The 110228-nt window shown below is 62.2% G+C and carries 112 protein-coding genes and 3 pseudogenes (2 of these 115 only partly in view); 55 read left to right on the top strand and 60 right to left on the bottom strand.

The window, feature by feature from the left end; all coding sequences use genetic code 11:
• The 3 genes in view from ACMGF8_RS17525 to ACMGF8_RS17515 are tightly spaced (at most 58 nt apart) and all read left to right on the top strand, a layout consistent with a single transcriptional unit that may run on beyond the window.
• On the top strand, nt 1–351 hold the 3' end of the coding sequence (locus ACMGF8_RS17525; RefSeq protein ID WP_305948413.1) for an ankyrin repeat domain-containing protein. It extends 585 nt beyond the left edge of the window; 351 of the gene's 936 nt are visible here — the last part of the coding sequence; the start codon falls outside the window, past its left edge; the stop codon is at nt 349–351.
• A 47-nt stretch (nt 352–398) separates the two neighbouring features.
• Nucleotides 399–845, top strand: a complete 447-nt coding sequence (locus ACMGF8_RS17520; protein WP_306408919.1) for a hypothetical protein — start codon at nt 399–401, stop codon at nt 843–845.
• Nucleotides 846–903: 58 nt separating this feature from the next.
• Nucleotides 904–1845: a class I SAM-dependent methyltransferase gene (locus ACMGF8_RS17515; RefSeq protein ID WP_102864287.1), complete on the top strand. Its 942-nt coding sequence runs from the start codon at nt 904–906 to the stop codon at nt 1843–1845.
• Between the two features lie 565 nt (nt 1846–2410).
• On the opposite strand, the gene ACMGF8_RS17510 is transcribed toward ACMGF8_RS17515, so the two are convergent.
• The 5 genes from ACMGF8_RS17510 to ACMGF8_RS17490 form a co-directional block, all read right to left on the bottom strand.
• The gene (locus tag ACMGF8_RS17510; protein ID WP_102864286.1) at nt 2411–2869 is read right to left on the bottom strand and encodes a GNAT family N-acetyltransferase; all 459 of its coding nucleotides are present in this window, start codon (nt 2867–2869) and stop codon (nt 2411–2413) included.
• Nucleotides 2870–3007: 138 nt separating this feature from the next.
• On the bottom strand, nt 3008–4126 hold the full coding sequence (locus ACMGF8_RS17505; protein WP_416756884.1) for an agmatine deiminase family protein: 1119 nt from the start codon (nt 4124–4126) through the stop codon (nt 3008–3010).
• A gap of 147 nt (nt 4127–4273) precedes the next feature.
• Nucleotides 4274–5395: an extracellular solute-binding protein gene (locus ACMGF8_RS17500; protein WP_416756882.1), complete on the bottom strand. Its 1122-nt coding sequence runs from the start codon at nt 5393–5395 to the stop codon at nt 4274–4276.
• A gap of 1 nt (nt 5396) precedes the next feature.
• Nucleotides 5397–6305 carry an N-carbamoylputrescine amidase gene (gene aguB / locus ACMGF8_RS17495; RefSeq protein ID WP_115582178.1) on the bottom strand — a complete coding sequence of 303 codons (909 nt, stop codon included), beginning with the start codon at nt 6303–6305 and terminating at the stop codon, nt 5397–5399.
• Nucleotides 6302–7360 carry an agmatine deiminase family protein gene (locus ACMGF8_RS17490; RefSeq protein ID WP_416756881.1) on the bottom strand — a complete coding sequence of 353 codons (1059 nt, stop codon included), beginning with the start codon at nt 7358–7360 and terminating at the stop codon, nt 6302–6304. The genes aguB and ACMGF8_RS17490 overlap by 4 nt, the downstream gene beginning before the upstream one ends.
• A gap of 137 nt (nt 7361–7497) precedes the next feature.
• Here ACMGF8_RS17490 and ACMGF8_RS17485 point away from each other — a divergent pair, with 137 nt between their 5' ends.
• The 4 genes from ACMGF8_RS17485 (at nt 7498) to ACMGF8_RS17470 (ending at nt 12054) form a co-directional block, all read left to right on the top strand.
• Nucleotides 7498–8373, top strand: a complete 876-nt coding sequence (locus ACMGF8_RS17485) for a LysR family transcriptional regulator (RefSeq protein ID WP_207815283.1) — start codon at nt 7498–7500, stop codon at nt 8371–8373.
• Nucleotides 8374–8552: 179 nt separating this feature from the next.
• The gene (locus ACMGF8_RS17480) at nt 8553–9263 is read left to right on the top strand and encodes a FadR/GntR family transcriptional regulator (RefSeq protein ID WP_102864280.1); all 711 of its coding nucleotides are present in this window, start codon (nt 8553–8555) and stop codon (nt 9261–9263) included.
• 114 nt (nt 9264–9377) lie between these two features.
• Complete coding sequence (gene lhgO / locus ACMGF8_RS17475) at nt 9378–10571, top strand: L-2-hydroxyglutarate oxidase (protein ID WP_115582175.1); 1194 nt, start codon at nt 9378–9380, stop codon at nt 10569–10571.
• Between the two features lie 154 nt (nt 10572–10725).
• Nucleotides 10726–12054: an MFS transporter gene (locus ACMGF8_RS17470; protein WP_102864278.1), complete on the top strand. Its 1329-nt coding sequence runs from the start codon at nt 10726–10728 to the stop codon at nt 12052–12054.
• Nucleotides 12055–12081: 27 nt separating this feature from the next.
• On the opposite strand, the gene ACMGF8_RS17465 is transcribed toward ACMGF8_RS17470, so the two are convergent.
• From ACMGF8_RS17465 to mqo, 3 genes are all read right to left on the bottom strand, one after another.
• The gene (locus ACMGF8_RS17465; protein ID WP_416756878.1) at nt 12082–12864 is read right to left on the bottom strand and encodes a DeoR/GlpR family DNA-binding transcription regulator; all 783 of its coding nucleotides are present in this window, start codon (nt 12862–12864) and stop codon (nt 12082–12084) included.
• 68 nt (nt 12865–12932) lie between these two features.
• Nucleotides 12933–13655, bottom strand: coding sequence for a GNAT family N-acetyltransferase (locus ACMGF8_RS17460; protein ID WP_102864276.1), 723 nt, complete (start codon nt 13653–13655; stop codon nt 12933–12935).
• A 265-nt stretch (nt 13656–13920) separates the two neighbouring features.
• Nucleotides 13921–15558 (bottom strand): malate dehydrogenase (quinone), encoded by a 1638-nt coding sequence (mqo, locus tag ACMGF8_RS17455; protein ID WP_102864275.1) that lies wholly within the window; start codon nt 15556–15558, stop codon nt 13921–13923.
• A gap of 726 nt (nt 15559–16284) precedes the next feature.
• Here mqo and ACMGF8_RS17450 point away from each other — a divergent pair.
• From ACMGF8_RS17450 to ACMGF8_RS17425, 6 genes are all read left to right on the top strand, one after another.
• On the top strand, nt 16285–16779 hold the full coding sequence (locus ACMGF8_RS17450; protein WP_102864274.1) for a PaaI family thioesterase: 495 nt from the start codon (nt 16285–16287) through the stop codon (nt 16777–16779).
• A gap of 167 nt (nt 16780–16946) precedes the next feature.
• On the top strand, nt 16947–17453 hold the full coding sequence (locus ACMGF8_RS17445) for a sigma-70 family RNA polymerase sigma factor (protein ID WP_207167506.1): 507 nt from the start codon (nt 16947–16949) through the stop codon (nt 17451–17453).
• Nucleotides 17450–18427 (top strand): FecR family protein, encoded by a 978-nt coding sequence (locus ACMGF8_RS17440; RefSeq protein WP_115582170.1) that lies wholly within the window; start codon nt 17450–17452, stop codon nt 18425–18427. The genes ACMGF8_RS17445 and ACMGF8_RS17440 overlap by 4 nt, the downstream gene beginning before the upstream one ends.
• Nucleotides 18428–18517: 90 nt before the next feature.
• A complete protein-coding gene (locus ACMGF8_RS17435; protein WP_416756876.1) occupies nt 18518–20956 on the top strand; it encodes a TonB-dependent siderophore receptor in 2439 nt (812 codons plus the stop codon).
• Nucleotides 20957–21061: 105 nt separating this feature from the next.
• Nucleotides 21062–21757 carry a DUF1963 domain-containing protein gene (locus ACMGF8_RS17430; RefSeq protein ID WP_102864270.1) on the top strand — a complete coding sequence of 232 codons (696 nt, stop codon included), beginning with the start codon at nt 21062–21064 and terminating at the stop codon, nt 21755–21757.
• A 93-nt stretch (nt 21758–21850) separates the two neighbouring features.
• On the top strand, nt 21851–22702 hold the full coding sequence (locus ACMGF8_RS17425) for a CAP domain-containing protein (protein ID WP_102880092.1): 852 nt from the start codon (nt 21851–21853) through the stop codon (nt 22700–22702).
• A gap of 123 nt (nt 22703–22825) precedes the next feature.
• On the opposite strand, the gene ACMGF8_RS17420 is transcribed toward ACMGF8_RS17425, so the two are convergent.
• Complete coding sequence (locus ACMGF8_RS17420) at nt 22826–23500, bottom strand: ATPase (RefSeq protein ID WP_416756873.1); 675 nt, start codon at nt 23498–23500, stop codon at nt 22826–22828.
• 246 nt (nt 23501–23746) lie between these two features.
• Here ACMGF8_RS17420 and ACMGF8_RS17415 point away from each other — a divergent pair, with 246 nt between their 5' ends.
• Nucleotides 23747–24388 (top strand): LysE family translocator, encoded by a 642-nt coding sequence (locus ACMGF8_RS17415; protein ID WP_416756871.1) that lies wholly within the window; start codon nt 23747–23749, stop codon nt 24386–24388.
• A gap of 39 nt (nt 24389–24427) precedes the next feature.
• Here the strand turns inward: ACMGF8_RS17415 and ACMGF8_RS17410 are convergent, their stop codons facing one another.
• The 3 genes from ACMGF8_RS17410 to ACMGF8_RS17400 all read right to left on the bottom strand — a co-directional run bounded on the left by ACMGF8_RS17410 (nt 24428) and on the right by ACMGF8_RS17400 (nt 26645).
• Nucleotides 24428–24610, bottom strand: a complete 183-nt coding sequence (locus tag ACMGF8_RS17410; RefSeq protein WP_102864264.1) for a DUF1289 domain-containing protein — start codon at nt 24608–24610, stop codon at nt 24428–24430.
• Between the two features lie 3 nt (nt 24611–24613).
• Nucleotides 24614–24985 carry a hypothetical protein gene (locus tag ACMGF8_RS17405; RefSeq protein WP_162884135.1) on the bottom strand — a complete coding sequence of 124 codons (372 nt, stop codon included), beginning with the start codon at nt 24983–24985 and terminating at the stop codon, nt 24614–24616.
• 85 nt (nt 24986–25070) lie between these two features.
• Nucleotides 25071–26645 carry a L,D-transpeptidase family protein gene (locus ACMGF8_RS17400; RefSeq protein WP_416756870.1) on the bottom strand — a complete coding sequence of 525 codons (1575 nt, stop codon included), beginning with the start codon at nt 26643–26645 and terminating at the stop codon, nt 25071–25073.
• A 151-nt stretch (nt 26646–26796) separates the two neighbouring features.
• Here ACMGF8_RS17400 and ACMGF8_RS17395 point away from each other — a divergent pair, with 151 nt between their 5' ends.
• The 5 genes and pseudogenes from ACMGF8_RS17395 to ACMGF8_RS17375 all read left to right on the top strand — a co-directional run bounded on the left by ACMGF8_RS17395 (nt 26797) and on the right by ACMGF8_RS17375 (nt 30962).
• A complete protein-coding gene (locus tag ACMGF8_RS17395) occupies nt 26797–27510 on the top strand; it encodes a murein L,D-transpeptidase catalytic domain family protein (RefSeq protein ID WP_102864261.1) in 714 nt (237 codons plus the stop codon).
• Nucleotides 27511–27597: 87 nt separating this feature from the next.
• Nucleotides 27598–28119, top strand: a complete 522-nt coding sequence (locus tag ACMGF8_RS17390; protein ID WP_416756868.1) for an alpha-ketoglutarate-dependent dioxygenase AlkB family protein — start codon at nt 27598–27600, stop codon at nt 28117–28119.
• Between the two features lie 87 nt (nt 28120–28206).
• Nucleotides 28207–29088, top strand: coding sequence for an alpha/beta fold hydrolase (locus ACMGF8_RS17385; RefSeq protein WP_102864259.1), 882 nt, complete (start codon nt 28207–28209; stop codon nt 29086–29088).
• A gap of 245 nt (nt 29089–29333) precedes the next feature.
• Nucleotides 29334–30104, top strand: a pseudogene (locus tag ACMGF8_RS17380) (MCP four helix bundle domain-containing protein); the annotation flags it as partial.
• The gene (locus ACMGF8_RS17375; RefSeq protein WP_416760326.1) at nt 30099–30962 is read left to right on the top strand and encodes a methyl-accepting chemotaxis protein; all 864 of its coding nucleotides are present in this window, start codon (nt 30099–30101) and stop codon (nt 30960–30962) included. The pseudogene ACMGF8_RS17380 and the gene ACMGF8_RS17375, both read left to right, overlap by 6 nt.
• A 45-nt stretch (nt 30963–31007) precedes the next feature.
• Here the strand turns inward: ACMGF8_RS17375 and ACMGF8_RS17370 are convergent, their stop codons facing one another.
• Nucleotides 31008–32342, bottom strand: coding sequence for a PLP-dependent aminotransferase family protein (locus tag ACMGF8_RS17370; protein ID WP_416756865.1), 1335 nt, complete (start codon nt 32340–32342; stop codon nt 31008–31010).
• Between the two features lie 113 nt (nt 32343–32455).
• Between ACMGF8_RS17370 and ACMGF8_RS17365 the strand changes: the two genes are divergently transcribed.
• Entirely contained in the window at nt 32456–33352 is an 897-nt protein-coding gene (locus tag ACMGF8_RS17365) for a DMT family transporter (RefSeq protein WP_250330400.1), read from the top strand.
• Nucleotides 33353–33697: 345 nt separating this feature from the next.
• On the opposite strand, the gene ACMGF8_RS17360 is transcribed toward ACMGF8_RS17365, so the two are convergent.
• Together ACMGF8_RS17360 and gcvA are read right to left on the bottom strand one after the other, a co-directional pair.
• Complete coding sequence (locus tag ACMGF8_RS17360) at nt 33698–34027, bottom strand: hypothetical protein (protein WP_115582159.1); 330 nt, start codon at nt 34025–34027, stop codon at nt 33698–33700.
• 136 nt (nt 34028–34163) lie between these two features.
• Nucleotides 34164–35060, bottom strand: a complete 897-nt coding sequence (gcvA, locus tag ACMGF8_RS17355; protein ID WP_102864252.1) for a transcriptional regulator GcvA — start codon at nt 35058–35060, stop codon at nt 34164–34166.
• 153 nt (nt 35061–35213) lie between these two features.
• Here gcvA and ACMGF8_RS17350 point away from each other — a divergent pair, with 153 nt between their 5' ends.
• Nucleotides 35214–36173: a DMT family transporter gene (locus ACMGF8_RS17350; protein ID WP_162884134.1), complete on the top strand. Its 960-nt coding sequence runs from the start codon at nt 35214–35216 to the stop codon at nt 36171–36173.
• 103 nt (nt 36174–36276) lie between these two features.
• Nucleotides 36277–36909 carry a glutathione transferase gene (gene yfcF, locus ACMGF8_RS17345; RefSeq protein WP_207167483.1) on the top strand — a complete coding sequence of 211 codons (633 nt, stop codon included), beginning with the start codon at nt 36277–36279 and terminating at the stop codon, nt 36907–36909.
• Between the two features lie 89 nt (nt 36910–36998).
• On the opposite strand, the gene ACMGF8_RS17340 is transcribed toward yfcF, so the two are convergent.
• The gene (locus tag ACMGF8_RS17340) at nt 36999–37346 is read right to left on the bottom strand and encodes a darcynin family protein (protein ID WP_240321974.1); all 348 of its coding nucleotides are present in this window, start codon (nt 37344–37346) and stop codon (nt 36999–37001) included.
• Between the two features lie 93 nt (nt 37347–37439).
• On the opposite strand from ACMGF8_RS17340, the gene ACMGF8_RS17335 reads away from it, so the two are divergent.
• Together ACMGF8_RS17335 and ACMGF8_RS17330 are read left to right on the top strand one after the other, a co-directional pair.
• Nucleotides 37440–38060, top strand: a complete 621-nt coding sequence (locus ACMGF8_RS17335; protein ID WP_207167481.1) for a TetR/AcrR family transcriptional regulator — start codon at nt 37440–37442, stop codon at nt 38058–38060.
• Nucleotides 38061–38243: 183 nt separating this feature from the next.
• Complete coding sequence (locus ACMGF8_RS17330) at nt 38244–38681, top strand: hypothetical protein (RefSeq protein ID WP_102864582.1); 438 nt, start codon at nt 38244–38246, stop codon at nt 38679–38681.
• Nucleotides 38682–38723: 42 nt separating this feature from the next.
• Here the strand turns inward: ACMGF8_RS17330 and ACMGF8_RS17325 are convergent, their stop codons facing one another.
• Nucleotides 38724–39185 carry a methyltransferase family protein gene (locus ACMGF8_RS17325; protein WP_416760324.1) on the bottom strand — a complete coding sequence of 154 codons (462 nt, stop codon included), beginning with the start codon at nt 39183–39185 and terminating at the stop codon, nt 38724–38726.
• Nucleotides 39186–39441: 256 nt separating this feature from the next.
• Between ACMGF8_RS17325 and ACMGF8_RS17320 the strand changes: the two genes are divergently transcribed.
• The gene (locus ACMGF8_RS17320) at nt 39442–39843 is read left to right on the top strand and encodes a GFA family protein (protein WP_416756862.1); all 402 of its coding nucleotides are present in this window, start codon (nt 39442–39444) and stop codon (nt 39841–39843) included.
• A 15-nt stretch (nt 39844–39858) separates the two neighbouring features.
• On the opposite strand, the pseudogene ACMGF8_RS17315 reads toward ACMGF8_RS17320, so the two are convergent.
• The 9 genes and pseudogenes from ACMGF8_RS17315 to ACMGF8_RS17275 all read right to left on the bottom strand — a co-directional run bounded on the left by ACMGF8_RS17315 (nt 39859) and on the right by ACMGF8_RS17275 (nt 45367).
• A pseudogene (locus tag ACMGF8_RS17315) lies at nt 39859–40482 on the bottom strand (cell wall hydrolase).
• A gap of 209 nt (nt 40483–40691) precedes the next feature.
• Nucleotides 40692–41387, bottom strand: coding sequence for an OmpW/AlkL family protein (locus ACMGF8_RS17310; protein ID WP_102864246.1), 696 nt, complete (start codon nt 41385–41387; stop codon nt 40692–40694).
• 210 nt (nt 41388–41597) lie between these two features.
• On the bottom strand, nt 41598–42044 hold the full coding sequence (locus ACMGF8_RS17305; protein WP_102864245.1) for an NUDIX hydrolase: 447 nt from the start codon (nt 42042–42044) through the stop codon (nt 41598–41600).
• Between the two features lie 58 nt (nt 42045–42102).
• On the bottom strand, nt 42103–42732 hold the full coding sequence (locus ACMGF8_RS17300) for a DMP19 family protein (protein ID WP_207167478.1): 630 nt from the start codon (nt 42730–42732) through the stop codon (nt 42103–42105).
• An 8-nt stretch (nt 42733–42740) separates the two neighbouring features.
• On the bottom strand, nt 42741–42884 hold the full coding sequence (locus ACMGF8_RS17295; protein WP_180988597.1) for a hypothetical protein: 144 nt from the start codon (nt 42882–42884) through the stop codon (nt 42741–42743).
• Nucleotides 42884–43072 carry a hypothetical protein gene (locus tag ACMGF8_RS17290; RefSeq protein ID WP_102864243.1) on the bottom strand — a complete coding sequence of 63 codons (189 nt, stop codon included), beginning with the start codon at nt 43070–43072 and terminating at the stop codon, nt 42884–42886. Before ACMGF8_RS17290 ends, ACMGF8_RS17295 begins: the two co-directional genes overlap by 1 nt.
• Nucleotides 43062–43403, bottom strand: coding sequence for a hypothetical protein (locus ACMGF8_RS17285; RefSeq protein WP_129406684.1), 342 nt, complete (start codon nt 43401–43403; stop codon nt 43062–43064). The genes ACMGF8_RS17290 and ACMGF8_RS17285 overlap by 11 nt, the downstream gene beginning before the upstream one ends.
• Complete coding sequence (locus ACMGF8_RS17280; RefSeq protein WP_207167477.1) at nt 43394–44404, bottom strand: hypothetical protein; 1011 nt, start codon at nt 44402–44404, stop codon at nt 43394–43396. Before ACMGF8_RS17280 ends, ACMGF8_RS17285 begins: the two co-directional genes overlap by 10 nt.
• Nucleotides 44405–44581: 177 nt before the next feature.
• Nucleotides 44582–45367 (bottom strand): hypothetical protein, encoded by a 786-nt coding sequence (locus tag ACMGF8_RS17275; RefSeq protein ID WP_207167476.1) that lies wholly within the window; start codon nt 45365–45367, stop codon nt 44582–44584.
• 93 nt (nt 45368–45460) lie between these two features.
• Between ACMGF8_RS17275 and ACMGF8_RS17270 the strand changes: the two genes are divergently transcribed.
• Genes ACMGF8_RS17270 through ACMGF8_RS17255 form a run of 4 tightly spaced genes read left to right on the top strand, consistent with a single transcriptional unit; the run spans nt 45461 to nt 47672 of the window.
• Nucleotides 45461–46150 carry a hypothetical protein gene (locus ACMGF8_RS17270; RefSeq protein WP_242553922.1) on the top strand — a complete coding sequence of 230 codons (690 nt, stop codon included), beginning with the start codon at nt 45461–45463 and terminating at the stop codon, nt 46148–46150.
• 40 nt (nt 46151–46190) lie between these two features.
• Nucleotides 46191–46520 carry a cyclic-phosphate processing receiver domain-containing protein gene (locus ACMGF8_RS17265; protein WP_207167475.1) on the top strand — a complete coding sequence of 110 codons (330 nt, stop codon included), beginning with the start codon at nt 46191–46193 and terminating at the stop codon, nt 46518–46520.
• Between the two features lie 4 nt (nt 46521–46524).
• A complete protein-coding gene (locus ACMGF8_RS17260) occupies nt 46525–46959 on the top strand; it encodes a hypothetical protein (protein ID WP_416756857.1) in 435 nt (144 codons plus the stop codon).
• Nucleotides 46960–47006: 47 nt separating this feature from the next.
• Nucleotides 47007–47672, top strand: a complete 666-nt coding sequence (locus ACMGF8_RS17255; RefSeq protein ID WP_416756856.1) for a hypothetical protein — start codon at nt 47007–47009, stop codon at nt 47670–47672.
• 66 nt (nt 47673–47738) lie between these two features.
• Here the strand turns inward: ACMGF8_RS17255 and ACMGF8_RS17250 are convergent, their stop codons facing one another.
• From ACMGF8_RS17250 to ACMGF8_RS17235, 4 genes are all read right to left on the bottom strand, one after another.
• Nucleotides 47739–48290, bottom strand: coding sequence for a GNAT family N-acetyltransferase (locus ACMGF8_RS17250; RefSeq protein WP_416756854.1), 552 nt, complete (start codon nt 48288–48290; stop codon nt 47739–47741).
• A gap of 13 nt (nt 48291–48303) precedes the next feature.
• Nucleotides 48304–49155: an EcsC family protein gene (locus tag ACMGF8_RS17245; protein ID WP_416756853.1), complete on the bottom strand. Its 852-nt coding sequence runs from the start codon at nt 49153–49155 to the stop codon at nt 48304–48306.
• A 122-nt stretch (nt 49156–49277) separates the two neighbouring features.
• Entirely contained in the window at nt 49278–51842 is a 2565-nt protein-coding gene (gene valS / locus ACMGF8_RS17240; protein ID WP_416756852.1) for a valine--tRNA ligase, read from the bottom strand.
• A gap of 95 nt (nt 51843–51937) precedes the next feature.
• On the bottom strand, nt 51938–52225 hold the full coding sequence (locus ACMGF8_RS17235; protein ID WP_060838708.1) for a barstar family protein: 288 nt from the start codon (nt 52223–52225) through the stop codon (nt 51938–51940).
• Nucleotides 52226–52364: 139 nt separating this feature from the next.
• Here ACMGF8_RS17235 and ACMGF8_RS17230 point away from each other — a divergent pair, with 139 nt between their 5' ends.
• Entirely contained in the window at nt 52365–52877 is a 513-nt protein-coding gene (locus tag ACMGF8_RS17230; protein WP_102864235.1) for a ClbS/DfsB family four-helix bundle protein, read from the top strand.
• Between the two features lie 159 nt (nt 52878–53036).
• Here the strand turns inward: ACMGF8_RS17230 and ACMGF8_RS17225 are convergent, their stop codons facing one another.
• Complete coding sequence (locus tag ACMGF8_RS17225) at nt 53037–53906, bottom strand: hypothetical protein (RefSeq protein WP_060838706.1); 870 nt, start codon at nt 53904–53906, stop codon at nt 53037–53039.
• A 223-nt stretch (nt 53907–54129) separates the two neighbouring features.
• On the opposite strand from ACMGF8_RS17225, the gene ACMGF8_RS17220 reads away from it, so the two are divergent.
• From ACMGF8_RS17220 to arsH, 3 genes are read left to right on the top strand one after another with little or no spacing between them, the layout of a single operon-like run.
• Entirely contained in the window at nt 54130–54474 is a 345-nt protein-coding gene (locus tag ACMGF8_RS17220) for a metalloregulator ArsR/SmtB family transcription factor (RefSeq protein WP_060838705.1), read from the top strand.
• Nucleotides 54475–54533: 59 nt separating this feature from the next.
• Nucleotides 54534–55004 (top strand): arsenate reductase ArsC, encoded by a 471-nt coding sequence (locus ACMGF8_RS17215; protein ID WP_207167466.1) that lies wholly within the window; start codon nt 54534–54536, stop codon nt 55002–55004.
• Between the two features lie 24 nt (nt 55005–55028).
• Entirely contained in the window at nt 55029–55721 is a 693-nt protein-coding gene (arsH, locus tag ACMGF8_RS17210) for an arsenical resistance protein ArsH (protein ID WP_102864577.1), read from the top strand.
• Nucleotides 55722–55783: 62 nt separating this feature from the next.
• Here the strand turns inward: arsH and ACMGF8_RS17205 are convergent, their stop codons facing one another.
• On the bottom strand, nt 55784–56476 hold the full coding sequence (locus tag ACMGF8_RS17205; protein WP_277989245.1) for a tRNA (adenine(22)-N(1))-methyltransferase: 693 nt from the start codon (nt 56474–56476) through the stop codon (nt 55784–55786).
• Between the two features lie 279 nt (nt 56477–56755).
• On the opposite strand from ACMGF8_RS17205, the gene ACMGF8_RS17200 reads away from it, so the two are divergent.
• A complete protein-coding gene (locus tag ACMGF8_RS17200) occupies nt 56756–56986 on the top strand; it encodes a hypothetical protein (protein ID WP_207815394.1) in 231 nt (76 codons plus the stop codon).
• A gap of 145 nt (nt 56987–57131) precedes the next feature.
• Here ACMGF8_RS17200 and ACMGF8_RS17195 read toward each other — a convergent pair whose 3' ends face one another.
• From ACMGF8_RS17195 to ACMGF8_RS17170, 6 genes are all read right to left on the bottom strand, one after another.
• On the bottom strand, nt 57132–57293 hold the full coding sequence (locus ACMGF8_RS17195; protein WP_115582149.1) for a DUF2986 domain-containing protein: 162 nt from the start codon (nt 57291–57293) through the stop codon (nt 57132–57134).
• Between the two features lie 165 nt (nt 57294–57458).
• Nucleotides 57459–57923: a DUF3429 domain-containing protein gene (locus ACMGF8_RS17190; RefSeq protein ID WP_102864229.1), complete on the bottom strand. Its 465-nt coding sequence runs from the start codon at nt 57921–57923 to the stop codon at nt 57459–57461.
• A 103-nt stretch (nt 57924–58026) separates the two neighbouring features.
• Nucleotides 58027–60861: a TonB-dependent receptor domain-containing protein gene (locus ACMGF8_RS17185; RefSeq protein WP_416756849.1), complete on the bottom strand. Its 2835-nt coding sequence runs from the start codon at nt 60859–60861 to the stop codon at nt 58027–58029.
• A 96-nt stretch (nt 60862–60957) separates the two neighbouring features.
• Nucleotides 60958–61923, bottom strand: coding sequence for a FecR domain-containing protein (locus ACMGF8_RS17180; RefSeq protein WP_416756848.1), 966 nt, complete (start codon nt 61921–61923; stop codon nt 60958–60960).
• The gene (locus ACMGF8_RS17175; RefSeq protein WP_110595868.1) at nt 61920–62426 is read right to left on the bottom strand and encodes a sigma-70 family RNA polymerase sigma factor; all 507 of its coding nucleotides are present in this window, start codon (nt 62424–62426) and stop codon (nt 61920–61922) included. Before ACMGF8_RS17175 ends, ACMGF8_RS17180 begins: the two co-directional genes overlap by 4 nt.
• Nucleotides 62427–62637: 211 nt before the next feature.
• On the bottom strand, nt 62638–63078 hold the full coding sequence (locus tag ACMGF8_RS17170) for an Lrp/AsnC family transcriptional regulator (RefSeq protein ID WP_102864225.1): 441 nt from the start codon (nt 63076–63078) through the stop codon (nt 62638–62640).
• A 139-nt stretch (nt 63079–63217) separates the two neighbouring features.
• Here ACMGF8_RS17170 and ACMGF8_RS17165 point away from each other — a divergent pair, with 139 nt between their 5' ends.
• The 5 genes from ACMGF8_RS17165 to ACMGF8_RS17145 all read left to right on the top strand — a co-directional run bounded on the left by ACMGF8_RS17165 (nt 63218) and on the right by ACMGF8_RS17145 (nt 69386).
• A complete protein-coding gene (locus ACMGF8_RS17165) occupies nt 63218–66265 on the top strand; it encodes an aminotransferase class III-fold pyridoxal phosphate-dependent enzyme (protein ID WP_416756846.1) in 3048 nt (1015 codons plus the stop codon).
• 191 nt (nt 66266–66456) lie between these two features.
• Nucleotides 66457–67245 carry an ABC transporter substrate-binding protein gene (locus ACMGF8_RS17160; protein WP_102864223.1) on the top strand — a complete coding sequence of 263 codons (789 nt, stop codon included), beginning with the start codon at nt 66457–66459 and terminating at the stop codon, nt 67243–67245.
• A gap of 63 nt (nt 67246–67308) precedes the next feature.
• Entirely contained in the window at nt 67309–67956 is a 648-nt protein-coding gene (locus ACMGF8_RS17155; protein ID WP_102864222.1) for an amino acid ABC transporter permease, read from the top strand.
• 9 nt (nt 67957–67965) lie between these two features.
• Nucleotides 67966–68625 carry an amino acid ABC transporter permease gene (locus tag ACMGF8_RS17150; protein WP_416756845.1) on the top strand — a complete coding sequence of 220 codons (660 nt, stop codon included), beginning with the start codon at nt 67966–67968 and terminating at the stop codon, nt 68623–68625.
• On the top strand, nt 68622–69386 hold the full coding sequence (locus ACMGF8_RS17145; protein ID WP_416756844.1) for an amino acid ABC transporter ATP-binding protein: 765 nt from the start codon (nt 68622–68624) through the stop codon (nt 69384–69386). The genes ACMGF8_RS17150 and ACMGF8_RS17145 overlap by 4 nt, the downstream gene beginning before the upstream one ends.
• A 91-nt stretch (nt 69387–69477) precedes the next feature.
• Here ACMGF8_RS17145 and ACMGF8_RS17140 read toward each other — a convergent pair whose 3' ends face one another.
• From ACMGF8_RS17140 to ACMGF8_RS17095, 10 genes and pseudogenes are all read right to left on the bottom strand, one after another.
• On the bottom strand, nt 69478–70020 hold the full coding sequence (locus ACMGF8_RS17140) for a fimbrial protein (RefSeq protein WP_416756843.1): 543 nt from the start codon (nt 70018–70020) through the stop codon (nt 69478–69480).
• Nucleotides 70021–70028: 8 nt separating this feature from the next.
• Complete coding sequence (locus tag ACMGF8_RS17135; protein ID WP_416756842.1) at nt 70029–70553, bottom strand: fimbrial protein; 525 nt, start codon at nt 70551–70553, stop codon at nt 70029–70031.
• A gap of 133 nt (nt 70554–70686) precedes the next feature.
• The gene (locus ACMGF8_RS17130; RefSeq protein WP_416756840.1) at nt 70687–71442 is read right to left on the bottom strand and encodes a fimbria/pilus periplasmic chaperone; all 756 of its coding nucleotides are present in this window, start codon (nt 71440–71442) and stop codon (nt 70687–70689) included.
• Between the two features lie 12 nt (nt 71443–71454).
• Nucleotides 71455–73332, bottom strand: a complete 1878-nt coding sequence (locus ACMGF8_RS17125; protein ID WP_416756839.1) for a fimbria/pilus outer membrane usher protein — start codon at nt 73330–73332, stop codon at nt 71455–71457.
• Nucleotides 73333–73510: 178 nt separating this feature from the next.
• Nucleotides 73511–73921, bottom strand: a pseudogene (locus ACMGF8_RS17120) (FimD/PapC N-terminal domain-containing protein); the annotation flags it as partial.
• Nucleotides 73922–74263: 342 nt separating this feature from the next.
• Nucleotides 74264–74827, bottom strand: a complete 564-nt coding sequence (locus ACMGF8_RS17115; RefSeq protein WP_416756838.1) for a fimbrial protein — start codon at nt 74825–74827, stop codon at nt 74264–74266.
• 311 nt (nt 74828–75138) lie between these two features.
• Complete coding sequence (locus ACMGF8_RS17110) at nt 75139–76224, bottom strand: hypothetical protein (RefSeq protein ID WP_416756837.1); 1086 nt, start codon at nt 76222–76224, stop codon at nt 75139–75141.
• Between the two features lie 7 nt (nt 76225–76231).
• Nucleotides 76232–76759, bottom strand: a complete 528-nt coding sequence (locus ACMGF8_RS17105) for a hypothetical protein (RefSeq protein ID WP_416756835.1) — start codon at nt 76757–76759, stop codon at nt 76232–76234.
• Nucleotides 76726–77478 (bottom strand): fimbria/pilus periplasmic chaperone, encoded by a 753-nt coding sequence (locus tag ACMGF8_RS17100; protein WP_416756833.1) that lies wholly within the window; start codon nt 77476–77478, stop codon nt 76726–76728. The genes ACMGF8_RS17105 and ACMGF8_RS17100 overlap by 34 nt, the downstream gene beginning before the upstream one ends.
• A 192-nt stretch (nt 77479–77670) precedes the next feature.
• On the bottom strand, nt 77671–78300 hold the full coding sequence (locus tag ACMGF8_RS17095; protein ID WP_108542886.1) for a response regulator transcription factor: 630 nt from the start codon (nt 78298–78300) through the stop codon (nt 77671–77673).
• A 223-nt stretch (nt 78301–78523) separates the two neighbouring features.
• Between ACMGF8_RS17095 and ACMGF8_RS17090 the strand changes: the two genes are divergently transcribed.
• Complete coding sequence (locus ACMGF8_RS17090; protein WP_416756831.1) at nt 78524–79723, top strand: EAL domain-containing protein; 1200 nt, start codon at nt 78524–78526, stop codon at nt 79721–79723.
• A 96-nt stretch (nt 79724–79819) separates the two neighbouring features.
• Complete coding sequence (locus tag ACMGF8_RS17085; protein WP_416756829.1) at nt 79820–83467, top strand: transporter substrate-binding domain-containing protein; 3648 nt, start codon at nt 79820–79822, stop codon at nt 83465–83467.
• A 364-nt stretch (nt 83468–83831) separates the two neighbouring features.
• Here the strand turns inward: ACMGF8_RS17085 and ACMGF8_RS17080 are convergent, their stop codons facing one another.
• Nucleotides 83832–84293, bottom strand: a complete 462-nt coding sequence (locus tag ACMGF8_RS17080; RefSeq protein WP_416756828.1) for a hypothetical protein — start codon at nt 84291–84293, stop codon at nt 83832–83834.
• 270 nt (nt 84294–84563) lie between these two features.
• Here ACMGF8_RS17080 and ACMGF8_RS17075 point away from each other — a divergent pair, with 270 nt between their 5' ends.
• Nucleotides 84564–84992, top strand: coding sequence for a hypothetical protein (locus tag ACMGF8_RS17075; protein WP_082729224.1), 429 nt, complete (start codon nt 84564–84566; stop codon nt 84990–84992).
• 152 nt (nt 84993–85144) lie between these two features.
• Here the strand turns inward: ACMGF8_RS17075 and ACMGF8_RS17070 are convergent, their stop codons facing one another.
• Complete coding sequence (locus ACMGF8_RS17070; RefSeq protein WP_102864217.1) at nt 85145–85534, bottom strand: MerR family transcriptional regulator; 390 nt, start codon at nt 85532–85534, stop codon at nt 85145–85147.
• Nucleotides 85535–85608: 74 nt separating this feature from the next.
• Here ACMGF8_RS17070 and ACMGF8_RS17065 point away from each other — a divergent pair, with 74 nt between their 5' ends.
• From ACMGF8_RS17065 to ACMGF8_RS17055, 3 genes are all read left to right on the top strand, one after another.
• Nucleotides 85609–86688, top strand: a complete 1080-nt coding sequence (locus ACMGF8_RS17065) for an SDR family oxidoreductase (protein WP_207815352.1) — start codon at nt 85609–85611, stop codon at nt 86686–86688.
• Nucleotides 86689–87109: 421 nt separating this feature from the next.
• Complete coding sequence (locus ACMGF8_RS17060; protein ID WP_060843187.1) at nt 87110–88009, top strand: DMT family transporter; 900 nt, start codon at nt 87110–87112, stop codon at nt 88007–88009.
• 242 nt (nt 88010–88251) lie between these two features.
• Nucleotides 88252–88911: a hypothetical protein gene (locus tag ACMGF8_RS17055; protein WP_102864214.1), complete on the top strand. Its 660-nt coding sequence runs from the start codon at nt 88252–88254 to the stop codon at nt 88909–88911.
• A 268-nt stretch (nt 88912–89179) separates the two neighbouring features.
• Here the strand turns inward: ACMGF8_RS17055 and ACMGF8_RS17050 are convergent, their stop codons facing one another.
• Nucleotides 89180–89857 carry a hypothetical protein gene (locus ACMGF8_RS17050; protein ID WP_207167455.1) on the bottom strand — a complete coding sequence of 226 codons (678 nt, stop codon included), beginning with the start codon at nt 89855–89857 and terminating at the stop codon, nt 89180–89182.
• The gene (locus tag ACMGF8_RS17045) at nt 89854–90462 is read right to left on the bottom strand and encodes a TetR family transcriptional regulator (protein WP_207167454.1); all 609 of its coding nucleotides are present in this window, start codon (nt 90460–90462) and stop codon (nt 89854–89856) included. The genes ACMGF8_RS17050 and ACMGF8_RS17045 overlap by 4 nt, the downstream gene beginning before the upstream one ends.
• Nucleotides 90463–90567: 105 nt before the next feature.
• Between ACMGF8_RS17045 and ACMGF8_RS17040 the strand changes: the two genes are divergently transcribed.
• The gene (locus ACMGF8_RS17040; RefSeq protein WP_416756826.1) at nt 90568–92082 is read left to right on the top strand and encodes a 2OG-Fe(II) oxygenase; all 1515 of its coding nucleotides are present in this window, start codon (nt 90568–90570) and stop codon (nt 92080–92082) included.
• A gap of 125 nt (nt 92083–92207) precedes the next feature.
• The gene (locus tag ACMGF8_RS17035) at nt 92208–92735 is read left to right on the top strand and encodes a hypothetical protein (protein ID WP_416756825.1); all 528 of its coding nucleotides are present in this window, start codon (nt 92208–92210) and stop codon (nt 92733–92735) included.
• 338 nt (nt 92736–93073) lie between these two features.
• Here the strand turns inward: ACMGF8_RS17035 and ACMGF8_RS17030 are convergent, their stop codons facing one another.
• The 7 genes from ACMGF8_RS17030 to ACMGF8_RS17000 all read right to left on the bottom strand — a co-directional run bounded on the left by ACMGF8_RS17030 (nt 93074) and on the right by ACMGF8_RS17000 (nt 101329).
• A complete protein-coding gene (locus tag ACMGF8_RS17030; protein WP_180988595.1) occupies nt 93074–94237 on the bottom strand; it encodes a ubiquitin-like protein in 1164 nt (387 codons plus the stop codon).
• A gap of 304 nt (nt 94238–94541) precedes the next feature.
• Nucleotides 94542–94976: a hypothetical protein gene (locus ACMGF8_RS17025; protein WP_416756823.1), complete on the bottom strand. Its 435-nt coding sequence runs from the start codon at nt 94974–94976 to the stop codon at nt 94542–94544.
• A gap of 239 nt (nt 94977–95215) precedes the next feature.
• A complete protein-coding gene (locus ACMGF8_RS17020) occupies nt 95216–96145 on the bottom strand; it encodes a PoNe immunity protein domain-containing protein (RefSeq protein ID WP_416756821.1) in 930 nt (309 codons plus the stop codon).
• 148 nt (nt 96146–96293) lie between these two features.
• Complete coding sequence (locus tag ACMGF8_RS17015) at nt 96294–96842, bottom strand: cupin domain-containing protein (RefSeq protein WP_015635120.1); 549 nt, start codon at nt 96840–96842, stop codon at nt 96294–96296.
• A gap of 250 nt (nt 96843–97092) precedes the next feature.
• On the bottom strand, nt 97093–98373 hold the full coding sequence (locus tag ACMGF8_RS17010) for an NAD(P)/FAD-dependent oxidoreductase (RefSeq protein ID WP_102864205.1): 1281 nt from the start codon (nt 98371–98373) through the stop codon (nt 97093–97095).
• 55 nt (nt 98374–98428) lie between these two features.
• Nucleotides 98429–99919 (bottom strand): aldehyde dehydrogenase, encoded by a 1491-nt coding sequence (locus tag ACMGF8_RS17005; RefSeq protein ID WP_207167449.1) that lies wholly within the window; start codon nt 99917–99919, stop codon nt 98429–98431.
• A gap of 33 nt (nt 99920–99952) precedes the next feature.
• Entirely contained in the window at nt 99953–101329 is a 1377-nt protein-coding gene (locus ACMGF8_RS17000) for a glutamine synthetase family protein (protein ID WP_207167448.1), read from the bottom strand.
• Nucleotides 101330–101595: 266 nt separating this feature from the next.
• Here ACMGF8_RS17000 and ACMGF8_RS16995 point away from each other — a divergent pair, with 266 nt between their 5' ends.
• The 8 genes from ACMGF8_RS16995 (at nt 101596) to ACMGF8_RS16960 (ending at nt 109629) form a co-directional block, all read left to right on the top strand.
• Nucleotides 101596–102351: a gamma-glutamyl-gamma-aminobutyrate hydrolase family protein gene (locus tag ACMGF8_RS16995; protein ID WP_102864202.1), complete on the top strand. Its 756-nt coding sequence runs from the start codon at nt 101596–101598 to the stop codon at nt 102349–102351.
• 250 nt (nt 102352–102601) lie between these two features.
• Nucleotides 102602–103744, top strand: a complete 1143-nt coding sequence (gene potA, locus ACMGF8_RS16990; RefSeq protein ID WP_060838662.1) for a polyamine ABC transporter ATP-binding protein — start codon at nt 102602–102604, stop codon at nt 103742–103744.
• A 44-nt stretch (nt 103745–103788) separates the two neighbouring features.
• On the top strand, nt 103789–104670 hold the full coding sequence (locus ACMGF8_RS16985; RefSeq protein ID WP_180988607.1) for an ABC transporter permease subunit: 882 nt from the start codon (nt 103789–103791) through the stop codon (nt 104668–104670).
• Nucleotides 104667–105563 (top strand): ABC transporter permease subunit, encoded by an 897-nt coding sequence (locus tag ACMGF8_RS16980; RefSeq protein WP_305948367.1) that lies wholly within the window; start codon nt 104667–104669, stop codon nt 105561–105563. The genes ACMGF8_RS16985 and ACMGF8_RS16980 overlap by 4 nt, the downstream gene beginning before the upstream one ends.
• 149 nt (nt 105564–105712) lie before the next feature.
• Nucleotides 105713–106819 carry a polyamine ABC transporter substrate-binding protein gene (locus tag ACMGF8_RS16975; RefSeq protein WP_219727676.1) on the top strand — a complete coding sequence of 369 codons (1107 nt, stop codon included), beginning with the start codon at nt 105713–105715 and terminating at the stop codon, nt 106817–106819.
• Nucleotides 106820–107300: 481 nt separating this feature from the next.
• Complete coding sequence (locus tag ACMGF8_RS16970) at nt 107301–107825, top strand: DUF2867 domain-containing protein (RefSeq protein ID WP_102864198.1); 525 nt, start codon at nt 107301–107303, stop codon at nt 107823–107825.
• Between the two features lie 24 nt (nt 107826–107849).
• The gene (solA, locus tag ACMGF8_RS16965) at nt 107850–109019 is read left to right on the top strand and encodes an N-methyl-L-tryptophan oxidase (RefSeq protein WP_102864197.1); all 1170 of its coding nucleotides are present in this window, start codon (nt 107850–107852) and stop codon (nt 109017–109019) included.
• 169 nt (nt 109020–109188) lie between these two features.
• The gene (locus tag ACMGF8_RS16960) at nt 109189–109629 is read left to right on the top strand and encodes a CBS domain-containing protein (RefSeq protein WP_102864196.1); all 441 of its coding nucleotides are present in this window, start codon (nt 109189–109191) and stop codon (nt 109627–109629) included.
• A gap of 162 nt (nt 109630–109791) precedes the next feature.
• On the opposite strand, the gene ACMGF8_RS16955 is transcribed toward ACMGF8_RS16960, so the two are convergent.
• Nucleotides 109792–110228 carry the final stretch of a sensor histidine kinase gene (locus ACMGF8_RS16955; RefSeq protein WP_102864195.1) on the bottom strand. The gene runs 907 nt beyond the window's last position, so only the last 437 of its 1344 coding nucleotides appear in the window; the start codon falls outside the window, past its right edge — the gene reads right to left on this strand; its stop codon occupies nt 109792–109794.

The raw sequence follows: 110228 nt of genomic DNA, 5'->3' as shown, positions 1-110228 counted from the left end.
CTGGCGCTGGAGGCCTGGGAACAACGGGGCAATGCCCTGGGCCACAAGGCTGCCGACGCGGCCTTCTGGGCCGAACCGCAACAGCTCCTCGAACGTTTCTGCACCCTGCGGCCGCGGACCTATCCCCGAGCCGCCTACGGTTACCCCACAACCTACTCCGAGGCCGACCAACTACTGGGCTGCCAGCTGCTCAAGCCCGCCCAGGCCGAAGTGCTGATGCGTGATCCAGCCTCCCGGACGCTGTGCTACGAGCATCGCTTCCTGGTCAAACGGGTCGCGGGGCAATGGCGCATCGACAGCGTCAAGCGGCGCCTGGCCGGCACCCCGAAATGGACCAACGCGATTCTGTGACGCCCCTGCAACTTGCACGCCCCTCTCACCTTTCAGGACCTGCCCCCATGAAATACGACGACGCCTCCTGGCACTACGGCGGCGACTTTCCCGACGACCTGCCCACCACGGCCGGAGCCACCCACATCGGCCTGTTCCTGGCCTGGATGCTGATCAACGACTTTGCCAGCGAGGAGCTGCTGGACGATGTCGAAGAGGAGATCCGCCAAGTCCAGGCCCGCACCCTCGATGGCCGCGAGTTCCTGTTGCGGATACTGGATGAAAAGCTCAGCGACGGCGATTTCAACGACGAAGGCAATGCCTTTGCCCTGGCCTACTACAAGGGGCGGGACAGCGGTCGGTTTTCCAGCGACTACGAACAGATCCTGGCCCCCGAGCCGGGCACCATCTACCGGGTGGAAAACAGCTGGAGCAACTACGACCGGCTGGCATCGGTGATGGACGAGCGACTTGCACACTGGCGCGCCACGGGGCGAGCGCAGTACATCGACTGAGCGCCGGACGCCGGCAATTGTGGTTAAATGCCGCCCCCGAAAAACGCCGGTTACCGTGATGACCCCTCAAGCCCTCGCCACCCTCAACCAGCACTTGCTAACCGCCCTGGCCACCGCGCCCACCGAAACCCGGCGCCTGTTCCATGGCCGCGGCCGCTGCTGGCCGGGGCTGGAGCAACTGACCGTGGACTGGTTGCAAGGGGTCCTGCTGGTGTCCCTGTTCAAGGCGCCGGAGCCTGAACAACTCGCGGCCCTGAAGCTGCTGCTGGTGGAGCTGGGCGACTCCGCGCAATGGGCCGCCAGCGGCGCCCGCAGCCTGATGCTGCAGCACCGCTACCTGCCCGACAGCCATGGCGAATGGCTGCTGGGCCCGCCGGTGGATTCCTGCACCATCACCGAGGAAGGCCTGCGCTACCAGGTGGACCTGGGCAGCAAGCAGAACAACGGGCTGTTCCTCGACATGCGCTACGGGCGCAACTGGGTCCGGGCCCATGCCCGGGGCCAGAACGTGCTCAACCTGTTCGCCTACACCTGCGGCTTCTCGGTAGCAGCGATCGCTGGCGGTGCCGAGCGAGTGGTCAACCTCGACATGTCCCGAGCGGCCCTGAGCCGTGGCCGCGACAACCACCGGCTCAATGGCCACGACACCAGCCGGGTGAGTTTTCTCGGCCATGACCTGTTCAAGTCCTGGAGCAAGGTCAAGCAAGGTGGCCCTTACGATCTGGTGATCATTGATCCGCCATCGTTCCAGAAAGGCAGCTTTGTCCTGGGCAAGGACTATGCCCGCGTCCTGCGGCGCTTGCCGGAGTTGCTGACAGCCAACGGCTGCGTGCTGGCCTGCATGAACGACCCGGCATTTACCGTGGAGTTTCTGCTGGAGGGCATGGCCGAGGCAGCGCCGGGGTTGCGTTTTGAACAGCGGCTGGAGAACCCGCCGGAGTTTCCCGATGCCGATCCGCAATGTGGGCTCAAGGCGCTGGTGTTTCGTCAGGGGGAATAGAGGGGCCATCGCTGCTGGGAAGGGGCCGGAAGATCAAAAGCCAAAGCCAAGGTGCGCAGGCCGGCTCCTTGTAGCCGCTGCCGAAGGCTGCGAACGAGCGCTCGCGCTCGCAAAACCAGGCGGCGCGATAGGTCAGGAAAATTGGAGAGGCAGGTTTAGCGTCTCCTCCGGAGCCGGTCGCAGCCTGCGGCAGCGGCTACATGAACGCGAACGGCAATGAAACAGGCCGGCAGGCCGCCGTCAGATGTTGATCTTGCTCTGGCTTTTGATCTTGATCTGAACGCCCCGTTAACCACGATGGCCGAACGCAGGCATTGAGCCGTGGGTAACCCGGCAGGGATGCCGGGTTAGCCGCCACCCGGCCATGGATGGCCGGTGGCGGCGGCCCACGGATCAATGCCGGAGTTCGGGCATGCCTCGCTATGCGAGGCACCGAGTGGAGGGGCAAAGCCCTTTGGTTACTTTGGGGCCCCAAAGTGACTCGCCGTAAGGGCGAAACCGCCAGCCGCCACACCCGCAGCAACGGATATGCCCCCCAAAAAACCCCCAAAGCCCCCGCTGCGCCTCACAACCCCATCCGATACTCAATAACCCCAGGCTTGTGCGCCACCCAGTCATACAACCTCTGCGCACGCTTGTTGCTCTCCTGGGTATGCCAATACAAGCGCCCACACCGCTGTTCCCGGGCAAAGGCCTGCACCCACTCGATCAACAGTTTCCCCGCACCACTGCCCCGCACTGCCGGTGCGACATACAGGTCCTCCAGATAACAGAAGTCGGTTACCGCCCAGGTCGAACGGTGCAACACCGAGTTGACGAAACCGATCAGCTCATCACCCTGCACCGCCACCGCTGAAAACACCGGCTCTTGCGGATCGCAGAAACGCTCGAAGGCAACCACACTGACCTGCTCATCCAGCGTCACCTGATAGAAATCCTGATACGCCAGCCACAACTGCAACCACTGCTGATAATCGCCAGGCTGAATCGGTCGTATCGTCACTGCGTGTTGTTGATCACTCATTGCACTCTCCTGTTGAAAACCCACTCCAGACGTCAACCCCTGGATGGTGAGGAGCGCCAGCTTATGGTTTGAGTGGAGGGCTTGATCAGTCCAGTTCAATCGAAAGGAGCAGACCACTTTTGCCAGCGCCCTCGAACCTCACACCTCGGGCTGCTGATGGGTCACGCAGTGGATTCCCCCGCCTCCCGCCGCGATGGCGTCAATGTCCAACTGCACCACTTGCCGCCCGGGGTACAGGCTCTCCAGCAGGGCCAGGGCCTTGGTATCCGCCGCCGGATCGCCGAACTGCGGGGAAATCACCGCGCCATTGATCACGAAGTAGTTGATGTAGCCCGCGGCAAAATCGTCGTTGCCCCGGCTGAAGCGCGTCTTGCGCGGGTTCAGCGGCGGCGACAGGGTGTGAACCTGCAGCTTGCGGCCATCGGCATCGGTGGCATTGCGCAGGATCTCCAGGTGCTTGAGGGTCACCTGGTGGTCGTAGGAGTCCGGGTCATTGTCGAGGTTGGCCACCACCACCCCGGGCCTGACGAAACGTGCATAGAAGTCGACATGGGCATCAGTGATGTCCCGGCCCTTGATCCCCGGTAACCAGATGATCTTGCGCAAGCCGAGACAAGCCTTGAGTTCAGCCTCCACCTCGGCCTTGCTCCAAGCCGGGTTGCGGTTGCTGTTGATCCAGCTGCTTTCGGTCATGATCCCGGTGCCGTGGCCATCCACCTCGATACCGCCCCCCTCGCCTACCAGCTCGCTGCGCAGATACCGGGCATCGGCGGCGTCGGCCATTTGCCTCGCCAGCCGGGCATCCCGAGCGTGGCGCTGCTTGTTGCCCCAGCCATTGAAGTTGAAGTCCACCGCGCCCAGTCGGCCCTGGGCGTTGGTGACGAAGTTGGCGCCGATATCGCGCATCCAGATATCGTCCAGCTCGGTGATCACGTAGCTGATGTTGTGCGTCCCGCACAGTGTTTCGACCAGGTCGCGCTCCTCTTCGCGACAGAACAGGGTCAGGGGTTGATGGACGGCGATGGCGCGGGCGATGCGCCCCTGGGCTTGCTGGACATCAGAGGTGAAGTCTTCCCAGATCGCGTCCTGGGCGCCAAAGGCCATGAAGGCCCGCTGCTGGCGGTCGCCTTCGTCAGGCAGGTACCAGTCGTCCTGCTCCTGGGCTCGAGCTTGGCGGGAGCCCAGGCCCAGGCTGGTCATGGCGGTGATTGCGACCAGCAGCGAGGCCTGTTTGATAAGTTCACGTCGGGTGGGCATGGGGCAATTCTCTGGGTGGGGTTTGCTGAAGGGGGTACAAAAGCAGGCGAGGTGCTCACGGGCGCCTTCGCGGGCAAGCCTGTTCCTACCCGGACATTGTAGGAGCCGACTTGCCGGCGAACCGCACCGCGGCCTGCCGGCCCGGGTTCAGGGGCTTGGTGCTGTCGCGGTCTTGAACTTGGTCCAGGCGCGCATTCGGGCGCGCATGTCGGCCTGTGGGATGTCCCGGCCGGGGATCAGGCGTTCGAAGCTGGCTTGATCCGGGTAGATGTCCGGGTTGTCGCGCATCTGCGGATCGACAGCGGGCCGGGCCTTGGCATTGGCCGTGGGATAGCCGGTGGAGTTGCTGATGGCCGCCATGTTCTCCGGGCGCATGACGAAGTTGATAAAGGCATAGGCGTACTCCGGGTGCCGGGCGTCCTTGGGGATCGCCATGGTGTCCATCCACACCGTGGTGCCTTCACGGGGGATGCGGTACTGGAAGTCGACCTTTTTCCCCGCGGCATCGGCAGCGCGCTGGGCCTGGGTCATGTCGCCGCTGTAACCCAGAGACAGGCACAGATTGCCGTTGACCAGGTCGGTCACTGGCTGCGACTGGAACTTGCGGATGTAGGGCCGCAGCTTCCCCAGCAGTTCGCCGGCGGCCTGCAGATCCGCCGGCTTGGCGCTGCGCGGTTCACGCCCGAGGTAGTTGAGCGCCACCGCCAGCACTTCATCCGGCGAGTCGATGACCGAGATTCCGCAATCGGCAAACTTGCTCGCCAGCTCGGGCTTGAACAACAGGTCCAGGCTGTTCACCGGGGCATTGGGCAGGCGCTCGGCGACCTGCTGTGCGTTGTAGGTCAAGCCGATGGTGCCCCAGGTGTAGGGCACCGTCGCCTGGCTGGCGCGGGGGTACTGGGTCCGCAGTTTTTGCAGACCGGGCTCGATGTCGTCCAGGCCGCTCAGCTTTCTGGGGTCCAGGGTCTGCAGGCTGCCGGCGCGCATCAGCCGTTCGGCCACGGTGTCGCCGGGGAAGATCAGGTCGTAGCCGCTGCCGCCCGTCATCAGCTTGGCTTCCAGCACTTCGCTGCCTTCCATGACGTCGTAGATCACCTTGATCCCGGTTTCGGCGGTAAAGCGACTCAGGGTATCGGCGGCGAAATAGTCGGCCCAGTTGTACAGGCGCAGGGTCTTGTCCTCGGCTTCGGCCCGGGCCTGGGTCGATACCAGGGTCGCGGCGAGCAACCAGCCGAGTGCCTGCAAGCGGGGTTTGCCAGTCGGTTGCATATCATGCCTCCCGGGTAGTCCAGTGGGGGTGGATGCGTTGTCCATCGAGGCTCAGCAGGGGGCCGTACATCTCCGGGCGCCGGTCACGGAAGATGCCCCAGGTGCGGCGCTCTTCGGCCATGGCCGCAAGGTCCAGGCTGTGCAACAGCACGCCGTCGGTCGTGCGATCAGCCGCGGCCAGCAGGCTGCCCTTGTGATCGCAGATAAAGGACGAGCCATAGAAATCCATATGCAGCGTCGGATCGCTGGTGGCCACTTCGCGGCCGATGCGGTTGGCCGCTACCACGGGCAGCAGATTGGCCGCAGCATGGCCGCGCATGGTCATCTGCCAGTGGTCCCGGGAATCAAGATCGGCCGCTCCTGGCTCAGAACCGATGGCGGTGGGAAACAGTAATACCTCGGCCCCTTGCAACGCCAGGCAGCGGGCGGTCTCGGGAAACCACTGGTCCCAGCAGATGCCGATCCCCAGGCGTCCGTAAGCCGTATCCCAGACCCGGAAACCGGTGTCGCCTGGGCTGAAGTATTCCTTCTCCTGATAACCCACCGCGTTGGGGATATGGGTCTTGCGGTACACCCCCAACAGGCGTCCGTCAGCGTCGGCGACGCTGAGGGAATTGAAGTAGGCCGTGCCGGCCCGCTCGAACCAGCTCAGGGGCAGCACCACCCCCAGCTCCCGGGCCAGGGCGGCGAAGCGCTTGAGTACCTGGCTGCCGGCATAGTCCTCGGCCAGGGCCAGGTGCTGGTGCTGTTGCTCGATGCAGAAGTACGGCGTGGCGAACAGTTCCTGCAGGAGGATGACCTGGGCACCTTGGGCCGCCGCTTCCCGCACCCGTTGTTCGGCGCGATCGAGGTTGCCTGGCAAGTCCCAGGTACAGGGCATCTGGACGGTAGCGACGATCAACGGGCTCATGCCAGCACCTCCAGCGGCCACAGCGGCTGCTGCTGGGTGATGCAGTGCACGCCACCGCCGCCGTGGGCCAGGTGGTTGATCCGTACCGGCACCACTTCCCGCCCGGGAAAAGCCCGGGACAACACCTGGGCCGCCGCTTGATCGGCAGCGATGCCGTAGGCCGGCATGATCACCGCGCCATTGGCCAGGTAGAAGTTGGTGTAGGACGCGCAGAACACCTCGGCCCGAGCGTCCACCGCAGCACTGGCTTCGAACAGCTCGATCAGTTCGAAGCTGCGCCCCTGGGCATCCCGGGCCAGCTCCAAGGCCCGGCGGTTCTCGCGCACCACTTCGGCGTACACCGACTCCTGATCGTGGGTAGCATCCACCAACAACACCGCTGGGCGCGCGAAGGCGCACACCCCGTCGACATGGCCATCAGTCATGTCACCGGTGACATGGTCCGGGTCACCCGGCAGCCAGATGGTCTTCTGCACCCCCAGCAAACGGCTGAAGACGTCCTCGATCTCGGCCTTGCTCAGGCCCGGGTTGCGATTGGGGTTGAGCAGCACCGACTCGGTGGTGATCAGGGTGCCCTCGCCGTCCACATGGATGGCACCGCCTTCGTTGGCCAGCGGGCTACCGAAACTGGGCAGCCCCAGCTCGTCGAGCAGGCGCCGAGCCAGGCTTCGATCCAGGTCGTGAGCCGATTTTTCACCCCAGGCATTGAAGCGCCAACTGACCCCGGCCAGGCCTTGCTGCGGATGACAGATAAAACTCGGTCCGGAGTCGCGGCACCAGCTGTCATTCACCGCCTGGGCAATCAGCTCGACATTGTCGCCACACAGCGCGCGGGCACTGTCCAGAGCCACCGGGTCCACCACCAGTTTCACCGGCTCGAAACGGGCAATGGCATTGGCCACCCGCGCAAAATCCGCCTGCACATCGGCCTGGGTCACGCCCCAGACCGACTCCCACAGGGCCTGATTGTGGGGCCAGACCATCCAGGTCGCGGCGTGGGGCGCCCACTCGGCGGGCATCCTCCAACCCTGGGTTTGATGGTGATTGCTGAACATGGGCGCTGCACCTCTGAAGTAAGGTTTTTTTATCAATCGACCAACAGGGTCGAACCATTGCGCCCATGCTATGACTTTGAAAAACCCTCAACAAACGATAGATTTAGCGCAATTCTGATCAGCAAGGCTTATCAATCATGTTGAAACACTGGCCTCCCCTGAATGCCCTGCGCGGTTTCGAAGCCGCCGCGCGCCTGGGCAGTTTCCACAAGGCCGCGCAAGAGCTGCACCTCACCCAGTCGGCCATCAGCCAGCAGATCCGCAGCCTGGAAACCTTCCTCGAACAGCCGCTGTTCCACCGCAGCGGCCGCAGCGTCACCCTCACCGATGCCGGGCATGACCTGCGCAGCACCACCCAGTCGCTGCTGCAACAACTGGCGGTGGGCATCCGTCGCCTCGAGCAGTACCGCAAGCCCAATCAGTTGGTGGTCAATACCAGCCCAGCCTTTGCCCGTCACTGGTTGCTGCCACGCCTGGGGGAGTTCCATCGCCTGCACCCCGAGGTGGACCTGTGGCTGTTCACCAGCTTCGAACCGCCGGACATGAGCACCCAGACCATCGACCTGACCCTGCGCGACGACCTCAGCGCCCAGGCCGAGTGCAGCTACCTGGAGCTGTACCACGACCGTCTGTACCCGGCCTGTCACCCGTCCCTGCTGGAGCAGCCCCAGGAGCTACGCACCACCTTGCATGGCGAACGGGAAATGGACTGGAGCCACTGGGTGGTGGAAGGCGGTACAGACATCGGCCAGCGCAGCAACGGCCTGAATTTTTCCGATCCCGGGTTGCTCCTGGACGCCGCCTGCTCCGGCCATGGGATTGCCCTGGTCAGCCAGTTGCTGGCGCAACAGGCCCGCCGTCAGGCCCTGCTGGTGCCCCTGTGCGAACAGAGCGTGCGCGGCCCGACCTGGGCCTGGCTGGTTCATCGGGACAGCGAGAGCAGTGCACTGACCCGAAGCTTCTGTGAGTGGTTGCAAGCAGCACTGCTGCGCGGCAACGAGGACGCGGTGTGACCCCGCCCGCCCGGCGCCCGGAGGCATTGCCCAGCGCCAGCGAGTGGCAGCCCAGGCAACGCCTGAGCACGCGGCGCCTGGGCTCTAGCGGTTACCGGCGCCGCTGCACCGTGGTTTTTTCTTGACAGTGAAAAATCCCACCCGCTATTGTCTGACAACCTGACTACCAAGGTTTCTCCATGCTCGAACTCCAGCGTCCCGACTCTCTCGTTGTGCGTGTGGTCAATGCGATCCGTACCGAGATCGACTCCGGCCGCCTGGCTCCCGAGTCGCGCCTGCCCACTGAACAGCAACTGGCCGAGCAGCTGAATGTCAGCCGCTCGGTGGTGCGCGAAGCCATTGCCCAGCTCAAGGCCGATGGCGTGCTGATCGCCCGGCGCGGCCTGGGGTCGTACATTTCCAAGACCCCGGCCGGCACGGTGTTCCGCTTCCCCCAGGCCGATGGCCGCCTGCCGGATCTGGCGCAGATGTTCGAGATGCGCCTGTGGATCGAAACCCAGGCTGCGTCGATTGCCGCCCAGCGCCGCGATGCCGCCGATCTGCAGCGCATGCAGCAAGCCCTGCAGGAAATGCACGACAAGCGCAGCGATTTCGAAGCCGCGGGGTTGGCGGACGTGGAGTTTCACCGGGCCATCGCCGAGGCCAGCAAGAACGACTACTTCGTGGCCTTCCATGATTTTCTCCGCAGCCAGCTAACCAGCGCCCGCAAGGCCGCCTGGGAAAACTCGGCGCGGCGCCAGGTCGGCGGTTCCGCCGATGCCACCCAGGAACACCAGGCGCTGTACCAGGCCATTGCCGCCGGTGATCGCCAGGCCGCCGCCGCTTGTGCCGATGCTCACTTGCGTGCCGCGGCCAAGCGCCTGGACCTGGAGCTGCCAACCCTCGACTGACACCTGCAACACGCTTCAAGCCGCAAGCGCTAGCCTGCGGTTTTTTATCGGAACACTTAGTCTGACAACCTGATAACCAGACTTGAAACCGTTTGATCCAAGGTACCCAGAACCATGATTTATGACTTTTGCATCATCGGCGGCGGCATCGTCGGACTGGCCACGGCCATGGAAATCCTCAAGCGCCAGCCGGGCGCCTCGCTGGTGATCCTGGAAAAGGAAAATGTCCTGGCCCGGCACCAGACCGGTCACAACAGCGGGGTGATCCACGCCGGTATCTACTACGCGCCGGGCAGCCTCAAGGCCGACCTGTGCAAGCGCGGCGCCGAGGCCACCAAGCAGTTCTGCAGCGAGCACGGAATCAAGTTCGAGGTCTGCGGCAAAGTGCTGGTAGCGTCCAACGCCCTAGAAATGCAGCGCATGGAAGCCCTGTACCAGCGCTCACAACAGAACGGCCTGAAGGTGGAGCGCCTGGACGCCGAGCAACTGCGTCAGCGTGAGCCGAACATCGTCGGCCTCGGCGGGCTGTTCCTCGACGCCACCGGCATCGTCGACTACCGCGAAGTCTGCGAAACCATGGCCCGGGTGATCCGCCGCGACGGTGGAGAAATCTGCCTCAGCCAGACCGTGACCGCGATCCAGGAAAACGCCGACAGCGTCACGGTCAACAGCCATGGCGGCAGCTGGCAGGCGAAGAAACTGGTGGTCTGTGCCGGCCTGCAATCGGATCGCCTGGCGACCCTGGCCGGGGTGAAGATCGACCACCAGATCATCCCCTTCCGCGGCGAGTACTTCCGCCTGCCGGCCTCGAAGAACAACATCGTCAATCACCTGATCTACCCGATCCCCGACCCGGAGCTGCCATTCCTCGGCGTGCACCTGACCCGCATGATCGATGGCAGCGTCACCGTCGGCCCCAATGCGGTGCTGGGCCTGGGCCGGGAGAACTACAAGAAGTTCTCCATCAACTGGCGCGACGTGGCGCAGTACGCCAGCTTCCCCGGGTTCTGGAAAACCATCTGGCAGAACCTGGGTTCCGGCACCACGGAGATGAAGAACTCGCTGTTCAAGTCCGGCTATCTGGAGCAGTGCCGCAAGTACTGCCCGTCCCTGGAAGTCTCCGACCTGCTGCCCTACGAGGCGGGGATTCGCGCCCAGGCGGTAATGCGTGACGGCAGCCTGGTGCACGACTTCCTGTTCGCCCAGACCCCACGCATGTTGCACGTATGCAACGCGCCCTCGCCCGCCGCCACCTCGGCGATTCCCATTGGTTCGATGATTGCCGACAAGATTTTCCAGGCCGACTGAAACACAGGCGCGGCACGCCTTGTTGCACAGCGCAGCTGCGCTGTCTGCGGGGCCCCGTGCCGCCGGAATACCCCTCGGCAGTCCCTTTGGGGCACACCGAGCAAGACCCGCGTCAACTCGACAATAAATACAATGATCCAAGAGGATGTACACAATGACCGCAGTTGAAACCGGCATTACTGCAGCGGAAACCCCACAACAAACCCAGAAACGCCTGCGCAAGGTCGCGGCGGCCACCATCTTCGGCTCGATGCTGGAGTGGTACGACTTCTACCTCTACGCCACCATGGCGGCCATCGTCTTCTCGAAGATCTTCTTCGATAACAGCAACCCGAAAAGCGCCACGCTGATGGCCTTCTCCACCTTTGCCATCGGCTTTATCGCCCGTCCCTTCGGCGGCATCCTGTTCGGCTACCTGGGGGACAAGTTCGGCCGCAAGCAGGTGCTGGTGCTGACCTTCTGCCTGATGGGCGTGTGCACCGCACTGATCGGCCTGATCCCCAGCTACGCCTCCATCGGCATCTGGGCACCGATCCTGCTGGTGGCGATCCGCATCATCCAAGGCCTGGGGGCCGGCGCCGAACTGTCGGGCGCGGCGGTCACCTCCTATGAACACGCCAGCGAAGGCAAACGCGGCAGCCAAGGTGCCTGGCCGGCGCTGGGGCTGAACCTGGGACTGCTGCTGTCGTCGCTGACCATTTACCTGTTGACCATCAACGGCAACGAGTTCCTGCTGGCCGGCGGCTGGCGCATTCCGTTCGTCTGCAGCATCGTCCTGGTGGCGGTGGGCCTGTGGGTGCGCAACAGCATTCCGGAAACCCCGGAGTTCAAGGAGCTGAGCAAGGAAAGCCAGAAGGCCAAGGCCTCGCCCCTCAAGGCACTGTTCAAGAACGACCTCAAGGGCCTGGCGGTGGTGTTCTTCGTCGCCATTGGCTACAACGCCCTGAGCTACATCTTCAAGACCTTCTCCCTGGCCTACCTGACCCAGTACAAGAACGTCGATGTTCACGTCACTTCGCTGTCGGTGACCATCGCCAGCCTGATTGCCATCGTCGCCGTGCCCTTCTTCGGCTGGCTCTGCGACAAGTGGAGCAGCAAGACCGTGCTGATTCTGGGCGGGGTGTTCTCGCTGCTGTTCGCCTACCCGTTCCTGGCCCTGCTCAATACCGGCGAGAGCCTGATGATCTACATCGCCATCGGTGTCGGCACCGGCATCCTGGCACCGATGATGTTCGCGCCCCAGGGCTCGTTCCTCAGCCGCCAGTTCCCCACCGCGACCCGCTCCTCGGGCTTTGGCACAGGGCGCGAGATCGGCACCGCGATTGCCGGCGGCCTGGCGCCACTGGGCGCCCTATCCCTGGTGACCGCCTCGGCCACGCACTCCACCGACGGCGTGGTGATCATCCTCGCGGTCGCCGCCGTGCTGGTGATGGTGTTTGCCCTCTTCGACCAGGGGCGCAAACACTCGGCGTTCAAGAACTGACAACCCGTTGAGTCGCCCAGGGGCGGCTCAGGCCAGCAGCACCTCGATTCCCAACTGCCGGTAACTGTCAATATCCGCCGACGGCGCGTCCTGCTCGGTCACCAGCCGCTGCAGACGGTTGCACGGTGCGACCACAAAGGGCTCCATGGCGCCGAGTTTGTCGGCGGTGGTCACGGCGATGACTTCGGCGGCGCTGTCGAACATCGCCTGCTTGATCGGCACTTCATCGAAATGCAGGGAGCTGATGCCGATCTCCGGATGAATCGCACAGACCCCGGTGAACATCAGGTCGGCCTTGATCCCCTGGATCATCCGCAGTGCTTCATGGCCGCTGGCGGACAGGGTGGCCGGGTTGAGCTGGCCGCCCACGAGAATCACCTTGACCCCGGGGTATTCGGCCAGGGCCACGGCAATCATTGGTGACGCGGTGACTGCGGTCAGGCGGATATCGGCCGGCAGGGACTGGGCGATATGCAAGGTGGTAGAGCCGGAATCGAACAGCACCGTCTGGCCGCCCCGCACCCATTGCACGGCAAACTGCGCCAGACGCAGTTTCGCCTCGTTGGTTTCGCCGACCCGCGTGAAGTAGTCCTTGCCGCTGTCCTTGGGTCGCGGCAGCGCACCGCCATGCACCCGCTGCACCAGGCCATTGGCATCCAGCTCGGCGAGGTCGCGGCGGATGGTGTCTTCTGAAACCGCGAAGTGCCGGCTCAGCTCAGCGGCCATGACCTTGCCGTCGCGCTCCAGCAGTAGAAGGATCTTTTGTCGACGCAGGGAGGGCAGTTCGGCTGCCGGGTGCAGGTTTTGCATGTTCTTGCCCGTTTTTGCGTGTTTTCGCGAGATTAGCCAAGCCCTCTCGCGAAAACAAGCAGCCGCGCTCAGGAGATCAATTGTGGGGGCCGTGCGTTGTACAGCGCCGCCTCACCCAGGCGCTCGCGCACCAGGGCCTGGGCCTGCCGGGTCATCTGGTCCAGGTGCCGGTCGCGCTTCTTCTCCGCTTCCAGCATGGCCTTGCGCCCGTGCTGGGCCAGCAGGTAGCTGTGAATCTGCCGCACTTCCACCGACTGGTAGATCGGCGCCACATCCAGTACCGCCAGCAGGCCATCGCTGCCATGGTCTCGGGTATTCATCAGCACTTGCGGACCGCGGGCGCCCAGCAGCTGAAAGCCCAGGGCCTCGAAACACTCCACTTTGGCCACGTGACAGGCCAGCTCGGCATGGGGATAGCGGGCACGCAGCGCCTCCAGCATCTGCCGGGCAATGCCCTGGCGTCGATGGTTTTGCCGCACCGCCATATAGGCCACGGCACAGGCCTGGGGATCGTCCTTGAGCGGCAGGTACAGGGTGAAGCCCAGCACCTGCTCAGGGTCCTGAGTGTCGGTGGCCACCACCAGTTCTACCGCGATCCCCCGGGAACCGTCCATGGCCTGCAGGTACAGGTGCACTTCGTAGCCGACGCCGTACTGGTACAGGTTGTACAGCGGGTTGCTCGGGGCAATGGCCACCGCGCTGATGTCGGTGATGTAGTCCACGACCATTTGCTGGATCTGGCTCTGGATGGCTTCGGGCGGCGGGGCTTGGAACAGGGTGATGCTGGACATCGAGGCAGTGACTCCGAGGGTTGAGGCGTGCCCGCAACGGCGGGCGCGGCAATCATACCGCGTCACGGCAAGGCACAGGCAGCCAACAAGATGCTTGAGTCGGGCTCAAGCCTCGTTGAGAAAGATACGGAGATGCTGTTTCAGAGGTACCGGCAAGACCGGCCAGTTGCGACGACATCAGGGATATCGCCGCAACCCATGCAAGATACGGCTGCACGGTGGCAGCCGCTGCGCCCCATCCGACGAACGCGGACGGGGCCGAGGCTTACAGCGCCATGTCGGCCGCTGGGTTGCTCTCTGGCTTGGCCATGCTGGCCGGAGCCTGAGGTGCAGCGCCCTTGACCGCTGGTGGCGGGGTCAGTTGCAGCACTTCGGCGGTGTAGGCCCACTCTTTGGCCACACGCTCGGGGCTGTCGTTCAGGGCGGTGCCGTAGCTCGGTACGATCTGCTTCAGCTTCTCTTGCCAGGCTGGCGTCGCGACCTGGTCCTTGAAGACTTTCTGCAGCACGCTGAGCATGATCGGCGCGGCGGTCGAGGCACCTGGGGAGGCGCCCAGCAGACCGGCGATGCTGCCGTCCTGGGAAGCGACGATCTCGGTGCCCAGTTTCAGCACGCCGCCCTTCTCTTCGTCACGCTTGATGATCTGCACGCGCTGACCGGCCTGCCACAGGCGCCAGTCTTCTTGCTTGGCGTTGGGGAAGTATTCCTTCAGGGCGTTGAAGCGGTCGTCATCCGAGAGCATCAGTTGGCCGGCCAGGTATTCCACCAACGGGTACTGTTCGATACCGACTTTGGTCATCGGCCAGAAGTTGTGGGTGGTGGTGCTGGTCAGCAGGTCGAAGTACGAACCTTCCTTGAGGAACTTGGTGGAGAAGGTAGCGAATGGGCCAAACAGGATGACCCGCTTGCCGTCCAGCACGCGAGTGTCCAGGTGCGGAACCGACATCGGCGGAGCGCCCACCGAAGCCTTGCCGTAGGCCTTGGCCAGATGCTGCTCGGCAACGCTGGCGTTCTCGGTCACCAGGAACGAGCCACCCACCGGGAAGCCGGCGTATTCGTTGGCCTCGGGAATGCCCGACTTCTGCAGCAGGTGCAGGGCACCGCCGCCGGCGCCGATGAACACGAACTTGGCGTCGGTTTCGGTTTTCGAACCGTCCTTGAGGTTCTTGTAGGTCACGCGCCACGAACCGTCTTCATTGCGCTCGATGTCCTGCACTTCGCTGGACAGCTTGAGGGCAAAGTTCGGCTGGGCTTGCAGGTGAGCGACGAACTGGCGAGTGATCTCGCCGAAGTTGACGTCGGTGCCGATCGGGCTCCAGGTCGCAGCGATCTTCTGCGCCGGATCACGACCTTCCATCATCAGTGGCACCCACTTCTTGATCTGCTCGGCGTCTTCGGAGTACTGCATGCCGCTGAACAGCGGGCTGGCCTGCAGGGCCTCGTAGCGTGCCTTGAGGAACTTGATGTTGTCATCGCCCCAGACAAAGCTCATGTGCGGCGTGGAGTTGATGAACGAACGCGGGTTCTTCAGCACACCGTTCTTGACCTGCCACGACCAGAACTGGCGGGAAATCTGGAACGCTTCGTTGATCTCGATGGCCTTGGCGATCTCGATCTTGCCGTCCTTGCCTTCCGGGGTGTAGTTCAGCTCAGCCAGGGCGGAGTGACCGGTACCGGCGTTGTTCCAGCCGTTGGAGCTTTCTTCAGCCACGCCATCCAGGCGCTCGACCATCTCCATGGACCAATCGGGCTGCAGCTCATTGAGCCAGACCCCGAGGGTCGAACTCATGATGCCGCCACCGATCAGCAGCACATCCACTTTCTTCGGCTCAGCCGCGTGCGCGGACGTGAGGCCTATCGACATCGCCAGCCCGATCAGGGCCGTGTTCACTTTCTTCAACATTCTGTAGTACCTACGATAGAACGCCATCCGCCGCCCCATCCTCGATCCTGCGAACTCAGTGCATTGCGAAACAGGCATTTCGCAGGCCCTGGATGAGCGCATTCAAAAGAACTGGAGGGTGGGCACACAAGGCCGACGAGACTGGCTCGACCTCAGTTTTATATCGCTCCGGCGCTGACTTCTTGTCGTTTTTGGCTTCAGCTACTTGAGTGACACTTGTTTCTCAGGACACGTCACGGGACGTAGACCAACGGGCAATGACGCCCCACTCCTTTCACCGACACCGGACTCGATTCGACGCACAACACTGACACCCGTCTACACGGGGCCAGCAGGACAAAGAAGGGTCGGGGTCAACCAAAGGAGGTAGACGAACACTGCCTGACATTGCATTCGGCGAGTTTGCCCAGACACCCCCACGCGCTTGCAAGGACCCGAACAGGCCACTTGAAGCAAAGCATAGGGGAGGTATTTCTGCACAAACGATGAACCGATTCAGCGCAAGAATATCATTACGGCATCAGCCTGTCTTGGCCGGAGCGGCTGCCCTGGCCCTCGAAAAAACCGCGACGCACTACGACACTCGCCACAATCAATGCGTCACAAAGACGCTGGCCGGTCGCTACGCCTCGGCACTGCACTGAGCCTTGGCGGTCAGCAATGGCACAGGCATCATGACCGGCCGCAAGACCTGCCAGACCATCGTCAAGGACAAGAAGAACAACCATGCACGAGACTTCCCTGCAAGACACCACCGCCCCCGAGGGCGTCTGTTTCGGCTGCGGCAGCAGCAACCACCACGGCCTGCAGATCAAGAGCCACTGGCATGAAGACGGCGTGCATGTGATCGCCGAGCACCTGCCGCAATCCCAGTACTGCGGCTGGCCGGACCTGGTCTACGGCGGCCTGATCGCCATGCTGGTGGACTGCCACTCCAACTGGACCGCCATGGCCTACCACTACCGTAACGAACAACGGGAACCGGGCAGCCTGCCGCGCATCGACTGCGTCACCGGCAACCTGGGCATCAAGTTCATCAAGCCCACGCCCATGGGCGTGCCGCTGACCCTGCGGGCCCGGGTCGACGGCGACGTGGGGCGCAAGAGCCGGGTGATCTGTGAGGTGTATGCCGGCGATGTACTGACCGCCATTGGCGACTCGGTGTTTGTTCGGGTCGATACCGGACAGCTGGCCGCCGCCGCTCATGGTCGTGAAAGCTGATCGGAAGCAGCCTCGCCCCTGAAATTGGCAGGCGTGCCCCGCCACTCCTGCCCCTCCAAAGCGCCATGACCGGCGAGGACTTCAGCACTCACATACAACGATTGCGATCCTCCGGCGCGCCCCTGTACTATTGAGAACGATTCACACTCACATCTCGGCAGGCAACGGTGCATTCATCTTCGAGCAACAAGCTGGGCTTCTTTTTCAGCGACCATCACCGTTGGCTGCTGCAGCATATTCACAGGCGCCTGGGCAATCGCGCCGACGCCGAAGACACCGCCGCCGACACCTTCTGCCAGTTGCTCGCGGCAGAGGTCGACCCGGACAGCATCGAGCAGCCACGGGCCTACTTGTCCACCATCGCCAGGCGTTTGATGTTCGATCGCCATCGTCGACGCCAGTTGGAGCAGGCCTACCTGCAGCGCTTGTCTGCCCTGCCGGAACTGCTGGTACCCTCCCCCGAAGAACAGTTGCTGCTGGTCGAGGCCCTGGTGGCCATCGACCGGGCGCTGGACGGCCTGCCACTGATCGTCAAGACCGCGTTTCTCTACAGCCAGCTCGATGGCCTGAGCTACGTGGCCATCGCCCGCAAGCTGGAGTTGTCCGAACGCACCGTCGGCCGCTACATGAAGCAGGCCTTGCGCCAGTGCTACCTGAGTGAGCTGGCCCTGTGAGCCGGCAACCCCTGGACCCGTTGACCGAGCAGGCCATCGACTGGATGGTGCGGCTGCGCGCCGGTGATCCGGACCCGCGCCTGGAACAAGCCCTGGCCACCTGGCTGGCCAGCGATCCGGCCCACGCCCAGGCCTGGAATCACCTGCAAGAACGGCTTGGCACATCATTCAATACCTTGCGTGCTCTTGATCGACGCGTGCCCGGGCAGGCTGGCGAAGCCCGACAACTGCTGCTCAGCCCCCGCCGCTCTCGGCGCCAACTGTTGCGCGGCCTGGCCGGACTCGGCCTGCTGGGCGGCGGCCTGTGGCTGGGCGCCCAGACTCGGTATGGCGAAACCCTGCTGGCGGATGTCAGCACCGGCCGCGGCCAGCGTCGGGACGTCACCCTGGCCGACGGCAGCCACCTGAGCCTGAACGCCGACAGCGCCGTGGACCTGCGCTTCGACGACCAGCAACGGCTGGTGATCCTGCGCCATGGCCAGTTGCTGATTCAGGTTGCCGCCGACCCGCGGCGACCACTGCGAGTGCGCAGCGCCCAGGGCCAGGTCCAGGCCCTGGGCACCCGTTTCCTGGTGAGCCAGGAAGCCAGCGCCACCCGGGTCGTCGTGCTGGAGCACTCGGTGCGGCTGCGCCTGCTGACGGGCGATGAACGCGATCTGCAACAGGGGCAGGCCGCCCTGCTGCACCCCGAACGTATCGAACTGCTGGAGCAGGATCAGCGGTATCGCGGCGATTGGCTCAACGGTCGCCTCAACGTGCTGAATGACTCCCTGGAGCAGGTGGTCGCAGCCCTACGCCCTTACTGTCGGGGCTACGTGCGGGTAGCCCCTTCGGTCAGCCATCTACGGGTGCAGGGCGTGTTCCCTCTGGATCAGCCGGAACGGGCCCTCAGCGCCCTGGCGGAGACCCTGCCGATCAGGATCGATCGCTACAGCCCCTGGCTCACACTGATCCGCCCCCGCAACCAAGAATGAATATTTTATGAAAATCACTCTTATTTGTGTCCGGTTTTCATTTCTTGTCCCACCTATCTCCTGACACGCCAACACAATCAGGAGAATTCCGTGCGCAACCCTTGGTTCCATGTCCTTCCCGCTGCCTTCGCCGTGGCTGCCCTGAACAGCCAGGCTCAGGCCCAGGAGCAGCTCCAGTCGTTCAACTTGCCGGCGGCCCCCCTGGCCGTGACGCTCAACGCCATCGCTGGCCAGAGCGGCGCCGTGCTGGCCCTGGAACCGGCGCTGGTCCAGGGCAAGCAAGCCCCGGCGGTGATTGGCCGGATGACTGCGCTGCAGGCCATGCACAGCGCGCTGGTCGGCAGCGGCCTGCAATTGAAGCTCACCGTCAGCGGCCACTACAGCGTCGAGCCGCTCCCGGCCGACGGTGCCCCCGTGCAACTGGGCATGACCAGCATCATCGAGAGCGGGCTCGACACCACCACTGAAGGCTCCGGCTCCTACGCCGCACGTGCAGTGACCATCGGCAAGGGCACCCACAGCCTGCGGGAGATTCCCCAATCGATCACGGTCATGACCCGCAAGCAGATGGATGACCAAGGCCTGACCGACCTCAAGGCCGCCGCCAACCAGACCACCGGCCTGGTGGGGGTGCAAGGGGTGGGCAAAGGCATGATCCTCTCCTCCCGCGGCTTCCAGATCGACGATTGGCAATACGATGGCGTTCCGATCCCGCGCAACACCTACTCTCTGGGCAACTGGGCGACCCAGGACCTGATCTTCTTCGACCGCCTGGAAGTGCTGCGCGGTGCCTCGGGGCTGCTGCAGGGCACCGGCAGCCCGGGGGGCGCGATCAACCTGGTGCGCAAGCGCGGCCAGAACACCCCGACCGTGACCCTGACCGGCAAGGCCGGCTCGTGGGACCACTATGGCCTGCAACTGGACGCCGGCGGCTCACTGAATGCCGCCGGTACGGTACGCGGGCGCATGGTGGCCGACGAGGACCAGAGCGATTCGTTCATCGACAAGCAATGGAGCAAGACCCACTCGCTGTACGGGTCCCTGGACTTCGATCTGAGCGACGACACCACCCTGGGCCTGGCCGCCAGCCGCTCCGAGGCCGAATCGCGGCCGATGCTCCGCGGCCTGCCGCGCTATACCGACGGCAGCACGGTGAATCTGCCGCGCTCGACCTACAGCGGCGCGCGCTGGAACCATTCGCAGATCAACGTCACCACGCTCTACGCCGACCTGGAGCACCGCTTCAACCAGGATTGGACCTTCAAGCTCGGTGCCGTGCGCATGAGCGAAAGCAACGACTCGATCCAGCAACGCATCCAGACCACCCTCCAGGGCGTCAACGCCGACGGCAGCGGCCTGCAGTACGCCGACTGGGTCACCGACTTCGACAACACCAAGATCGGCCTCGACATGAACCTCACCGGGCGCTTCGAGGGCCTGTCCATGGATCAGGAAATCACCCTGGGCGGCAACTATTCGAAACTGACCACTGACGATGTCTTCGCCCGCACCTTCAACAATGGCGGCAACATCTTCGCCATCGATCACGACCGGCCGAAGGTCAGCTACGACAGCCTGCTCAACACTCCCGGCGGACGCGGCACCCACAGTCAGTACGATGTCCGCCAGAAAGGCCTGTATGGCAGTTGGCGGATCAAGCCCATGGACGACCTGACCCTGGTGCTGGGTTCCCGGGTCAGCTGGTATGACTACCGCTACGACGCTACCAACTACCAGGCCATCAGCCACAAGGGTACCGCGGACGATCCGTCCACCATGACCGACAGCGGCGAAGTCACGCCTTACGCCGGCATCGTCTACGACCTGAGTCGCGAATGGTCGGTGTATGCCAGCTACACCGATGTGTTCGAGCCGCAGACCGCGCGCACCGCCAGCGGCTCGATACTGCAACCGGTGATTGGCAGCAACTATGAAGTCGGCCTCAAGGGCGAGCTGCTCGAAGGCCGGGTCAACACCTCCCTGGCACTGTTCCGCTACGACCAGAAAAACCGTGCCGTACAGGACACCGCCTCGGGCTACGCCTGTGACGGCTGGTACTGCTCCACCGCCTCGGGCAAGGTGCGCAGCCAGGGGCTGGAAGCCGAAGTCAGCGGCGAAGTGGTGGATCGTCTGCAGTTGTTCGCCGGCTACACCTACAACACCACCACCTTCCTTGAAGATCCGCAGGATCAGGGTCGGACATTCAGCCAATGGACCCCCAAGCACATGCTGCGGGTGTGGAGCGACTACCAGCTGGACGGTGCCTTGAGCCGGGTCAGCACCGGCCTGGGCTTCACCAGCCAGAGCCACACCCTGGGCTATGAACGCAGCTACAAGGTGCCGGGCTACACCGTCTGGAACGCCCGCATCGCCTATCAGTTGAACGACGAGGTGAGCCTGGCACTGAACGCCTACAACCTGTTCGACAAGCACTACTACATCTCTGGCTACAACCAATTGAATGGCAACAACAACTTCGGTGATCCACGCAACTTCATGCTCAGCGTGAAGTACACACCGCAGTTCTGAATCGGCCTTGTCGCAGCGCCCCCCCCTGCGGGCGCTGCAGACAGCGCCGGGCTTTTGTATGATCCGCCCTCGCCCCGCCCCTTCCTGAGGACGTTTCATTTGAGCATGGACATTCAAGACATCCAGCGCAGCCTGGCAAGACCCGCGCTAAAACTCGTCGCCGGCGGCTTTCGCCCCACCCAGGCCATGGATGAAAGCTGGCTGGGCCGAGTCTTTCTGTTTCGCGAAGACGAAGAGTGGCCGCGCAACGGCGCCGGTGAAACCCTGTTGCCCTTCGCACAGCTCTATCTCCCGGCCCTGCCCTTTCACAGCCCGCTGCTGGAAGGCGTGCGGGTGCTGAGCGTGTTTGTCGCCAACCCCTTTCCCGACCCCCTGGAGCCCATGGGCGAACGTTGGCTGATCCGCGAATACCGCGACGACGAGGTGCTGGTGCGCAAGGAGCTGGTGGCTCCCGGAGCCTTCCTTAAACCCATGCCGATCAAAGCCGAAGCCGTGGCCGAGGACTTTCCGCTGTGGGACGGTGGCGGCATCCCCGATGAGGTGGAGCAGGCCATTCTCGACCTGGAACGCAGCGGCCGCATCGAGTGTTACTACGACCTGATCAGCCACTGCTATGAACACAAGCTGGGGGGCTATCCGTCCTACTGCCAATCAGGGATCGATGTCGGAGACGGTTTCGAATTCGTGATGCAGATTGCCTCCGACGCCAAGATCGGACTCAACGTGGTGGACGGCGGCAAGTTGATGTTCTGGAAGCATCGCGACACGGGCGAATGGGCGCTGTACTTCGACTTCTATTGAGACCGGCCTGTGAATAGCGATTTCATGCTCCAACGGATGAAAAGCCCGGACGCCGGGTGCATCATGAGCGCTGTCATTTCTCGGGAGACCTTCATGCCCCTGCGTCCATTGCTCTTGCCCGCCGCCGCTCTGGCGCTGGGCCTGCTGGGTTCGGCCAGCGCCATGGCCGATGATCGGTCGCAGTTGATCGAATCGATCAACGCCTACCGCAGCCAGCCGCAACGTTGCGCCAACCAGGCCTCCTCGGAGCTGCCACCGCTGGCCAGCGATCCGCGGCTGATCCTGCCCGTGGACAACGTCGGTGACCTGCAACAGGCCCTGGCACGGGCGGCCTATCCCATGGTCAATGTGCAGGCCATCAGCCTCTCCGGCCCCCGGGACGCCCAGGCGGCGATGCAAGCGGTGCGCGAGAGCTTCTGCCAGGTGGTGCTGGACCCGCAGTTCGTCGATATCGGCGTCAATCGCCAGGCCAACCAGTGGCGCATCGTCCTCGCCCGGCCGTTGCTGGCCGCCCGCCTCGGGGATTGGCAAGCCGAGGGCCAGCAATTGCTGGCACAGATCAACAGCGCCCGCAGCCAGCCCCGGCAATGTGGTGGCCAGAGCTTCGCCGCCAGCGCGCCGCTGGCCTGGAACGCCACCCTGGGCAGCACCGCCGAAGCACACAGCCGGGCCATGGCCAACCAGAACTATTTCGATCACAAGGACCATGACGGCCGCACCCCGGGCGATCGCGCCGAACTGGCCGGTTATGCCGGGCAACAGGTGGGCGAGAACATCGCCGCCGGCCAGGACAGCGCGCGCAAGGTGCTGGACGGCTGGCTGGCCAGCCCCGGGCACTGCGCCAACCTGATGAATCCGGCCTACCGCGAGCTGGGTGCAGCTTATGCAGTGGACCCGAAAAGCGATGCGGGCATCTACTGGACTGCAATGTTCGGCGCGCCTTGAGGCGCCGGCTCCAGATGTGACCTGCCGACCACAACTGTCGGCAACCCCTGGGCAGGGTTCGAGCCCGGCCATGAACGCAAACGCCCCGATCAACCGGGGCGTTTTTTTCAGCCAATGGTGACCTTACTGGTTGGTCGCCACCTGCCCAGCATCACCCTGGCTCACCAGCGCCTTGAGGGATGCGTCGAACTGCTTCAGCGCATTGACCTGCAGCTCGGTCTGCTGGTTGATCTGCGCGGCAATTTCCGGTGCCGCCTTGCCCCGGACCCAGACCGAAGGCAGCTCCTTGGCCTGAATGCCTTCGGCCTTGCCGATGTATTGCAGGTTGGCGTCATAGAACTTGGCGATGAACCGCGCCTCCACCTTGCGGTTGGCCTTGGTCACCAGTTGGTTGTAGGTATCGAGCATGACCACCACGTCAGGCCGGGCCTGGACCACGGCATCGAGGTTGTCATACAGGGTCACGCTACCAAAGTGTTTCTGCAACGACGCCGTCAACCAGTTGATCGCCCGTTGCGGGTCGGAGCTGTCGACAAAGGCGGCACTGATGCGCGGGTCGAGCCCGGCATTTTTCGCCCCGTTCAGCGCCACCGAGTGGTAGTGCTTCAGGTATTCCAGGGTATTGAGGGTGTTTTCGCTGTACAGCAACCCTACCGACTGGGCGTGCCGCAGATCGGCGCTGCTGTCGGCCATGGGCAAGAAGTGGCAGGACATGTCATCGGCGGCGAAGGCTGTCGCAGAAGCACCGGTTCCCGCGATCAAGACAACCACAAGGGTCAATAGAGTCGAGATTCTCATCGGGTGTTTCCTTCTGCAGCCAGCACGGTGTAAGCGCCATCTTCCTCCTTTGCTGGAAAAACGGAACCTGCACTTTTTGATGATAACTATCGATTGCAGCAATGGTTGACAATAGGCACCGATTCGCCTGCGAAGGTGCAACCTCGATCACCCGCCACGACCTGCAAGACCCTCATTTTCTGGCATACAGCTGGCCACCGCCGCTATAGAATCAAGCCCCCTTTTTCTGCAACACGAGTCCGAACCATGGATGCTCACTCGATATTGACCTACACCCTGGTGGCGGCGATCGCCATCGCCAGCCCCGGCCCTGCCACCCTGGTGGCGCTGCACAACAGTGTGGCCTACGGTGCCAAGTCGACCCTGTGGTCGTCACTGGGCAATATCAGCGGGCTGTTCTGCATGTCTGCCGCGGCCATGCTCGGCCTCGGCGCGCTGATCGCCAGTTCCGAGTGGGTTTTCAATGCGGTGAAGATCGTCGGCGCCGGCTATCTGTTCTACCTCGGTGCCAAGCAGCTGTTCAGTAAACGCCAGCTACTGAGCGCCAGCAGCGCCGACAACGGCAAGCTCGCGCCCCCGCCGCGTCTGAAGTTGTTCAAGTCGGCCTTCCTGACCGCCGCCACCAACCCCAAGGCGACGATCTTCTTTACCGCGCTGTTCCCGCAGTTCATCGACCAGCACGCCGCGCTGCTGCCGCAGTTCTTCATCCTGACCCTGATCTTCATGGCGCTGTCGCTGGTCTCCCTCAGCGTCTATGCCGTGCTCGCTTCCCGAGCCAAGGGCGTGCTGACCCGGCCGGCGCTGTCAAAGTGGGTCAATCGCGTGGTGGGTTCGACCTTCATCTTCTTCGGCACCACCATCCTGGCGATGCGTCGGCAAACGGTCTGACCGGGCACCTGATCTGCCTTGCGGGGAGTGAAGCGGCCTTCAACCCTTCTTTTTCTGCAAGGCCTTGAGCCGCGCACTGGCCCGCTGCACGGCGGCCATCTTTTCCGGGCGCTTCATGCGCTTCCATTTGCGGATGTCGTCCTTGGTCCGTCCGCAACTCACGCACAGGTCGCCGCTGAGCTGGCACAGGGCGATGCAGGGGTTGTCGATTTCCTTGGCCATGGCTCAACCCCGCCCCGGACGCAGGCGCTTGAGGCGTTGCGCCCAATCGCCGCCATTGATCCGCCGGCATTGTTCCTCGCTGTCGAAGAACACATGGGCCGCCAATGACTCAAGACGCACATCGGCCTCGCCCAAGGCGCGGGCTGTCAGTTCAATCATCCGTGAGCCCTGGCCCGCCGCCAGGGCCTGCTCCTTGTGGGCCTGGGTGTCGAAGATCCAGGCCACCACCAGGCTTGCCGGAAAGGCGGCGTAATTCACTTCGTGGGTCAACCAGGAAAAGCCGACGATCTCTGCCTTGGCGGCCTCGCAGGCTTCGGTCAGGGTGGCGGCCAGCTGGCGTTCCATGGCGGCTTGCCGGCGTTTGTCGAGTGGCATGAAGGACCTTGAGCAAGGGAAAAAAGGCCGCACAAGATACCTCAAACCCGCCACTCGCGGCGGCGCGTTGCACCTGGGCTAGCGCCTACAGAAGCTTGCTACCCAAGGCGCTGGACAGGACGTCGTCGTGCCCATAGATGTCCGGCGCATACAGCAGTTGCCCATGGCTGTCGGCCTGCACCGTCCAGTAGCTGAGCAGAATCGGCACCGGCCTGGCCAGGCGGAATTCATGGGTCAGGCCGGTGGCCAGCAGTTCGTTGGTGCGCAGTCGCTCCGCCGGGCTCAGCAACCAGTCGCGCAGTTGCAGCGCCTGTTCGACCCGCACGCAGCCGGAACTGAAGGCACGGGGCCCCTTGCTGAACAGCGCCTGGCTCGGGGTGTCGTGCAGGTACACGGAGAACGGATTGGGAAAACGGATGGCGATGCGCCCCAAGGGGTTGCGCGGGCCCGCCCCCTGGCGCAGAAGAATATTGCCGGGACGCTCCCAATCGACATCCTCGGGCGCCAGGGGCTGGCCATTGGCGTCCAGCACCTGCAGGTTCTGACGATTGAGGAAGCCCTGGTCACGGCGGATTTCCGGCAGTTTGTCTTCCTTGAGAATGGTCGGCGGCACCGTCCAGGTGGGGTTCAGGGTCAAGCGCGTGACCTGGGACTTCAACAGCGGTGTCTGACGCTCGGCACGGCCGACCTGGGTGCGGGTCTGCCACACCACCGCATCGTCCTGATAGAAGGTCAGTTGCGCGGCCGCGACGTTGACCAACACGATATTGGGTTCGAAATCCTGGGCCAGCCAGCGCAGGCGTTCAAGGTTGATGCGCAGTTGCTCACGGCGCTGGGCCGGGCTGATATTCAGCTCCTTGAGGGTGCCCGCCCCCATCACGCCATCAGCCTGCAGCGAATGACTGAGCTGGAAATTTTTCACCGCGTTTACCAGGTCACTGCTGTAGGTATTATCGTCACTGACCTCGGGGCTTGGCAGAAAGCCGCCCAGGTACAGGCGCTGGGCCAGTTCCGGGACTCGCTTGTCCTGCATGTCCGGACGCAACAGCGGGCCACCGGCTACCGCCTGCCAACGGGGTAATGGTTGCTGGCGTTCACGGGCATAGACCTGGCGCAGGTTGCGATATTGCTCAAGATTCGGACGGGCCTGATCGAAGGCGCCGGCGAGGTTTTCCAGCCCGGGCACGGCCATCGCCAGCAACGCCGCCTGGCGATCGTCCGCCAGCGGCTGGGCCCGCCACAAGGGCTCGAAGCGGCTCTGTGACAGGCGACCGTAGTGCAGGTCCTGCAAGGCTTGCAGGTACTGATGACTGATCGCGATATCGGTGCACAGCTCATCCCCTGCTGCGCTGCTCAGCGGCAGCCGATAGCGCTCTGGATCCAGGCCGTCATCGATCACCTGGGCCAATTGCGCCTGCAAGCTGGCCAGCCGATGCTCGGCGGACCACACCGGCTGCTCGCCGTTCTGGCGGTAGAACGCCTGCAACAGCAGTTGCGCGGAAGCATCCAGGCGTGGACTCAGTGCCGGGCAAGCCACCCCCACCTGGGTCAACGTCAGTTGCAGCGCACTGGGCGGCGCCAGCGCAGGGTCCTCGGCCAGCGCGACCAATGGCGCAGCGAGCAGGCACAGGCTCAAGTAACATGCGGTTTTTTTGAACAACTGCTTTACTCCAATCCGTGGCCTTCAGTGCGTTGGCCAACCGTTACGGCAGATGGGGAACAATCAGGCCTGGGATCTAAACATATAGACCAGACTGCCGGGGGAACGACAGGACGTCAGGAGCCAAAGTGATCATGGGGATGCTCTAAACATGTTGAACTTCTTGTGCCGAATCTGCCTGGCGACTATCGCCCTGGGCGCCTTTTGCAGTCCTTCCTTCGCCGCCAGCAAACCCGCTCCCGCGCTGTACAGCAGCCTCGCTCACGCCGCACCGGAACTCAATCCCCAGGCCCTGAAAAGTGCCCTGAACGCCATGCAATGCGCGGTCAACAGTGGTGCCCGACAGGCCCGGCACCTGGCGGTGATCGACTACTCGCAACCGTCCACCGCGCGGCGCCTGTGGATCTTCGACCTGCGCAGCAAAAAACTGGTGCTGCGCGACCTGGTGGCCCACGGACAGAAGTCCGGGGAAAACTTCGCCACCCAGTTCTCCAACCGCCTGGGCAGCTATCAATCCAGCCTGGGCCTGTTCCGCACCCAGGAGAGCTACGAAGGCAGCCACGGCTACTCCTTGCGCATGGACGGCCTGGAGCCCGGCTTCAATGATCGGGCCCGGGACCGGGCCATCGTGATCCATGCCGCCGACTACGTGAACCCCTTGTGGAGCCAGCGCCAGGGCCGCATCGGCCGCAGCCAGGGCTGCCCGGCGGTACGCCCGCAAGTGGCGCGCCAGGTGATAGACAAGCTCAAGGATGGCCAGTTCATGTTTTCCTGGTATCCGGACCAGCGCTGGCTGAAATCCTCGGCCTACCTCAATTGCCAGCCGCGTCAGGTGGCGAGCATCCTGAGCAGCAACGGCGGCTGATTGCTCGGTGGCGCAATGCCGATCAGCGAGGGCGCCCGTAACCGGGTTAGACTCGCTGCTCGTCCCTCTAGCACTTGAAGCCGCCCCATGACGCCACCTGCAATCGATCTGTTCCCTGACTTCATCCCGGCCCCCGACGCCCTGTTCAACCACCTCAAGGACAGCGTGCTCTGGGATGAACGCATGCGCGCACGCAAGACCGCCAGCTTCGGCGCGCCCTACGACTACTCGCAGATCACCTACCCGGCGGTGCCGATGCCCCAGGCGCTGGAGCAGCTGTGCGGTCCGATCGAGCAGTTGCTGGGCTTTCGCCCCAACAACTGCCTGCTCAACTTCTATCCGGACGGCCAGTCCTCCATGGGCTTGCACTCCGATGCCAACGAGCAACTGGTGGAAGGCACCGGGGTGGTGATCGTCTCCCTGGGTCACGCCCGGGCCATGGTCTTTCGCCACAAGGAAAGCGGCGCCACCTTCGACTACAGCCTGGCCAGCGGCTCGCTGCTGCACATGTCGGACGAACTGCAGAAACACTGGCTGCACGCGATCCCCAAGGCCCCGAATGCCGGTGAACGCATCAGCCTGTCGTTTCGCCAGCTCAAGACCGCGTAGTGCTGGACTCGGTCAGGATCGGCCCTTGACTCAAGGGCCGCGCCATCGACAATGCCCGGCTGTGATCACCGCTCGAATAGAGGCCCCATGCAGTTGCTCCCCTGGTCCTACCCCTGCCCCGAAGGCTTCACCCTGCGCGGCCTGCGCTCCGAACCTTCGGGCAAACCGTTGCTGCACTTCCTCCACGGCAACGGCTTCTGCTCCATGGCCTATCGTCCGCTGCTGGCCTTGCTGGCCGAATCCTTCGACCTGTGGCTCAGCGACGTCCAGGGCCATGGCGATAGCGATCATGGCGGCCCGTTTGTGGGTTGGAATCGCACCGCAGAACTGGCGGCCGAAGCCTTCGAGGCCGGGCTCAAGGCCTACGGTGACGTGCCCCGCTACGCCGTCGGCCACAGCTTTGGCGGCGTGCTCACCAGTCTGATCGTGGCCGAACGCCCCCAGCTGTTTGCCAAGGCAGTGATGCTCGACCCGGTGATTTTCAGCCCGTCGATGATCAGCTCCCTGAGGCTGCTCTCGGCCCTGGGCCTCAACCGTCGCCATACCCTGGCTCGCAAGGCCGCTGCCCGCCGCCAGCATTGGCCGGACCGCGCCTCGGCCAAGGCCGCCCTGGCCAACCGGGGGATCTTCAAGGGCTGGAGCGACGAGGCCCTGAACGCCTATGTCGAGCACGGTCTGAAAGACGACGGTCAAGGCGTAGCGCTCAAATGCTCCCCTGAACGCGAGGTGGACATTTTCAGCAGCTTCCCGCGGCGCCTGTGGCGATCCCTGCGCCGGGTGCAGACCCCGACCCTGGTGATCCACGGGCGCGACAGCTACCCCTACGTCGCCCGCTCGATCAAACGCTGGGCCGCCCTCAACCGGCACCTGAGCACCCAGGTGATCGACGGCCAGCACTGTTTCATGCAAGTCGACCCAGTGACCAGTGCCCGCTCCATCGCAGGCTTCCTGCACACCGAAGCCCATTGAAAGCTGCGGGCCAGGCGCCCGCAAATAGATGTCATCGTGATATCATCGGCGGGTTTTCCAGGCCGGCCGTGCCTCCTGTCCCCCCTGGAAAACCCTGGTAAAGGCGCCGATCAGATGCGCCTACCGCCGACCTTGTGTGCAAAAACCGACGGTGCCGTGAAGCCTCGCTCCACAGCGCACCGCACAGATGCAAACCGCGACTCGCTTCGCCGGTTGTACTTTTTGCCGCCACAAGGAACACAGTCATGCTCTTGAGAACGATGAATATTTCCCGCCGCGCAGGGTTCAGCTTCGCCCTGATCGCCCTGCTGGCACTGGGCCTGGGGGGCTTCTCGTTGCTGGAAATGCGGCGCATGAACCAGCAATCCCTTGAGGTCGACCAGAACTGGCAGCCATCGATTGTCGCCGCCAACGCCCTGGCCCTGACCAGCACCCAGATCCGTACCATCACCCTGCGCATGCTGGTGGTCCGTGACCACGACGATGTACGGGCCCTGCTCAAGCGCGTCGGCGAACTCGACGAGCAACTCAATCGCCAGCAAGGCGTTTACGAGAAACTGATCACCGAGGCCGAGGAGCGCTCGGCCTATGAACGCTTTCTCAGCGCCAAGGCGGCCTACATCAAGGATCAGCACCGGGTGGTGGAACTGGTGCGCCAGGGGCACAAGGAAGCGGCCATCGATGTCGTCGACGGCGGTTCGTTCCTGACCCATGCCGACGCCATGCTCAAGGAGCTGCTGGACATCATCGACACCAACACTCGGGGTGGCGTCGCCGCCGCGCAGCTGAGCAGTGAGGTGTTCCAGGGCGCCATTGCCATGGTCGTGCTGATCATGCTGATCGTGGTGGCCCTGACCATCGCCCTCGCCCTGCTGCTGACCCGCAGCATCGTGCGCCCACTGGGCCAGGCCGTGGCCGTGGCGGAAACCATCGCCAGCGGCGACCTCGGCCAGAGCATCACGGTCAGCGGCAAGGACGAACCGGCACGCCTGCTGCAAGCCCTGCAAACCATGCAGGCCAGCCTGCGGGGCACCCTGCAGCGGATCGCCGATTCCTCCAACCAACTGGCCTCCGCCGCCGAGGAACTGCATGCGGTCACCGAACACTCCAGTCAAACCCTGCACCAGCAAAGCAATGAAGTGGAGCAGGCTGCCACGGCAGTCAACGAGATGACCGCCGCCGTGGAGGAAGTAGCGCGCAATGCGGTGAGCACCTCCGAGGCCTCCCAGGAAACCGACCGCACCGCCCACCACGGACGCGAGCAGGTGCAACACACCGTGGACTCCATCGGCCAACTGGCGGCAGACGTGACCCAGACCTGCGAACAGGTCGAGCACCTGGCAGTGGACGTGCGCAATATCGGCCAGGTGCTGGAAGTGATCCGCTCGATTGCCGAACAGACCAACCTGCTGGCCCTGAATGCGGCCATCGAAGCGGCCCGGGCCGGGGATGCCGGACGGGGGTTTGCCGTGGTCGCCGACGAAGTGCGGGCCCTGGCCCATCGCACCCAGCAGTCGACCCAGGAAATCGAAAGCATGATCAACACCATCGAAGAAGGCACCGAGGGTGCGGTCAGCGCCATGCGCAACAGCAACGAGCGGGCACACCTGACCCTGGAGGCGGCCCGCGCCTCGGGGCTGGCCCTGGACCAGATCACCCAGGCCATCACCATGATCAACGAGCGCAACCTGGTGATCGCCAGCGCCAGCGAAGAACAGGCCCAGGTCGCCCGGGAAGTGGATCGCAACCTGATCAACATCCGCGACCTGTCGACCCAGACCTCGGCCGGGGCCAACCAGAGCAACGCCGCCAGCCAGGAACTGTCGCGGCTGGCGGTGGACCTGAACGGGCTGGTGACCCAGTTCAAGCTCTAAAAAAGCAGTTGTCAGCGGCACGTTCGAAGCGTCGAACGTGCCGCTTCAGAACGCGTAACGGGCGATCACTTGCCGGACCTTGGCCAGCGCCTCGGGCAAATCGGCCAGGTCCACCGAGCCCAGGGCCAGGCGAATGGCGTGGGGCACCGGCCCGGCGCAGACAAAGGGCTCGGCGGTAGACACCGAGACGTTCTCACGCAGCAACGCCATGGCCACCTGATCGGCGCGTACTTCCTCGGGCAAAGGCAGCCAGAGGAAGTACGAGTTGGGGTGGCCGATATGCTCCAGCCCTGCCAACAGCTCCCGAGCCAGATGCTGACGGGCCTGGGCGTCCTGACGTTTTTCCTGCTCCAGGCGCGCCACGGTGCCGTCCTCGATCCAGGCACAGGCCATGGCGGTCATCACCCCGGGGGTGTTCCAGGTGGTGGCGCGGATCGCGCGTTCGAGCAAGGGCGCTCGGTCTGCGGAGGCCACCACGTAGCCGACCCGCAGCCCGGCGGCCACACTCTTGGAAAAACCCGAGATGTACACCGTGCTTTCCGGGGCCAGGGCCGCCAGGGGTGCAGGTGGATCGTCCGCCAGATAGGCGTAGGCCGCGTCCTCAACGATCAGCAACCCATGCTGACGGGCCAGGGCCACCAGACGCTGGCGCCAGGCCAGGTCAAGCACCCAGCCCATGGGGTTGTGCAAAGTCGGCATGGCGTACACCGCCCTTACCCGCCGACGCTGGCACAAGCGCTCGAAGGCATCGAGGTCCGGACCTTCTGCCGTCAATGGGATGGCCAGCAACTCCAATCCGTGCGCATCCGCCACCACCTTGAACCCCGGGTAGGTCAGGGCATCGGTGGCCACCACATCGCCGGGCTTGAGCAGGGCCATGACCGTGGTCGCCAGGCCGTGCTGGGCCCCACTGACAATCAGCACCTGCTCGCCCTTCACTGCCAGACCGCGACCCGCCAAATGCTGCGCCACCGTGGCCCGCTCATGGCTGCGGCCGGCGTGGGGTTGATAACGCAGCAGGGCCTCCAGATCGCCGCAGGACGCCAACTGACGCAAGGCTGCGCGCAGTAACTCTGCCTGTCCGGGCAAGGACGGGTAGTTGAAGTTCAAGTCCAGGGTTCCGGCCGCCGTGGCCTGCTGATCTACACCCTGTCCGGGCGGTAGCGCGGTTTCACGGACAAAGGTGCCACGCCCGGTTTCGCCGCTGATCAAGCCCATGGCTTCCAGCTCGGCATACACCCGCGAGGCGGTTACCAACGCCAGCCCTTCCCTGGCCGCCAGCTCTCGATGGGTGGGCAGGCGGGTGCCAGGGGCCAGCACGCCGCGACGGATATCGGCGGCGAACACATCGACTAACTGCTTGTAGCGGGCGCGGGCCATTGGCGCTGTATCCATGACAATTTTTTGATTGTGCTGATTTTCAATCCTAGGATGAGCTGGACGCAAGCCCTACCCCGGGCCTGCCCCTGCCAACCGTAGTGAGCACTTGTTGAATGCAACGGACATCGCACCTGCAATCCCCCCCGCTGGAAAATACCGCCGGCGGCTGGCTGAACGGCTTTATCGGGGTACTGATCTTCAGCGGCTCACTACCGGCGACCCGGGTCGCGGTGCTGGAGTTCGATCCGCTGTTCCTTACCGTTGCCCGCGCCACCCTCGCTGCGGTCCTGGCCCTGTGCATCCTGTTGCTGTTCAAGGAACGACGCCCCAGCAGGCAGCAATTGCTGCCCCTGACCATCGTCGCCCTGGGCGTAGTGCTGGGCTTTCCCTTGCTGACCGCCCTGGCCCTGCAGTACGTGACCTCGGCTCACTCCATCGTGTTTCTCGGCCTGCTACCCCTGGCCACCGCGGTATTCGGCGTATTGCGCGGCGGTGAACGGCCACGTCCGGTGTTCTGGCTGTTCTCGGTGCTGGGCAGCCTGCTGGTAATGGGTTATGCCCTGTCCCAGGGGCTGTCGGCGTCGCCCCAGGGCGATTTGCTCATGCTCCTGGCGGTGCTGGTGTGCGGCTTGGGTTACGCCGAGGGCGCGCAACTGTCCCGGACCCTGGGAGGCTGGCAGGTGATTTCCTGGGCCCTGGTTTTATCCTTGCCGGTCATGGCGGTCCTGACCCTGTTCAGCGCTCCGACCTCCTTTAGCGGCATCAGCCTGCCGGCCTGGTTCAGCCTGGGCTACGTCTCGCTGTTCAGCATGCTGATCGGGTTTGTCTTCTGGTACCGCGGCCTGGCTCAAGGCGGGATCGCTGCCGTCGGCCAGCTGCAGTTGTTACAGCCATTCTTCGGCCTGGCCCTGGCCGCCGGCCTGCTGCATGAACAGGTCAGCCTGGGCATGCTCGGGGTCACAGTGGCAGTGATCCTGTGCGTGGCCGGAGCGAAGCGTTGGGCCAAGTGACAGAAACGACAGTGGCAGGCTCAAGAGGCCTGCCACTGCTTGCGCCTTACCTGGCGACGGGTGCTGCAAACGGCTTGGGGTCTAGGTCGGAGAGATAGTGGCAAGCGCACCGATCGCGATGGTCAAGGCTAAAAATCCAAACAAGAAAAACGCCATCTTAGTCATCAGGCCTCCTGAACAGTAGGTGTGCGGTGCAGCGGGCCGGATCTCCAGCCAGGAGACCCAGTGGGCGCGCCATTTTCAAACCTTGGCTGTTCTGATAACAGATGCAGATGATCTAGAAAAATACGGATCAGAAACGTCAGTCCCGTTACGCAACACTCAGGCTAGAGCCTGTAGCAGCGACTATCGACGGGCCAGTTTGTAGCGCACACAGTCGTCGTAAAAGCTTTTGCGCAAGGCTTCGGGCCTGATCCGCGAGGCACTGTCGTAGGTCTGCTCGGTGATCCCCAGGGCCATCATGCGCATCCAGCCCTTGCTGAACTTGTAGGTCTGGATCTTCTGCCGCGCCGCGTACAGCGACACCCCGGACAACTTCAGCTCCTGAGCCCGGGCAGCAGTGCCTGCGCCCCAACTGCAAACATAACGGTCATTGGCCTGCAGCTCTCTGGCCTGGGCCATCCCGGCCCCGCCCAGCAGGGCGCAGGAAGTCAGCGTTATCAACACATGGCGCATTTATCGGTCACCTAACCACCTGAAAATAAAGTGATTTTGCCGACACCTTGGCCAGTGCGGGGCCAGCAGATTGCCTTATCGATCAAGGCAAAGTGCCTGCCACTGCTGGCCAGTCATGCGGTACAGGCGCAACGCACTATGCCAGCGGCTCGCCGCGCCCGGCTTCGGCCAGCAACCACTGGCGCAACAGCGCGACATTGGGTCGCTCCAGGGCCGCTGCCGGATAGACCAGATAGTAAGCCAGATCACTGGCCACACCCTGGGCAAGCGGCGCCAGCAGGGAGCCCTCGGCCAGTTCCCGGCGGACCAGCGAGCGGCGCACCAGGGCAACCCCCAGACCCGCCTTGGCAGCTTCTATGGCGCCATTGCTGTCGACGAACACCCGGCCCCGGCCGCCGTCGATCTGCCCGGCCCCGGCCGCCGCCAGCCACAGCGCCCAGTCGTGACGATGCTCATCATGCAACAACGGCAGCCCTGCCAGCTCGGCGACCGTCAGGCCGGCGTCCTGCCCCAGCAACTGCGGGCTGCACACCGGGGTCAACTGGTCATCGAGCAAGCGTTCGCTGAGCAGCCCCTCATAGCGGCCAAAGCCGTGGCGCACCGCCAGATCGACTCCATCGCGGGCCAGGTCTACCTGGCGGTTGCAGGCGCTGATCCGCACATCCACCCCAGGTGCCTGCGCTTCGAATCCCGAGAGCCGTGGCACCAGCCACTGTGTGGCGAAACTCGGCGTGCAACTGAGCACCAATACCTCCAGACGCCCACGCCCGACCATCTGCGCCGTGGCCTCGCGCATCATCCGAAAGGCCGTGCGCAAGGTCGCGAAGTACTCCTCACCAGCCGCGGTCAGGATCAAGCGCCGGGGGCGGCGCAAAAACAGCGCGAGACCCAGCACCGACTCCAGCTCCTTGACCTGCAAGCTGACGGCGCCCGGGGTGACATTCAGCTCCCTGGCCGCCAGGGTCACGCTCAGATGACGCGCTGTGGCTTCAAATGCGCGCAGTGCCGCAAGGGGCGGCAAGGCCATGCTCATGATTTAGCTCTCCTCAACTATGGAGCGAAAAACGCTCGTTTGTCTGCGGTCGCAACTCGCAGAATAATTCGACACGGCAGCCATTCAAATAGCCAAGGCGTCCGTGCATCGACGAGCAGGACTCAATCATTGAAACACGTGGGAGTAAGCGGCATGACCAGGCAAAAAGTCATGGGAGTGATGGAATGGGGGCAATTGCTGGTGCTGTCGATCCTCTGGGGTGGCTCGTTCTTTTTTGTCGCGATTGCCGTCAAGGAGCTGCCGCCACTGACCATCGTCATGCTGCGAGTGAGCCTGGCCGCCCTCGCCCTGCTGACGCTGATCCGTATCCTCGGCCTGTCACTGCCCCGGGACCGACGAGTGTGGCTGGCGTTCTTCGGCATGGGGCTGCTCAACAACCTGCTGCCCTTTGGCCTGATTGTCTGGGGCCAGACCCATATCGCCAGCAGCCTGGCCGCCATTCTCAATGCCACCACGCCCCTGTTCGCGGTACTGGTGGCCCACGTCCTGACCACTGATGAAAAAATCAGCGGCAACAAACTGGCAGGGGTGCTGGTCGGCTTTGTCGGGGTGGCGATGATGATCGGCCCCGATGCCCTGGCGGGCCTCGGGGATCATCTCGGGGCACAGTTGGCGGTACTGGGTGCGGCACTGTCCTATGCCTTCGCCGGAGTCTTCGGCCGGCGCTTCAAGGCCATGGGCGTCGCCCCACTGCTCAGCGCCAGCGGTCAGATCTGCGCCTCCAGCCTGCTGCTGATCCCCCTGGCGCTGCTGCTGGAGCGGCCCTGGAACCTGCCACTGCCGAGCCTGGCCACCTGGGGCGCGCTACTGGGAATCGCCCTGCTGTCCACCGCCCTGGCCTATGTGCTGTTCTTTCGGATTCTCTCCAGCGCCGGCGCCACCAACCTGATGCTGGTGACCTTCCTGATTCCCATCAGCGCCATTGTCCTGGGCTGCCTGGTGCTGGGCGAGCAGTTGCACGCCAGGCACCTGCTGGGCATGGGCATGATCGCCCTGGGCCTGGCGGCCATCGACGGCCGGCTGCTCAGGCGCTTCAGGGCACGCAAGCAGGCACCGTTGGACAGCGACAGTTTTCTCGGCAAGGACATTTGATAGCGGCCGGTATTCCCGCGAGGAATGCACGGATAAAAATCGCGCATTTTATTTATTGCCCGGGATCTCCTAGCGTGTCCGTTCCCCCATTGGAGATCCCGCCGTGACCGACGCCCGTCCACGCCTGTACGTCGATGCCCAGTTCACCAGCCCCTATGCCCTGTCAGTGTTCGTGGCGTTGCGGGAAAAGGGCATCGACTTCGAACTCATGCCCCTTGACCTCGATGCCGGTGAGAATCGCGCCCCGGACTATGCCCGCCTGTCCCAGACCCAGCGGGTGCCGACCCTGGTGCATAACGGCTTTGCCCTGTCCGAATCCTCGGCCATCACTGAATACCTGGAGGAGCTGTTCCCTGAACCCGCGGTCTATCCCCTCGACCGACAACAGCGAGCCAGGGCCCGCCAGGTCCAGGCCTGGCTGCGCAGCGACTTGCTGCCGATCCGCCAGGAGCGCTCGACCCTGGTGGTGTTCTATGGCTGCAAGGGCGAACCTCTGTCGCCACCCGCCGAAGCGGCGGTGGCCAAGCTGATCGATACGGCGCAAGCGCTGTTGGCCGATGGCCGTGACTGCCTGTTCGGCCAGTGGTCGATTGCCGATGTCGACCTGGCATTGATGCTCAACCGGCTGATCCTCAACGGTGACCCGATGCCCGCGAACCTGGTGGACTATGCCCGGCGCCAATGGCAGCGGCCGGCGGTGCAGGAATGGCTGCGGTTGCCGCGGCCGGCGCTGTAGCGGCCTGGGGCGGATGCGTTTGATGAGCCGCCAATGCAAAAACCCTCCCGCAAATCCGGGAGGGTACCTGATTCAGTGACGCAAACGACTCAGGACGCCAGTAAGGGCTGCTGCTCATAGTTCTTGGCGTAGGCATTCTCCACGCCGGGAAGGATTTCCACTATCGAGAAGTAGCGGTCCCAGAACGGCGTCTCCCGCAACTCCTCCACCAACAGCTCATAGGCATGGTGACTGCTGGCTTCCCACAGCCACAGATCGGTGACTCGCGCCGAGTAGAACTCGATATCGAAGAAGCGCAGCGATACCTCGGCCGAATGCCGTTGCAGAATCGGCTCCATCTGGGTACGCAACAGGCGAAAGCGCTCCTCGACCGGAAACCCCAACCACTCCGGGGTGGTTTTTACCAGCATGAATACGCTGAGCACGGTGACAGACATGGTGTTGACTCCTGACAGACAAAGGGTTGATGAGTGCTGCTTGCCCAAGCAGAATACGAGTCATCACTCACCTTTGAAACTCGCATTGCCGCCATGTCAAAACACCCTGCCAGCCCTCCTCTGACCCCGCGTAAAACCCCGAGCCAGCGCCGTTCGGCGCACACCGTCGAGGCTATTCTGGAAGCGGCTGCTCGCATTCTGGAAACCCAGGGACTCACCGCCTGCTCCACCAACGCCGTGGCGCAACGGGCCGGTGTCAGCATCGGCTCGCTGTATCAGTACTTTCCCAACCGCGATGCCCTGACGGTGGCGCTGATCGAGCGCGAGACCGCGCAGTTGCTCAGCGATGTCCACGGCGCGAGCAGTCACGGCGCCGCCCTGGAGCGCATCCGCGCCATGGTCCAGGCCGCAGTGGCCCACCAGTTGCGCCGGCCGGAACTGGCCCGAGTGATCGATTTCGAAGAGCGCCGGCTGCCGCTGCAGGAGCGCCATCAGCGAGTGGCCCTGGTCATTCATCAAACCCTGGTGCAGGCCCTGCAACTGGCCGACGCACCTTGGGTGCTCGATGACGTGGTCACGGTGGCCCACGACCTGTTCGCCCTGACCCACGGCATGATCGATGCCGCAGGTGAGCGAGGTGAAACCGAGGCCCCGGACCTGGAGCGCCGGGTCATGCGCGCCATCCGCGGCTACCTGACGCTTGCCGGAGAATGATCGAGCGGCGCGGCGACACACATGACGGCTGACGCATGCAGGCAAACATATGCTGGGCGTCATCGGCCTTGCCCAAGGGCACGCCGCGATGTGGCAGGCCGCTCAACGCCAGAAAAGTACCCGTGCGCCGATCCGGCTGGTATGGTGCGCCCCTTGGAAATACACCGCCCGACCCTGAGGAACCTGACCTTGAGCAGTGAAGCAAAAATGACCGGTGACCTGTTCGAAGTCGACAAGCGCCTGGCCCTCAAGCCCATCGTCGACTTCAACAGCTACCTGCGCGCCGCCTTCGCCGACGGCCCCTGCACCTGTGGCCGCTGCGTCGCCAGCCAGGGTGACGAAACCGGCTATGAATACCAGCACAGCTTCAACTTCGCCGGCCGCGTGGCCCACCGCCGCTTCGCCAGCACCGCTGGCAGCGACGTGCTGCTGGCCCTGAAGAAAGCCTGGCTGTCCTTCACCAAGATCGAGCTTGCAGTGAGCGGCGAGCTGGACCTGGCGACGGTCAAGGACTTCGTCGAGCCCGAACTGCACAAGCTGCTGGTGCCGCTGTTCGTCGCCAGCGGCCTGACTCGCGAAGTGGATGGCCAGTTGCAGATTCAGGCGCAAGTGGCGGCTTGAAGACCAGGGCATGCCTCTGCCCGGAGCACAGAGGCGTGCGACCTAGAGCCAGCGCCGCACGCGCTGTCGATAGTCGGTAAAATCCGCACCAAACAACCGCCCGAGCGCCCGCTCTTCGGGAGCGATCTGCAAGCGGTTGATGTACAGGACAAAGCCCAGGACGCCCAGCAGCACCAGGGGCGAGGCCAGGTACAGCCCCCAGGCCAGCAACCACAGGGCAAAGCCGACATACATCGGGTTGCGGGTGTAGCGGTAGATGCCCGACGTGACCAACGCTGAGGCCGCTTCGGGTTTCAAGGGGTTGACCGTGGTCCGGGCACGCCGGAACGAGATTCCGCCCGCCAGGACGAACAGCAGCCCCGCCCCGACCACAGGCAGCGCCAACAACAGGCGTGTGCTCCAGGCCAGGTCAAGTCCCGGCAGCCCTAGCGATGCGCCGCCCATCAGCCCGCCGAACGCCAGCGCGACCAGCGGTGGCGGAACCCTGTTTTCCAGTGCCTGCATCATGCTTCTTCCCTCGAAATGCTGCGCAATCGCCAAGCGGCGGATCCCTGGCCTCAGGGGTAGTCCATCGCCCGGCACCTCCTACCGTCGCTCAATGATGCAACAGCAAATGCCTTGCAAACCGGCACTGCCCACTTGAGCATCAGCGCGCAGTTGTACATCCTCCGGGCTTCGACTTGATAGCCCGGCGCAAGCTTGAGCCCCCGACCGAACAGGTTGTAGCAGCGCCGGCCCCGACACTCTGGAAACCCTCAGCATGCAAATCCCCCATCAAGGCAGCTGCCTGTGCGGCGCGGTGACTTATCAAGTATCCGGCGCGTTGAAAGCCGTCACCCACTGCCACTGCCGCAAGTGCCAGAAAGGCCATGGCGCGGCCTTTGCCTCTTACGCCAGCACCCCGCGCGCGAATCTGCACGTCAGCGACGCCGGCACAGCCCTCAAGGGCTATGAATCCTCCCCAGGCGTGCTGCGCCAGTTCTGCTGCCACTGTGGCTCATCGTTGTTCTGGCAAAATGTGCGAGGTGAATACGCCGAGTGGATTTCAATCGCCATCGCCACCCTGGATACGCCCTTCACGGCCCCCAAGCAGAAGCACCACTGCGTGGCAATGAAGGCCAGCTGGCACCAGATCTGCGATCAATACCCGCAAGTACCCTGACTGCTCGACCCGCCATTAGCGCGCCGCCAGGTCCTTGGGTTTGTAGAACAGGAAATTGCCGATTTCAGTGGTCTTGATGTAGCTCTTGGCCCACTGGGGTGAAACGCTGCGATCGTGAAAGTACAGGGCGCCGCCGGTGCGGTCCTGGAGCTGCTGATTCAGCGCCTTGCGCGCAATCTCCTTGGCCAGGCTATAGCGCCCCTCCTCTTGCACCTGATCCGGGCGACCATCGCACCACCAGGAGAACTGGCACGGACTTTTTTCCGAGCCCTGCTTGACCACTTCGCACAGGGTAGACGGAAAACCCTAATGGCCCAGACGGTTCAGGACCACATCGGCCACCGCTTCCATATCGGCAGACTCCCCCCCTTTGGCTTCCCAATACAGGGTCCGCGACAGACAGGTGATGGCATCGTCCACCGGTGCCTGTCCGGCGGGATCCACGGCCTGGACTTCCGTCTTGGTGATGGGGGCCGCCTGGGGCTCGGCCTTGGGGCTCTCTTTGTCCGCGACCTTCTGCTCCAGGACCTGGGCCTTGTCCTCGGCGACTTCCTGGACCGCAGGTTGCGGCTCGGCGGCCAGGAGCTGGGCGATGTAGAGCATCAAACCGTAGCAGGTAAGCCTTGCAATGATGTGCATGATCGACTCTTCCAACAAGTCATGGACCCTGGGTCAACGCCAACCCTGAGCCTTCAAGCGACAGAGCCGCGCACCGAGGCCGGCGCATGGGCACGTCGGCGACAAGCGACGGGTCATGAGCGGGCCATATCGAGTCGACCATGGCGCCACTAAAACATTCCCTCGGAAAACGCTGACCGGACCAGGGACGCTGGACCTCGGCGCAGCACCTAGAACTTGTAGCCCAAGCCCACCATGTACACGAACGGGTCGACATCCACATTGACCTTGGAGCGCACCCCAAGCTGGCTGTTGTTCACATAGGCATCGGTATTGATGTCGATGTAGCGCATCTGTGCGTTGAGCATCAGCCGATCGGTGAGCATGTAGTCCATGCCCACTTGTGCCGCCCAGCCCCAGGAGTTGCCGGCGCGGAAGTTGTCGAAGCCTGCGGCTGAAGCCCGGCTGCCGACCTTTTCATCGTAGATCCAGGTGTAGTTGAGCCCCGCCCCGACATAGGGCTGGAACGCCGATTTGCTGTGCATCGGGTAGTACAGCAGGCTCAGGGTCGGCGGCAGGTGCTTGAGGGAACCGAGCTTGCCATCGGCAATGCCGCCAGCGGTGCCACTGAGGCTCACGTTGTGTTCAAAAGGGGTCGCCGCCAGCAGTTCCACCGCCAGGTTATCGGTCAGCATGTAGGCAAAGTTCAAGCCCAATTGGGTATCGCTGCCCAGGCTGGCCTTGCCCCCCAGGCTGGTGCCGGCCAGGGCGCCGCGATCGACCTTGACGCTGGAGCTGCTCTCACGCGGGTCCACCGTCACCGCGCCGGCGCGGACAATAATGTCGCCAGCTTCGAAGGCCTGGGCCGTGGAAACGGCCAGGGCAGACAACAGCAGGCTGGTACTCAGAAGGGTCAATTTACGCATGCATCACTCCACTACTCGAACAACGGCCAACCCGCCAGCCGTGATCACGGCGGGCTGTGCCAGGGAGGCTTGAGTATCGAGAAGCAGGTAAACGTGCACATCTGCCGAATGACATAGGCCGAGGCCGATCGGGCGCCAGATGCGTTGCGGGGTGTTTCGTGAATCAAGGCCGCGGTCGGGCGCCTGCGGCCAATCGCGGCCGGAGCCCGGTCAGTCCAGCAAGCCGGCGTTCTTCAGCAGTTCGCCCAACCCCTGGGGAACCAGCGGCGTATGCTCGGTGAAACTGGCGCTGCCCTGCCAGCGGGCCACAAAGGGCGCGCCGTCGCTTTCCTGGGCGTCAAGTTGAGCGCGCTGATAGACCGTCGCATCCTCGAAGCAGGCATCGTACACCTGGACGATTTCATGGCCGGGTTTACCGTCGTACACAAACAGGCTTTCCAGAGTGCCGATCAGCCGCAGGTTGTTGATCGACTGTCCCAGTTCCTCCTGCACTTCACGAACAATGGCCTGGGCGCTGTGCTCACCAAAATCGATCCCACCGCCCAGAGGTCGGAACAGCGTCTGTTGCGTGTCGGCATCAACGAACTGATTGACCAGGATCTTGCCCTGGTGGTGGAAGACACACAGCGCGAGCGCGCGAATACGGGGTTCAGCCAAGGGATGAAGTCCATTCAAAGGGGGCAAGGCGCGGCATTAGAACATGGCGCAATGAGCATCAGCCAGCGTAGAAATACTTTACCGCCAGCGTCGGCACCTCCTCCATCGCCGACCACAATTGCTCGTCCAGCTCGCCACCGATCAGCTCATATTGCTCGTCACCGAGCAGCTCGGGAATGTCCCACAGCCGCTGCAGTTGCGGGTGATCTTCAAGAGGCCCGATCAACTGCCGCTGGCGGCTGACCACGGCGTGGGTGCTACGCGCGCCAATGGCAACCAGCGCCTTGAGCGCCAGCTCGCAGCAATGCTCGCCCCAGTTGCAGAAGAACTGCAGAAATCCCCCGTTGTAACCGTCCGCTTCCAGGCGCCAGAGCGCCACGATCAACTGATCGTCCTCTGGCAATTGCTCCAGTTGCCACTCCAGAGCTTGCAGCCGCCCCATGGATTCTCGGCACAGGTGCTCCCAGATCCAGTCGAAGGCGTCGATGCTGACATCCGCGTCTCCCAGGTGCGGCCAGGACACCGAGATCCCATGTGGGTGAATCCGAAAATCCGCGCGCTGCTCGGGTGTGGCGCTTTGCAGCTGGCTGTAACGGCTCAAGGGTTGGCGCAGGATCAGGCCGTCGGCCCAGCTCAGGCAGAGCGCGTCATCTTCGAAGTCGACATGGCGGATGGGAGGGAATCTCAAAACGCTACCTATTTTTTCCTGAAGGTCTTGGCCTTGGCCTTTTTCATCTGCTCGTGTTTGGCGATGCGTGATTTTTCAAGCAATGAAAAGACCGTGCTGAACACCACAATGGCCAGGATCAGGAAAAACAGTCCTATTACCACAATCGCCATCAAGGAGTTCCCCGGTTCTGTTTGTCCGCTGCCATCTTGGCTTCCATCTTGTTCAAGGTTTCATCAAGCCGGCTTCTGCGCTTGCGCTCTCGATGGTCGGAGGCGAGCTTGCCCATCAGCCCCGACGTACAACTGACGACGATGGCGCCCGCAGCTATGAACAGGCCCCGGACGACTTTATCCGACATAGCCGTAAGCCTTGTTCAACGCCTTGTAGAAGGCTTTTTCCAACTTGCCATTGTCGAATGGCTCGCGGCGGTGATGCTGAATCAACTCGTTGCGCAGCCGCTGAATCTCCTTGCCATGCTCGGCAAGACTTTGCCCGCTGTGGGCAAAGTCGTGGCGAAGACGCTCCAGGTGCACGATGGTCGCCAACTGAGCCAGGTCGGCCGCCGTCAGGCTCATGTTCTGCTTCAGCGCCTGGGCAACCTGCTCCACGAGATCGGGAGAACAGTACTCGTCCGACGACTCGAAGTGGTATTCGGTATCGGCATTTTCGGCATGGTCGATCATTGGCATTGAACTCTGATCCAGTCATCGAAGGTGGTGGTTTTATCGTCAAGCAGACGGATGGAGCGTTCGTAGTCCATCACCACCCGCTGGTGCTGACGATGGGTAATCAAGGTCGACTTGCCGGCATTCCAGAGAAAAGGTCCGGCAATCAGGTAGTTCATCTTACCGGTGCGCCCCCCTGCCCCGGCGACCAACAGCAACATCTGGATCATCAACCCCGTGCCGTAGGCGATGGTGCTCATCAGCGCCAGGTGCAGGTCCTTGTCCTCCTGGGTCACCTCGGACTTGTAGAAAGCGATGGCGTGCCGTCCGCTCAACAGCAGCTTGATGGTGGCGTAGGAGCTGATATCCGCCGCATTGATCGTACCGAACTCCCTGCCCAGGGCATCCATCAGCGGGTTCGAAGCGCTGTAGCCGGACGCCTTGCTTTCATCCTTCACCCACTGGGTGAACAGGGAGCTGAACGGCAGGGGAAGACCATCCTTGGTGGGAAGGTCGCTGAGGCAATGGGTAAGAATATGGGCAATCGCCTTGAGGTGCTTGAGCACCGGTCCCGCGCCCGGGTACCCCGCCTCGATGTAATCGACGACCAGAGAATAGAGAGTCTTGCCGCCTACGGACTCGCCACCGAAGGTGTAGTCGTCCGGCAGTTTCTGGAACACATTGAGGTCATGCCCGAAGATGTAGCGATGCTTGGCGCCGGTCCGATAATCGAGGGGGCTGGTGGTGCCTTCCGGCTTGAAATACTCATGCAACTTGAGAAACAGCTCCTCCAGCTTGTCGGCGTGCAGATTGGTCAGGTAAGCGGAGACCACCCCCGCAATACCGATGCCGACCGCGCCGCTGATCTGCGCCGCCGTCAAGGTGCTGTAGCCGGTATCGACCTCCAGCTCAGCCAGCAGCTCGGTAAAATTCACCGGCCCCACGGCGGCGATGGCGCGCTCTTGAAGGCTCTGGCCCGGGCGGCTCTGCTCAAGCTCCAGCTCACCACGATGAAGCTTGCCCAAATAGGTCAACTCCGTGGCTTTCTGGTCCCAGTACTCATCCGAGGGTCCGGCAAACACAGTTGATAAGCGGCTGAGCAATCGACGCACGAAAAATCCCTTGATCGGCAGGGTAAAAGTGGCGCAACGCTATCATATTTGCCCCATCGAAGTATCTAGAAGGCGGCAAGGTCACCGAATTCAACCGGGGCCCGTCTTCCTGCGCTGGAGCATCCGGTTGCAGGCCGTCATCAGCATCCCGCTCAACAGCCCGATCAGCAGGAACGGAAAGAAACCATGGGTCAGCAGCGGCACCCAGAAGCCCAGCCCCGCGGACCAGCCCTGAGGATTGACCATCAACCCCTGTGCCCCGGACAGCAGCCAGACCACCAGACCACTGAGGCCGCCACCGATTACGTAGCGCCAAGGGGTGACCAGTACCCGCTCCACCAGCCACAGCATCGGCCAACAGACCAGCACGCTCAGCCACGCGCCGATCAACCCGCCGAAGAAAAACATCGGCAGGCTTTCCACGCCCTTGGGATAGAGCGCCGTAGCGATGCTGCCCAGGGTCAATGCACCTGACAGTGGCACCATCAGCACCCGTGACCATCCCTGGCGCTCTGGCCCCTCTCCGGCAACCGGCAGTGCCTCGATCCCGCGCACCAGCAGAGTAAAAAGCCCCCCCAAAGCCAGCCCGCCCAGCACCGCCAACAGCAAGTGCCTCGTTGAAGCCCCCAGCAGAACCGCGGCCGCCAAGGCCTGCACCAGGCTGCTGAAAAAATGCCGACCGGGCAGTGCCGGGCAACGTCGGTCGCCCCATAGCAACAGAGGAATGCCCAGGACAATGGCGATGACACTGCCATACACAAACCCGGAGAACAGCTCTGAAGCGTGCCAGCCATTGACCAGCCCCTTGGTGACGGCATAGATCAGCCCGCCGCACAGGGGGACGGCAAACAACCGGAGCTCAGCATTGGGTTTCATTGGCTTGCACCTGGAAAATTGGCAGGGTCACGGAGCTGAACAAGCGAGGGCTTTTACACAACTGTGGCGCAGTCATCCACCGCAGGATCGGGGTTGACCGGCATTCGCAGCACTGTGGCTTATAGAACCGCAACGAGGTATACAGCAGGGCGAAAAAACAGCACCACACTCACTGTCGAAGATCACGGACCGATGCTATCCGCACAACAAGCCGGCAATGCCGTACTTGCCCTCCATGACGGCACCCTCAGGGATGGCAAGCCCGAACGCTTTGCCATTCAATCCTGCGAGCTGTCCGCCAAGGGTGATTACTGGGCGGTGCGCTGCAACAGCGAGGACTATGTGGTGCACGGCATGACGCAATACTGCTATGTCGGCGTCAATGCCCATCTGGTCAATGTACTCAGCGGAGAAATCGAGACGGTCGCCAACTGCTTCAGTGTTGAAGAGTACCTGCAAGACAAGTACGACCTGCGTGCCGCAGCAGGCCAGTGCTATGTACTGACCCCGGCATTCGGTCGTGACGACAAGCCGGCAATGATCAACCTGCGACAGAAGCTCGGCTGCTCCTATCCCGAGGTCATCCGGTTGCTGACCGATGAACAGCGTCACTGGTTCACCGGCATACGCCGGCACCTTGAGGTGGCGCAGCAACTGCTCGCCCAACAGAACATCGCGACCTGCGTCGAGAGGGTTCCTCAAGCGGCCGGGGCGGTTGCCATTGGGGTCGAAACCTGGCACCAGGATGCCGCCCTCAAGGCTTTACGCGACAGGCTGCATTGAACGACCACTTCCAACTCCTGAAAAGCCGCTTCTAACGCCCATGAAAATCTACCTCGACGACGAACGCCAAACCCCGCCCGGCTGGATTCGCACCTACTGGCCGGACGAAGTCATCGCGTTGCTCAAAGCCGGCGGCGTCGAAGAGATCAGCCTCGACCACGACCTCGGAGATGACCCGCGCGGCACCGGTTATGACGTGATCCTGTGGATCGAAGAGGCGGTAGCGCTGCACGGGTTCTGTCCACCGCGCATTCACATCCACTCGGCCAATGCCTCCGCCGTGGAAAAGATGCGCGCCGGCGTGCAAGCGATCGATCGACTGGCCCGCAACAACGGATGCCGCCCATCAACCGACAACGCAGGCATCTGACCTAATGAGCGGCAACCTGTATGGCTACATCCACTGCTTTGACCCTTCTCCGGCTGCCGAAGCGCACAATCGCGCGGTGCTGCAAAGCCTGCCAGTGACGGGGGCGCAGATCACCAGGGCGCTTTTCAGCGTGCTGCCAAACAGCCGGGGGCATTGCTACTACGGGCATATGATGCACTTCGCCACCTCCCCCAAAGACAGTTACATCTTCGATGATGCGTGGCTAGACGAGTACGACGCCCTGCTGGAGCGCTTGTTCTGGGACAACTCTGAGGTGGTGCATACCTATTGCGGCGAACGTCGGACCTGGGACTCGAGTAAAACCCAAGGGCTCGCGCAACCCACAGGCTTGAAGATCAGCAACAGGAAGGTCTTTCCCTCCTACCACGACCTGCAAGCCGTCGAAGACCGCGATGTACCGGTGCCCGGCAACCGCTGAAAGGCCGCCCCGCCATTCACCCCCCATGACTACACAAGGAGCACGTGATGCCACTCAGTCCTCTGCAAGCGAAAACATTGGCCGATGCGGTAGCAGGCTATGCCTTCCCCACTGCACATTTTGACTTCGCCAGCCAGACGCCGGTTGTTCGGCTGTCGATGTCCGAACTGGAAACCCGGATTCGCCAACAACTGCTTAGCGACTCACTGGACACCGTCAAGGACGGGCTATCGAATGTTCTCTACTGGGGATTTACCCAAATGGGTGGTTTGGCCAATGTCCGTGTTGGCCGCTTCCGCTCCGGGGTCGAAGACTCGCAGATCGAACAGGCATCGGCGCTGTTCAAGGAGCAACCGCGTCCGGCACTTTACGAGATCGCCAGCCTGAAGATGCCGGAGTTTTCCAGTGTTTCGTTTGTCAGCAAGATCCGCATGTTTCTCGACCCGATCCAGTCGGCCACCCTGGACCTGCAGATCATGAAAATCCAGCAGGTCCACAGCGATACGGTCCTGGCGGCAATCAAACAGGACCCGACCCGAATTCGTATCAGTAAAGCCAATTCGAACGCTTACGAAGGCTGGTGCGAACGCCTGGCTGACATCGCTCGGACCTACTTGCCCGATGCCCGGGTCGCCGATGTGGAGCGTGGTTTCTTTCAGATGATTCAAGACAACAAAGTCGCGGCTGCCGCCGCCATCCTGAGAGATGCCTGAAGCCCGAGCCAGCTGTCGACGACTTGAGCACCGCCCTGCACTTGGCCAAGTGCAGGGGGGGGCAGTTCACCGAACGCTACGTTCTGCCCTCAATAACGAGTACTGCTGCAGATCATGATGGGCACCCAGCCAATACCCCGCCTGCCGTGAAAGCCCTTCGCGAACAAACCCCATCCGCTCCAGCAACCTGAGGCTCGCCAGGTTCTGCGGGTGCACCTGGGCCTCGATACGGTTCAGCGCCATCTGCTCGAAGCCCCAGCTAACCACGGCGTGCAGCGCCTCGGTCATCAGCCCCTGCCCTTGCGCTGCACGCGCCAGCTCGAAGCCGATGGCGCAGCTGCGCCACGGGCGGTTCCATTTGAACAGGCCACAGGTGCCCAGCAGACCGGGTTCGGACTGGCGCTCGATGCCCCAGCGAACGCCCGGGTTGGGCAAGGCCCGCCATCCGGCGAACAGTGCCAGCAATTGCTCGGCCTGCCGGTCATCCGTGATGGGGTCGGTGCCGAACCACTGCATGGCCTCGGCATCGCTGTGAATCGCGAACAACGCCGGCACATCGGCCGGGCACAGTTCCCTGAGGATCAGGCGTGGGGTACGGATAACCGGAAAGTCGCTCATATCGACACCCGCCCTAGCCTGCCAAGCGCTTGCCCAGGATGAGCGCATACTCGCCCTTGATCTGCTCAAAGCCGTACTTGTGCTCCAGGCGCTTGACGATGAAGTGCCCGCGGGCCATGTCCTGATAGAAGTCGGTGAACAGCGCATTGATGGTGGCGCCGGTAAAAGCGCCGATCACCGGCACCGCCTGGGCCGCGAACTTGCTGGAGATGGTCACGCCGTAACGGCTGGCGACCTTCTCGATCAACAGCGCCAGCCACTTGCCCACCTGCCCCGGAGACAGCCTGCCGGCCGCCCCGGCGCCTTGCCTGACGGCAATCGCCGCCAGTTCCTTGGACAGTTGCTGCATGGCCTGGGTGGTGAAGCTGCGGGTGATGTAATAGCCGGTCTCGGTGGCGTCGTCGGCCTGGCTGTTGCCACCCATGGCGAACACTTCGATGCACGCCTGCTTGGTGGCGAAGTCCTCCAGGTCGAAGCCTTCGCTGCGGGCCACATCGGCCACCGAGCGCATCATGATGGTGGTGGAAATGGGCAGCTCGACGAACAGCGCGGCAAACCCGAAAGCGCCGCCCACCGCGCCGGAAGTGGCGGCATAGACTTTGTGCAAGAGCGTCGAGGCCTGTTTTTTCGGGGTGTTCTCCAGGCTCCACAGCGCCGCATCGGCCGAGGTATGCAGCGCAGCCACCACCGCGCCGTTGATCTTTGCGGACACCCAATTGGGCAAGGCCTTGACCGCGCTTTCAATCGGCGAGCCGAGCAGGCCGGACAGGCGCGCGGTCAATGAAGGGGATTCCAGCAGGCTGACCGCCCGCTTCAGGTCCTGATAATCCTCGGGACTGTCTTTGATGCTCACCGGCTTCTCCATGGGCTGCGACCTACTGCGCCCGGGAAGCATAAACCGCTTGCCGCTCAGATCACGACAAGATTCATCCTGCCGGGGCGCCCCCACGCAGCTGACGCTTCATGGGGGCGCCGAGGTGGAGCAGGTCAATCCTGCAACCAGACCCGCACCTGAGGCTGCGCGCCTTCGATGAACACCAGGCTGGCCACCTGCCCCGCCTCGATCAGGTCCTGTCGGGCCCATTGCAGGGACTCCAGCAGCGGCCCGCGCTGCACCAGCTCAACGCGCGCCACTGCGGCCTTCATCGACTGCTGGGCATCGGACTTGGCCTTGCGAATGGCCGCCAGCGTGGCACTGACCGCCTCCAGCAACGGTTCGACATAGTCCTCGGCCACCTGCGCCTCGGGCCACGGAGCCCGGTGCACCGAGCCCGGCTGCCAGCAACGCCAGACCTCCTCACAGACAAAGGGCAGAAACGGTGCGAACAAGCGTTGCAGCACACTCAAGGCCGCCGCCAGGGCGTTGCGCGCCGAATGCCCCTCGGGCCGATAGGCGCGGCGCTTGACCAGCTCGACATAGTCATCGCAGAACCACCAGAAGAAGTCCTCGATGCCGATCAGCGCGCTGCTGTAGTCGTAGCCCTCCAGCGCTGCCTCGGCGGCGGCGGTGACCGCTCCCAGGCGTTGCAGCATGGCCTGGTCCAGCCTCTGCTCGACCGGCCCCTGCGGGTCGCCTGGCACGCCGAATACCAGCTTCGACAGGTTGAACAGCTTGAGCGCCAGGCGCCGGCCGATCTTCATCTGCTGCTCTTCGAAGGCGGTGTCGCTGCCCGGGCGCCCGAGGGCCGCCCAATAGCGCACAGCATCGCTGCCGTATTGCTCCAGCAAGCCCTGGGGCGTGACCACATTGCCCCGCGACTTGGACATCTTCTTGCGGTCCGGATCGAGGATCCAGCCCGACAGCGCCACATGCTTCCAGGGCACCGCGGCCGCCTCGAAGTGGCTGCGCACCAGGGTCGAAAACAGCCAGGTACGGATGATGTCGTGGCCCTGGGGGCGCAGGTCCATGGGGTAGACGCGCTGAAACAGATCCTCGTCCTCCTCCCAGCCGGCGGCGATCTGCGGGGTCAGGGAACTGGTGGCCCAGGTGTCCATGATGTCGCGCTCGCCGATAAAGCCATGGGGCTGGCCGCGTTGCTCGGGGCGGTAGCCCGCTGGCGTGTCCAGGGTCGGGTCCACCGGCAGTGAGGTTTCGTCCGCCAGGATCGGCCTGGCGTAGTCCGCTACGCCCTGGGCATCCAGGGGATACCAGAACGGAATCGGCACGCCGAACACCCGCTGCCGGCTGATCAGCCAGTCGCCATTGAGGCCGCCGACCCAGTGCTCGTAACGACTGCGCATGAACGGCGGATGCCACTCCAGGGATTGGCCGCGGCCGAGCAACTGCTGGCGCAGCTCAGCGCTGCGCCCACCGTTGCGCAAGTACCATTGGCGCGTGGCGACAATCTCCAGAGGCTGGTCGCCCTTCTCGAAGAACTTCACCGCGTGACGGATCGGCCGCGGTTCGCCAAGCAAAGCGCCACATTCACGCAACATCGGCAGTATCAACTTGCGGGCCTGGGGCAAACTGCACCCCGCCAGGGCCTCATAGGCCTGACGCGCGCCCGGCGTGCTCAGCCAATCGGGTGGCTGGGCCAGCAGCCGACCGTCCGGCTCGATGATCGAGCGGGTGGGCAACTGCAGCTCGCGCCACCAGAGCACATCGGTCAGATCGCCAAAGGTACAGACCATCGCCAGCCCGCTGCCCTTCTGCGGATCGGCCAGGGCGTGGGCCAGCAACGGCACCTCGACCTCGAACAACGGCGAACGCAGGTATTGGCCGAAGCGTCCCTGGTAACGCGGGTCATCCGGATGCGCCACCAGCGCCACGCAGGCCGCGAGCAATTCGGGGCGGGTGGTGGCAATGCATAAATCCTCACCTTCGATGCCCTGGAACCGCAGGTCGTGATACGCCCCCGCCACCTCCCGTTCCTCAAGTTCAGCCTGGGCCACGGCGGTCTGGAAGGTCAGGTCCCACAGGCAGGGAGCCTGCTGGCTGTAGAGCTCGCCGCGCTGGTAGTTGCGCAGCAAGGCGCGCTGGCTGACCCGTTGCGCACGCTCATCGATGGTGGCGTAGGTCAGGCCCCAGTCCACCGACAGGCCCAGTTGCATGAACAAGCGGCGAAAGGCCTGCTCGTCGAGGGCGGTCAAGCGGTGGCACAGCTCGACAAAGTTGCGTCGGCTGATCGCCGCATAGTCGGCACGCCGCTCAGCGACCCGGGCCGGTGGCTGCAACTGCGGCTGGTAAGGCGCCTGGGGATCACAGCGCACGCCGTAGTAGTTCTCGACCCGGCGCTCGGTGGGCAAGCCGTTGTCGTCCCAGCCCATGGGATAGAACACGGCCTTGCCGCGCATGCGTTGAAAGCGCGCGATGATGTCGGTGTGGGTGTAGCTGAACACATGGCCGACGTGCAACGAGCCCGAGGCCGTGGGTGGCGGTGTGTCGATGGAGTAGACCGCGTCCCGGGTGGCACTGCGATCGAAGGCGTAGGTGCCCTCTTCCAGCCAGCGCTGGGACCAGCGTGTTTCGAGGTGTTCAAGCGAGGGTGTGGCGATGGGGCAAAGCGTTGCGGTTACACGTTTAACGGTGACATAGCATCCTCCTGTTATCACCCGGTGGCGCCGCAAAGGTCGGCGCCGAGGGGAAAATTTATAGAGGATTGCGCGGCATTAGTAAATCGCCCGGGCGCGGCTTTTTGCATTGCGCCTTAATCGAACTGCAGTTGCGCAGCCCATGCCGGGTACTGGGTCTGCAGGCGCCGCAGGCATTGTTCCATCAGCCGCGCATCGTCCGGCAAGCGTCGGGAGAGGCTGTGCCAGCCGCTGATGCGCAACTGCAGCGGCATCTCCACCAGCCCGGAAATGGCATCCCAGAAGGCATCCCAGTTGCAGCCATACCACTGGGGCAAGCCCAAGGCATCGCGCAAGGCCAGGTGCAGCTCACGGGCCGTGACCAGGTCGCGTACATCGATTTCCAGCAACTGCGGGCGAGTCATGTTGCGTGCCTCTGCACAGGTTCATCGGCCGCCAGCATACCCGATGCCGGGGCCCATCCTGGCAGGCGTTGATGCAGCGCAGGCAGCAGCGGCCAATCGCTGGCACACTCCGGGCTTTCGCCGCACAGGAACAACGATCATGGCGATTCCCCAGGACAAGGAACAACTGCTCAAGGCCATCGACAGCCACTTCAATGCCTTGAGCCAGGTGCTGGATCAAGTGCCCCCGGCGCGGGTCGACGAACGCAGCCTGGAAGGCCACGTCAAGGGCACGCAGATCAGCGTCTCCGAACTGGTGGCCTACCTGCTGGGCTGGAACGAGCGGGTACTGGACTGGCTGGAAAAGGACCTGGCCGGCCTGCCCATGGCCTTTCCGGCTGTCGGCTTCAAGTGGAACCAGCTGGGCCCGCTCGCGCAGAAGTTCTACCGCGACTATGCCGCCATGGCCTACCCGCAAAAGCGCCAACGCCTCGACGCGGCCAAGCAACGAATCGTCAGCCTGATTCGGCAGCGTGACAATGCCGCGCTCTATCAATGCCCCTGGTACGCAAAGTGGACCCTGGGCCGGATGATCCAGCTCAACACCGCCGCGCCCTACGCCAACGCCCGCGGACGCTTGCGCCGCTGGCTCAAGCAGCACAGTGCCCCATGACCGCAGCGACGCCACCGGGCGCGCTGACTGCGCGCGCCCCTGTGCAACACGGGTTCGACCGTCAGCATCGGCGTCTGTCGCCGGTGCAGTCCCCGGCGGAGCAAAGGCCTGGGCACGCCCGGCGCCGAGGCCCGGCGGCGGCTCATGCCGCCGGCGGATTCATGGCTGCCGCGCCGCCAGTTCCTGGCTGGTGTACTGCTGGGTCTTGCTGTCGTAGACGTAGGTCAGGTTATCGGCCGCGGCCAGCGAGCGGATTTTACCCGGGCCCTGGAAGGTGGTGCCGCTGACCTTGACCTGCACCTGCGGCAATGGCCCCTGGCCGGCAACAAAATTCAACTCGCCGTCGCTGCCGATACAGGGCATTACCGCGCCCTCGTCACAAGCGGCGGAGTTGTCCTCGCCGGTGCGCACCTGCCCCAGATAGGACCAGACCCAGCCATCGTCTTCCGGCTTCTTGTTCGGGTTGAACAGCAACATCGTGTAGCCCTTGGTCACCACGCCGTCGTCGAACGTGGCGGTGGGCACTGCCAGCAACAGCCGGCCATCGGCGGTGCGGTGCTGCACGGCCTGGCGCTTGCTGTCCACTTCCTCGGGTTTTTCCCGGCCACCGAAGAAACCGATCTTGCGTTCGATGCTGCGGATGGAATAGGCCGGCGTCTGGCCCGGGTGGGTGAGTTCGAAGGTCGCATCCGCCAGCCGGACCTGGACCTCGGGCGCGGCAAAGTCCTCGCCCTGGCGGGCCGCGCTGTCACGGGTGTGCCAGACAAAGGTGGCGTAGTAGTGCTTGCCGTCCAAGTCCAGCTCCTGGCCGTACCAGAAGGTCGCGGTGACGCCGTCCTGGAGTTCCACTTCCTCATCCTGGTCGGGCACCTCGACGTTCTGCATCACCGCCAGTACCGCGCCGGGGGGAATCGGCGCCGGCCCGGCCTGGGCCAGCAACGGCAACGCAAGGGCCAAGCCGGCCACGCCCCAACCCGCCAACGTCTTGCCCAGGCTATCGCCCAGACCTTTCCCGAATCTGCATTTCATCAATCGCACGTCCCTGTAGAGTCCGAAAATACCGCCGGCCAGACCGGCCGCGGATGGCACAACGTGGCGATCATATAGACCCGGTTTCGCCAGCCACAAGTGTCGACCGCCTGAACGGTCAGCCCCTGATCCCGGCCGCAACCCAACGGCCGTCCCCGCGACGCTTGCACAACACATATGATTTTCCATATATTTGCGCCTCCATATATACGAGCTTCGTTCCATGATCACGCCCCCGGAGGTCTTCAAGAGCCTTGCCGACGAAACCCGCGCCCGCGCCACCCTGCTGATCGCCAACCAGGGTGAGCTGTGTGTCTGCGAGTTGATGTGCGCCCTCGACGACAGCCAGCCAAAGATCAGCCGTCATCTCGCCCAATTGCGCAGCAGCGGCCTGCTGCTCGACCGGCGCCAGGGGCAATGGGTCTATTACCGCCTCAACCCGCAGCTGCCGGCCTGGGTCGGGGAAATCCTGCAAGTGACCTTCCGGGCCAACAGCGACTGGCTGCGCGACAACGCCTTGCGCCTGCAGCACATGGAGGGACGCCCGGTCCGCGCCGCCTGCTGCTGATAACGCAACCCCGTGAGTCTTGAGCCTTTGACATCCGCCCACAGCGCAAGGAATACCCCATGCGAGTCCTGTTCATGTGCACAGCCAATAGCTGCCGCAGCATCCTCTGTGAAGCCCTGTTCAACCACCTGGCACCCCAGGGTTTCCAGGCCCTGAGTTCCGGCAGTTTTCCCAGGGGCCAGGTGCTGCCCCGCAGCCTGGCCACCTTGGAGCAGGCCGGTATCGCCACCGCCGGCCTGTACAGCAAGGGCAACGACGCCTTCGCCGACAACCCGCCCGACATCGTGATTACCGTCTGCGACAAGGCGGCGGGCGAGGCCTGCCCGGTGTACTTCGGCCCCGCACTCAAGGCCCACTGGAACCTGGAAGATCCCTCCGACGTCCGGGGTGACGAAGCCTGCGTCGACGCCGCCTTCCGCGCCACCCTGGCGCACATCGAGCTACGTTGCCGGGCCTTCCTGGGCCTGCCTTTCAACCACCTCAGCCGTGAGCAACTGCAGCACGAGTTGAACCGTATCGGCACACTCTGAGCTGGAGGCTACATGTCAGAACACCTGTCAGAACACCTGCCCAACCTCGACCTCTCCCTGCTCGATGGCAAGCACGCCAGGCCCGAGCACAAACCGCGCATCCTGCTGCTGTACGGCTCGACCCGGGAGCGCTCGTTCAGCCGCCTGCTGGTCGAAGAAGCCGCGCGCCTGCTGCAGCACTTAGGTGCCGAAACCCGGATCTTCGATCCGTCCGGATTGCCCCTGCCCGACGACGCTCCCGTGGACCATCCCAAGGTTCAACAACTGCGGGACCTGGTGCAATGGTCCGAAGGTCAGGTCTGGTGCTCGCCGGAACGCCACGGCGCGATGTCGGCGGTGTTCAAGGCACAGATCGACTGGATTCCCCTGGAGCTCGGTGCCGTGCGCCCGACCCAGGGCAAGACCCTGGCGGTGATGCAAGTGTGCGGCGGCTCGCAGTCGTTCAACGTGGTCAATCAGCTGCGGGTGCTGGGCCGCTGGATGCGCATGTTCACCATCCCCAATCAATCCTCGGTGCCGAAGGCCTACCTGGAATTTGACGAGTCGGGGCGGATGAAACCCTCGGCCTACTACGACCGAGTCGTCGACGTGATGGAGGAGCTGGTGAAGTTCACCCTTGTGCTACGGGACCAGCAAGCGTTCCTGGTGGATCGCTACTCGGAGCGCAAGGAAAGCGCCGAGCAACTCATGGCCCGGGTCAACCAGCGTTCGATCTGAGAGCACGATCCCCGTGCCCTCTCGCTGGGGCCCGGACATTGCGGCCCACTTGAAGCGCCGGCTCAAGCCAGCAATTCGCTGATCCATTGCGTCTGGCGGACGACCTCTTGCACCTTGTCCTCGGGCACGGCCTGGGCTTGAGTGAAATTGGCCAGGGTGCGCTGCTTCAGCCGCAGCAGGCGCTGCCACTTGGCCAGGAACGCCGGGCTGCGGGCCTGCATCTGCAGCGGGCCAAAGTACAGCTCCCGGGCACTGTACTGCACCGGCCCGACGCGCTCGGCGACGATGATTTCGTAGTCGAAGCGGTTCTCTCGCAGCACTTCCTCGGCGAGGATCTGGTAGTCATGCTCCATCAGCCATTGGCGCAACGGCTGCTCGCCGCCGTTGGGCTGCAGGATCAGACGCTCCTCACCGCTCAAGCGCGCCTGGCCGCCGTCGAGGATGTCACGGATGGTCTCGCCGCCCATGCCACAGAGGCTGATCGCGGTGATCCCGTCTGTCGGTTCGATCGCGGCCAGACCGTTGGCCAGGCGCACGTCGATCTGCTGCTCCATGCCGCTCTCGCGCACCGCGCGCTGGGCCGAGCGAAACGGCGTCAACGCCACCTCCCCGGCCACCGCCGCAACGATGGCGCCGCGGCTGATCAAGGCCAACGGCAAGTAGCCGTGATCCGAGCCAATATCGGCCAGCCGCGCACCGGCCGGCACATGCGCCGCCACACGCGCCAGGCGCATGGACAATGTCTGTTGCTTCAACTGCTGCCCCTTTTCACCACAAACGTCCGCCAGCCAGGGCCGGATCGGGGGGCGATTCTGGCGGGCAATGCCGGGCTTTTCAAATTTATGCGACCAAAACCTGGGATGTGGTGCACAGAGGGCCCACTCCGGACGGGGTCGAAAGCACCGTCCTGCATGGCGGGTTTCTGAGCAGAAGCAGACCTTCGTTGCTGGCAGCGTGCACCCTGGTCAGTGATAGACTCCGCGCCCATTTGCGGGCTAAAAAAAATGCTCTGTCCAGAATGCGAACAAGGCGAAGTGACCAAGGTTCAAGTGCGGGCAACACAGGGGATTCTGTACGTTTGCCAAGAGTGCGAGTCGCTGTGGCTCACTGCCGAAGTCATGGCTACCGAGCCGTTCAACAGCTTCACTTCCTACATGGAGGAGCTGGGTTTACCGCCGCTTTGGAGCTCGCTGTATGTCCTTGAGCCAGAAAAGATCACCGGCCGTCAGGCACGAAAATACCTGCGCTCGGTCGGCTCGATCTAGATCGATCGAAGGTGCAGACCATGCTCTGCCCTCTGTAGAACTGACCCGGACGCGCCTCTGCTGGCCAGAGGCGTGCTCCGCCCGAGAAAAGAGAGCGTCGCGCAAGTCGGCCAGATAACGGTCCATCGGGCTTCAAGCAAATGGATCAGCTCTGAGTGACAACCACAGCGTCGTCATTGGCCTCGGTGGCCAGCTTCGCCCGGTCAGCCTTGCTGATGTACTTGGACTTTTTTTGCGGAGCCAGTTTGGCGCTGGCCTTCTTGGCGTGAGCCTTCAATAGCTGCTGGATTTTCTTGCGACGATTCATGTGGGGCTACCCGGCTTTTTAAGTGCCGGAATGATATCAGCCGCCGCTCGCCGGGGCTGGTAACTCTTTGCCGATCCAGCGAATGATCCTTTGCGCCCTTGCTCAGCGATGCCTGTTGCTTCAACCACCGCCCCTTCGGTGGGAGGCGGCAGTTGAACGTCGCGCTTAACCCCCGATGGCCATCACGAGCACACCCAGCAGTAGGCAGGCGCTGGCCACGATGGTCAGTCGCAAACGCATCGGCAGGTACCAGGCCGGTAGGTGCATGACCTGCGAGAGCTGCCGGTCATGCCACCCGTGCGCAAAGAATCCGCCAATCAATAACAGCCCGCCCCATGACAGCGGCAGCAAAGTGGCAACCCAGCCCATCAGCGCAGGGACGATGCTCCAAATAAAGCGTGTGTGACGCTGCTGCGCGTTCATGCCGGGAGCGATCATGGCAAAGCCCCAATGCAGGGCTCCGACAAAACTCAGGATCACCGCCCCGTAACTGACCAGGGCCTGGCACCACAACAGCCGCTGTCCGTGCGCAACCACGGCCAGCAACGCCAGCCCGAGAAACGGCAGCAAACCGCCATAACCCAGCAGGGCAACAGGCTTGGGTGGCGATACAGAAGACAAAAGGTTCATCTGGATTCCTCTCAATCAGGGCACTGAAAACTGTAGCCGCAAAAGCGCCCTCTGAATGGCCATCGCGTTGACTCACCGCAACCGGCAGGCCACTGCCGGCCCCTCAGAACTTCGCCTGCATCCCCACCCGCAGCGTGCGCCCCGGCGCCGGCATGAAGCTCTGCGCCAGCGGGTCCAGGTAGTAGCGATCCGTGAGGTTTTGCAGCGATACGTTGAGGCTGGCGTGTTCCTGCAGCTTGTAGTTGAGGAACAGATCGACCAGCGCCACTTCGCGGTAGTTCAGCTGTGGCGTGGTGGCGCCGGTCTGCCAGGGCTTGTCGGCGGTGACGGTGGGCCCCGAGGTGTAGGTAATCCGCGTGCCGAGGGTCAGGCTCTGGTCGAAGAAGCGCAGGCCGGTGGTCAGGTTGCCGGCAAAGCGCGGCGGGTTCTGGGTGTTGGTGTAGGACCCCATGAAGCTGCCCGGGGTGCAGTCCGGGGTGTCGGCGGTTTTCCGGTAGGGGTTGCTGGTGGCGCGCAGGGTGGCGGCGAAGGCCGCGTCGCAGGTTTCGGTCTTCAGGTAGTAGGTGGACGACAGGTCGGCAAACACCCGCCCGGCATCGTAGTGGGTCTGCAGTTCCAGGCCGCGGGTGGTGTAGCTGTCGGTGTTGCTGAAGCGCATCAGGCCCCACAGGCCCGGGCTCGGGTCGTAGTAGCGGGTGATGTAGTTTTTGATGCTGTTGTTGAAGTAGGCGAGCTTGATCGCCGCCGCATCGTCATCCACCAACAGTCCCTTGTGCAAGGTGCTGGCGCCGATCTCCCAGTTGCTTGAACGCTCGGGCTTGAGGCCCTTGCCGGGGGTGGTCTGCTGCACGCCGTAGCCGGTTTCGAACAGCGAAGGCATGCGAAAGCCCTGGGTGTAGGAGGCATAGACGAAGGTGTCCGGCAGCACCTCGAGATTGATGCCGAACGCCGGGGCAAAGGCGCCGCCACTGTTGCTGTCCTTGCCGGAATAGTTGTAGCCGGTGACCACCCGATCCACTTGCGAATCCCCCACCTCGGTATCGGTGGCGCCGTACTGGTTATAGGGCGTGCCCTCGAACGGGTAGTTGGTGTTGTTGAAGACAATGCCGTTGTTCAAGCGTGGATCGGTGGCATCGGTGTAGCGCCCGTTCTGGTCCGGGAACCACATCAGGTAGCCATAGTCGCCGGGCCTGGAGACGGTCACGTACCTGTGTTCGCGTTCCTCTCTGCGCGCCGTGGCATTGGCCACATGGTCCTTGCTGCGATAATGGGTGTAACGACCGCCGCCCCACAGCGTCAGGCGCTCCACCGGCTGGTATTCCAGCTTGCCGTTGAAGCTGAACTCCTGTCGCGAGCCTTCGCGCAAGCTGCGGTTGGCGTTGATGTCGTCCTGGGTGGTGACCACGCCCTTCTGCGGACGCAGTTCTTCCAGCTGGAACGAGCCGCCCAGGTCCAGCTTCAAGTCGCCGTAGTCGGTGCTAAAACGCGAGGTATTGGCCAGACCGCCGCCCGTGCGGCGGTTGGCCTGGCGGGCCCAGGAACGGTCCGTGCGATAGGCCTGGGACGCCGGTGCCGACCAGGCGCTCAACTGGCTGGTCTGCGCATCGGTCAGCCACAGGTCGGCAGTCAGGTCCAGCAGCGGATTGTCCGCGGGCAGGTAGTTGTAGCGCGCGGTGTAGGTGTCGATCTGGGTGTGGCCCAGAGGGTACTGATAGATGCCACCGGTGCCGAAACGGAAGATGTCCGAGGGCATGATCTCGCCGATGCGCCCGTCATAGCGCCGGTAGCCGAGGTCGAAGCTGTGGCCGTCCGCTGGGCGCAGGGTGGTCTTGAGCAGCCACGATTGGGTCTTCGACGAGGAGTTGAGCACCTCTTCCCCGGCATTGTAGGTGGTGGCCACGCTGGTCTCTTCATCGCCGTAGCGGTCAAAGGTGCGGTAGCGATCCTGGCCCTTCTTGCCGGCGAAATAGTTGCCCTGGTTGCGCTGGGCGTAGGCCGCCACCACATCGAACAAGTCATGGCTGTAGGCAAACGCGGCACTGCCGGACTCCGCGTCCGAGCCGAACAGCCCGCCGCGGCTCTGGTGCGGCTCCGCGTACAGATCCTCGGTCTTCGAATGAGGGTCGCGACGGGCCGGCGCCACGCCATTGTTCCAGACATCGCCCTTGAGCCGCAGGCCGACATGCTGACCGTCCTTGAGGATGTCGCCGACGCCGAGGGTGCGCATCTTCACCGTGCCGCCAATGGCGCTGGAGGTCAGGCTCGGGCCCTTGTCGATGGCGATGTCGCTGATCATGTCCGGGTCGATGTAGCTGCGTTGCTGGGTGCCGGCATAACCGCGATAGACATCCAGCGCCTGTTGCGAACCGTCCACCGTCACCGCCACCCGGCTCTGGCCCTGGATGCCGCGAATGTTCACATCCAGGCCGCCGCCATTGCGGCTGTCGCCGACCTGCACCCCGGGCTGGCCCTTGAGCACGTCGCCCACCGACACCACGCCGAAGCGCTGCAGGTCGTCGGCGGAGATGTACACCGACGAACGCGGCGCCCGGTACACCTCCTCCTCGTCAGGGCTCTCGCCCTTGATCTTCTGCGTCGGCAGCGACACCGCATCAGAGCGCAGGCGCAAGGCATAGCCGCCGTCGGCCTGGCGCACGTAGCCCAGGCCGGTGCCCGCCAGCAGGCGATTGAGGCCCGCTTCGGCATTGAAATCACCTTGCAGGCCCTGGCTGGTCTTGCCCGCCGTAAGCAGTGCGCTGCCGGCCAGGCTGATCCCCGCCTCGGCGCCAAACCGCGACAGCACCTGGTCCAGGGGACCGGCGCCGATGCTGTAGTGACGTTCGCCGGCCGCCAGCGCCATCTCGCTGTAGAGCGGTTGCAGGCTGAGCAACAGCAGGCCGAAGGTATGGGTACGCAAGACACGAGCGGGGAAAATCATGCAAGGCTCCTAGGGATCGAAACCCACCTGTGCCGGTGGGTAATACCTGAAGGCCAAGCCAGATCGAAAAAACTATCGCGCAGGTGAAAAAAAAGTTCAGGCCGGCACCACCGTCACCCAATAACGGGTTCTGCGCTCGATGCGCACCGGCAGGGTATTGGCCACCAGGGCCAGGGCGCCATCGGTGTCGTCCAGCTGGAAACTGCCGGTCACCCGCAAAGCGGCAACCGCTTCGCTGCAACGTAAAAAGCCCGGACGATAGCGCGAAAGCTCTGCCAGCAATTGATCCAGGCGCATGCGCTCGGCGGGCAGGATGCCGCGCATCCAGGCCTGGGCCAGAAACACATCGATGGAAGTCGGCCGCCCGACTCCCCGGCCATCGACCCGGGTTTGCCAGCCAGCCTGCAAGGGCAGCGGGGTCGACGGCTGCCGGGCACTGACCTGTACCAACCCGCGCAGCACGGTCACCTGAGTGCCCTGGCGATCATGGCGCACCAGCAGATGGGCGCCCTGGCTGTACAACAGCGCATCCGGCGTTTGCAGTTGCAGGGAGGCCGATCCGGCCGGGGTATCCAGGGCCAGCTCGCCCTCGATCAACTGCACGCTGCGCGGCCCCGCACTCAAGTCCAGGTTCACCGCACTGGCGGTGTTCAGCCACAGCGAACCACCGTCCGCCAGGGCCCAACGCCGCCGCTCACCGATGCCGGTGCGATAACCGGCCAAGGCTGAACGCACCAGGGTGGAATCCGCCCCCTGCCAGGACACGCCTCCCAGCAGTCCCAGCGCCAACAGGCACTTGAGCACCTGGCGCCGCCGTTGCGGATCGGCGCCTGCCGCCTGCAAGGCCCGGCGCGCCGTGGCATCCGCCAGCAGATGGGCCCCCGGCTGCAACATCAGCGGCAAACCGCTGACCCGCTGCCAGGCGTACTCATGCTCGGCACTGGCCTCGCGCCACTGCTGCAAGGCCTGATGGTCCGCGGCGCTCATCAGCCCGGACTGCATCCGCACCAGCCAATCAATGGCGCTGTCCCGCACCCGGGGATCGACCGCGACGCCACTCATTCAAACAGGCTCGCATAGCAGACGCTGAACGCCTTGCCCATGGCCCGCTGCACCTGGGCCACGGTCAGGCCCAACTGCGCGGCGATCTGCGGGTAGGTCAAGCCATCGAGCTGGGACAGAAAGAAAATCTGCCGCACCCGCGACGACAAGCCCACCAGCAGTGAATCCAGCTGCAGCAGGGTCTCGATCATCAGATGCCGCTCTTCCGGCGAAGGCTCCTCCCCCACCGGCCGTGCCGCCAGCGCCTCCAGGTAAGCCCGCTCGATGGCCTGACGACGCCAGCGATTGATCAGCAAGCCATTGGCGATGGTGGCCAGAAACGCCATGGGCTGGCGCAGCTCACGCACATCTTCCTGGGACCGCAGCACGCGGATAAAGGTGTCGTGGGCCAAATCCTCGGCATCGGCGCTGTGCCCCAGGCGCCGATGCAACCAGCCACGCAGCCAGCCGTGATGGTTCGCATACAGCTGAGCGACAGGCGAAGAGAGGCTGTGGTTGTGCATGGGAGATTCGCATTAATGATAATGCTTCTCATTTTATGGTTTGCGAATGGGAGTTGTACAGCACGGCACATTGCGATTGCCGTAAAGAGCCAGGCCCGCCTTCACGGACAGGCCACTGGGATCAGGTGCCAAGCGTGGATTGCAGCTGCGTCTGAGCGGTGCCCGGCATTTCCCGCAGGCACGCGCCATCAAGTCTTGCCGCCGCGGCGGATCAGGAGGTCTGTCGATCGATATCGCGGCGAAGGACCACGGCGGTGGTGATGTCCTCGACCGATTCGTGGCTGGCCACGGCATCCCGGACTCGGTTCAGGTCATCAATGGTGCGTGATTCGATCTCGATCACCAGGTCCAACTGGCCACTGACCGAAGAGATGCGGCGCACCTGCGAGTGCTGGGCCAGCATGTCCAGCAGGCTGATGGCCGGGGTGCGTTTCAGGCATACCAGAAACATGGCGCGAATCACGTTGGCGTCGATTTCGCCGATATCCGCCCGGTAGCCCCTGATCACACCATTGCGCTCAAGGTTGCTGACGCGCTCGCTGGTGGCGCTTCTGGACAAGCCGATTCTCGCGGCCAGGGCCTTCAGGGCGATCCGCGCCTCTTTAGAAAGAATGTCGAGTATTTCCCGATCTTTCACGTCCAGGTCGCGCATTGAAACTCCTCACATTGACTGCCGAGTTTGTGCCGGTCGATTCCGACAATATGCAGGCCAAAGCCGACCGCATACCTACTGCCCTCGAAGATTTCGCATGCCAAGCTAACTGAAAAAAATAACTTGGAAAACCATTACCATGACCGACCTTTCCCACCCCGCCCCGCAGTTCTCGCCACGCGATGCCGAACACTTGGCTGAGCAGCTTTTCAATGTCATCGCTACGGCTTCGCCTCTGGACGGCGAGCGAGACTGCAACTTCCGGTTGAACACAGCAAGCGATGCGGGATGGATTCTGAAAGTCGTCAACGCCAGCGAACCGCCCATTGAAAGCCAGCTGCAGACCGCCATCCTCAGCCATCTGGCCCATCACAGCCCCGAGCTTGGCGTACCGCAGTTGAAGAAAAGCCTGGCCGGCGATTTACTCGCCTCGGCCGTGGCCCCCTCTGGCGAAACCCACGCGGTGCGCCTGGTGAGCTGGTTGCACGGTACTCCGCTGGCCGAGGTCCCGCGCACCTTCGAACTCATGCGCAACCTGGGTCAATCATTCGCCGACATGGACCGTGCCCTTCAGGGCTTCATGCATCCCGGCGCGGTCCGCGATCTGGACTGGGACCTACGGCACGCCGCCCGTTCCCGCGCCCGCCTGCACTTCATCAAGGACCCCGCCAGACGCGCCCTTCTGCAGCGCTTCATCGATGATTTCGAAACCCGGGTCGAACCCAAGCTTGCGCGCTTGCGCACCCAGGTCATTCACAACGACGGCAATGACTGGAACATCCTCGTCAACCCGCAAAACCACCAGCAGGTCTCGGGCATCATCGATTTTGGCGATGCGGTGCACACGGTGCTGATTGCCGAAGTCGCCATCACCTGCGCCTACGCCATTCTCGACATGCAAGACCCCATCGGCGCGGCCGCCGCCCTCACCGGCGGCTTCCATGAGCGCTACCCGCTGCAGCCGCAAGAGCTGGACGTGCTGTTCAATCTGATCGCCATGCGCCTGGTGATCAGCGTCACCTTGTCAGCCTCGCGCCACCAGCAGACCCAGGACAACCCCTACCTGGCCATCAGCGAAGCCCCGGCCTGGCGCCTGCTGGAAAAGATGGATCGCATGAACCCGCGCCTGGCGACGGCGATCCTGCGCAAAGCCTGCGGTTACGACGCGATAGAAGGTGCCGGGGCGATTCGCCGCTGGGTGGATGAACACCGCCAGTCCTTCGCGGACATCGTGCATCCTTCGGCGGCAACCCTGAACAAGGCCATTGTTCCGTTCGCCGATGCCGCCCATGAAATGACCATCGCTTCCGCCGCGCAGCGCCCGGCAGAGGCGACCCAGTGGTGGAACGATTTCTCAGCTGAACATCAGGTGCCGCTGGGCATCGGGCCCTGGGGCGAAGCCAGGACCATCTACACCGACAGCGCCTTTGAATCGCGATTCATTGCAGGAGAGCGCCGGATCATGCACCTGGGTGTCGACTTGATCATGCCGGCCGGAACGCCGCTGTACACGCCACTTGCCGGTGTGGTGCAGAGCGTCGAGGTCGAGCCTGAACCGCTGGGCTATGGCGGTTTGATCATGCTCAAGCACTCGCCTGAAGGCTGCCCGCCCTTCCTGACCCTGTGGGGGCACATGGCCCACGAAGCGCTGACCCGCCTCAAACCCGGGGACCACCTTGAAGCGGGCGCGCTGGTGGGCTACATGGGCGCGGACACGGAAAATGGCGGCTGGCTGCCCCATGTGCATTTCCAGATGTCCACCGACACCCAGTTGAAGGCGAGCGAGTTCATCGGCGTCGGTGAGCGCGCCTATCTTGAGGTGTGGGCCGACCTGTTCCCGGATACTTCGACCCTGGCCGGAATTCCTGCGGAAACCTATAGCCAGGAAGGCAGGAGCAAAGCGCAGATCGTGGCCAAGCGTAAGCAACTGCTGCTGCCCAACTTGTCGATTTCCTACTCGGACCCGATCAAGTTCGTGCGCGGTGATGGGGTCTGGTTGATCGACAACTTTGGCCGGGCCTATCTGGACTGCTTCAACAACGTCTGCCACCTCGGCCACTGCCATCCCGATGTGGTGCAAGCCCTTGCGCGCCAGGCTTCACGGCTGAACACCAACACCCGCTACCTGCACGACAACATCGTGGAATACGCCGAGCGGCTCACCGCAACATTGCCCGAGGGCTTGGCAGTCGCCTCCTTTGGCTGTTCAGGCAGCGAAGCCAATAGCCTGATGCTGCGCATGGCACGCAATCACACCGGGCGCAACGATGCCATCGTGCTGGATTGGGCCTACCACGGCACCACCCAGGAGCTGATTGATCTGAGCCCCTACAAGTACAAGCGCAAGGCCGGCAAGGGCCGTGCAGAGCATGTATTCGAGGCGGCCGTACCGGACGTTTACCGCGCAGCGGATGACTGGCCATTCGAAGAGTTGGGCAAGCGTTTTGCGCAAAGTGTTGCCGAGCAGATCGACAGCATGCGCCGGCAGGGCCGAGCCCCGGCGTTCTTTTTGGCGGAGTCGATTCCCAGTGTCGCCGGGCAGCTGTTTTTCCCGGAAAACTACTTGCAGGAGGTCTATGCCATGGTTCGCGCCGAGGGCGGGCTGTGCCTGGCCGATGAGGTCCAGGTCGGCTTTGGCCGGGTGGGCAGCCACTGGTGGGCCTTTGAAACCCAGGGCGTGGTGCCCGATGCGGTGTCCATGGGCAAGCCCATTGGCAACGGCCATCCGATGTCGGCGGTGGTGACCACCCGCGAAATAGCCGACAGCTTCAACAACGGCATGGAGTACTTCAATACCTTCGCCGGCAGCCCGGTTTCATGTGCCGTGGGGCTCAGCGTTCTCGATGTGATCGAGCGCGACAACCTGAAACTCAACGCACTGAGGGTGGGCAATTACCTGCTCGACGGCTTTCGCACACTGCAGCAACGCTACGATGCCATTGGCGATGTACGCGGGTTGGGGCTGTTTCTCGGGATCGAGCTGGTCACCGATCGCCAGAGCAAGGCTCCGGCCACGCAACTGGCGAAAAAGGTTGCCGATGGCGCCCGGGAGCGTGGCGTTCTGATCGGCACCGAAGGCCCCCATGACAACGTGTTGAAAATGCGCCCGTCGATGATTTTCAGTCACAAGAATGCCGACTTCCTGCTCGAGGTGCTGGACGACAGCTTCAAGGCGGCCCTGCGCTAGAGCGCCCGGATCGGCGCACGAGTGACAGCCTGCGTGCCTGGCCGACATAGTGTCGGCCAACTCCGGCAATGTGTCCGGCTGGCGGACACCTTGCCGGGTGCTTTCCAGAACGGCCTATGCAAAGCTTTTCCCGAGGCCTGGGTGAAGAGCCCAAACAACAATAATTAATAATTCTTCAAAGGTGCCATCCAATGCTAACCAGAACGCTCAAGGGTCTGCTTGCTGCATCCACCGTCGCGGCTGCGGCACTCCTCTCCCCCGCGGCCGCTCAGGCTGATGACTTGCAATCGATCCAGGCATCCAAAGAGATTCGCATCGCCATGAGCGGGCAGTACTCGCCCTTCAGCTTTGCCAACGAGCAGAACCAGATCGTCGGCTTCGACGCCTCCATCAGCGAAGCCCTGGCCCAGCGGCTCGGGGTGAAAGTCAGCATTGTCACCACGCCCTTCGACGGGATCATTGCCGGGCTCCTGGCGAAAAAATATGACGCCATCATCGCCTCCATGACCATTACCCCGGAGCGCCAGAAGGCCGTGGACTTCGTCGGCCCCTACTACCACGCCGGCCGCACCATCGTGGTGAAAGAGGATTCGCCGATCCACAGCCTGGATGACCTTAAGGATGTGAAGGTGGGCGTCACCCTGGGCGATGCCCACGACAAATGGGCCAGGGCGCGGGGCAACCTGAAGGTGAAAACCTACAAGGGGCTTCCCGAGATGCTGGTCGACCTGGACGCCGGGCGCCTCGATGCGCTGGTGATGGACAGCGTTCCGGTGCTGGTGGCCGTCAAGGAAACCGGGCAGAAGGTGCGCATCATCACCCCACCCGACAGCGACGGTGGGGTTGAAGGCATGGGCATTGCCCTGCGCAAGAACAACCCTGAGCTCAAGGCCGCGATGCAGCAGGCGCTGAACGACATGCTGGCCGATGGCAGCTACGAAAAGATCTCGATGCAGTGGATTGGCAAGGACATTCGCTGACTCATCTGCAGCCTGGCTCGACCTGGGGTCGGGCCAGTCAATCCGACCTTTTCGAGCCTGCCCATGGATCTGACACTTATACAGCGCACCCTGCCGTTCTTTCTGGAGGCGGCCTGGGTCACGGTGCACGTTTCGCTGCTGGCGCTGCTGCTGGGCTTGCTGGTGGCGGTGGTGCTGGTGGCGGCCCGGCTGTCCGGCTTCTTCATGCTTCGCTGCCTGGCCCGGGTCTACATCAGCGTTTTTCGCGGCACCCCCTGCCTGGTCCAGCTGTTCCTCATCTACTTTGGTGGCCCGCAAATCGGCCTTGAGCTGGAGCCATTCACCGCAGGCGTCATCGGCCTGGGCCTGAACATCGCGGCCTACATGGCCGAATCCATTCGTGGTGCGATCAGCAACGTCGATCCCGGTCAGGTCGAAGCCGCCCGCTCAATAGGTTTCGGCAAGGGCCAGACCCTGTGGCTGATCACCCTCCCGCAAACCGCCAAGTTGATGATCAGGCCACTGGGGGTCAATGCGGTCGCGCTGATCAAAGGCTCGGCCCTGGTGTCGACCATCTCCGTGGTGGAACTCTCCTACACGGCGCAGCGTTTTATCAGCTCCACCTACAAGCCATTCGAGATCTTCATGGTGTCGGCCATTTTGTACATCGCTATGGTCTACACGGTCAGGCTGATGGTGGACCACCTCGATAAACGCTTCGCGGCCAAGTGAGACGCCTCCATGCCAAGCCTTGACCTGAGTATCGTGCCCCCCTATTCCGAGCTGCTGGCCACCGGGCTCTGGTGGACCATCGTCTTGTTCCTCTGCTCCAGTGTGCTGAGCCTGATCGCCGGAATAGCCTTTGCCCTGATCGTGCTCTACACCCCGAAACTGGTCTCCCTGCCCGTACGTTTCCTGACCTGGCTGCTGATGGGCACGCCCCTGCTGCTGCAGCTGTACCTGATCTATTACGGCCTGGTGCAAGTGGGGATCGATATCCCGGCCCTCGCGGCCGGCATCATCGGCCTGAGCCTGCATTTTGCGGTCTACAACGCCGACGTGATTCGTGCCGGGGTCCTGTCGGTCGACCCCGGGCAGATTGAAGGTGCGCGCTCCATTGGCCTGAGCCGCAGCCAGGCGCAACGCTACGTGGTGGTGCCGCAGGCACTGCGCAATACCCTGGCCCCGCTGGGCAACAACCTGATTGTGCTGCTCAAGGACACCTCCCTGGTGTCGATCATCGGCATTGCCGAACTGGTCTACAGCGCCCAGCGCGCCGTGAGCGAAACCTACAGCCCGTTCGAATTCTATCTGGCCGTCGCGGTGATCTATTACGCGGTCAATCTTGTTCTGGAAGCCGGCCTGCACCTGCTTGAAACCAAGGTAGAGATGTCACGATGACCACAGAAAAGTTCATGGTTGAAGTCAAGGGCGCGCGCAAGGCGTATGGCGCACTTGAAGTGCTCAAAGGCATCGATCTGTCTGTCGCGCGCGGACAGATCATCGCCATCATCGGCCCCAGCGGTTCGGGTAAAAGCACCCTGCTGCGCTCGATCAATCACCTGGAAGTGCTGAACGAAGGAGAGATCTGGCTGGAGGGCGAACACGTCAACCGACCCTTGAAAGGTCGCGCATTCGAACAGCACATCAACAGCGTGCGCCAGCAGATGGGCATGGTGTTCCAGCACTTCAATCTGTTCCCGCACCTGACCGTGCATGAAAACATCGCCCTCGGACCGATCAAACTCAAAGGGCTGAACAAAGCCGCGGCCCGTGAGCTGGCCATGGAGTACTTGTCCAAGGTGGGCCTGGCCAACAAGTTCGACGAGTACCCTTCTCGCCTCTCGGGCGGACAGAAACAGCGCGTGGCCATTGCCCGGGCCCTGGCAATGCGCCCCAAGGTCATGCTGTTCGATGAAGCCACCTCGGCCCTGGACCCGGAGCTGGTGGAAGAGGTCAACCAGGTGATGAAACAACTGGCCGCCGAGCACATGACCATGTTGATCGTCACCCACGAAATGCGCTTTGCCGGCGAGGTGGCGGACCGGATCATCTTCATGGACGGCGGCGTGGTGGTCGAGGAAGGCGCGCCGCAGGAGATCCTGCAAAACCCGACCCACGAACGCACCCGGTCGTTCCTGAAAAAGCATTTGCATGCTTAGCGAGGCTGCGCTCGCGCGGGCCGCAGGTGCTGTTGCATCACACGCAGCAGCGCTGCCTTGGCAGCCAGGGGGCCCCGCCCCCTACGCGCCATCATTCGTAGCTCAGGGTGAAGGTCAATGAAGCCGCCAACTGCCCCTTGCCGATGCTGCGTTCGCTCAGGGCATCGGGAAGCGCCTTGAGGTAGGCAAGAAAGGTGACCGATTGCTTGCCGTCCTGGCTGACCCGGCCAATGGAATGCGCGCGTCCCAGGGGCAAGGGCTGCGTCGCTGCATCCTCCAGACCAATCACCAGGCCTTGCGGACTGCCGCTGTCGAGCTCCAGAAAGCCCGGTATCTGCGCACTTTCATGGCCGCTCAAGGTCGCCTTGACCTCGGTCCTGCCGGCGCTGGCATCACAGTCGATCAGGTTCAGGACAACGGCCTTGCTCGCGGTCCTGCCGTCGCGATAGAGCTCCTGAAGGCCCACATCCTCGAAGTCCAGCGTCCGGGTTTCCGAGCCGGGCTCCAGGGTACAGGTCTGATCCATCAGCTGGCCGCTGAAAAAGACGTTGTCCGCCGCCACTGCCGGGGCGCTGAAGCCACCCGCCAGCCAGGCACAACACAGGCACAGACAGCCGTTGAGCAATCGCTTCATGACTTCACCTAATACAGCTCGACCAGCAACAGTCCGGAAGCATTGAACTCGCTCAACGCAAGCTGCGCTCCCACCTTCTTCACCGGCACCGCCTCGAATGCCGGTGGTTTCTGCAAACTGTCGAGGCTGATCTGCCGAGGTTCGTTGAGGACCAGTTCCCGCTCCCCCAGCAACAGCTTGATGGCCAAGCCATTGACCGAGGTGCGCAGCAACGCCGGGTTGAAATCCGCCACCGAGCCCTTGAAGGTCAGGCGCATCTTCCAGGTCGAGGCTTGCGATACCAGCCCCGGACACTTGATCTGATAGGGAATCGGCTGACGATAGTGCTCGCCATCGATCTTGCGCAGCTGCACGTTGCCGAACGACACCCTGATCGGCGCGTCCTTGTCGCTGACCGTGCATTGAGGAGGCGCGATCAATACCCCGAAGAAGGCCATATCCGCCGCCGCCCGGCCCAAACCCGGCAACCCGAGCAGCAAGAGGCCGCAGACCAGAGCCTGGCACCCGCCTTTCCTTCGCCACCAGCGTTCCATGAACACCTCCGCCCCCCTGCCCTTGCCGGCCCCCAGCTGCGCTCCCGTCCCGGGCCGCGCTGCCAACCTTGCGCCCAGCCACCGAGCCAGGGGCACAACGATCCCGAGCGCGCCCGATGGCCTCAAGCCAGCCTCAGCTCGCATCGGCCACCGGCCTGGCCACGCACTGCCCCGCCGTGCAGCGGAATTCCAGTTGCGGCCGACCGCCGAAATCGTTGACATACGTCAGCACTGGCGCGTTGCCCAGGGTCCGGGCGCTGACGCTCAGCGCCTGGCGCCCCCAGGGCGCCAGCATCACCGGCTGGAAGTCTGGAACGGATGCGCCGCCTACGCGGACCTGGGCATCAACCAGGGTCACGTAGTAGGCCGTCGGGTTATGGGCTACGTAGCGCTCCCCTTCGCGGGACAGCGTCAGTTGCTCCTGCCAGGGAAGCTGATTCTGTCCGCTGTCCCTGACGATGGCCTCGGGACGATAGAACAGCTTGATCCGCGTCTGCAGGGCAATCTGCAAGGCGTTGGGCTTGTCGGTGCGCGGCGGGATCTCACGCAAGTTGAAGTAGAACAGCGACTCCCGGTCCTGGGGCAACTGCCCTGCCTGTGCCAGCTTCCGGATCCTCACCTGACTCCGGGATCCGGCTTCGAGCCGTTGCACTGGAGGCAGCACCACCAAGGGGCCGCTGATCTTCTCCTCCTTGTCGTTTTCGAGCCAGGCCTGGGCCAGGTACGGCAGTTGGGGATTCTGGTTGCTGATGCCCACGCTCACCGATTTCTCGCGGCCATTGAAGATGATTCGGGTACGGTCCAGGGCGATGGCAGCGTGTACCGACTCCAGAGCCAACAGGCTCAGGCCGATGACAAGCAGGCTTTTTTTCAGGTCGAACCATGGCATGGAGGCCACTCCTTATAACTTGTTGCTGGGGGATTGGGTTTCGTGGACCGCTACAGGCCCGCAGACAAATTGCACTTGCTGGTCATCCGCGCTGACCTGCTCCGTCAGGATGAAATCGCATTGGGCCTTGCCGTCCCACTGCACTGACATCAGGTCACCGACCTGCATGCCACTGAGGTAAACCAGGCCATCCTCGCCAATGATTCCGGTTTCCTGGCCCCGCGCGTTGTACACGCCGCTGCCAAAGGGCGGCGTGGTCGCGTCGGGCAGGACGATGCGGACCATGCCCTTGCTCCCGGAAACGATGTCGAAACGGCGATAGCCAATCGCACCCTCGGTCAGCGTGGCCTGGGCCACCGAGCGCCCGGCTTCCACATCGTCAGCCAGTTGATCCAGGTTGATGCTTGCCTGATTGCGGTAGTAGCTGTTCATGTCAGCCACCACCGCCTTGCCGAAGCGATTGGAATAGGTGCTGGCGCCATTGCCCCGCACCGGCACCCCGGCCACGCCATTGGTATCGAGCAGCAGGCGGGTGCCGCCCAGGGTGGTGATCCGGTGCAGCGCCGCCCCTTCGGCGGTCAGGGTCGCCCCGCCCTGCACTGACAGACCGGCGGAACGATAGCGTCCGGCCTGATAGCTGGCGCTGGCGGTGACATCGGCCAGGCTGCCCTCGTGGTTCAGGTAGCCGCTGGCCGTGTTGCCCTCGCTGGCGGTGCCGGCGCTGAGCATGTAGCTGTTGCGCTCATCCGGACGGTCGTAATAGCTCAAGTTGTGGCCGCTGCTGCCACGGTTGAGCGTGGCGTTGTAACTGAGAGAGCCGCTGTCGCCCCAGGGAAGGCTCAGGGAGACATAGGCGCCTTCATCGACCGCGCCATGGCTCTGGCTGCGATAGGCGGTCAGCGACAGGCCCAGGTTCTTCAGCCCGCCCAGGTTGAAATAACGAGACAGCGACAGGCTGTAGCGGTCGCTCGGCGCATTGTTCCAGTAGGTCTGGTGGTTGTAGTTGAGGTACAGGCTCAGGTTCTGATCACGAAAACTCTTGCTCAGTGTCGCGGTGTACATTTCCTTGCTCTGATTGTTCAGCCGACCACGGCGACGGGCCTCGATAAAGTCGTTCATGGTCATGAAGTCTTCCTCGGAGAAGCGATAACCGGCGAACGTCACCTGGCTGTCGTAATCCTCGAAGCGCTTCGAATAGCTGGCGCGATAGGACTTGCCCTGGCGCTGGCCGATTTCAGCCAGGCGGGCATTGGATTGAGTCACGTCAACCGCCAGCGCGCCGAAGGCCATCAGGTCACGACCCACGCCCACGGCCAGCGCGCGATAGTCCCGCGCCCCCAGGCCTCCGCCGTACAGCGACCAGCCATTGCTCACGCCCCAGGAAAATTCGCCGCTGGCGAATTCCGGACCATCGGGCTCGTGCTCCCAGTCCGAAGGCCGCCCGGCGGACACTTTGTAGCGCACCGTGCCGGGGCGGCTGAGGTAGGGAATGCTCGCCGTGTCCAGCTGGAATTCCTGAACGCTGCCGTCCTGCTCCTCAATGCGCACATCCAGCTTGCCGCTCACCGCATCGCTCAGGTCCTGGATGCGAAAGGGCCCCGCTGGCACTTGGGTGTCATACAGAATGCGCCCCTGCTGCGTGACCAGCACCCGCGCATTGGTCCGCGCCACGCCACTGACTTCCGGCGCATAGCCGCGCAGGTTGGGGGGCAGCATGTTGTCGCTGGTGGCCAGACTGGCACCGGTGTAGCGCACGCTGCCGAACAGGTTGGAGTCCAGGTAGTTTTCTCCCAGGCTGAGGTGGGCGCGCAACTCGGGAATCGCCCGCGACGCGTAGTAGCGGCTCCAGGCGAATTGCCGCTGGCCAGGCTTGCCGGAGGTCTTGTGCATCTGCCCTTGCCAATCGGCCCGCAGGCGCCAGGCGCCAGGCGCCGAGGTTGAAACCGGTCGTGCCGTTACCCGTCAACTGCTTGTCGCTGGCCTGAGGCCCGGCGTAATCCGTGGTCTGGGCATTGAGGTTGTAGTCAAATAAAAATCCGCCAATGCCCTCATCCCAGCGCGAAGGCGGGTCCCAGTTGCTTGCGCTGTATTCAAGGGCGTCCTGGGGAATGTTCAGGTACAAGGCCGAGGCGCCCAGGTCGCCACGCACCGTCATGCCGGGAATGCTGCTGATATCCAGACAATTGCCCTGGTGCCACCAGGCAAGTTGCTTGATTCGCTGTTTTTTCAGACCCAACTGCGCCACCAGTTCGGGAGAGATGCAGGCCACACTGCCCTTGGGGTCATCTTCCGGCGCCAGGTAGTTCACGACCGTTTCCGGCAACGAATTGCGATTCACATGAACGACCAGGCTGTATTGCCCCGGCAAAATAAAGTTAGCCTTGGCAAACAAGCCGAGATCGAGATTCTGTTGATCCTTGAGATCAAGCACGTCCGTATTGAACTGAAACTCTTCGGCGGCACTGGCCAAGCTGGCCATGCACCACAACGTAGTGAAGACCCATACCCGGTGTTTAACCACGTGATTAACTTCCCTTACAACGACAACAACTTCTTTCGCCCGCTTCCTCAAGCCAGCAAACAGCATCGGTCGACCACTGTGCCCAACACTGTCACGAACGAAATCTGAGAGGTCTGAAGGCAACATGAGAGTGCTGAGTACGGATTAACAAGCGTCATGTTCGAGCGCCACGGCAGTGCATGGCCTATCACGTCGAAACAATGAAAATCCGAGAGGACTGGCGGCGACCCCATCGAGAGAAGATCGGCAGTGCGCCTGGAATACGCACACTTGCGTATCCAGGCCGCACCTCATGCAACGTTACTGATAAGCCAGGGTAAAGTTGGCGACGGCATCAAAGGTACCGGCTACCACAGTGGCCGGTTTCGACTCCCCACCCTCGGTTTCAGGGGCCAGCATGTCGCCTTGCAGGTAGGCGGTGAAGTTCAGTGCGCTTTCACCGTCGGACAGGTTCTGCGGATCGGAAGCGGCACCCAGCTTGATCAGCGAGCCGTTGCGATCAGCGATCGCCAGGCTCGCACCCTTCGCAGTGCCTCCCTGGAAGCCCAGGAGATCAGGGTTGGCGGCCGAAGGCGCGCCGGTGAAGGTCACGGTGGCACTTTTCAGCGAGCCCAGGTCGCAACCGTTGAGCTTGATGGAAAACGGCTTCAAAGCGGACTTCCCACCATTTTTCAGAGCGCTGTTGGAGATGGAGTCGAACTCCACGACTTGCTCCAAAGAACCGCTGGAAATCGAGCATGGAGAGTCATTGATATTGCCCTTGAAGTTGACCTTTCCACCGCCCTGGCCCGCCGCCATGGCCAACACCGAAGTACCACCGAGTACAACTGCCGCTATAGTTGCCGCCATTTTGCTGAATTTCATTTTAGAATCCCTACTAGTACACATTTAATATATCGGCACTACGCATCACCTGGACAAACCACAAGGCAATATCCATGGTATGTCACTTGTCGACCAGACCGCAGTCAACTAGTAAGTGCCGAGAACAAGTATATTCACCAAGCAAAAAGATTAAGATAAGAAAGGTTCGATAAAGGCGTAGGAAAATTCCCAACCAACTTATAGCTTGTCTTAGCACATGTAACGATTGACTCGAAACACACTAAAAACACACGACACCCAGGCAAACATCAGCCCGAACAGCGTTTGAAAAGTATTATTTCAAATAGGAATCAATATTCCGTAAGAGTCAGAACACCAAACCCGGAGTGAAGACCGGTCAACATGGGTTTCGAGGTTTTCTGTACCGTCACCTGGATTTCAATCTGTCCAGCCGTTGCCAGTCCATTCAACGGTGTTTGCTGGAATGGCGTTAGTTCGACATAGCTGCCGCTGCCTGTACGCGCAAAGAACACCAGATCGATCCCTGGATTTGATGTAGCCAGCGCGTTGCTCTTTGCTCCGGGGTTGCCTATCAGACCAAGAGACAGTTTTGCCGGATCAAGCTGACCGGAGTCACAACGAAGAGTCAACTTTCCACCTGCGTTATAGCCATATGCAAAGTTGTTGACCCCGACATCTTGAACCTTGCTGCTATCAATGGGTTGTTTCAGCTTCAGAGTCCAAAAGTTATTACCATTGTCATTGAGTTCACAGGTAGCGGGAACGGATAGGATGGTCGGTGCTTTCAACGACAGTGTGTATAACGGTTGAGGGCTCCACTGCCCCGGTCGCGAATAGCGAAAGAACGAAAAAAGCTCGCTGGGCGGAAGATACACTGCCCCGCCGAGGGCCTTGCGTCGAAGACGGAAAGTGACTTTTCCCTGGTTGCCGGCGTTTGCCCAGCGCAACGGTGTGACGCCATTACCGGAAGGCCCGGCGGTGGCGCCCGCATTGAATTCGTCCTTGAAGGGGATGAAGTTTTCCGGCGCACTATTGCCGGTGACGAATATTTTCATATCGATGTCTTCGGTCAATCTGAAGAACTCATTATCGACCCGGGACAAGGTCTGACTCAGTTCAGCCTTGAAATAGCTGGCGTTCTGCGGGCCGCTTTCCGAATAGCACCAACCGTCGTAGTTGCTGGGAATGGTTTGATAGGTGGTTTCATACAGCGCGCCCTTTTCATTGGACGTGAAAGCGCCGTTCTTTATTTCAATGCTCAGCTGATTATGACCCCAGCAGGCACCGTCCGGCGTTCCAGGGGGAACAGGCTCAGCCCAGGCCTTGAGCGAAAGAAATGTTGCCGCAAAAGTCCATCGCAACATCGACGGGCAAAGGCTGATCTTGCTTCTTTTATCCAGAGTGGAAATAGCCACAGGGCGCTTACTCCTGAGTAATAACTAGCACGGCACCGGTAGCAAAGGCGCCTGCTTTCAAAACGCTGCCAGGCTTCGCATCCAGCACAGCCTCCAGCGTCGGAGGAGAGGCGTAGTTCACCGAGAACTCTCTGTTGAGGGGGTGTTGCTTGCCATCTACCCGAAAGCGCACGCCAAGATTGCTGAGATTGGTCCACAACACGTCAGAGCTGAAACCGGAAGCACCGACAAACTTCAACTTGAGTGCGGGTGACTGGGAGGAATTCCTGCAACTGATCCGATAAGGAATTTTTCTCGCACCCTCACGACCATTGACAGCGTCAGTCTTGACCTCGGCAAAATCTATTCTTGTTTGAAGAATATCGACGCTGCAGTTGGCGGGCTCGAACACTTCAAAGTGTACAAGTACATACAGCCCACCTGGAGTTGCGGCCTGTACGTTCCCCGTCATCGACAGAGCAGACAGACCGATCAGCGCCCCTCCAATCAGACTGACCCGTCTCATGAACGAGTAGCGTTTTTCATGACGGTGCACGAGTCCTCCCGGCAGTCGAAACTGAGTTGCCCACGCCCACCAAAATCATTGATGTAGACCAATGCTGGCTGCTGAATGCCCGGCGCGATCCTGCCCTCAAGGCGATGCGCGCTATAGGGCGGTATTTCCATGGGCTTGAAGTCCGCAACAGGCGATGCCCCGGACGCATCATTGAAGGCCTCGATGATGGTCACATGATAGGGAGTGGCATTGTTAAGCTGAAAACGCCCGCTCTCTTCCCTGGACAAGGTCAAGGCGGACAGCCAGGGACTGGTGATGCCGACGTTGAGCGGGCGTATTCTTTGCGGCCGATAAATGACTTTTATCCGCCGTTGCAGAGCGATCTGAATGCCTTCTTGACCTTCACTGCGCGGCGGAACTTCACGCACATTGAGATAAAACAATGTTTCGCGGTCCTGGGGCAGATCGGCCACCCGTGGCAGCACCCGTATGTTCAACTGATTGCCCTGCATCGCCTCCAATCGCTGAATTGGCGGCAAGGCAACCACTGGCGAGCGTTCAGGCTTGTGCCCTTGCGCATCCTCGATCCAGGACTGGGCCAGATAAGGGCTATGAGGGGAACGGTTATGCACCATCACCACGGCACGGGTCTGCGGCGCCTGAATGATGACCCGCGAACTGCCGAGCGCCAGTGCTGCGATCGCCTGCGCCTGAAAAAGAGCAAAGAATAACGCAATGAACGTGCGTGGCTTAATCATGATAAAAGTTGCAGTCCAGTTTCTTGATACCGACAAAGTCTATTAAACAGGCAAGGCCTTTATCATTGCGAAACTTCCTACACAACTAAGGAAAGTCTCTGCAACAACTCGGTAACTTGCTTAACAAGATGCACAGCCACCCGGCCGCTCAAACTGAGCGGCCGAGTATCAGCATTGCCGCTTTGCCATCTTTCAGGGAATCAGCCCATGGCGCTTGGCAAACTCCGCCAGGCCGACTTGCGAGCCCAGACCGAGCTTCTGCAACAAACGAGCCTTGTAGGTACTGACGGTCTTGTTGCTGAGAAACAGCTTTTCGCTGATGGCCTTGTTGGAATACCCCTGAGCCAGATACTGCAGCACGATCATTTCCCGATCGGTCAGCGAGCCAATCAGCTCGGTCTCGGACAACTGCTCGGCCGCCGACCTGGACACATCGGTCACCTGGGAAGGATAAAAGGTGTAGCCGGCCAGCACCGCGTTCAGGGCCACCACCAGATTGCTCAGGTCTTCTTCCTTGTTGACGAAGCCTCGAGCGCCAAGCTGGATGCAGCGTTTGCAAAAGCTCTCGACAGACTGCGATGTCAGCACCAATACCTCGGTGGGCAAATCCAGTGCCTTGATCCGGGACAGCACCTTGAGACCATCGAGTTTGGGAATGCCGATATCCAGAATCACCACATCTGGAACATGCTCACGCACCAGCTCTAGCGCATCCAGTCCGTTATCGGTTTCGCCCACCACCTGCATCTCGTGCTTTTCCAGCAGAACCTTCACCGCCAGTCGAACGACGGGATGATCATCCACTATTAATACGCTGTGCATAAATGTCATTTCACCTTAGAACTTGCCGCCGGGCAGCCATTGCGAGCGGGGCAAATTCCCCGGAATCGACCCGAGTTACAAGTGCTGATTGATGATCATTGAAAAAATCAGATGCCCTGATTTTTCAGTAGGAAATTTCCCACAAGGCATGAAGATGCATCTAATAGACCCGCCCCAAATGGCTTAAGCAAGATACCCAACGGATAAACGACGCGAGCCAGCAATGCAGCACCTGAACGTTCTAGTTGTGGAAGATGAACCCCTGCAACGCCTGGTCACCCTCACCGCATTAAGGAAAGTGATACCGGGACAGATTCATGAAGCCAGCAGCGGCAGCCAGGCACTGGCGCTGCTGGAAAGTTGTGAAGCCATGGACATTGCCATCTGCGATTTGAAGATGCCCGGCATGGACGGCCTGGCCTTCCTTCGTCTCGCCAGTCACAGCGGCAAACTGCGCTCGGTCATCCTTTGCAGCCAGATTGATCTGGCGCTGCGCAACACCGCCGTGGCCATGATCAAGCGCCTGGGCCTGGATTTTCTTGGAAGCCTGGGCAAACCCTTCAACCTGGAGCGTCTGACCACGTTGCTGAACCGCTACCAGTCCCTACGCCATGATCTGGCCAGCCCGCTCAAGCGCATTGCGCTGCCGAGCCTGAGTGATGTGCTGCGCGGCCTGGACAACGGTGAGTTCGAGCCCTACTACCAACCCAAGGTCACCCTCGATACCGCAATCCTGCAAGGCGCCGAAACCCTGGCGCGCTGGAACCACCCTCAACTGGGCGTGCTGCCGCCGTCACACTTCCTGAACATCATGGAAGAGCACAACCTGCTGGATCGACTGTTCTGGCAATTGTTCGATCAAGGCCTGGCCCTGCGTCGCAAACTGGCGAGAAAGAACCTTGCGCTGAACTTTTCCTTCAACTTGCACCCTTCGCAACTGTCCTCCCCGACGCTGACTGAGTCGGTCACTTCCTTGTTGACGCTCTGCCAGGTGCCTTCAAGTTGCATCACCTTTGAAATCAGCGAAACCTGCGTGATGGAGGCGTCTGCCTACAGCCTGGAAAACCTGGTGCGCCTACGGCTGATGGGCTGCGGTCTGGCCATGGACGACTTCGGCGCCGGCTTCGCTTCCCTGCAGCGTCTCTGCGAACTGCCCGTCAACCAAATCAAGCTGGACGGCAACTTCGTGCGCAAGATGAATCATCACCCGGCAAGCCACGCCATCATCCGCCATACCCTGGCCCTGGGGAGCTCCCTGGGAATGAAAGTGATCATCGAAGGAGTGGAAACCCACGAACAGCAAGAGCAACTGGTGAAGTTGGGGGGCTCGCTTGCCCAGGGTTTTCTGTTTGCCCGTCCCATGCCGGAAAGCCACTTCATCGCCTATTGCAACAAGCACTCGAATACCCCGCCAACAACTTAAATTGATAGGCCAAAGCAAGCAGTGCCAGCTACTATTTTCACCCTGTGACTCCAGAGCTTTCGCCTCAACCAAGCCTCCCCATTGTTTGAAGACACCATGCCCTTACGACTTATATGGCTACTTATCTGCTGGGTGAGCATCGCGCCTCAGACGGCAGCGGCCCAAGCCCCGCTATTGCCCAATACTCTGTACAGCGCGGTGCGTCTCGATCACCGCGAGCTGGTACTTGAACAAGAGGACTGGCAGTGGCTACGGCATAAGTCGGAGTTGAAAATCGGCGTGGTCGCACAAGAGTCGCCCCCCTTCAATGTCGATTACAACGACAGTCACTACGAAGGCATTACGGCGGACGTCAGTTCATTGATCGGGCAGATGCTCGGAGTCGGCATGACGGTGATTCCCTTCGCCACCCGAGAACAAGCCCTACAGGCGCTGCAGGCCTCCTCCATCGACTTGATGGGCAGCTACAACAGCCCCGGGCATTCCAGCAATGCCGTCAGCTTCACCCGTCCGTTCGCCGATGGCCGGTTGGCCTTGTTCAAGCGCAACGACGAGTTGCGCCAGTCCCCGGCAAACCTGGCCGGGCTGCGAGTCTCCGTGGTCAAGGAACACAGCGGCGAAGCGCAGTCGCGCTTTCCTCGTGCCCACCTGATGATCTATCCCACGCACAACGAAGCCCTGGCTGCCGCTGCATTCGGTCACGCCGACATGTACCTGGACGATGTACTCAGCGCCTACTTCCAGATCAATCGCTCTTACTACGGTTTTCTCAAGTTCGAGCGCTTCGTTGACCTGGCGACGGGTGGCTATGGCTATGCGATCAACAAGGACAACGCCCGTCTTCAGCGCATCCTTGACCGCAGCATCGAGGCCATCGGCAAGGAAAAACTGAACAATCTGAGTCAGCGCTGGGTCGGCAGCGGTTTCGTGCCCACCGGCGAAAAGATTGTGCTGACCCCAGAAGAATCACGCTGGATCGAGCGTCACCCGGTGATACGCCTGATCATCAACGACGACCTGGCCCCCGCGGCGTTCTTCGACGCCAACGGGGTGTTCTCCGGAGTCGCGGCCGAACTGCTGGAGATCATCTCGCAGCGCACCGGCCTGCATTTCCAGGTGACGGTGCGCAACGGCAGCTATCCGCAACAGATTGAAGCCATGAGCAACGGCGAGGCGGACATGGCCATCATGACGGCCAGCCCGCAACGCGAGGACAAGCTACGTTTCACCCGGCCCTTCCTGACCAGTCCCTTTGTCCTGATCACCCCCAGTGGCATGCAGGACCAGGTGCTGACAGCAGAGGATCTGGCAGGCAAGCGTATTGCCGTGCCATCAGGTCACGTGACCCTGCAACATCTGCGCGACCTCTATCCGCGCACACAACTGATCGAGGCCAGTGCTTCCCTGGATGCCATGAACAAGGTCTATGACGGCAGCGCCGACGCCGCCGTGGTGTCGTTGCCGGCCGCTCGCTACTACATTGTCCGCCTGTTTCACAATCGCCTGAGCATCGCCGACCTGATCCACACCAGCCGGGCAACCGCCAGCTTTGCTCTGCGGCGCAGTGACTCCGAGCTGCAGTCCATACTCGACAAGGCCCTGCTCAGTCTCCCAGCGGACGATCTGAACGCCATTGCCAACCACTGGCGCTCACCACCGGGCATGAGTGGCGAAACCTGGCGCGACTATGCGCTGCTGATCGCCGAAATCATCGCCGCCGCGGCGCTCCTGCTGTTGCTGACACTGGCCTGGGCCTTCTATCTGCGACGTCGGATCAAGGCCGAGAAAACCCTGAACGACCAGTTGCGCTTCATCGAGACCCTGGCCGAAAACATGCCTCCGGTTCTCTACATTCGTGACATGGACGGCAAGATGCTCTCGTGCAACCGCAGTTACCTGCAGAGTGTCGGCCTGAGCGCCGAGCAGGTTCTGCACAAATCCGTGCAACAGCTGCCCAAGGAGCATTTCTGCGCTGAACCCGACCTGCATCACAGCTACCTGCAAGCCATACGCGACGGTCAGACCATCAGTTCGGTGTACCAGGTCAAGTTGCAGGGCAAGGAGGTCTGGATCGATCACTGGATCCAACCCTTCCAGGACAACAATGGCGTCACCAAAGGCGTTATCTGCGGCTGGCTGGACATCACCAAGCATCGCCACCTGGTCCAGGAGTTGAAAGAGGCGAAGAACCTGGCCGACCAGGCCAGTCGCACCAAGACCACGTTCCTGGCCACCATGAGTCATGAAATCCGCACCCCCATGAACGCGATCATCGGCATTCTGGAACTGGCGCTCAAACGGGCCGACAGCGACCGGATTGAGCGCTCCAGCATCGAAATTGCCTACAGCTCGGCCAAGAGCCTGCTGGAGCTGATCGGCGATATTCTCGACATCGCCCGCATCGAGTCGGGGCGCCTGAGCCTTTCGCCCAAACGCGCCAACCTGCGCGAGCTGGTGGAATCCATAGCCCGTGTGTTCGAAGGTCTGGCACGACAGAAATGCCTGAGCCTCATCCTCGAAATCGACTCCAGCATCAATTGCGATGTGCTGGTAGACGGCATGCGCTTCAAGCAGATTCTGTCCAACCTGATAAGCAACGCCATCAAGTTCACCGAAGCCGGCTTCATTAAAGTGAGCATCAGCGGCGATCTGGTGGAGAACTCGTTGCTACAGGTCAAACTGCGCGTCGAAGATTCAGGGATAGGCATATCTCCTAGTAACCAGCAGCGACTGTTCCAACCTTTTGCCCAAGTCGAACGCAATGTCCTGAACACCGAAGGCACCGGCCTGGGACTGGTGATCTGTCGCTCCCTGTGCGAAATGATGGGCGGCACTGTCTCAATGAACAGCACCTTGGGCCAGGGCACCCAGGTGGAGGTGGATCTTCGCCTTCAAGTGCTGGAGCGCCTGGCCGCCGTAGAACCTGCACCCAGCATCAAGCGACGGCAGATGTACCGCCTGCAGATTCTGGTGGTGGACGACCACCCGGTGAACCGTCAGGTCCTGGGACAGCAACTGGCGTTTCTCGGGCACGACATAGTCGAGGCGGAAAATGGACAACAGGCACTGAAGACCTGGCGCGAGCACGCTCTTGACCTGATCATCACCGACTGCCACATGCCCGTCATGAACGGTGCCGAACTGGCCCGCTCAATTCGCCAGGATGAACGCGACACGCACAACGAACCGATCGTGATCATCGGCCTGACTGCCGACGCCCAGCCTGAGGAAGTGGAACGCTGCATCCAGGCCGGAATGAATGACTGTCTGATCAAGCCCATCAGCCTGGATGAACTGGAGGCGCGCCTGCTGGCCCTGGGCCAGGTCGAGGAAGAGGAACGCGCGCCCCTGCCGCCCGAAGAACGCGTCAGCAGCCAATCCCCACAGGTATTCGACCTGGAGTCCCTGCATACCTTGGTGGGCAGCGAGCCGACCATGCTGCAACACATCCTCAGTGAACTGCTCAGCAACAATCGCACCGACCTGCAGACCCTGGAGACACTGCTGCGCGACCAAGCAACAGCGGAGCTGTCCGAGTTGGCGCATCGCATCAAGGGGGCTGCGCGAGTCGTCAAGGGCGAGCAACTGGTGGAGAGCTGCCGGCAATTGGAAGACGCCTGTCAGAGCCCGGACCTGAACATGCCCCTGGTGAGCGACTGTGTTGAGCAGGTTAAACAGGCCATCGTGACCCTTGAACAGCAGCTGCTTGAGCAGTACGACGGATCGGCACCACTTGCCGGGTGATATCGAGGAGAACGCACGGACTGCCCCGCCTCAGCGGGGCCAAGGTGATTTTCAAAGGCGCTGAGCGGCGCTGACCGCGCCAGTGAGTTGACCGCGGCAATGGCAGCAGGCTCGGCCTGCTTGGTGGCCAGGTTTGACTCATTGATCGCGGATTACAAGATGCCCGGTAGCCCCTCAAGAACATAAGCCGCCCCCACTATTGTCCAACCTGCATTGTGTATTAGTCCGGGGTTGTGTTTTGAGCCTTGCGATTAAAATTTCTTATGAACCGATTGCACTATCTTTGTAGTTCTGGCCTAAGTAATGCTGGAGAGATTCTCTCCAGCCATTATTATCTGAGCCCGACAAAAAAACAGAGAATGGCTTAGCTGCGCCCTCCAAGGAATCGATTAAAACTACTAATAAAATCTTTCCTCAGACCCGGCAATATTTTTTTCAGGATCAAAAAGTAAAGATAGATAGGGGTTGGACAATCGCCCTCCTCTTCCCAAACCTCCTCTGTACCATAGCAATAGAGCACACCTCGGATGAAATTTGCAAAATCTTCATCTTCCTTGCGACTTTGCTGCTCCATTTTCCAGAGATCGACAGTGAGTTTCTTTCGAAGTACCTCATCACTTTCGATACGCTCGCGCAAGATGGCCTCTTTCAAGAACGGCACCAACTTTTCCAACTTGCTGGCAGCAATAGTTTTTAATTCACCTCTTTGGATAAGACCCATTAGATAACTAGCGTACTCACGCGTCACCTCGCCATAAGAAACATTCGCATCAAGCAACTGCCCCTCCAGATCATCAAACTCTTTAACTTCTATACTATCAATCATTGTGTGGCTCCATCTTCCATTTCTAGCCTACTCATAACTTGTTTACATGACTTACAGAATGCTTCAAAACGCCATCATTCCTGTGCGCCGTTGATCTGCCACCTTTAATTAGAGCCTTCAACTCATCGACTGTCTTAACGTTGTATTTTTTCGTAATATTGCTAAGGGCGATTCAGCCCAGCAGCCGGAAGTGGACAACGACCGGCTGCGACACTGCCGTCTCCACTCTCAACCCACACCCCCCCAAAAAAATACGCCCAAAGGATGGAGATGAAACTCTGGCCCCTCCATGCAGGCACGCGCCGGCCATGGTACGTAAAGCTGCTCTGGATACCGCTGCTGTTTGGGCTGGTCACGCATTGGGACTTCGCGTTGCCAAGGGTGAATGTTCACTACTCCCAAGCCGGCCGGGATGAGCTCAGGTACATCTGGAATGTCCAGGATCGGATTGATAAAGGAGGAATGCTTCCCGGAGGCGGCGCAACCGATCATGGCGTGCTCTTCCCCGACGACGAGTTCTTCATGGAATTTTCCTGGTGGAGCAAGAACACGGGGCGTAATCACTGCATCAGCATCACCCCGCAATGGCCCCATACCCATATCTACCTGAACGCCGACGGCGACATCGACAGGCGAGAAAAGAGCGGAACCGATGTGCAGCGGTTGGCGGAATGTCGATGGGATCGGGCCAAACCTTAGGTCTCCACTACGGCCAGAGCCCTGTGGTAACCAGCACGACCTCCGCTTCCGGCTTGAGCACACAGGAAAGGTGCTGGTTCGGCAGGCCTGTTGCTGTCGACCGCGCATGACGCACTGCTGCGGGGCTACGCCGATGGCTGGATGCGGGCCGCTCAGCTGGAAGCGTCGTTCAACCGCTGCAGCGCAAGTTGCTCGGCAGCACTGGCTTCGAGCTTGGCACGCTCTTCGTCCAGATACCGATAGATGCTTTGGAAGTTGGCGATTTTCTGTTTGATTTCGGCCATCTTTTTTTCAATGAGCTTGGCGCCCTCGGCACAGTCGATCAGCTTGTTGCGCTGCGCATCGAGAATCTCGCCTATTTCCCCCAGGGAAAACCCCATGCTTTGCGCGCGCTGGATAAAGTCCAGGTCCTGCAGTGTTTGCGCGGTGTAAACACGATAGTTGTTCGTTCGTCGCTGCGGTGAGATCAGGCCGATTTGCTCGTAGTAACGCAGCGTATGGCGGCTGGCGCCGCTGCGGGCCTCGATTTCACCAATTTTCATGAAAACACCACTTGACCATAGAGTTGGGTCGATAGTTTACGCTTGGTTTCTCACCTTCAACAAGGAACAGGGAAATGAGCGTGGAGTGCTTTGTCACCGGGGGTACCGGCTTCATCGGTCAACATTTGCTGGCACACCTGAGTGCAAAAGGTCACACCGTTCGGGTGTTGATGCGTCGCCCGGAGCGACTCGCGGCACTGCGGGAGCAAGTCGACCATTTGGGCGGCTGCGCCTCCCGGGTATTGGCCGTGGCCGGCGATCTGGAACGGGATCAGCTCGGGCTGAGTCCTGCCGACCGAGAAGCGTTGAGGCACGCCAGAGTCGTCTTCCACCTGGGTGCCCACTTCGCCTGGGGGCTTACCTTGGAACAGTCTCGTGCGGTGAACGTGGAAGGAGCCAAGCGCGTGGCGCTGCTGGCGGCTGAGCAAAACAGCCGGTTGGTGATGATCGGCGGCTACATGCTGCAAAATCATGAACACCTGCGACGCATCGGCATCGATCCTCACCATCCGCAGCGGACCGATTGGCCTGCGCTTTACCGGCATGTCGGTGGTTACGAGGCGAGTAAGCTGGAAGCGCATTTTGTGACCCTGGAGACCATGTCCGCCAAGGGCGGAGAGCTGACCGTTGTCCACCCCGCGACAGTGTGTGGCCACAGCCGCACGGGGCATATTCTCGACGGCCAGCCGCTGGTGGCGCTGATACGCAACCTGGTGCAGGGAAAGCTCACGGCCGTGCCCGGTACCGCCAGGCACTGGCTGCCACTGGTCACCGTGGACTACCTGGTGGAGCTGATGACGGCGAGTGCTTTTGATCCGGCCATGGCGGGCCAGGAACTGCTGGCGCTGGATGCGCAAACGCCCAACTTGCGAGAAATGTTGGTGCAGGTGGCACAACCTTTGGGCTTGAAGTCTCCCAAGCATCACGTTTCGCTCCGACTGCTGAAGTGGCTACTGAGCATTCCTCCTGTCGCGCGATTCATGAATACCCAGCCCGAAGCCTTGGACTTCATCCAGACCACTCGTTTTGATACCGCGGCCGTCGAGCAATTTGCCAGCAGGCATGGCATAGCCAAACCGGATATACGTCAGTCGTTGCAGCACACTGCAACCTTCGTCAACGCTCTTTGCCTCGCCAAGAGCCAGGCCGGCTGACTGTCCCTTCGGGGCGACACCGGCTGGAGGAGCTTTCCTCGGCTCAGTGATGGGGGCTGATCAACTGGCGAGCGCAACCAGGGTGCTTGCATTCGGCTCTTGTCGGGGCGTGTGGATCCCGTAGAGGGAGTACTCAGTGCATAATCGCCTGCGGCGTGGAGAGCTCGTTTGCCGGACAGCCCATTGCCTAGGCCATCCACTTGGGCAGGACTTTACCGCGCTGCCCGGAAGTGAACGTCCACCTGATCCAGCCACGTTCTCCAGCCTTGCTTGCGGGCATTTCAAGAAGCTCGACAACCTCCAGCTGGGGGATCGAGCTTATGCCCCGATCACGGCTGGGATCTTCGTCCACTCAAACTGTGCGCCGTCGATGCGGGCGGCATTCTATCGAACAACCATTCAGCGACAGGGATCGTCATCGATGCAATCCACTTTCAGCAAAGGCGTCATGTTTGCACTCTGTGCTGCGGCACTGAACGCAACGATCGGTGTACTCAGCAAAGTCCTCATGAATAATGGTTTCACCGCGAGCAGTGTCGCTGTCATCAAGACCCTACTGGGTTGCGTGCTGCTGTCGATCTTGCTGTTTTTCCTCAAGCGCCCGGCGAAATCGAGCCAATGGGTCCAGGCGGCTATCTGCGCCTTCCTTGGCATCTTTGTGCTGTTCCATTTCGAAACCTCCGCCTATCGACACTACGCGGCGGCAGGTGTGGTGGTGGTTCTGATGGCCAGCGCCTCCATTTCCTCGATCATTCTGGGGCGCATTTTTCTCAGGGATCCCATCACCGCGAATGCCACCGTTGGCGCTGCACTGGCCATCGCCGGGATCTCGGTGATATTCGGCGGCGACCTGCAGCAGGGCTTTACCCTGGAAGGTGCGGCGCTTGCCTCCATGGCCGGCTGCGGCTATGGGGCCTTTTCGGTTGCCATGAAGCGCATGGGGGTGTCGGGAGGACTGCATTTCACCCGCCAATTGTTGTTCTTCGGCGGCCTGTACCTGCTGATGCCGGCGGCGGCCGACGGCTTCACGATGGGCGAACTGTCGCCACTGGCGATCGCCGCCCTGCTGGCGCTGGCCACACTGCCGACAATCCTGGGCTTCTTCTGCACCACCAAGGCCATCGAGTACCTCAAGCCATCCCAAGTGCAAGCGCTGGAGTTGACCGAGCCACTGTTCGCCGCGCTGCTGGCGTTTGTGGCGCTCAATGAAGTTCCCCGTGAAAGCCTGTATGCAGGCGCGGCACTGATCATCCTCGGCCTGTGCTTCTCCAATGAACTGATTCGCTTGGGCAGCAAAGCCTCGGTGCCTTCTGTCGAATGAGCTATTTGCGGGCCCTGATTGCTTTGGCGGTCGGTGACCTTGAACGGATGGGTCGCGGCTTGCCGGATACCCGGTATTTCCTCGAGAAAATGCACCAGGCCACAACTCTTTCTGCATGGCCGGTACACAGAGAAATCAGCAAGCCGCCCAAAGAACACAGCAGCAACGCCTGCTAAACTCCGGTCCCCCAACCCACTTGAAGGTGACCACAGATCCTGGTCACCCATTGAAAGGACTCTGCCATGAACAAGCTGATCTACAGCCTTTTTGCCTCGACACTGGCCCTGTCCGTTGACGTTGCCCATGCTGCCTCCGTGGCCGAAGTCTTCACCGGCGACATGCTGGGCACCAATCAGCGGTACTTTGAATCCGTCGCCGGAATCCCTCGAGAGTCCTTCGGCGATGAGCACAAGTTCAAAGTCCAGGGCTGCAACATCACCGCCACCATAGAAGGCGGCACAGTCAGCAAACTGCGCATGGAGCTGACGCCCAAATGCCAGGCCGACCTGACCCAGTTCGTCGACACCTTCGCCCCCGCTCCCGGCAAGCCGCTCACCGTAGGCGCGTTCACCGAATCGTCCGGTGGCGGCCTGAGCTACAGCGCCAGTTGCCTGAGCATGTGCGGCAACGCCGCCGACCCTTCCGTCTACGCCCACTGGGAAGGCCCCCGCGCCATAGGTTTCAGAGAGGTGCTGCTGGAGGTGGTGCTGGTCTCGGATGCCGCGCTCAGCGCCGCCGACCAATGGGAATCGCAGATGCGCAAAGCAGAAGGCGAAGACTACGTGATGGAAACTCGCTTCAACTGCGACCAGAAATACGACGCCGCGGCGCAGAAGGCCTTTGAAAAGGTGCAGGTCAACGCGGTCACCATCGGCACCGGGCTCAAAGCTTCCGGTTGCTGACAGTCAGCACGAAAAGCCACACAGCAGCCGGAAGTGGATAACGACCGGCTGCGACATCGACAGAACAGAGCGGAACCGATTGGCGGAATGTCGCTGGGATCGGGCCAAGCCTTAGGTCGATATCACGGGCGCAACGGCAGCCTGTGTGACCGGTAACCATGGTTTTTGGCCGGCGATGCCCCGTCATCTGTTTGCGGTGACGGGTTGAACTGCAGCGTGACCAGGCACCTGAAAAGGCGAATGCCCCGCCTCCGCTGTTGGCTGTTTCTCAGTCGATACGCTCGATGGCGCGGGCAAGATTGACGCGGGCTTGCTGTTCGAATGCATCGAAGTACGGTGCAGTCGTATAGATGCGCCCGCGTGCCAGGAAGCCCTCCAGGACCTGGCGCCGCTTTCGGCGGTACACAAACAGAGGCACATATCGGTACTCGCGACGGACTTGGCGGTCGTACGCTTCAAACCGTGCGGTCGGTGCCCCAAGGATCGCCAGATCCGTGTCCACCAACACGGCCTCGTCTGCCGACGCTGGAGCGCCGTCGTGTCGCGTCACCATGATCAGGCCGTAAAGCCTGCGGCGGATTTCATCGCCCAGGCCGCTATCACGTGCCACCTCGTCCAGCCATTGCGCACTGCGCAACTCGTTGTCGCTGCGAAGGGGGTCGTATATGGCGTCATGAAACCAAAGTGCAAGGTCGACTTCAGCGGGGGCATGGCAGGCTGCGTTGATCAGTCGGCGCACCTGGAGGCATTCCTGCAAATGCTGGCAGTTGTGGTACGAACGATGGGGCTCGCGGTAGCGTCGAAGGAGCTCTTCGTAAGTTTCTCGCGGCGGGCAGCCGGCGCCGAGCTCCGCCCAGAGGCGGGCCCAGGCGGCGAAACCCACACCATCAGGCACCTCAGGGGCGCCGACCGGAAAGAGACTGTGCCCTTCTGGCGGTTTGATCATCGCTCCTCCTGCGTATCAATGTAACGCTCCACCCAATCGATCAACGTCGGTGCGGCGAAGGCCGTCGGCAGCAGTGGCCGCGCCGTGGTGGACAGCGTGAACGCCCCCTGGATAAAGCATGTAATGCCCGCCACCAGCGTGTCGAGCCCTCGGGCGCGGCGTCCGCGTTCGGCGAATCGCTGCCGGAGCAGGCCCTTGAGAAGCTTCATCTGCGCCGCTAGCACAGCCTGATAGACCTCACGCACGTCTGGGTCGTGGGCCGATTGCTCGCCGATCATCACCCACGCCGCCACCGCATCGGGCTGCGCGTCCGAACCGTAGGCCAGGTGTGCTGCAATATAGGCTTGAAGCCTTTGCTCGGCCGTCTGGGCCTCAGCGGCCCGGGCCTCGTAGCGCTGACGGGCGTAGCCGGCCAGTGAGTCGACCAGTGCCACCAAGATCTCGCGCTTGTCCTTGAAGTGGTAGTGCACCAGGCCAGGCGCCAGCTCCGCGTGCCGGGCGATGGCCGCTATGGTTGCACCCGCGTAGCCGGCCTTGGCCATGACGGCCTGGAGTGCCGCCACAATCTGGCCGCGTCTTTCATCAGTGTTCGAGCGCCGTGCCATGTCACCTTCCCAATGTTGGTTGCGCGACCAGCTTAGCATTGACATCGACCCCGTCGCACCCTAGCTTTGCAAATATTGGTTATCAGACCAACTTTGGAGATCACGATGAATTCCTTCGCTGAACAACTGGTGGCCGGGGCGACTGCTCCGTCGGCCTCGGTCGAACTACCGCTGGGTGACTGCGTGCGCTGTGTGCTGGTCCACGCGTTCCTTTCGGCCAGCGAGTGCGAAGCGTTGATAGAAGCCACGCAGAAGTGCGGGTTCGCCAGCGCAGGGTCTGACTACCCGTCCTCGTACCGCGATAATGACCGCATCGTCACAGACGACCCGGCTCTGGCTGGTCGACTCTTCGAGCGTTTGAAGCACTGCGCCTTGCGGATGCCGAGGCTGGCGACGGTGATCGATGAGGATGGGTGGCGTCTGGTCGGCATCAATGAGCGGCTGCGCTTCTGCCGCTACCGGCCCGGCACCCAGTTCCGTGCCCATCAGGATGGTGTACACCATCGCCAGCGCCAGCAGTCACGCCTGACCTTCATGATTTATCTTAACGACGATGCATTCAGCGGCGGAGAGACCGTGTTCTTCGAGGGGCGGTCCGCAGCCATGTCGAACCGGAATTCCACGCTCAGGCTGCACCCCCGAAAGGGCAGCCTGATCGTATTCGACCACACCCTCTGGCATGCCGGCGCCTTAGTGGACGCAGGCCAAAAATACATCATGCGCAGTGACCTGATGTACGAGCCCCAACATACCTTGCACGTCGACGGTCCCTTCCAGCCGGGCCACCACGGGTACGTATGGGCGCTTGCCGACCTGGGCGACAGGGGCTTGGCAAGCGCCGGGCGTGACGCAACCATCCGGCTGTGGGATCGCGAGGGCCGCTGCCTGGGTCAGCTTGACGGACATACACAATCCATTCTGGGTCTGGTGGAAATGGCGCCTGGCGAGCTGGTTTCTCACTCGCGGGACCGTACGATCCGGCATTGGTCCTTGGCGAGCGGCAAGTCAAGGTTGGTCGGCACATCGGACTCGGCCGTCCTGTCCTCGGCAAAGTTAGGCGCTGACCGCTTCGTGACCGGGGCTGCTGACGGTCGCCTGACAGTCTGGAACCTGGCGACAGGTGCCGCGGACCGGCGTCAGGCCCACGCCTGCTGGGTCTGGGCGATCGCACCTACGGGCGACGGCGGTTTCGCCAGCGCATCGGAGGACGGAACCGTCAGGCTGTGGCAACCCCAGGAGCGGGACTGCGTACAAGTGCTCGATCTGGGCCGCCCCCTGAGGACGCTGGCGAGCTGGATCGACGCCGATGGCAACGTCACCTTGGCCGCTGGTGATCTCGACGGCGCGGTGCACCTGCTAGCGACCGAACCGAGGCTGGCGCTCCTGGATTGCCTGGCCGCTCATGACGGGCCGGTCCGGCGCGTGCGCTTCGAGGCGCGACACATACTGCTGACCTGCGGCGAGGATGGATTCGTCAGACGCTGGAACCTGCCCTCACGGCAGGGGGCGATCATCGGCTCACACGACAACTTTGCAACCGATGTGCTCCCCACCCGCGCCGGTCGCTGGATCAGTTGTGGGTATGACGGCCGGATATTGGTGCATGGCGACAAGGGCTAGGACGCCCTACTCCTGCCCCTCAATACCAGCTCTGCGCCTTTGGCCAACAGGTCGCTGGTATGATCCGCGTCCGGAGCCGCCTGCTGGAGGCGGTGTGTTTGAGCACAGGAAGTCCCATGAAAAGAATGCTGTTCGGTGTGTGCCTACTATCACTGGCCGGTTGTGTCAGCTCGCCCGATACCTCCTTCACCCAGGCCACCCCAGGTTGCAAAGCGGCCACCGCTGAGGTCAATGGGAAACCGGTCACCACGCAGTTCTGCATCAAGACCATCGCCTTCAAACCCTCACAATACCGAGTCACTGTTAACGACCAGGTGCTGTTCACCGGTACTGACTACCAACGCGTCGCCTTTACCAAAACCATCAAGGAAGGTCCGGCCAAGGGCACATGCAACGAGCTGATCGAGTTGCAGGGCTCCGGCTCGACAACAGTGCCATTGAACGAATTGCCCAGCGAATTGCTGGCAGGCTGCCGGATCACAAAAGACGCGGCCGGTAACGCCCAAGCCTTCAGCAAAGACGACGCCTGCGACAAGGTGTTCTACAAGTCGCTGGCGCCGTTGCTGGGCAAAGTGATGCCGGTTGAAGTGGCCCGCCAATGCAGCGTGACGGTGAGCGAGCAGACCGTGTTTGACCAACGTTTCAACTTTTAGAAAAAAGCACTGGAGCAGAGGCAGGACAGCGGACACAGAGCCGATCGCTGGAAAGCATCCCGCTCAAGCAAAAAGGCGACGCATTGCGTCGCCTTTTTTGTTGCTTCATTACTCAACCAGGGGTCAGGCAGGATCAGCCTGCCTCAAGGTTCTATCACCCAAGGTACGCAGCAGATCGAAGCCATCACTGAGCAACAGGCCGATGGCAAAACGGATCTGTGAGAGGTCCTGCGGACCAGAAGCGCAGTCAAGGATTTCCAGCAGTAGGAAAAAATCTGTCCCGCTTTCCTTCATGGCAAAGGTTTTGGGGCTAGAAGTGACGATTCATCGCGGCCGTATCAGAACGAACCTGTCCAACTCATTGCCACCCAGCGTGCTGGCTGCTGCCCCTCATTGGTGGCATTGAGCAAGAACATCAACCGACTATCTAGCATCAACCACGCGACTCCGAGCTGGCCGCGCATCCAGGCTCGGTCGCTTTGCTCTGGGTCCAGACGAAAATGCTGCGTCCCCCAATAGGCGTCTATCGGGTCAGCATCATCATGAACACGGCGAACCCCTTCAATACCGGCGAGCAACTCAAGGTGATCCGCTAACAGGTACTTGCCATTCATCCCGAACCGAAGCTCAGAAATGCTGTGATTGCGTTCACCCAGCGACATGGCCTGACTACCACCGGCCTCGTCATAGGATGAAACTCGCGTTTGCACATAGTTCAAGTCTGCATAGGGTGAGAGCTCCACGCCCATGGGGCGCCAGAGAGCTTCCCAGTCCAACCGGGTACGCAACGCCACGGTATCGACTCCTGGAGTGGCGCTTGAGCCCTCATCCCCTGAAAGTGTCGAATAACCACGGCGAATGTCAGCATCGCCATGGTTGTAATACGCGGTCAGAGTCGACCAAAGATCGGGAGACAGCGCGGTCACTGGCGCGATGAACTCCACCAACAGGTAGGATCCTTGCTCTTTGATGGCATTCGCCCCTCCAGAGCTGTCGCGTACACGGCTTTTGCCCACCGCAAGCCCCAGTTGCGCGCCGCTTTCCGTAAGACGCTGGCACCCTCCGACCTCAGCAACCCCAACCGAGCTACCGGCACCGCCGAGGTCATCCCCGCCCCAATCTCCGGCTAGCCAAGCGCAATTTTGCTTGCCGGAGGCAACACGAAAATCCAGGGGGTGCCCGTGGTTTCCACTCAGTACTAAAACAGCGGAGTTCACTGCGAGTTTTGACACGTCGCTCGCCTGCCGGGCAAGTCCATCCAGCCCACTAGGCTGCAATACGATCTGCACCATCACCAGGTGAAGCGTCGAGTCTTTTGCAATGTTGTAATCCGAAAGAGTTCGGCCATCCTCCAGGGTTTTTCCGGCAAACCTCAGCGTCTGCTTGTCGGGAGGAATGCCTTCTTTATCCTGAATCTTGGCTTTGACATTCTCGAGCGTGTCACTAGCTTCAACGTCCAACGTGATGGTCTTGCCAGTGAGGGTCTTGACGAATATCTGCATGGCAAATGCGGGTGTGGTTACACCACATGCCAGCACTAGCAACAAGGCACGAACAAGCAGGGGAACTCTAACGATTGGTAGCGACACAAAAGATACCGACTCTGTAAAAAAGCCGGTGATAGTAGCACGGTAATATCACCTGAACAGCCACTCCCCCTCAGTGAATCGCAGCTGGTTGCATACATACCTTCGGAGCTCATAGCGAAGCTACAGATCCAGCGCACTCATCTGACAGGACCTTGCGCCCGCGTCCGCTTTTGGACGAAAACAGCCCACCACTAGAAAGCTTTTCACCCCATAGCTTTCATTGAATGAAGGTCACGAAGCTGGTTTCAATTTCGACGCATGCTGGCGGGAGCGTATTGACCAACATGGCGGCCTCGTCGCCCTGGTTAAGAAAAATCAGGAAGTCCCCGGACTCAAACTCGATCCTAAATCCGACTAGCCGAGATATCTGGCCATTGAGGGCATCGAGAACGCCCTTGACCTCGAGAACTTTCTCGCCTTCGAGGTGGGACGCTGATAACGCTGCAAGGAGGTTTTCCCTTTTCCAGGCACAGGTCACGCCAGGCTCTATCTCGAAGGAAACAGGCGTGTTGATAGGGTATATGTCAGCCCCAACACTCCCACCATCACTCAAGAGGTACATGGATATCACCTCTTGCCCGCCGAAATGCCATTCAATAGAGCCTACATATCCCAGACTCCTTTCCCCGTTGAAATAGTACTGGTCATGCATCAGCGCGCTCAGTCGCTTACCCACCAGCAAACGTGCCGTGTGCAAGTCTTGGGCTGCTCTGGTATGAGAAAAGCAATAGCGGCTATTCATTAAGCACCTCATGTACGTCGGACGAGGGGCAGTCCACTGCTGACCGAAAACTGCCACTCAAGGACGATGCCGTTGAGTCGATAGCAGCCCCTTCTGCATTCGACCAGAAACAAGGGTTGGCAAACGCTACAACGAATGGCAGCCCACCCCTACCCCACCCAATACCAAACCGCTCCCCCCTCAAACTCCGGCATCACTTCCCCCTGTGCAAAGCAGCGCCGCGACTCCGGCTGCGCCGGGGTAAACCAATAACCGGCCTTGCTGCAGGACTGCCCCGCCACCACCGGCGCTACATGCTTCGAATCGCTCGGCTGAAGATTCCTCGCATAGGCCACCAGATCCTTGGGATAGACCCTGTGCTCGACCCCGCTGTCATCGATGCCATAAAGGAAGGCAATGGCCGCCGCCTCGAACGCCCAATACCCGCAATAGCTGCCCTCGTCCCCTTGCAGGTGGCTGTCGTGCCAGGGCGCTTGCTCGAACGCGGGGTACCAGTCGTCACAGTACTGCTGCAGAAGGTCGCTGGCCTCGGTCGGGTCGTCAGCGTAGATGGCTTGTATCAGCGGTGTGTAGACGTCGTGGTACCAGTCATCGACGTCATATCGGTCGGGCAGCAGTTTGCACAGCAGGTCTTCGTAGAGGGTGTCGTCCCCGGCGTAGCCCGCGGGGTCGATCAGGGCCACGAAGCGTTGGAGCAGGTCGGTGCGGTGCAGCAGGATGCACAGGCTGAACACCTGGACGCACTCTTGGTACTGGTCGAGCCAGTCGTCGATCGCCAAGGGGGTGATGTTCGGAATCTGGTTGTACTCGGCCAGTTGTCTTTGCAGGTGTTCGTAACTGTCCACCAGGGTTTCCAGCAAGGGAATCAGCAGGTCGATGCTGTGGCCGGCGGTGTAGCGGATGAGGATTTCCTTGAAGATCCACTTCTGGAAATGCCGGGCCCTGAGGGACTTTTCCTGGGCTTCGGAGTCGGCCTCAAAGGTGTTTTCGGCAAAGAACTGCACGCTGTGCTGGTAGTTGCTGAAGAAGTTCTCCAGGCGCGCAGCGCTGAGGAATGTTTGTCGTCTGTCCTTGATCATGGGTCTTCCTTGTCTGAACGGCGCCCGCTCCAGGCCCTGACCGCAAGCGCGGCAACGGCAGTCACCGACCTAAAAAACAAAGCCTGCAACACAAGGCGCAGGCTGGATAGGGTTGCAGCAGGTCGAGCCGGATCAGTTACCCGGCCCCTTAGAAGTTCGCCGGGGTGTTGGCGCTGATGATTTCCGCCTCATCCTGGCCAATGTTGCGAAAGCTGTGGGGCAAGGTGGTGGGGAAGTAATAGCCATCCCCCGGGTTGAGCACGCTGACTTGCCCGTCCACGGTCAACTCCACGGTACCGCGAGTCACCAGGCCGCACTCCTCGCCTTCGCTGTGCACGATGGCTTCTTCGCCGGAGCTGGCGCCGGGGGCGTACTGCTCGCGCAGAAAGCGCATCTGCCGGTTGGCCACCGGGGCGCCGATCATCAACAGGCGCAGGCCGTCGCGACCCAGGTCCGGCTGTTCATTGGCGCGGAACACGTATTGGTGCTCCCGGGGTGGCTGGTCGAAGGTGAAGAAGTCGGCCAGAGACATGGGGATGCCTTCCAGCAGCTTTTTCAGGGAGCTGACGGAGGGGCTGACGCGGTTCTGTTCGATCAGGGAGATGGTGGCATTGGTGACGCCGCTACGACGGGCCAGCTCGCGCTGGGAGAGTTTGTAGCTTTCGCGAACGAGTTTGAGTCGGGTGCCCGTGTCCATAACAGCCTTATGTGAGAAGTACTTAAGGGTATTTTTGCGGCGGTTGGGTCGCGAGGATCGCGATTTGGCTGCCCTGGAGCCTGAAAAGGCGGCTATTTAAACATGTTTGACAGGCAAGCTGTAAAGGCTGGCGATGAGGGGTGCCGCGGGGGAAATGTGGGTGCTGTCGGGGAGCGTTGGGAGGTCCTGCGGACCTCGTCGCAGCCTGCGGCAGCGGCTACAGAGTGGGGGCTGTAGCCGTGACGTGCATTTAGATGCCGAAGCGGTCGCGCAGGGCGTAGTACGCGGCGCCCATGGCGGTCAGTGGGGCCTGGAAGGTGCGGCCGCCAATCATCGGCATGTGCGGCAGGGAGGCGAAGGCGTTGAAGCGTTCGGCGTCGCCGCGGATCATTTCGGCAATCAGCTTGCCCGCCAGGTGCGAACAGGTGACGCCGTGACCGCTGTAGCCCTGCATGTAGTAGGCGTTCTTTTCGATCCGGCCGAATTGCGGCATGCGCGACATGGTCAGCAGGAAGTTGCCGGTCCAGCGGTAGTCGATCTTCACATCCTTGAGCTGGGGGAAGGTCTTGAGGATCTTCGGCCGGATCAACTGGTCGATGTCGTCCGGTTCCCGGGCGCCGTAGACCACGCCACCGCCGTACAGCAGGCGGTTGTCGCCGGTCAGGCGGAAGTAGTCCAGGAGGTAGTTGCAGTCTTCCACGCAGTAGTTGTTGGCGATCAGGCTGCGGGCCAGTTGTTCGGGCAGTGGCTCGGTAACCACGATCTGCGAGCCGCAGGGCATGCTCTTGCGGGTCACTCGTGGATCGAGGTCTTGCTGCAGGTAGGCGTTGCCGGCGATCAGCAGGTATTTGGCGCGCACCAGGCCCTTGGCGGTACGCACCACGTTGGGTTCGCCGTAGGTGATTTCCACCGCGGCCGATTGTTCGAAGATCTTGCCGCCCAGGCCGATGATGGCGCTGGCCTCGCCCAGGGCCAGGTTCAGCGGATGGATGTGGCCGCCCTGCATGTCCAGCAGGCCGCCGATGTAGTTCCTGGTGCCGACTTCGCGGTCGATCTGCGCCTTGTCGAGCATCTTCAGGTTGTGATTGCCCAGGCGTTCCCAGTTGCGTTTCTGTTCCGCCAGGCCCTTGAGCTGCTTGTTGTTCAGGGCGGCGAAGATGCCACCGGGGCGGTAGTCGCACTGGATGTCGTAGTGCTGGATGCGCTGGCGAATGATGTCGGCGCCTTCGAAGATCATGCTGCCGAGCACTTCGGCGCTTTTTTCGCCGTAGCGTTCTTCGATCACGTCCACGTCGCGGCTGTAGGAGTTGACCAGTTGCCCGCCGTTGCGCCCGCTGGCGCCGAAGCCGACCTTGGCCGCTTCCAGCACGGTGACGCTGTAGCCCGCTTCCGCCAGGAACAAGGCCGAGGACAGACCGGTATAACCGGCGCCGATCACGCAGACGTCGCACTCCACACTCTCTTCCAGTTGCGGGTAGTCGGTGGTCTGGTTGCGGGTCGCGGCGTAGTAGCTGTTCACGTAGGTTTGCATGAGAAATTCCCCAGCGGGTACGGGCCCAGGCCCGCCGCCGCTGTTGTTATAAGAGTTAGAGCTTGATCCAGGTCGCTTTGAGCTCGGTGTATTTGTCGAAGGCGTGCAACGACTTGTCGCGGCCGTTGCCGGACTGTTTGAAGCCGCCGAACGGCGCGGTCATGTCGCCGCCGTCGTACTGGTTGACCCACACGCTGCCGGCCCGCAGGCCACGGGCGAAGCGGTGGGCGCGGCTGAGGTCGGCGGTCCAGACTCCGGCCGCCAGGCCGAAGATGCTGTCGTTGGCGATCTGCAGCGCTTCTTCTTCGGTATCGAAGCTGATCACCGACAACACCGGGCCGAAGATCTCTTCCCGGGCGATGGTCATGGCGTTGGTCACGCCGTCGAAGATCGTCGGCTCGACATACAGGCCGCCAGTGTTTTCCAGGGTACGGACGCCACCGGCCAGCAGTTGCCCGCCCTGCTGCTTGCCGATGTCGATATAGCGCAGCACGTTGTCCAGCTGGCGCTGGTCCACCACCGCGCCAACCCGGGTTTGCGGGTCGAGGGCATGGCCCGGTTTCCAGCCCTTGAGGGCCTCCACCAGCAGCGGGATGAACCGCTCGCGAATCGAGCGCTGCACCAGCAGGCGCGAGCCGGCGGTGCAGACTTCGCCCTGGTTGAAGGCAATGGCCGCGGCCGCCGCTTCAGCCGCGGCGCGCAAGTCCGGGGCGTCGGCGAACACCACGTTGGGGCTCTTGCCGCCGGCCTCCAGCCACACCCGCTTCATGTTGCTTTCGCCGGAGTACACCAGCAGTTGCTTGCCCACGGCGGTGGAGCCGGTGAAGGCCAGCACGTCCACGTCCATGTGCAGGGCCAGGGCCTTGCCGACGGTGTGGCCGTAGCCCGGCAGGACGTTGAACACGCCCTTGGGGATGCCGGCGTCCAGGGCCAGCTGGGCGATGCGGATCGCGGTCAGCGGCGACTTTTCCGATGGTTTGAGGATGAACGAGTTGCCCATCGCCAGGGCCGGAGCGAACTTCCAGCTGGCCATGATCAGCGGGAAGTTCCACGGCACAATGGCCGCCACCACGCCTGCCGGCTCCCGGGTCACCAGGCCCAGCTGGTCGTGGGGCGTGGCCGCCACTTCGTCGTAGAGCTTGTCGATGGCTTCGGCGTTCCAGCGGATGGCGTTGGCCGTGGCTGGAATGTCGATGCTCATGGAGTCGCCAATCGGCTTGCCCATGTCCAGGGTTTCCAGGAGCGCCAGTTCTTCCTGGTGCGCCAGGATCAGCTCGGCAAAGCGCAGCAGGATGCGCTTGCGCTCGGCCGGGGCCTTGCTCGACCAGACGCCACTGTTGAACGCCTGGCGCGCCACCGCTACCGCACGATCGGCATCGGCCTGATCGGTGCTGGCAACGTTGGCCAGGAAGCGCCCGTCCACCGGGCTCAGGCATTCGAAGGTGGCGCCGCTGGCGGCGGCGCAGTACTGGCCGTCGATAAAGGCACGGCCTTCGAGGCTGAGGGACTGGAAGTACTGCTCCCAGTCGCTGCGGGATTTAGTCATGGCAAATACTCAAGACAGGAAGTGACACGGTCATCAGACCGTGTGCAGGTACCAGTTGTATTCCAGGTCGGAGATGGAGTTTTCGAACTCCGCCAACTCGCTTTCCTTACAGGCCACGAACACGTCGATGTACATCGGGTCGATGTACTTGGCCATCACTTCACTGTCGTCCAGTACGCGCAGGGCGTCCCGCAGGTTGGTGGGCAGGCTTTGTTCGTTCTGCTCGTAGGAGTTGCCTTCAACCGGCGCGCCCGGGTCGATCTTGTTGGTCAGGCCATGGTGAATGCCCGCCAGTACCGAAGCCATCAGCAGGTAAGGGTTGGCGTCGGCACCGGCCACCCGGTGCTCGATGCGCACCGCATCGGCAGAACCGGTGGGTACGCGTACGGCCACGGTGCGGTTGTCGATGCCCCAGGTCGGCGAATTCGGCACGTAGAACTGCGCGCCGAAGCGGCGGTAGGAATTGACGTTGGGGCACAGGAAGGCCATCTGCTCGGGCAGGGTGTCGAGCACGCCGCCGATGGCGTGACGCAGGGCTTCGTTGGTTTCCGGGTCTTCGCTGGCGAAGATGTTGTTGCCCTGCTTGTCGAGGATCGAGATGTGCACGTGCAGGCCGTTGCCCGCCTGGCCCGGGTAAGGCTTGGCCATGAAGGTGGTGTCCATTTCATGGTCGTAGGCGATGTTCTTCACCAGGCGCTTGAGCAGCACCGCGTAGTCGCAGGCTTTGATCGGGTCGCTGACGTGGTGCAGGTTGACTTCGAACTGCGCCGGGGCGCTTTCCTTGACGATGGCGTCGGCCGGAATGCCCTGCTCTTTCGCGCCTTCGAGAATGTCTTGCAGGCAGTCGACGTATTCGTCCAGATCGTCGATCAGGTAGACCTGGGTCGACTGCGGACGCTTGCCGGAAATCGGCGAGCGGGGCGACTGTGGACGGCCGTTCACGTTGTCCTGGTCGATCAGGTAGAACTCCAGCTCGAAGGCGGCACAGATGGTCAGGCCCATCTCGTCGAACTTGGTGACGACTTGGCGCAGCACTTCGCGGGGGTCGGCGAAGAATGGCTGGCCTTCAATCTCGTGCATGGTCATCAGCAGTTGCGCGGTGGGGCGCTTCTGCCAGGGCTCGACACTCAGGGTGCCGGGGATCGGATAGCAGATGCGGTCGGCGTCGCCGATGTCCAGGCCCAGGCCGGTGCTTTCCACCGTGGAGCCGTTGATATCCAGGGCAAACAGCGAGGCTGGCAGGTTGATGCCCTTCTCGTAGACCTTGTGCAGCGCAGTGCGCTCGATGCGCTTGCCGCGCACCACACCGTTCATGTCTGCAATCAGCAGATCGACGTAGAGAACCTCGGGGTGTTTTTTCAGGAAGGCATTGGCTTCATTGAGTTGAATGGCACGCGGGGGGACCGACATGATGCACCTATTGTGTTAATTATTATGTTCACTGCTGTGACACGCCAGCAGTCAACCCGAAAGAAAAACCGGAGTCAATAGCCAGCAACAGCGGCTTTTCGTCAATTATTTTGCTCCACTAGAGACAAATAACCGGCGCAATCCGCGCCAGCTGCGGGTTTCGGACGATTAACGTTTAGAATTTTTTACATGGAAGTTGTTAATTAAAATCAACGAGGATAAGCTCTGGAAAAACTCGTTCCAGCGTGAATTTCGAGGTGATAAAAATGGCATTCAAGCCATTGATCGGCGTTACTGCGTGCGTCAAAGAGATCGGCCTGCACCCCTACCACGTCAGCGGCGACAAGTACTTGCGTGCTGTCAGCGTCGCGGCCGAGGGCCTGCCCCTGATCATTCCTTCCCTGGCGGATCTGATCGATATCGACGATCTGCTGCACAACATGGACGGGCTGCTGTTTACCGGCTCGCCATCCAATGTCGAACCCTTCCATTACCAGGGCACGCCCAGCGAACCGGGCACCGCCCACGACCCGCAACGCGATGCCACCACCCTGCCCCTGCTGCGCGCGGCGATTGCCGCTGGCGTGCCAGTGCTCGGCATCTGCCGCGGCTTCCAGGAAATGAACGTGGCCTTCGGCGGCAGCCTGCACCAGAAGGTGCATGAACTGCCGGGCTACATGGACCACCGCGAAGCCGACGACCCGCGCATCGAAGTGCAGTACGCCCCGGCGCACCCGGTGGCGATCCAGCCCGGCGGCGTGTTCGAGGCCATGGGCCTGGCCGGCGAGATCCAGGTCAACTCGATCCACAGCCAGGGCGTCGACCGCCTGGCCCCCGGCCTGCGGGTCGAGGCCGTGGCACCGGATGGCCTGATCGAGGCGCTGTCGGTGGAACACAGCACAGCCTTTGCCTTCGGCGTGCAGTGGCACCCGGAATGGCAGGTGCTGTCGAACCCGGCCTACCTGCGAATCTTCCAGGCCTTTGGCGACGCCTGCCGGCAACGGGCCGCGCAACGCCGCTAACCGGCAAACCCCGGCCGCTGCGGCGGCCTTCCAGGCATTCAACGAGATTCACCACGCCCTGCCCCGCGGCGAGCGCGCCTGTGCGCGCCCGACGTCCGGCGTGAGCAGCAAACGGCAAGACCACAACAACAAATAGCGTCAGGCCGCCAGGAAGGCAGCGCCGAATCAGCCCGCACCCCCTGCGGGCTGGCAATCAACCTTTAGGCCCGGCCGAATTGGCCAGGCTGCTGACACCTGTTGGGAGTTTCACATGGCAAACGCCTCCAGCACTTACCGCAAGGCCCTCGAAGGCACCCCGAGCCCGCAGAAGGTCCTGGTCAAGATCGACCGCGTGACCAAGAAGTTCGATGAAACCGTGGCCGTGGACGATGTGTCCCTGGAGATCCACCAGGGCGAGATCTTTGCCCTGCTGGGCGGTTCCGGCTCCGGCAAATCCACCCTGCTGCGCATGCTCGCCGGCTTCGAACGCCCCACCGAGGGCCGCATCCTGCTGGATGGCGTGGACATCACCGACATGCCGCCCTATGAGCGGCCGATCAACATGATGTTCCAGTCCTACGCCCTGTTCCCGCACATGACCGTGGCCCAGAACATCGCCTTCGGCCTCAAGCAGGACCGCCTGCCGCCCGCCGAGATCGAGGCCCGGGTCGAGGAAATGCTCAAGCTGGTGCACATGACCCAGTACGCCCGACGCAAGCCGCACCAGCTGTCCGGTGGCCAGCGCCAGCGCGTGGCCCTGGCCCGCTCCCTGGCCAAGCGCCCCAAGCTGCTCTTGCTGGACGAACCCATGGGCGCCCTGGACAAGAAGCTGCGCTCGCAGATGCAGCTGGAACTGGTGGAAATCATCGAACGCGTGGGCGTGACCTGCGTGATGGTGACCCACGACCAGGAAGAGGCCATGACCATGGCCCAGCGCATCGCCATCATGCACCTGGGCTGGATCGCCCAGACCGGCAGCCCGGTGGACATCTACGAGGCGCCGGTGAGCCGTCTGGTATGCGAATTCATCGGCAACGTCAACGCCTTCGACGGCACCGTCACCGAAGACCTGGAAGGCTACGCCATCATCGACTGCCCGGACCTTGAGCAACAGATCTACGTCGGCCACGGGGTCAGCACCTCGGTGCAGGACAAGTCGGTGACCTACGCGATTCGTCCGGAAAAGATGCTGGTCACCACCCTCAAGCCCGACGCCCGCTACAACTGGTCCAAAGGCAAGGTGCACGACATCGCCTACCTGGGCGGCCACTCGGTGTTCTACGTCGAGCTGCCCGGCGGCAAGATCGTCCAGTCGTTCATGGCCAACGCCGAGCGCCGTGGCGCGCGGCCGACCTGGGACGACCAAGTCTACGTCTGGTGGGAAGACGACAGCGGCGTGGTGCTGCGAGCATGAGGACTGCGACCATGAGCACGTTCAATCAGAAGTTGTTCCGTATGCTGCCCAGTGGGCGCAAGCTGGTGATCGGCATTCCTTTTCTCTGGCTGTTCCTGTTCTTCATGCTGCCGTTCTTTTTGGTGATGAAGATCAGCTTCTCGGAAGCGGCCCTGGCGATCCCGCCCTACTCGGAGATCTACAGTTACGCCGAGCAGAAATTCCAGCTGCTGCTGAACCTCGGCAACTACGCCATGCTGGCCGGCGACGAGCTGTACCTCTCGGCCTACCTGGGCTCGCTGAAGGTGGCGCTGCTGAGCACCCTGATGTGCCTGGTGGTGGGTTTTCCCATGGCCTACGCCATCTCCAAGGCCAGCAAGGAAGCGCAGAACGTCTTGCTGCTGCTGATCATGATGCCGACCTGGACCGCGATCCTGATCCGCGTCTACGCCTGGATGGGCATCCTCAGCAACAACGGCCTGCTCAACAGCTTCCTGCTGTGGACCGGGCTGATCAGCCAGCCGCTGGAAATCCTCAACACCAACATCGCCGTGTACATCGGCGTGGTCTACGCCTACCTGCCGTTCATGGTGCTGCCGCTGTACGCCAACCTGGTCAAGCATGACCAGAGCCTGCTGGAAGCCGCATCCGACCTGGGTTCGAGCAACTTCAACAACTTCTGGAAGATCACCGTGCCCCTGGCCAAGAACGGCATCATTGCCGGTTGCATGCTGGTGTTCATCCCGGTGGTCGGCGAGTTCGTGATTCCGGAACTCCTGGGCGGCCCGGAAACCCTGATGATCGGCCGCGTGCTGTGGCAGGAATTCTTCAACAACCGTGACTGGCCGGTGGCCTCCGCCCTGGCGGTGGTGATGCTGGCAATCCTGATTATTCCGATCCTGCTGTTCAACCGCAGCCAGGCCAAAGAGATGGAGGCACGGGCATGAAACGCTTCGAATTTTCCAAACTGATGCTGGTGCTGGGCCTGCTGTTCATCTACCTGCCGATGCTGATCCTGGTGATCTACTCGTTCAACGCCTCCAAGCTGGTGACGGTGTGGGGCGGCTGGTCGATCAAGTGGTACGTCGGCCTGCTGGACAACCAGCAGCTGATGGGCTCGGTGATGCGCTCCCTGGAAATCGCCCTGTACACCGCCGTGGCGGCGGTGGCCCTGGGCACCCTGGCGGCCTTCGTGCTGACCCGAGTCACGCGCTTCAAGGGCCGTACCCTGTTCGGCGGTCTGGTCACCGCGCCACTGGTGATGCCCGAGGTGATCACCGGCCTGTCGCTGTTGCTGCTGTTCGTGGCCATGGCGCAATTGATCGGCTGGCCCATGGAACGCGGCATCGTCACCATCTGGATCGCCCACACCACATTCTGCGCCGCCTACGTGGCCGTGGTAGTCTCCGCGCGCCTGCGGGAGCTGGACCTGTCCATCGAAGAAGCGGCCATGGACCTGGGAGCGCGACCGTTCAAGGTGTTCTTCCTGATCACCATTCCGATGATCGCGCCGTCACTGGCGGCCGGCGGCATGATGTCCTTTGCCCTGTCCCTGGATGACCTGGTGCTGGCCAGCTTCGTCTCCGGCCCGGGTTCCACCACCTTGCCGATGGAAGTGTTCTCGGCGGTGCGCCTGGGGGTCAAGCCCGAGATCAACGCCGTGGCCAGCCTGATCCTGCTGGCGGTATCGCTGGTGACCTTCCTGGTCTGGTACTTCGGCCGTCGTGCCGAAGCCGCCCGCAAGCGGGCGATCCAGGAAGCCATGGACTTCACCGCCAACGAATCCTGGCAGCCACCGGCGGCGAAAAAACCTGCGGTACAAACGCCGGCGACGGCCTGACCGTGACCGCTTCGCCAGCCCGCTGACGCCTACAGGTTGATGTTATCCGTAGGTGCCCGCTGGCTGGTGAAGCGGGTAAAAGCTCCCCCAATATCCACCTTGCACACGCAGCAATCTGCACAATAAGAAATGGAGTTGTAGTGATGAAAATGCTTGGCAGGACACTGTTCGCCAAAACCCTGCTCTCACTGTCCTTGATGGGCGCGATGGTGACCGGCGCTCAAGCCAACGATAAGGTGCTGCGCGTTTACAACTGGTCGGACTACATCGCCCCGGACACCCTGAAAAAGTTCGAGGCCGAAACCGGTATCCACGTCACCTACGATGTCTTCGACAGCAACGAAACCCTGGAAGCGCGCCTGCTCACCGGCAAGTCCGGCTACGACATCGTGGTGCCGTCCAACAGCTTCCTGGCCAAGCAGATCAAGGCCGGGGTCTACCAGGAACTGGACAAGTCCAAGCTGCCCAACTGGAAGAACCTCAACCCGGTACTGCTGAAAAACGCCTCCGCCAGCGACCCGGGCAATGCCCACGCCTTCCCCTACATGTGGGGCTCGATCGGCATCGGCTACAACCCGGACAAGGTCAAGGCGGCCCTGGGCACTGATGCCCCGATCAACTCCTGGGACCTGCTGTTCAAGCCGGAGAACGCCGAGAAACTCAAGGCCTGCGGCATCAGCTTCCTCGACTCGCCCACCGAAATGCTCCCCGCCGCCCTGCACTACCTGGGCTACCCGGTGACCAGCAAGGACAAGGCGCAGATCCTCGAAGCCCAGGAACTGTTCATGAAGATCCGGCCTTCGGTGACCTACTTCCATTCCTCCAAGTACATCTCGGACCTGGCCAACGGCAACATCTGCGTGGCCGTGGGTTACTCCGGCGACGTACTGCAAGCCCGTTCCCGCGCCGAAGAGGCCGGCAACAAGGAGAAGGTCGCGTTCAGCATTCCCAAGGAAGGCGCCGGCAGCTTCTACGACATGATGGCCATCCCCAAGGACGCCACCAACGTCGACAACGCCTACCTGTTCATGAACTTCCTGATGCGCGCGGACATCATCGCCGAGGTCACCAACAGCCTCGGCTACAGCAACGCCAACGCCGCGGCCACGCCACTGGTGGACGAAGCGATCCGCAACGACCCGGCGTCCTACCCGCCACAAGAGGTACTGGCCACCCTCTACGCGGTGCCGGACCAGCCGATTGCCATCCAGCGCGTGATGAACCGCGGCTGGACCAGGATCAAGCTGGGTAAATGATCCAAGGTGCCCGCCGCGGGCGGGCACGGCTGCCCTTTTTCCGTTCATGTCGCGCCTTACCACCGCGACACCCCTGCGAACGGCTTCACCCGGCTCCCTCGGTTGGGGTGAATCCTTGGCGCCTTCGGGCGCCTTTTTTGTGCACCCTGTAGCCGCTGCCGCAGGCTGCGAAAGGCTTGGGCGGCAGACCGACGCAGCAAACGCTGCGATCCTGAAGGCAGCAGAGGGTCCTGCGCCCCCTGTCGCAGCCTCGCTGACGCTCGACAGCGGCTACACCCTGTAGCCGCTGCCGCAGGCTGCGAACGGCTCGGGCGGCATACCGATGCAACAAACGCTGCGATCCTGAAGGCAGCAGAGGATCCTGCGACCCCTGTCGCTGCCACAGGCTGTTCCCCGCCCCTGGAAGTGGTATTTTTTGCCGCTTCTGGCGTGGCTGATCGGCATGCAGCCCCAGCCGCCAGTTCTACAGGGAGCCGTATCGATGAAAACCGCTGTTCACCCTTGCCCGTTGCCCCATGACTCCAGCATCGCTGCCCTGGCCCCGGGGGCGAGCTTCATCGACTGTCGCCGCACCCTGGCCGAAGACCCCGAGCGCAGCGCCATGCGCCACCTGCTGTGCCTGATGAGCCAGACCCCGGCCTGGATCGACCGCATGATGGGCCTGCGCAATCGCGTGGTGCAGCTGTTCGGCCTCAAGGACCTGGGACGCCTGACCCGCATTGACCTGGCGCGCCCCGACGAGGATTACCAGCCCGGCGACCGGGTCGGCATCTTCACCCTGATCTCCCAAAGCCCCGACGAAGTGCTGGTGGTGGACCGCGACAAGCACCTGGACGTGCACCTGTCCCTCAACCTCCAGCCCCAGACCGCCGAGGGCCTGCGCCCGGTGGTGCTGAGCACCGTGGTGCATCCGCACAACCGCCTGGGGCGCCTGTACATGCTGCCGGTGGCGCCGTTCCACCGGATCATCGCGCCCATGACCCTGGCCACCATCAATAACCGCTGAGCCTTCATCCCCAAGGATCTTGCCGTGCAGACACCCGAATTCGATGTTGTCGTCGTAGGCCTGGGCGCCATGGGCGCCGCCACCCTCTATCAACTGGCCAAGCGCGGGGTCAAGGTGGCGGGCATCGACCGCTTCGCCCCGCCCCATGATCACGGCTCCAGCCACGGCGACACGCGCATCACCCGCCAGGCGGTGGGCGAAGGCGCGGCCTACGTGCCCCTGGCGATCCGTTCGCAAGAGATCTGGCGCGAGCTGGAAGCCGAACTGGATGTGCAGTTGTTCGAGCAGTGCGGCGTGCTGGTGATGACCGCCAGCACCGATCCGCTACGGCCGGCGGACGCCCGGGACTTCACCGACAACAGCATCGAACTGGCCCGGCGCTATGGCATCGAGCACCAAGTGCTGGACGCCACCGAGATCCGTCAACGCTTCCCGCAGTTCGCCCCGCTGGATGACAGCGCCCGGGGCTACTTCGAGCCCGGCGGTGGTTTTGTCCGCCCGGAACGCTGCATCGACGCGCAACTGACCCGGGCCCGGCAACTGGGGGCGACCCTGATCACCGGCCAGACCGTGCAGGAGCTCAAGTCCGACGCCGGGGGCGTGGAGATCATCAGCACCGGCTCGCCGATCAAGGCCCGGAAAGTCATCGTCAGCGCCGGCATGTGGTCGGCGCAGTTGCTCGGCGCGCCCTTCGACGCCCTGCTGCAGGTCTGCCGTCAGCAGCTGTACTGGTTCCGCCTCGATGAGCCCCGACACTACCCAGCCCGCTCGCCGAGCTTCATCCTCCACAGCGCCGACGACGTCGACACCTGCTACGGTTTCCCGCCGATTCCCGGCGAAGGCAGCGTGAAAATCGCCACCGAGCAATACAGCGTCAGCAGCCAGCCGGACAGCCTCGACCGCCAGCCCAGCCTCGCCGATGCCCAGCGCCTGTTCCGCGAGCTGGTGGCGCCGCATATCGCCGGGCTCGCCCCGGAGCTGGTGAAGGCCAGCGTCTGCGCCTACACCGTGACTCCGGATTCGGGCTTCATCATCGACCGTCACCCGCGCCTGGACAACGTCACCGTGGTCAGCGCCTGCTCCGGCCATGGCTTCAAGCACTCGGCGGCGATTGGCGAAGCCTTGGCCCAGTTGCAGGTGGACGGCCGCAGCGAAATCGACCTGCAGAGTTTCTCCCTGCAACGCTTCCACTGACGGCCACGGCCCCGTTATCGGGGCCGCGATGAAAAAAAATCCCCGGGCTGACGTTTTTCGCCGTTTATCTGCCGTTTTCAGCCTTGCCGACGGGCCCAGTCTCTACGATTCTTTAACAACCCCTCAGGGCGGCGCATCGCCGCCCCACGTAGAACCACCGGAGCGCCCCATGAAGAGCGTCGCAGAACTGCTGAAACTCAAGGCCAAGCACAACCAGCAAGTGCACACCATCGCCCCGCACCAGATGGTCCTGGAAGCGCTGATGCTGATGGCCGAAAAAAACGTCGGCGCCTTGCCGGTGATGGAGAACGGTCAAGTGGTCGGGGTCATCAGCGAGCGCGACTATGCGCGCAAACTGGTGCTCCACGGGCGCTCTTCGGTGGGCACCCCGGTCAGCGCCATCATGAGCTCGCCGGTGATCACCGTGGACTCCCACCAGAGCGTGGAAACCTGCATGAGCATCATGACCGACAGCCACCTGCGCCACCTGCCGGTGGTGGAGAACGGCCAACTCCTGGGCCTGCTGTCCATTGGCGACCTGGTCAAGGAAGCGATTGCCGAACAGGCCGACCTGATCCGCCAGCTGGAGCAATACATTCGCGGCGAGTAACCCCGCAAACCTTGCACCGCCCCAAACGGCGCCTTCGCTGGCCCGCCAGCTCCTACAGACGCTCGCTCAGTGGCAGCCCATTGCGTAGGAGCCGGCTTGCCGGCGAACAGGCCCGCAAGCCTTGCACCGATCCAACCGGCGCCTTCGTTGGCAAGCCAGCGTCTACGATTGGCTCGGCCTCTCCAGGGGAAAGTGCACGCGAACTTCGAAGCCGTCGTCGCGGCCACTGGCCGGTGAGGCCAGGTGCAACTGACCGCCGACGCCGTGGACGATACTCTGGGCAATCGCCAGGCCCAGGCCCGAACCGCTGGTTTCGCTGTTGCCACGCACAAAACGTTCGGTCAAGCGTTGCAGTACCTCCGCTGGCACCCGCGGCCCGCCATTGATCACCCGCAAGCAACCGTCGGCGCCGAGGCTGATCTCTACCGGCTGCGCCGGATCGCCATATTTCAGGGCGTTCTCGATCAGGTTGCGCAGCAGGATGCCAAAGGCGTCCGGATCGATGGCCGTGCACACCCGGGCTGCCTCCGGCAACTGCAGGTTGATCCGCGCCGCCGCGCCGCGATTCCACTCCTCCACGCCATGGGCCAGCAACGGAA

This window comes from Pseudomonas sp. BNK-7, from assembly GCF_048072025.1.
Lineage (GTDB): Bacteria > Pseudomonadota > Gammaproteobacteria > Pseudomonadales > Pseudomonadaceae > Aquipseudomonas > Aquipseudomonas danubii.
The sequence above is the reverse complement of the archived record's forward strand: the minus strand, read 5'-3'. Positions and strand labels throughout refer to the sequence as shown.

Excerpts from the sequence above, each read along its gene's own strand:
- ACMGF8_RS17520 (WP_306408919.1), top strand. The coding sequence starts at position 399 with ATGAAATACGACGACGCCTCCTGGCACTACGGCGGCGACTTTCCCGAC.
- ACMGF8_RS17515 (WP_102864287.1), top strand. The coding sequence starts at position 904 with ATGACCCCTCAAGCCCTCGCCACCCTCAACCAGCACTTGCTAACCGCC.
- ACMGF8_RS17510 (WP_102864286.1), bottom strand. The coding sequence starts at position 2,869 with ATGAGTGATCAACAACACGCAGTGACGATACGACCGATTCAGCCTGGC.
- ACMGF8_RS17505 (WP_416756884.1), bottom strand. The coding sequence starts at position 4,126 with ATGCCCACCCGACGTGAACTTATCAAACAGGCCTCGCTGCTGGTCGCA.
- ACMGF8_RS17500 (WP_416756882.1), bottom strand. The coding sequence starts at position 5,395 with ATGCAACCGACTGGCAAACCCCGCTTGCAGGCACTCGGCTGGTTGCTC.
- aguB (WP_115582178.1), bottom strand. The coding sequence starts at position 6,305 with ATGAGCCCGTTGATCGTCGCTACCGTCCAGATGCCCTGTACCTGGGAC.
- ACMGF8_RS17490 (WP_416756881.1), bottom strand. The coding sequence starts at position 7,360 with ATGTTCAGCAATCACCATCAAACCCAGGGTTGGAGGATGCCCGCCGAG.
- ACMGF8_RS17485 (WP_207815283.1), top strand. The coding sequence starts at position 7,498 with ATGTTGAAACACTGGCCTCCCCTGAATGCCCTGCGCGGTTTCGAAGCC.
- ACMGF8_RS17480 (WP_102864280.1), top strand. The coding sequence starts at position 8,553 with ATGCTCGAACTCCAGCGTCCCGACTCTCTCGTTGTGCGTGTGGTCAAT.
- lhgO (WP_115582175.1), top strand. The coding sequence starts at position 9,378 with ATGATTTATGACTTTTGCATCATCGGCGGCGGCATCGTCGGACTGGCC.
- ACMGF8_RS17470 (WP_102864278.1), top strand. The coding sequence starts at position 10,726 with ATGACCGCAGTTGAAACCGGCATTACTGCAGCGGAAACCCCACAACAA.
- ACMGF8_RS17465 (WP_416756878.1), bottom strand. The coding sequence starts at position 12,864 with ATGCAAAACCTGCACCCGGCAGCCGAACTGCCCTCCCTGCGTCGACAA.
- ACMGF8_RS17460 (WP_102864276.1), bottom strand. The coding sequence starts at position 13,655 with ATGTCCAGCATCACCCTGTTCCAAGCCCCGCCGCCCGAAGCCATCCAG.
- mqo (WP_102864275.1), bottom strand. The coding sequence starts at position 15,558 with ATGTTGAAGAAAGTGAACACGGCCCTGATCGGGCTGGCGATGTCGATA.
- ACMGF8_RS17450 (WP_102864274.1), top strand. The coding sequence starts at position 16,285 with ATGCACGAGACTTCCCTGCAAGACACCACCGCCCCCGAGGGCGTCTGT.
- ACMGF8_RS17430 (WP_102864270.1), top strand. The coding sequence starts at position 21,062 with ATGGACATTCAAGACATCCAGCGCAGCCTGGCAAGACCCGCGCTAAAA.
- ACMGF8_RS17425 (WP_102880092.1), top strand. The coding sequence starts at position 21,851 with ATGCCCCTGCGTCCATTGCTCTTGCCCGCCGCCGCTCTGGCGCTGGGC.
- ACMGF8_RS17420 (WP_416756873.1), bottom strand. The coding sequence starts at position 23,500 with ATGAGAATCTCGACTCTATTGACCCTTGTGGTTGTCTTGATCGCGGGA.
- ACMGF8_RS17415 (WP_416756871.1), top strand. The coding sequence starts at position 23,747 with ATGGATGCTCACTCGATATTGACCTACACCCTGGTGGCGGCGATCGCC.
- ACMGF8_RS17410 (WP_102864264.1), bottom strand. The coding sequence starts at position 24,610 with ATGGCCAAGGAAATCGACAACCCCTGCATCGCCCTGTGCCAGCTCAGC.
- ACMGF8_RS17405 (WP_162884135.1), bottom strand. The coding sequence starts at position 24,985 with ATGCCACTCGACAAACGCCGGCAAGCCGCCATGGAACGCCAGCTGGCC.
- ACMGF8_RS17395 (WP_102864261.1), top strand. The coding sequence starts at position 26,797 with ATGTTGAACTTCTTGTGCCGAATCTGCCTGGCGACTATCGCCCTGGGC.
- ACMGF8_RS17390 (WP_416756868.1), top strand. The coding sequence starts at position 27,598 with ATGACGCCACCTGCAATCGATCTGTTCCCTGACTTCATCCCGGCCCCC.
- ACMGF8_RS17385 (WP_102864259.1), top strand. The coding sequence starts at position 28,207 with ATGCAGTTGCTCCCCTGGTCCTACCCCTGCCCCGAAGGCTTCACCCTG.
- ACMGF8_RS17375 (WP_416760326.1), top strand. The coding sequence starts at position 30,099 with ATGCAGGCCAGCCTGCGGGGCACCCTGCAGCGGATCGCCGATTCCTCC.
- ACMGF8_RS17370 (WP_416756865.1), bottom strand. The coding sequence starts at position 32,342 with ATGGCCCGCGCCCGCTACAAGCAGTTAGTCGATGTGTTCGCCGCCGAT.
- ACMGF8_RS17365 (WP_250330400.1), top strand. The coding sequence starts at position 32,456 with ATGCAACGGACATCGCACCTGCAATCCCCCCCGCTGGAAAATACCGCC.
- ACMGF8_RS17360 (WP_115582159.1), bottom strand. The coding sequence starts at position 34,027 with ATGCGCCATGTGTTGATAACGCTGACTTCCTGCGCCCTGCTGGGCGGG.
- gcvA (WP_102864252.1), bottom strand. The coding sequence starts at position 35,060 with ATGAGCATGGCCTTGCCGCCCCTTGCGGCACTGCGCGCATTTGAAGCC.
- ACMGF8_RS17350 (WP_162884134.1), top strand. The coding sequence starts at position 35,214 with ATGACCAGGCAAAAAGTCATGGGAGTGATGGAATGGGGGCAATTGCTG.
- ACMGF8_RS17340 (WP_240321974.1), bottom strand. The coding sequence starts at position 37,346 with ATGTCTGTCACCGTGCTCAGCGTATTCATGCTGGTAAAAACCACCCCG.
- ACMGF8_RS17335 (WP_207167481.1), top strand. The coding sequence starts at position 37,440 with ATGTCAAAACACCCTGCCAGCCCTCCTCTGACCCCGCGTAAAACCCCG.
- ACMGF8_RS17325 (WP_416760324.1), bottom strand. The coding sequence starts at position 39,185 with ATGCAGGCACTGGAAAACAGGGTTCCGCCACCGCTGGTCGCGCTGGCG.
- ACMGF8_RS17320 (WP_416756862.1), top strand. The coding sequence starts at position 39,442 with ATGCAAATCCCCCATCAAGGCAGCTGCCTGTGCGGCGCGGTGACTTAT.
- ACMGF8_RS17310 (WP_102864246.1), bottom strand. The coding sequence starts at position 41,387 with ATGCGTAAATTGACCCTTCTGAGTACCAGCCTGCTGTTGTCTGCCCTG.
- ACMGF8_RS17295 (WP_180988597.1), bottom strand. The coding sequence starts at position 42,884 with ATGGCGATTGTGGTAATAGGACTGTTTTTCCTGATCCTGGCCATTGTG.
- ACMGF8_RS17290 (WP_102864243.1), bottom strand. The coding sequence starts at position 43,072 with ATGTCGGATAAAGTCGTCCGGGGCCTGTTCATAGCTGCGGGCGCCATC.
- ACMGF8_RS17285 (WP_129406684.1), bottom strand. The coding sequence starts at position 43,403 with ATGCCAATGATCGACCATGCCGAAAATGCCGATACCGAATACCACTTC.
- ACMGF8_RS17275 (WP_207167476.1), bottom strand. The coding sequence starts at position 45,367 with ATGAAACCCAATGCTGAGCTCCGGTTGTTTGCCGTCCCCCTGTGCGGC.
- ACMGF8_RS17265 (WP_207167475.1), top strand. The coding sequence starts at position 46,191 with ATGAAAATCTACCTCGACGACGAACGCCAAACCCCGCCCGGCTGGATT.
- ACMGF8_RS17260 (WP_416756857.1), top strand. The coding sequence starts at position 46,525 with ATGAGCGGCAACCTGTATGGCTACATCCACTGCTTTGACCCTTCTCCG.
- ACMGF8_RS17255 (WP_416756856.1), top strand. The coding sequence starts at position 47,007 with ATGCCACTCAGTCCTCTGCAAGCGAAAACATTGGCCGATGCGGTAGCA.
- ACMGF8_RS17250 (WP_416756854.1), bottom strand. The coding sequence starts at position 48,290 with ATGAGCGACTTTCCGGTTATCCGTACCCCACGCCTGATCCTCAGGGAA.
- ACMGF8_RS17245 (WP_416756853.1), bottom strand. The coding sequence starts at position 49,155 with ATGGAGAAGCCGGTGAGCATCAAAGACAGTCCCGAGGATTATCAGGAC.
- ACMGF8_RS17235 (WP_060838708.1), bottom strand. The coding sequence starts at position 52,225 with ATGACTCGCCCGCAGTTGCTGGAAATCGATGTACGCGACCTGGTCACG.
- ACMGF8_RS17230 (WP_102864235.1), top strand. The coding sequence starts at position 52,365 with ATGGCGATTCCCCAGGACAAGGAACAACTGCTCAAGGCCATCGACAGC.
- ACMGF8_RS17225 (WP_060838706.1), bottom strand. The coding sequence starts at position 53,906 with ATGAAATGCAGATTCGGGAAAGGTCTGGGCGATAGCCTGGGCAAGACG.
- ACMGF8_RS17220 (WP_060838705.1), top strand. The coding sequence starts at position 54,130 with ATGATCACGCCCCCGGAGGTCTTCAAGAGCCTTGCCGACGAAACCCGC.
- ACMGF8_RS17215 (WP_207167466.1), top strand. The coding sequence starts at position 54,534 with ATGCGAGTCCTGTTCATGTGCACAGCCAATAGCTGCCGCAGCATCCTC.
- ACMGF8_RS17195 (WP_115582149.1), bottom strand. The coding sequence starts at position 57,293 with ATGAATCGTCGCAAGAAAATCCAGCAGCTATTGAAGGCTCACGCCAAG.
- ACMGF8_RS17190 (WP_102864229.1), bottom strand. The coding sequence starts at position 57,923 with ATGAACCTTTTGTCTTCTGTATCGCCACCCAAGCCTGTTGCCCTGCTG.
- ACMGF8_RS17185 (WP_416756849.1), bottom strand. The coding sequence starts at position 60,861 with ATGATTTTCCCCGCTCGTGTCTTGCGTACCCATACCTTCGGCCTGCTG.
- ACMGF8_RS17180 (WP_416756848.1), bottom strand. The coding sequence starts at position 61,923 with ATGAGTGGCGTCGCGGTCGATCCCCGGGTGCGGGACAGCGCCATTGAT.
- ACMGF8_RS17175 (WP_110595868.1), bottom strand. The coding sequence starts at position 62,426 with ATGCACAACCACAGCCTCTCTTCGCCTGTCGCTCAGCTGTATGCGAAC.
- ACMGF8_RS17170 (WP_102864225.1), bottom strand. The coding sequence starts at position 63,078 with ATGCGCGACCTGGACGTGAAAGATCGGGAAATACTCGACATTCTTTCT.
- ACMGF8_RS17165 (WP_416756846.1), top strand. The coding sequence starts at position 63,218 with ATGACCGACCTTTCCCACCCCGCCCCGCAGTTCTCGCCACGCGATGCC.
- ACMGF8_RS17160 (WP_102864223.1), top strand. The coding sequence starts at position 66,457 with ATGCTAACCAGAACGCTCAAGGGTCTGCTTGCTGCATCCACCGTCGCG.
- ACMGF8_RS17155 (WP_102864222.1), top strand. The coding sequence starts at position 67,309 with ATGGATCTGACACTTATACAGCGCACCCTGCCGTTCTTTCTGGAGGCG.
- ACMGF8_RS17150 (WP_416756845.1), top strand. The coding sequence starts at position 67,966 with ATGCCAAGCCTTGACCTGAGTATCGTGCCCCCCTATTCCGAGCTGCTG.
- ACMGF8_RS17145 (WP_416756844.1), top strand. The coding sequence starts at position 68,622 with ATGACCACAGAAAAGTTCATGGTTGAAGTCAAGGGCGCGCGCAAGGCG.
- ACMGF8_RS17140 (WP_416756843.1), bottom strand. The coding sequence starts at position 70,020 with ATGAAGCGATTGCTCAACGGCTGTCTGTGCCTGTGTTGTGCCTGGCTG.
- ACMGF8_RS17135 (WP_416756842.1), bottom strand. The coding sequence starts at position 70,553 with ATGGAACGCTGGTGGCGAAGGAAAGGCGGGTGCCAGGCTCTGGTCTGC.
- ACMGF8_RS17130 (WP_416756840.1), bottom strand. The coding sequence starts at position 71,442 with ATGCCATGGTTCGACCTGAAAAAAAGCCTGCTTGTCATCGGCCTGAGC.
- ACMGF8_RS17125 (WP_416756839.1), bottom strand. The coding sequence starts at position 73,332 with ATGCACAAGACCTCCGGCAAGCCTGGCCAGCGGCAATTCGCCTGGAGC.
- ACMGF8_RS17115 (WP_416756838.1), bottom strand. The coding sequence starts at position 74,827 with ATGAAATTCAGCAAAATGGCGGCAACTATAGCGGCAGTTGTACTCGGT.
- ACMGF8_RS17100 (WP_416756833.1), bottom strand. The coding sequence starts at position 77,478 with ATGATTAAGCCACGCACGTTCATTGCGTTATTCTTTGCTCTTTTTCAG.
- ACMGF8_RS17095 (WP_108542886.1), bottom strand. The coding sequence starts at position 78,300 with ATGCACAGCGTATTAATAGTGGATGATCATCCCGTCGTTCGACTGGCG.
- ACMGF8_RS17090 (WP_416756831.1), top strand. The coding sequence starts at position 78,524 with ATGCAGCACCTGAACGTTCTAGTTGTGGAAGATGAACCCCTGCAACGC.
- ACMGF8_RS17085 (WP_416756829.1), top strand. The coding sequence starts at position 79,820 with ATGCCCTTACGACTTATATGGCTACTTATCTGCTGGGTGAGCATCGCG.
- ACMGF8_RS17080 (WP_416756828.1), bottom strand. The coding sequence starts at position 84,293 with ATGATTGATAGTATAGAAGTTAAAGAGTTTGATGATCTGGAGGGGCAG.
- ACMGF8_RS17075 (WP_082729224.1), top strand. The coding sequence starts at position 84,564 with ATGAAACTCTGGCCCCTCCATGCAGGCACGCGCCGGCCATGGTACGTA.
- ACMGF8_RS17070 (WP_102864217.1), bottom strand. The coding sequence starts at position 85,534 with ATGAAAATTGGTGAAATCGAGGCCCGCAGCGGCGCCAGCCGCCATACG.
- ACMGF8_RS17065 (WP_207815352.1), top strand. The coding sequence starts at position 85,609 with ATGAGCGTGGAGTGCTTTGTCACCGGGGGTACCGGCTTCATCGGTCAA.
- ACMGF8_RS17060 (WP_060843187.1), top strand. The coding sequence starts at position 87,110 with ATGCAATCCACTTTCAGCAAAGGCGTCATGTTTGCACTCTGTGCTGCG.
- ACMGF8_RS17055 (WP_102864214.1), top strand. The coding sequence starts at position 88,252 with ATGAACAAGCTGATCTACAGCCTTTTTGCCTCGACACTGGCCCTGTCC.
- ACMGF8_RS17050 (WP_207167455.1), bottom strand. The coding sequence starts at position 89,857 with ATGATCAAACCGCCAGAAGGGCACAGTCTCTTTCCGGTCGGCGCCCCT.
- ACMGF8_RS17045 (WP_207167454.1), bottom strand. The coding sequence starts at position 90,462 with ATGGCACGGCGCTCGAACACTGATGAAAGACGCGGCCAGATTGTGGCG.
- ACMGF8_RS17040 (WP_416756826.1), top strand. The coding sequence starts at position 90,568 with ATGAATTCCTTCGCTGAACAACTGGTGGCCGGGGCGACTGCTCCGTCG.
- ACMGF8_RS17035 (WP_416756825.1), top strand. The coding sequence starts at position 92,208 with ATGCTGTTCGGTGTGTGCCTACTATCACTGGCCGGTTGTGTCAGCTCG.
- ACMGF8_RS17030 (WP_180988595.1), bottom strand. The coding sequence starts at position 94,237 with ATGCAGATATTCGTCAAGACCCTCACTGGCAAGACCATCACGTTGGAC.
- ACMGF8_RS17025 (WP_416756823.1), bottom strand. The coding sequence starts at position 94,976 with ATGCATGACCAGTACTATTTCAACGGGGAAAGGAGTCTGGGATATGTA.
- ACMGF8_RS17020 (WP_416756821.1), bottom strand. The coding sequence starts at position 96,145 with ATGATCAAGGACAGACGACAAACATTCCTCAGCGCTGCGCGCCTGGAG.
- ACMGF8_RS17015 (WP_015635120.1), bottom strand. The coding sequence starts at position 96,842 with ATGGACACGGGCACCCGACTCAAACTCGTTCGCGAAAGCTACAAACTC.
- ACMGF8_RS17010 (WP_102864205.1), bottom strand. The coding sequence starts at position 98,373 with ATGCAAACCTACGTGAACAGCTACTACGCCGCGACCCGCAACCAGACC.
- ACMGF8_RS17005 (WP_207167449.1), bottom strand. The coding sequence starts at position 99,919 with ATGACTAAATCCCGCAGCGACTGGGAGCAGTACTTCCAGTCCCTCAGC.
- ACMGF8_RS17000 (WP_207167448.1), bottom strand. The coding sequence starts at position 101,329 with ATGTCGGTCCCCCCGCGTGCCATTCAACTCAATGAAGCCAATGCCTTC.
- ACMGF8_RS16995 (WP_102864202.1), top strand. The coding sequence starts at position 101,596 with ATGGCATTCAAGCCATTGATCGGCGTTACTGCGTGCGTCAAAGAGATC.
- potA (WP_060838662.1), top strand. The coding sequence starts at position 102,602 with ATGGCAAACGCCTCCAGCACTTACCGCAAGGCCCTCGAAGGCACCCCG.
- ACMGF8_RS16980 (WP_305948367.1), top strand. The coding sequence starts at position 104,667 with ATGAAACGCTTCGAATTTTCCAAACTGATGCTGGTGCTGGGCCTGCTG.
- ACMGF8_RS16975 (WP_219727676.1), top strand. The coding sequence starts at position 105,713 with ATGCTTGGCAGGACACTGTTCGCCAAAACCCTGCTCTCACTGTCCTTG.
- ACMGF8_RS16970 (WP_102864198.1), top strand. The coding sequence starts at position 107,301 with ATGAAAACCGCTGTTCACCCTTGCCCGTTGCCCCATGACTCCAGCATC.
- ACMGF8_RS16960 (WP_102864196.1), top strand. The coding sequence starts at position 109,189 with ATGAAGAGCGTCGCAGAACTGCTGAAACTCAAGGCCAAGCACAACCAG.